This is a genomic window from Tsuneonella litorea (genome assembly GCF_025154015.1).
Lineage (GTDB): Bacteria > Pseudomonadota > Alphaproteobacteria > Sphingomonadales > Sphingomonadaceae > Tsuneonella > Tsuneonella litorea.
The window spans coordinates 224,962-340,304 of record NZ_JAOAMV010000005.1; the positions used below are offsets into that span (position 1 = coordinate 224,962).

The following is a 115,343-nucleotide window of genomic DNA, read 5'->3' on the forward strand; positions in this document are numbered from 1 at the left end:
GCTTCGCGTCGGACTGCTCGAGGACGTAGCGCATCTCCTCCTGGCGATTGAGGATGTTCATCGGCACCGCGACCGCGCCGGCGCGGGCTATCGCGTATTTCAGAGCGACGAACTCGGGATAATTCGCCATCGCGACCGCGACCTTGTCGCCCGCCGTCACTCCCAGTCTCTGCAGGCCCGCGGCAAGTCGGCGGGACCAAAAGGCCAGTTCGGCGTAAGTCCAAGTGCGCGCATCGGCGATCAAGGCGGGTCGCGAGGGAAATTCCGACGCCGCGCGGTCGAGCGCGCCATGAAGGGTCAGCGGCGTCCAGGGCGAAAAGCGGTTCCGCAGCCGCTGTTGCCGCACATCCAACTCGATTCCCATTCGCTCCCCCTGCAGGTCTCCGCCCCGGTGCCGGGTCGCCCAATCTAGAGCCGGATCCAGTTTCATCAATGACCTCGTTGAAAAGTCCTGGGGTGCAGAAGCCGGCTTTGCCCCGATGTTTACTAGGGATTGCCGTTCCTGGTGGATCGATCGACACACTAGCCCGCGTACGCTTTTCCACGATACTGTTGACAGAATTTGCTGTTGATGGGAAGGCGCTAAAAAGGAGGTCCAATGCGACAGCAACTCGATGTCATCGTGATCGGCGCCGGATTTGCCGGACTTCGTGCGCTGCACACGTTCCGCGGGATGGGCCTGGAGACGCTGGTGCTCGAGGCTGATTCGGACATCGGGGGAGTGTGGAACTTCAACCGGTATCCGGGAGCGCGCTGCGACGTCGAAAGCTACGATTATTCCTACCGCTTCTCTCCCGAACTCGAACAGGAATGGCGCTGGAGCGAGCGATATGCGACCCAGCCGGAAATCCTCCGGTATATCCACCACGTCGCCGACCGGTTCGACTTGCGCCGCGACATCAAGCTCAACACGCGGATGGAATGTGCCCGGTACCACGAGGCCAGTGCAAGCTGGTTGGTGGAGGCCGCCGACGGGCGCTCATGGCGCGCGGCGCGGCTCGTCCTGGCGGTCGGCCAGCTGTCGACCCCCAAGCGGACGACCTACCCTGGGCAGGGGACTTTTTCCGGGCAGGTCATCTACAGCGCGAACTGGCCGCGCGAGACCGTGGACTTCACCGGCAAGCGGGTCGCGATCATCGGAACCGGTTCCTCGGGCGTCCAGATGACCCCCGTCATCGCCGATCAGGCGAAGCATCTCACGGTGTTCCAGCGCACGGCCAACTTCTCGATCCCGGCGGCGAACGCCCCCGTGAGCGACGCCGAGGACGCGGCGGTGAAGGCAGGATACCGCAAGCGCCGCGAGCAGGCCCGCAATTCACCCAGCGGGCTCGGCTTTGTTCCGAGCGCGAGATCCGCGCTCGAGGTGCCGGAGGAGGAACGGCGGGAAACCCTGGAGGCCGCGTGGAACCGGCTGGGGTTCGGTTTCGCGCTCGCCTACAAGGACATCCTGCTCGACGAGCGATCGAACGAGATCGCCTCCGAGTTTATCCGCGGCAAGATCGCGGAAAAGGTGCGGGATCCGGTCATTCGCGAAAAGCTAACCCCGCGGGGCTTCCCCTTCGGGACCCGACGACCATCGGTCGACAGCGGCTATTTCGAGGCGTTTAATCGGCCGAACGTCACCCTGGTCGACATCGCCGAGACGCCGATCGTCGAGATCACCGACGACGGAATTCGCACGTCGGTGGAGGACCACGCATTCGATATCATCATCTACGCGACCGGATTCGATGCATTTACCGGCTCGCTGCTCGCGCCAAAGATCGTCGGTCGCGGCGGGCTGACGCTGGAAGAGAAGTGGAAGGCCGGTCCGGTGACCTACCTCGGGATCGGCGTGCACGGGTTTCCCAGCATGTTCATCATAGTCGGGCCGGGTAGCCCGTCGTTGCTCAGCAACGTGCTGTTGTCGAGCGAGGAGCAGATCGACTGGCTGGCTCAGCTGTTCGATCACGCGAAAGCCGATGGCATCGTCGAGATCGAGGCGACCGAAAAGGCGGAGCGCGAGTGGGTCCAGCACGTCAACGAACGGGCGAAGGAAACGCTCTACCTGAAGACGCCGTCGTACTACACGGGCGCTGAAATGCCCGGCAAGCCACAGGTCTTCATGCCGTATTCCGGCGGCGTCCGGCACTATCGCCGGATCTTGGAACGCACGGCAGCCGAAGGCTACGAAGGGTTCGTGATGCACCGGGCCGAGCACGCCTCGCTTGGCTAGTGGCACCCTCGATCCGGCTTATGCCGCGCTGGTAGCCGACCCCCGCATGGCGATGCGCCGATTGCCGCCGAGCGTCGGCATCGACGTCGTCCGGGAAGCGGCCAATGCGTTCATGGCGAAGGCCGCCGGACCGGAGCTTTTGCGCGTGTCCGATCACGCGGTCACGACGGACGCGGGCGATCTGCAGCTCCGGCTATACGAGCCTTCGCGCGGTGCCGACCGGCCCTTCGTGTTATTCTTTCACGGTGGCGGGTTCATGATCGGCGACCTTGCCAGTCACGACGGCCTGTGTCGGCGTCTTGCGGAAGCCACCGGATTGCCGATTGCCGCAGTCGACTACCGGCTGGCGCCCGAAGCACCCTTTCCGGCGGCGCTCGAGGACGGGGCGGCAGCGCTCAGCTGGCTGATCGACAATGCTCGAATGCTGGGCCTCCACCACCAACGCTGGGGTGTCGCCGGAGACAGTGCGGGCGGTCAGCTTGCTCTCGCTGTAGCCTTGCAGGCCGCCGACCTCGGGCATCACGCATCCCATGCGGCGTTGTTGTACCCGCTGCTCGACCCGACGCGCTCGACCGTATCGTCGCGCGAGCTGGGCAAGGGATACATGCTTACAGGCTCCTTCATCGAGTGGGCATGGGAATCCTATGCCGGCGGCATCGACCGCCTCGGAGACCCGCTCTTCGACCTGCGGCGCGCCGACCTGGCCAAGATGCCGCCGATGCGACTGGTCACCGCCGAATTCGATCCCTTGCGGGATGAAGGCGAGGCATTCGCCGAGGCGGTCAAGGGCGCTGGTGTGCCATGCGAGGTCCGCCGGTATCCCGGGGTAATCCATGGCTTTGCCGGCATACCGCCGCTCACGGCCCAGGCCCGAGAGGCGGTCGCGTTCGTCGCCGAAGGACTGCGTTCGTCCCTCGTCAGCGCTTGAGGATCACGCTGCCGCCGTTCGCGCCCAGGCCCAGTACGGCGGTCATTCCGACGCGTGCATCGGGGACCTGACGGCCAGTTGCCTCGCCGCGAATCTGCCAGGCGATTTCGCAGACCTGCATCAGGGCCTGCGCAGTGGTCGCCTCGCCGAACGACAGGAAACCGCCGCTCGGATTGATCGCGAGACGGCCTGCACCAATCGCCAGTTTTCCCGTTTCCAGCAGGTGGTCACTCTCGCCCGGCGCATGCATGCCGAACAGTTCGGGCCACGCCAGAAGGTGCCATGCGGTGTTGTCCGCCATTTCGAGCACATCGACATCCGCGGGACCGATCCCCGCGATGGACATCGCTCGTTCGACGGCGCCCGCGACTTCGCTCGTGTGAGTGACCCCCGGCCGCACCGTGGCGGAAATAGTCGGGATGCGGCGCGCCGGATCGCCGAACGCGCCACTTGCGATCGCGCACCCGGCCACCTCGACCGGCCGCCCGCCGCAGCGGCGCGCGATTTCATGCGACACTAGGATGACCGCCGCCGCGCCGTCGCTCACCGGGCAGATTTCCAGCAGGTGGAGGGGGTCTGCCACGAGGGGTGATGCGAGCACCTCCGCCACCGTGGACGGCTGCCGGAAGCGCGCGTAGGGGTTCCCGGCAGCATTCGATCGCATCAGGACCGCGGCGCGCGCGAAGGTCTCGGGGCGCGTGCCATGATCGTGCATGCGCCGGCGGGCCTCGATTGCCCAGTAGGCCGGGTTCGTCGCTCCCATGGTGACCCAGCGCAGGTAGTCTTCGTCGCCGATGTCGTCCTGACTGCCGGGAGGGCGCGGGATGAAACCCTTCGGCATCCGTTCGGCTCCGACCGCGGCAACCACGTCGTACTGACCGCTGGCGATCATCGCGTGGGCGGTCGAGAATGCGATCGCACCAGCCGCGCAGGCCCCGCCGACGTTGACGCAGGCGATCCCTTGTTCGGCGACCAATTGGACTATCTCGTTGGCATGCAGGCCCCAGCCCATGCCGCCCTCGAAACGGGAACTCGCGGCTACCAGTCCCTGGACGTCACGCCAGCCGAGTCCGGCGTCACCGAGTGCCGCGCGCAGCGCGTGCAGGGCAAGCTGGACCTGCGGCGCATCGGGCCACTTGCCCCACGGGTGGGCCCCCGCACCGAGCAGGAAGACTGGACGGCTCACGCTGCTTCGCTTCCACCAGGCACGAAGGCGAAGGTGCGAACGTCCAGCCCCTCTGGGTCGCGATAGAGCGTGCGGCCGGTGACCCGTACAGGCATGCCGATCGCCAATTCGTCGAACGCGACCCCCTCCAGTATGCCCATGACCTGCACGCCCGCTCCGAGGTCGACGACCCCGATGGCGTAGGGTTTCCAGTCGTCGATCCGGAACATCGCCGGTGGCTGGTAACGCTGGATGGTGAAACTGTGGATCGTGCCGTCTCTAGGCAATTGCGCGTCCTCGACAGCCTTTGTTTCGCACGCCGGATTGCGGCACGTCGGCCGGCGCGGGAAATAGAGCGTGTCGCACGATGTGCAGCGCGTCGCCAGGAGGCGCAGGCCCCCGGGCCCTTCTTCGAAGAGGCCCGCCACGACCGACACCGCTGCCGGCATACTCACAGCGAAAGTATGTCCCGAGTCTCGCGGAAATAGAGCGTGCCGCTGGCGGTGTCCGTGACCGTCACCTCATGACGGACATAGCGCCGCCCGCGCTTCTCGTACTTGTCGGTTGCCACGGTGGTGATCCGCACAGTCGACCCTACCGGAATCGGTTCGAGGATCTCGGAATCGTGGAAGGTATGAATCGATCCGATCGCAAACGGTTTCGTATGATCGAACTGCACCGAGAGAACAAAGTGCGATACCAGCAACGGCGGAACGATTGCACCGCCGAACGGCGATTCGCCCGGGATGCGCCAGGTGTTCATTCGCCACCCTTCGTACCACGGATTGTAGTCCTCGACCCCGTCGGCATAGAGAATGACGAGTTCGGGCGTCAGCTCGATCTCGCGCGAGAGTTCGTCGCCGATCTCGACCATGTCCCAGTACGTCTGCGAACCCTGCTCAAGGCCATCGATGAAGGCGCGTGTCTGGGCAACCTGGATCGGGCTCATCGGCTTTAGGGCGTCGGTGGCATTCATCGCGGCGATCCTCCGTTCACTTCACACGCCGACATCGGCTTCCGCCCAGCCGACGGTCTTCTTCTCGCCCGCCTCGTTTTCGCACCAGATGTCGATCTTGAAGCGATAGCCACCGCCCTTGGGTGTCTTCTCGCTCACCACCCCACGACACACGATCACCTCTTCCGCCCTCGTCGAGGCAACGTACTTGCAGACCATTCGCGCATTGCGAAACATCGCTGCACCGAGGTGGTTGACACACATCTCGGCAAGGTAGGCGGAAGACATTTCCCCTGTCTGGATCGGCGCGTCCAGCCCGGTTTCGGCCGCATAAACCGGGTCCCAGTGGTTCGGATTGAAGCGGCCCCACAGGCGCGAGCCCATGAGCTGAATCGCGGCCTTCTTGAAGATGGGGGCCAGTTCGAAGCCGACCGGCGTGTCCCGGTCGATCGGAGCGAAACGCGGGTCGGCGGACATGGCATCTCTTGCAGCGGCGAATGGTAACGAGGAACGTCCATGTCGGTCTCTCACAAAGTTGTCAACGGTAACGTGGAAACCTTCATGAAGGCACGGAACCGTTGGAACGCGATGTGCTAGGAATGTCGGACTTGAATCGAGGGTCAATCGATGGATCGGCGCCGATAAGAGCTGATACCTGTCACGCAATGCTAAAGGGATTATGGTGTTGCGGCACGCGCAGAGAGCAGCGCTGCAAACGAAGCTTTCAATCGCAGCGAAAAATTCGTTCAAGAAAGAACGACAATAAGAGATGGATGTTCTGTTGCAGGATCGGGAGCCGGTTCACCTTAAGGAACGCAGTGCGCAAAGATTCAAATCGGCATCAGCGATGACTCGCCACAGACTTGATCGACAGACTGCGAGGATATCATTTGGGAACGGGTCGTCCACTGAATCGCCGCGTCACACTCCCAGAAGTGGGCGGCCTCCTATCGGCACAGAACACGCCGTTGGAGTCAATTATGACCAAATGTATGACTTACTGAACGAGTGGTCAAAATATCACGGAAAACCAGAGATTCGAGGCGGACACCCTCTCCGCCAGCTGCTTTCGGTTGAGCGCTGTAGAACTCTCCCGTCACTATCGATCGGTTTTCGCCCAGGGGCCGAAGCCGGCTTTCCGCTCGCGCGCCTTGGCTCGCGGTGTCCGAGCAGCTCCGCGGACTGATCGGTCTCGAGGACCAGAGACGCGTGGCTTCGGATCGACAGGCGCGGTCCGTCAGTTGGCGAAGACGACGGTGCGGTGACCGTTGATGAAGACGCGGCCTTCAATATGCATCCTGACTGCCCTTGCCAGCACACGCCGCTCGACGTCCCGCCCCTTGGCGACGAGATCGTCCGGCTCGTCTCGGTGGCTGATCGCTTCGACGTCCTGCGCGATGATCGGCCCTTCGTCGAGATCGGCGGTCACGTAATGCCCGGTCGCACCGATCATCTTCACCCCGCGCTCGTGCGCCTGGTGATAGGGCTTGGCACCCTTGAAGCCGGGCAGGAAACTGTGGTGAATGTTGATGCACCGGCCCGAAAGAAACCGCGCCATCTCGTCCGACAAGATCTGCATGTAGCGCGCCAGCACGACCAGCTCGGCGCCGGTCTCCTCGATCAGCGCGCGAACCCGGGCTTCCTGTTCCGGCTTCGTATCGCGCGTGATCGGCAGGTGATGGAACGGGATGCCCGGCGATATCCGCGGATGATTCTGCTCGGCCGGGTGGTTGGAGACGATCGCGACCACGTCCATGTCGATCTCGCCGATCCGCTTGCGATAGAGAAGGTCGATCAGGCAGTGATCGAACTTGGATACCATGATCAGGACCTTGGCCGGCACGGCGCAGTCCCGCAGGTCCCATTCCATCCCGTACTCGCGCGCGATCGGAGCAAATCCATCGCGCAGCAGGTCGAGCGAGCGATCCGCGGGGTCGAACACGATGCGCATAAAGAAGCGTTCGGACAGGCGGTCCTCGAACTGCTGGGCATCGAGGATATTGCCCCCTGACGCGGCCAGATAGCTCGAAACGCGCGCGACGATGCCGGGCCGGTCGTCGCATGCGATGCGCAGGATGAATTTGCAGGTCATGCCGTAATTCCTTCGCGTGACGAGGACTGCAGCGCATTGCCCTTGATCCAGCGCGCCGCCCTTTCGAGGTCGCCGATCGAATAAGAATGCAACCTTGCGGTCAAGATCGTTCCCCCGGGACAGGAACGGACACCCGGTCGCTCTGGTTGATCGATCGTGATCGGCCCCATTCTTTCCGCCCGCAGCATTCTCGTCGCGATCTTCATGTTCATGGGCGGCAGCGGGTTCGTTGCCAGCCTGGTCAGCCTGCGGCTTGAAAGCGGCGGAAGCCGGGCGTCGACCATCGGCTTGATTGCCACCGCCTACTTCGCCGGGTTGACGATCGGATCCCTCCGGGCGCTCCCGATCATCCGGCGGGTCGGGCACATCCGCACCTTCGTTGCGGCCGTCTCCCTGCTTTCCGCGAGCACGCTCTCGTATGCGCTCTATCAGCACACGGCGCTGTGGGCAGCACTCCGGTTTCTAGACGGGCTCTGCGTTGCGGGCGTTTTCGTCTGCCTGGAAAGCTGGCTCAACACGAGGGCCGAATCAGTCACGCGTGGCGCGATCCTGGCCGCCTACATGATCGCGTTATATGCGGGGCAGGCAGCGGGCCAGTTCTTGCTGAACCTCAACGCGCATCCATCGGTGCCGTTCATCGTTTCGTCCCTGCTGATCTCGCTCTCGGTCCTGCCGATTGCGCTGACACGCTTGGAAAGTCCGGCGATCATGGGCCATTCGGCGATGACGGCGCGCGAACTTCATGCGGCATCGCCGCTCGGCATCGTAGGGGTGGGCGTAACCGGCCTGATCCTGGGCGCGTTCTATGCCCTTGGCGCGGTCTACGCCCAGCGGTTGGGCGTGCCCCTCTCCTCCACCGCCTTCTTCATGTCCGTTGTGATCGCAGGGGGAGTCGCGCTGCAATGGCCCATCGGCTGGCTTTCCGACCGGATCGACCGGCGCCGGGTCATCGTCGGCACATTTGCCGGAGCCGCAGCGGTATCCGGTGGTCTCGCGATGATCACGACTTCTGGCCCGGGCCTGATGCTCATGGGAGCGGCGTTCGGCGGGCTTGCCTTTGCGCTCTACCCGCTCTGCGTCGCCCATACCAACGATCACCTCACACCCGATCAGCGGGTCGGCGCCAGCGGCGGGCTTGTGCTGGTCTACTCGATCGGCGCCGCGGCCGGTCCCATCGGGAGCGCAGGAGCGATGATGCTGCTGGGTCCGGGAGGACTGTTCGTCTTCGTCGGCTTCTGCGCGGCAGCGGCCTTCGCGTTCGGCATCTGGCGGCAAATCCGCCGCGCGCCGATCCCCGAGGACCTCCAGCAGCCGTATCAGGCGTTACCGCGCACCACCGCGGTGGCCGCTGCGCTCGACCCTCACTCCGCCGGGTAGCGATGCCGGGCAATCGATCGCGGTATCCGCAAAAAAAACCCGATGGGCTTGCAACCTCCGCCGGTCCCCTGCGTTGGCGTGATGGGCGCGAAGCAGTCGAGAAGGGGAGAATCTTGACCGGTCCGGTCCGCAATCCAGCATCTTCCGGCACGAGCCCGCGGATGCAGGTCAACGCGCCGGTCTTCTTCACTTCCGCCTTACTGATCCTGACTTTCGCGCTCGTGGGCGCGCTGTTTCCCCGCCAGGCCGGTGACGTCTTCGGAGCGGCGCAAGCCCTGATCGTCGAGGACTTTGGCTGGTTTTACATCGCTTCGGTCGCCGGCTTCCTGATTTTCGTCATATTCCTCATGATCAGCCGATACGGCGACGTGAAGCTTGGCCCTGACGAAAGCGAGCCCGAGTACAGCTATCTCTCGTGGTTCGCGATGCTGTTCAGCGCGGGCATGGGTATCGGGTTGATCTTCTTCGGGGTTGCCGAACCGATCCAGCATTACGCCAATCCGCCGATCGGCGAGGGTGGCACGGTCGAGTCCGCAAGACAGGCGATGGTGCTGACCTTCTTTCATTGGGGCCTGCACGCCTGGGCGATCTACATAGTGGTGGGCCTGGCGCTTGCCTATTTTTCCTTTCGCCGGGGGCTGCCGCTGACGATCCGTTCGGCGCTCTATCCGCTGATCGGCGACCGCATCTATGGCCCCATCGGGCATACGATCGACATCTTCGCGGTACTTGGCACGATGTTCGGAGTGGCGACTTCGCTCGGTCTCGGCGTCCTGCAGGTGAACGCGGGATTCAGCTATCTCCTCGGTGTCCCCGTATCGATCACGGTGCAACTGATCTTGATTGCGGTCATCACCGGCCTTGCCACGATGTCGGTCGTGCTCGGCCTTGACAGGGGCGTGAAGCGCCTGTCCGAGCTCAATATCGTGTTGGCGGTGCTGCTTCTCGGCTTCGTTCTTCTGGCAGGATCTACCGTCTTTCTCCTCCAGGCGTTCGTCCAGAACATCGGCGCCTATCTCGGCGCGGTCGTCCAGCGGACCTTCCGCATGTACGCGTACGAGCCAAATCCGTGGCTGGGCGATTGGACGCTGTTCTACTGGGGCTGGTGGATCGCGTGGTCGCCATTCGTCGGGATGTTCATCGCGCGGATATCGCGCGGCCGGACGATCCGGGAGTTTGCCGCAGGGGTGCTGCTGGTCCCCGTCCTGTTCACCTTTCTCTGGATGACGGTCTTCGGCAATACGGCCATCTCGCTTGACATGAACGGGCTCGCCCCGATCGCGCGCACGGTGACCGACAACCTGCCGGTCGCACTGTTCGAAACGCTCGCGCAGTTGCCTCTTTCCGCGATTACCTCGGGCCTTGCCACGTTGTTGGTGATTACCTTCTTCGTCACCTCCGCGGATTCGGGGGCACTGGTGATCGACATGATCAGTTCCGGCGGGTCAGAGGATCCCCCGGTCTGGCAGCGCATATTCTGGGCCGCCTGCGCCGGAGGCGTCGCCGCCGTGTTGTTGGTGGCCGGCGGCCTGCAGGCGCTTCAGACCGCCGCCATCGCCAGTGCGCTCCCGTTCACCGCGGTGATGATCTTCATCAGCTACGGGCTCTACCGTGCGCTCAACACGGAGCGCACCGGCGCTCTCGCCGACCTCAGCCTGGCACGGCCCGCCGCGCCGCTTCCCGCGCTTGGCTGGCAGCAGCGCCTGACGTCGATATTGCACCATCATCCCCAGGAGGACATCACCCGCTTCCTCGGCGACACCGCGGCGCCCGCGCTGAAGGCCGTTGCCGCGGAAATGCAGGAGCAGGGCCTGGTGCCCGAGCTGTGCGAAGATGCCGACCATCTGGACCTGACTGTCCCGCATGGCGAACGCGGCGCTTTCCGCTACTCGATCCGCAGTCGCCCGTTCCTGCTGCCCAGTTTCGTCTGGGCGGAAACGCCCAAGGCCCATGACGCGGAGCCACGCCATTATCGGGCGATGGCGAACACCTCGGAGGGCGACCAACCACACGATGTGACCGGCTTTTCGCGGGACCAGTTGATCAACGATCTTCTGAACCGGTACGCGCGATTCCGCCACGCCCGGCGGATCGCATGAGCCTGGGGCACCCTCCGCATCGCGACGATCGGGATGTGCCATTGTAACCGGTTGCATGACAGGGGCGGACGGCTATTCTGTCGGCTTGGTTCGGGGAGAGAATGATGTTCGGCAAGCAAGGGCGGCACTTAGCCGTGCGCCCGTGGGGGATGGCGGCAGCGTGCCTTTTCGCGGTCGGCGCGGTCGATCCCGTTTCGTCGCCCGGACGCGCGGCCGAAACCCCGCCCTCCCACCGGCAATGTTCGCCCAACGGCCGCCTGTGCTTCACCCTGGCGGTCGCCGGGGGTAACGCCACCTGGTCGCTCGAGCGGGACGGTGCCCCGGTCATCGCGCCCTCGCAGATCGGCTTCCTCCTTCGCGGTGCGGGAAAGTGGGAACACGGGCTTGTCCTCGGCGAACCGGTCCGCGCGCGCCGCACGGTCACGTGGGAACAGCCGTGGGGCGAGAGCCGCTTCGTCACCGACGATCACCGCGAAATGTCGGTTCCGATCACCGAGCAGGGCAAGACCAGGCGGACCATCGTGCTCGTCGCGCGGGTCTTCGACGACGGGGTCGGGTTCCGCTTCGCATTCCCGGATCAGCCGCAACTCGCCGATGTCCGGATCGACGAGGAACTCACCGAATTCAATCTCGCCGGAAAGGCCCAGGCATGGTGGATTCCGGGCGGAGAATGGAACCGGTACGAATACCTTTACAAGCAGACGCCGGCCGAAGCGGTGACGACCGCGCACACGCCGATAACCTTTCGCCGAGCTGACGGGCTGCACGTCGCGATCCACGAAGCGGCGCTGGACGACTACAGCGGCTTCTGGTTGCAGCGGATCGAGGACCAGCGGTTCCGCACCCGGCTCGCGCCGTCGTCGCAGCCGTGGAAGGTCCGGCGGGCCGCGCCGTTCGAAACCCCGTGGCGGGTGGTGCTGGTGGCGGAGGACGCGCCGCAGCTCTACGCGGCCGCCGACATCATCCTCAACCTCAACGAACCCAGCCGGATCGCCGACACCAGCTGGATCCGCCCCCACAAGTACGTCGGCATCTGGTGGGCAATGCACCTCGACAAGTGGAGCTGGAACGCGGGGCCGAAGCACGGCGCGACAACCGAGCACGCGCGTCGCTACATCGACTTCGCCGCCCGGCACGGGTTCGGATCGGTGCTGGTCGAGGGCTGGAACGAGGGCTGGTGGAGCGAAAGCGGCCGCAACTTCAAGTTCGCCGCCGCCTATCCCGATTTCGACATGGATGCGGTCAGTGCCTACGCCAGGGCGCGGGGCGTGGAACTGATGGGTCACCACGAGACGGCCGGCAATGCAGGCCTTTACGAACGCAACCTTGCCCAGGCGTTCGACTATTACCGCAAGCACGGCGTCCATGCGGTCAAGACGGGATATGTCGCCGATGCGGGCGGCGTGCTGCGCGAGGACCCGGACGGGACCGAGCAGTGGGAATGGCACGACGGGCAGTTCATGGCCCGCCATCACGTCCTCGTCGCGAAGGAGGCCGCCAGGCGCCGGATCGCGATCAACGCGCACGAACCGATCAAGGACACCGGGCTGCGGCGCACGTGGCCCAACCTGATGAGCCGGGAAGGCGCGCGGGGTACCGAGTACATGGCCTGGGGCGAGCCGCCCAACCCGCCCAGCCACGAGCCCACCCTGGTGTTCACGCGTATGCTGTCCGGCCCGCTCGACTACACGCCTGGTATCGTCAGCCTCGAGGGCCGGGGCGGGCGCCCGATCCCCAACACGCTTGCCCGTCAACTGGCCGATTACGTCGTGCTCTATTCACCGCTCCAGATGGCAGCGGACCTGCCGGAAAATTACGCGAAGGCACCCGATGCGCTGGCCTTCATCGAGCGCGTGCCGGTCGACTGGGAACGGACCCGTGTGCTCAGCGGGCAGATCGGCCAATTCGCGGTCGTCGCGCGCCAGCGGCGGGGCGGGCAGGACTGGTGGCTCGGCGGGGTGACCGATGCCGCGCAGCGCACGGTCCGGGTCGACCTGTCGTTCCTTCCGGCCGGCAGGCGCTATACGGCGGAGATCTGGCGCGACGGGCCGGACGGGGGGATCGAGGGCAACCGGTTCTCGATGGTTCGCGAAAAGCGGACGGTTACCGCTGCCGACTCGCTTTCAATGGTGATGGAGTCCGGCGGCGGATTCGGCATCGCGCTGACCCCGCGCGATGGCCGCGGGCGACGCTAGCGCATCCGTGACCGCCGGCCCGCCGTCGTCGCGGTATTTCTGACGCAGCGCGGTGAGCCGGCGTTTCATGCGGGCGATCTGCGGCTGCATGGCGGGATCGTCGATCCGGTTGTGCATCTCGTCGGGATCGCTGGCTAGATCGTAGAATTCCCACGCGTTCACGTGGCCGTAGAAGCGGATCAGCTTGTAGCGATCGGACTTGATTCCGTAGTGCGCGCTCACCGCGTGATTGCCCGGGCCCCGGACGTACTCGTAATAGTGATAGTAGATCGCGTCGCGCCAATCGGCGGGCGGGGTGCCATCGGCGACGTCGCGCAGCGAACGGCCCTGGATCTCCTTGCGCGCGGGCAGCCCGGCGTAGTCGAGGAAGGTGGCCGCATAATCGATGTTCTGGATCGGTGCGGCAACCCGGAGGCCCGCAGGGATGTGCCCCGGGTACTGCATCAGGAACGGGGTGCGCAGCGATTCCTCGTACATGAAGCGCTTGTCGAACCACCCGTGCTCGCCGAGGTAGAAGCCCTGGTCCGAGGTGTAGACCACGATCGTGTTGTCCATCTCGCCCGAAGCCTCGAGCCAGTCGAGCACCCGGCCCACGCTTTCGTCGACCGCGGCGACGGTGCCGAGATATTCGTCCATGTATCGCTGGTATTTCCAGATCGCCATCTCGCGCTCGTTCAGGTTCGCGCGGTTCATCGCGTCGTTGCCGGGCTGAAGCGCGCCGAAGTAGGCTTCGCGCTGGGCCTCGGTCATGCGGTTGAAATCGTCGGTCCACGGGTTGAAGCGCAGCTCCCGCGAACCCGCCTTCGTCGTCATCTTGAGGTCGTGGCCCTCGTACATGTCATGGGCGACCGTCATTTCCTGCGCCGCGGCCGCGGGGCGCCCGTCGTAGTGGTCGAAATAGTTGGTCGGCACGGGAAATTCGGTGCCGATGTACTTCTGGACGTGGCGGATCGCCGGCATGAAGTTCCGGTGCGGTGCCTTGTGGTGCATCATCAGGACGAACGGCTGGCCGGGCTTGCGCTGCTCGTTGAGCCAGCGAAGCGTCAGGTCGGTGGTGATGTCGGTGGCGTAGCCTTCGACCACCTTCTTGCCTTCGGGCGTGATGATGTCCGGGTTGTAGTACTTTCCCTGGTCGTCAAGCACCGCCCAGGTGTCGATGCCGGACCCCTGGGGGGAATAATTGAGGTGCCACTTGCCGAACAACGCGGTCTGGTAGCCCGACTGGCCGAGTGCGCGCACCCAGTTCCACGACGCATTGTCGAACGTCTGTCCGTTCTTCGTGAACCCGTGCAGGTGGCTGAACAGGCCGGTCAGCATCGTCGCTCGGCTCGGCCCGCACAGCGAGTTGGTGACGTAGCTGTTCTCGAACAGCGCGCCGTTCCTTGCGATGCGGTCGATGTTCGGCGTTGGGGCGATCTTGCCGATCCGGGTTCCGTAGGCGGAAATTGCCGTCTGGGCGTGATCGTCCGACATGATGAAGATGATGTTCGGGCGCTTCTGCTCGACCGGCGCGGGAGCGACCGTCGCCGGCTCGGCCGCTGACCGGAAATTGGCGCAGGCCCCAAGCGCCAGGAAGGCGAGCGGAGCGAGAAGGGCGACCTGCTTCATGGGCTATTCCGTTATGGTGAATTCGACCGGCGTGCTCGCCTTCGCGCCGGACGACGGGGCGATCCACAGGCGGTATTCGCCGGGCTCCCAACCAAAGCTCATGTCCGCGCGGGTGAAGGCGAGATCCTCGGGCCGGACGGTAAACTGGACGGTGCGGCTCTCGCCGGGCGCGAGGGCGATCTTTTCGAACCCCTTCAGTTCCTGGACCGGCCGGGTCACCGAACCGACCATGTCCTGGACATAGAGTTGCACCACTTCCTCGCCCGCGCGGGTGCCGGTGTTGGTGACCGTGGCGCTCGCGACGATGGACCCGCTCCGGCCCATCGACGATGCGCTGAGCGACACCGGCGAATAGCCGAAGGTCGTGTAGCTGAGGCCGTATCCGAACGGATAGAGCGGGCTGTTGGGCACATCGAGATAACGGGAAACGTACTTGGCCCCCGGCGCACCCAGCTCGATCGGGCGACCGGTGTGCTTCATGTCGTAGTGGATCGGCTCCTGGCCGACGTTGCGCGGGAAGGTGATCGGCAGCTTGCCCGAAGGATTGTAGTCGCCGAACAGCACGTCTGCCACCGCATGGCCGCCCATCGTGCCGGGATACCAGGCGTGCAGGATCGCCGCGACGTGATCCTGGGCCCAGCCGATCGAATTGGGCCGCCCGCTCATCAACAGCAGCACTACCGGCTTGCCCGTCGCTACGAGCTGCCTGAGCAGCGCCTCCTGGTTGCCGGGAAGGTCGAGCGAGGTGCGGCTGGCGGCCTCGCCGGTCATGTCCCACTTCTCGCCCATGGCGGCGATGATGACATCCGATTTGCGGGCGAGGGCGAGGGCCTCGGCGAACCCGTCGGTCTTGCCGGCGGCTTCGAACTCGTAGCTGGCCCCCTTGGCGTAGGTCACGCTGGTCCCGCTCGGCGCGCGCGCCTTCAGTCCCTCAAGCACCGAAACGGGCCGGGTCCGGCGATCGCCGGCGGCGGCCCAGCTGCCGATCATGTCCGCCTTGCTGTCGCCCAGGGGACCGATCAGCGCGATCGACTTCGCCGAGGCGGCGAGGGGCAGGGCGTTGCCCTCGTTCTTCAGCAGGACCATCGACTTGCGGGCCACATCGCGCGCGGCCTCGAGGTATTCCGGCTTGTAGAGCGTCGCCTTCTCGCGCGCCTCGTCGGCGTAGCGATAGGGATCCTCGAACAGGCCGAGACGGTATTTCGCCTCGAGAATACGCCGCACCGACCGGTCGATCGCCGCGACGGAAACCCGGCCCTCGGCAACCGATTTCGCCAGGTCGTCCATGAAGATCGCGCTCTGCATGTCCATGTCGACCCCCGCGTTGATCGCCTGCTCGCCGGCCTGCGCCTTGTCCTTCGCGTAACCGTGGGGGACCATCTCGGCGATCGAGGTGTAGTCGGTGACCACGAAGCCGTCGAAGCCCCACTTGTCGCGCAGGGTGTCGGTCAGGAGGTACTTGTTTCCGCTGGCGGGCACCCCGTCGACCTCGTTGAAGCTCGTCATGAAGCTGGCGACACCGGCGTCGACGGCCGCCTTGAAGGGAGGCAGATAGGTATCCCGCAGGGTGCGGTCCGAGATGTCCACCGTGTGATAGTCGCGGCCGGCCTGCGCGGCGCCGTAGGCCGCGAAGTGCTTGGCGGTCGCAAGAATCGTGTCGGTCCGGGCCAGATCGTCGCCCTGGTACCCGTGCACGCGCGCGCGCGCGATCCGGCTGCCGAGGAAGACGTCTTCGCCCGCGCCCTCGGACACCCGGCCCCAGCGCGCATCGCGGGCGATGTCGACCATCGGGGAAAAGGTCCAGTGAATGCCCTCGGCCGCGGCTTCTTCCGCGGACACGCGCGCCGAGGTCTCGATGGCGTCCATGTCCCAGCTCGCCGCCTCGCCGAGCGAAATCGGGAATATCGTGCGATGGCCGTGGATGACGTCGTAGCCGAACAGGAGGGGGATCTTCAGCCGGGTGTCTTCGACGGCAAGGCGCTGCAGGTCGCGGGTGTATTTCGCGGTGTAGGCGTTGAAGATCGCGCCGACGCGGCCCGCCTTGATGTCGTCCTGGTATCCGCTGCGCATGGTCGGGCCGGTCGATTCCCAGTCGCTGGTGAGCAGGTTCAGCTGACCGATCTTTTCCTGGAGCGTCATCTTCGCCATCAGCGCATCGATAAAGGCATCCATCTTCGGATCGCCTTTCGCCCACGCCGGCTGCGCCGGGACTTGGGGCACGGTATCGGCGCGGATAGCGGGCGCGGAACGAACATCGGTCGTCGCGACAGGCATTCCCGCCGCCGCGCACGCCGCCAGTTGCAGCGAGCACCCCGCCAGAAAGAGTGCCGATAGCCTTCTCATCATCATCTCCCGCCCATCGCCAACGGTGTCGGGCGCGATATCCGCCGTCCATCTCGCTGGATCCGCCGTCCATCTCGCTGGCTTCGGGATCGGACTATACAGTGCTTATGAAACCGGTTACAAGGCCCCACGAAAAATTTGATTCGGACGTCTTCTGCTCGTCGGGTTTCGGCGAAAATGCATGGAGGCTCCGGTGTTTAGGGAGGTTACTGGAAGATGCTTTCTAGGCTCAGCACCCGTTCGTTCGGCGCCCGTCGATTCGCGGCGGCGCTTGCCCTCGGGACAGCCGGCGGCGCGATGGCGATCGCGCTTGCGACGCCCGCTGCGGCGCAGCAGGTCAACGCTTCGCTGCGCGGCACCGTCGTTGCCGATGGGGGCGTGACCCAGGTCACCGTGGTCGAGGTCAATACCGGCATCAATCGCACCGTGCAGGTGGCGCCCGACGGCAGCTACAACTTCCCCTCGCTGCGTCCCGGGACATATCGGCTCGAGCTGACGACGCCGACCGGCGTGCGCACGACCGACGAATTCCAGCTCCTCGTGGCACAGGACGCGGTGCTGAATTTCGATCTCTCCACCGTCACCACCGTCCCGGACGGCGGGGACAGTGGCGGCATCATCGTTACTGCCGACCGCATCAAGACCATGGAGGGCGGCGAAGTCGGCACGAACATCACCCCGCGCGAATTGCAGACCCTGCCGCAGAACAATCGCAACTTCCTTGCCTTCGCGGACCTCGCGCCCGGCGTGCAGTTCGTCAATCCGGACGGACAGTCGCGCATCCAGGGCGGCGCGCAGGACAGCCGCACGGTCAACGTCTTCATCGACGGAGTGGGACAGAAGGACTACGTTCTCAAGAACGGCATAACCGGACAGGATTCCAGCCAGGGCAACCCGTTTCCCCAGCTGGCGGTCGGCGAGTACCGGGTCATCAGCTCGAACTACAAGGCGGAGTTCGACCAGGTCAGCTCCGTGGCGATCACGGCCGCGACGAAGTCGGGGACCAACGAGTTCCACGGCTCCGCGTTCATCGACTACACCGACACCAGCATGCGTGAACGCCGGCCGACGGAAATCTTCACCGCGAACCCGGTGAAGGCGGAAACGAAGGACTTCCAGTTCGGCGGTGCGCTCGGCGGCCCGATCATCAGGGACATCGCACACTTCTTCGTCACCTACGAAGGCAAGCGTCGCCGCCTGCCGGTCGACATCCAGCCGGGCCAGTCGTTCCCCGTCAGCTATTTCCCGACCGAGTACCAGGGGCTGTTCGGGCCGACCCAGCAGGAGTTCAACGAAGACCTCTACTTCGCCAAGATCGACGTCTCGCCGACTGCCAGCGATCTGATCGAACTGTCGGGCAAGTACCGCAAGGAGAGCGGCATATTCCTCGGCAACGGCAGCAACGCCGTCGAGACGGCCAGTTCCCAGGAAGTCGACGAAAAGCGCGGCACGCTGCGGTGGGAGCATACCACCGACAACTGGATCAACGACCTTAAGGTGACTTACGAGGACGTTTCCTGGTCGCCGCGTCCGCAAACGCTTGAGAACGGGTCGATCTTCACTTTCAGCGGGGTCAGCCCGGTGACCGGCAACAACCTGTCGAACGCGCAGATCCTGCGCGTCGGAGGCGGCGCCAACTTCCAGGACAAGGGGCAGAAGGGCTGGGGCATCCAGAACGACTTCACCTATGTCGGGCTGCCGGGCCATACGATCAAGGCGGGCGTCAAGTCGAAGTGGATCGACCTGACCACGATCCAGCAGAACTTCTTCAACCCTGCCTATTCGTACAACACCAACTTCAACCCGAACGGCGGTACGTTCAATCAGTCGATCCCATACCGGGTCCAGTTCGGCTACCAGACCGGCACGGGCACGCCCATCGTACAGTCCAACAACTGGCAGTTCGGCGTGTACATCCAGGACGACTGGGAGGTAACGCCGCGCCTGACGCTGAACCTCGGCGTGCGCTGGGATTACGAACGGACGCCCTCGTATCTCAATTTCGTCCACCCGGCCGACGCGCTCGATGCCGTGGACTCGGTGCTCGCGACGACGGACAACATCAAGTATCCGAACCTTGCGAACGCGAACTACAATATCGAGGACTACATCTCGACGGGGAACAACCGCAAGGCGTTCACCGGTGCGATCCAGCCGCGGATCGGTTTCAGCTACGATTTCACCGGCGACGGCACCTGGGTGCTGTTCGGTGGCTACGGCCGTTCGTATGACCGCAATCAGTTCGATTTCCTCCAGCAGGAAATCAGCGTCGGTTCGTACACCACGCGCACGTTCAACTTCATCACCGGCGATCCGCGCAACACCTGCACGCCGAGCCCGACCTGCGTTCCGTTCAATCCGGTCTACCTGACCCAGGCGGGGCGTGACCAGCTCGTCGCCGGGGCCGGTGCGGGTGGCGGGCGCGAACTCCGCTTCATCAACAACAACCTGAAGGTCCCCTATTCGGACCAGTTCAGCCTCGGCCTGCGCAGCCGGGTGTCGAACCTGTGGACGGCCGAAGTCGGCTATACGCACATCGTCAGCAAGGACGGGTTCGCGTACCTCCTCGGCAACCGCCAGCCCAACGGTTCGTTCTTCACCGCCTCGGGCGGCTCGCCGTTCGGCTTCGCCCCTCCGGGCTACGGTTCGATCATCATCGGCGACAACGGCCTGTATACCCGTTCGGACGCGGGCTACCTGAAGCTCAACAAGCGGTACACGCAGGCTTCGCCGTGGAACATCGCCGCGACGTATACCTATACGGACGCGGTAGAGAACCGGAACTTCGGCGAGGTCTTCGCGCTCGATTTCCCGTCGCTCGAGGATTACACGATCAAGCCGTCGAGCGGGCTGCGGCGCCATCGCCTGGTCATCGCCGGGGCGACCGATACGCCGATCGGGTTGACGATCTCGGGCAAGTTCACGCTCGCCTCGCCCCCGTTCCTCAACAGCTTCAACCGCTTCCCGGGGCAGGATCCTGCGCTGGTCGTGAGCGCGCTCGAGGCTTCGCGGGGCTTCCGCCAGCTGGACCTGGCGCTGACCCAGCACATCCCGCTGCACTTCATCACCGACGAGGCCCGGATCTTTGTCCGCCTCGACATCATCAACGCGATGAACGATCGCAACTACAACAGCTTCATCGCGTCGACTGGCCTCAGGAACCCCAACAGCTTTTCGACCGAGGGGCCGCCGCGGACGTTCAAGATCTCGGCCGGTTTCGACTTCTGATCCTGCAGCCGGGCGATGCGCGGTCCGATCCTCCCCGGACCGCGCATCACTGCCAAGACGACGGAACAATGACACCTTTCACTGCCCTTCGGTTCGCATCGCTTCTGTTCCTCGCCTCGTGCACGCCGCTGACGCCGCCGGAGAGCGGCGCGGCGGTTCGCACGGACCCTCCGGCGGAGGCCTTCTCCGAAGACCTCACCCGGCGCACGTTCCGCTATTTCTGGGACACCACCGATACCGAGCGATGCCTTGCGCCGGATCGCTGGCCCAGCAATCCGTTCTCCTCGATCGCGGCCACCGGGTTCGCGCTGACCGCCTACGGGATCGGTGCCGAACGCGGCTATGTTTCGCGCCCGGACGCCGCGGCGCGCACGCGCGACTGCCTTCGGTTCTACTGGACCGCGCCCCAGGGGCCGCAAGCCGAAGGCGTGGCGGGGCACAAGGGCTTCTTCTACCATTTCCTCAAGAACGATGACGGCACGCGCCGCGGAAACACCGAGCTTTCGACGGTCGACACCAGCCTCCTGCTCGGCGGAGTGCTTTTCGCGCAGAGCTATTTCGACCGCGACAACCCGGTCGAACGCGAAATTCGCGACCTGGCGGAGAAGATCTATCGCCGGGTCGACTGGACGTTCGTCCAGCGCGAGAACAGCACTATCCCGTCCGGCAACGGCGGCAGCGGCAAGGCGATCGCGATGGGCTGGTACCCGGAACGCGGGAACGGCGGCGACTTCGGCACGCACGACTGGGTCGGTTACAACGAAGGCATGCTGGTCTATGTCCTCGCCGCAGGATCGCCGACGCATCCCGTCGGCAAGGACGCCTGGGACACAGGCTGGGCCGCCGACCTGGAAAAGGACTGGGGCAGCTTCTACGGCTATGAACACCTCCAGTTCGAGCCCCTGTTCGGGCACCAGTACAGCCACGTCTGGGTCGACTTTCGTGGCATCCGCGATGCGTTCATGGCGCGCAAGGGCATCGACTATTTCGAAAACAGCCGCCGCGCGACCTTGAGCCAGCGCGCCTATGGGATCGACAATCCGAACGACTGGATCGGCTATTCGGGGGATCTGTGGGGCTGGACCGCGTCCGACGGTCCCACCGCAGCCGCGAACGGGCGGCTGGTGAACGGCAAGCCGCGCACGTTCATGGGGTATTCGGCCCGCGGGGCAAGCAGCCACCGCGTGGTCGACGACGGTACGATCGTGCCCACTGCGGCGGGAGGCTCGGTCGCCTTTGCGCCAGAGGTGACCATTCCGGCACTCATGTCGATGCGGGATGCCTATGGCGACATGCTCTATGCACAGTACGGGTTCAAGGACGCCTTCAACCCGAGCTATACCTTCGTCGATGCCGGAAGCCGGAGCGGCTCGATCGATCCGGTCAAGGGCTGGGTGGCGCACGATTATCTCGGGATCGACCAGGGACCGATCCTCGCGATGATGGAGAACCACCGGACCGGCCTGGTCTGGAAGGTCATGCGCAAGAACCCGCATATCCGGCGGGGCCTCGAACGACTCGGTTTCAGCGGAGGCTGGCTGAGCGGCACCCGGTGAGGGCCGGACGCCCCGTGCTGGACAGGCGCGGCTTGCTGTGCGCCGCGGCGGCCCTGCCGCTGGCGTCGTGCGCGAGTGTTGCCGGCTCGCTGCGCGCGAACCTCAGGGTGGCGACCTTCAACATCTGGCACGACGCGGAAAACTGGGCCGCGCGGCTGCCGCTGATTGTTCAGGCGCTGCGCGAGTCCGAAGCGGACGTCATCGGGCTTCAGGAGAACCTCGAAGATTCCGCCAAGGCGCTTCCCAATCAGGCAGCGACCATTGCCACCATGCTGGGCGGCTACTCGGTGCATTTCGCCGCGTCGGAGCCGCCGGGTTCGGCCAAGCGGTACGGGAATGCCATTCTCTCCCGCCTGCCCGTGGTCGAGGAAGCGGCGAGGGTCCTCGAACCGGTAAGCGATCATCGAACCGCCCTGCGCACGCGCGTGTTGCTGCAGGGCCGCCCGATCGACGTGGTCGTGACGCACCTGGCGTGGCAGGCAGACGCCGGCCCGGTGCGCGCGCAGCAGGTCGCCGACTTGTTGGCGTGGCTGCCGCGGGACGGGACGCCGCTGGTGATCATGGGCGATTTCAATGCCCCGCTGACGGCACCAGAGCTTTCGCTCCTGGGGCCACCCCGCTTTGCGAGCGCGCTTGCGCCCGGCGCGACCTCGACCACCCTCAACTCTGCCAGGGGGCATTCGCAGCGGGTGATCGATCATGTGTTCGCCGAGCGATGCTGCTTCGAGACGGTGACCGCGCGAAGGATCGGCGATCGCGCGACCGATGGCGAATATCCGTCGGATCATTTCGGTGTCGCGGCGACCCTGAAGATGGTCTGACGGGAAGCGGCGCTACTCCCCCGCGGCGTCGACCAGTCGCCATTCCACCCTGTCGGCCACCACGACGTCCCCGAACGTGGCGCGCGCACCGATCGTATTGATGCCCGGGCTCAGTTCGATCCCCGTCATCACGCAGACGCGGTCGATGCACGGCGCCTCGCCCAGCGGCCTGTCGTTGAGCGTGACCGCCACGCCGGGGGCGTTGCTGTAAATCTTGATCCGTGTCCCGCGCTCGGCGCGCCGATCGAAGCGGCGCGACGTGATGTGCACCACCGGTTCGCTGCTCCATTGCGCCTTGTAGTAGTAGAAGGCGTCCTTCTTCACCGTACGATCGTAGCTGACCAGGCCCTTGGTATTGATGTCGGTGGCGTCGCCTTCGCGCCGGATCCGGCTGGAAAAGTCGAACATGTTCCAGATCCAGCTGCCCCAGAGGTACTTGCGTTCGCGGATCTGCGGCCAGCTCTGTTCGTGCCACCAGGCCTGGAACTCTTCCGGCTGGGGGCGACCGGTCACGTTGGTCGGCCGGCCTTCCGGATGATCGCTGTGCTGGGTCAACGCGCCGCCCGCGCCGTATTCGCTGACCGACAGGGGGATCGCCGGATGGCGCGCGTGCAGCATGTCGAGGTGCGGTCCCAGGTCATCGACCTTGCCGTAGTACCAGCCGAAGTAGCGGTTGTAGCCCATCAGGTCGGCTTCGCCGGCAAGGACCGGCAGGTATGCCGCCTTTTCGCCGGGGGTGCTTTCGCAGCAGTCGGCCAGGACAGTCGGACGTGAAGGGTCCTCGGCGTGCGACAATGCGTTGAGCTCGCGCAGCAGGGGCCGCGCGTCGGCCTTCGGTCCCAGCCGCTTGAACGCGAGGTCGATGTCGACCTCGTTGCCGATCCCCCAGGTCACGATCGACGGGTGGTTGAAGTTCTGGCGGATCATCTCGGTCATCTGGACCCGCGCGTTCTCGCGCAGGGCGTCGGAGGCCGGTGCGTCGCCGAAACTCGGCTTGTTGACGAAGGGGACCTCTGCCCAGACGACCATCCCGGCGCGGTCGGCCAGGTCGAACCAGTTCTCCGATTGGGGGTAGTGCGCCACGCGCACGCTGTTCGCGCCCATCTCTGCGATGATCGCCATGTCCTGCGCCTCGTCCGCCGGCGACAGCGCCCATCCCTGGCCGAGCCGGTCCTGGTGCCGGGACACGCCGCGCAGTTCCAGCCGCTCGCCGTTGAGGAAGAAGCCCTCGTCCGGGTCGAAGCGCGTGGTGCGTATGCCGAACGGCTGGCGCACCGTGTCGATCGGGGCGCCGTGCCGCAGCAATGTCGCCGTCACGGAATAGAGGTGCGGGTCGCGGCGGCCGTTCCACAGCCGGGGCCGAGGCACGACGAGCGTGGTCCGGGCGGCCTGCAGGCCGTCCGCAAGCGGGAGCGCGGAACGCGTGATTTCGCGGCCGTCATCGCCGGCGATGGCGACGATCAGTTCCTGGCCCCGTTGCGCGCCGGTTAGGCGGACTTCGACCGAAACCGCCGCAGTGCCGTCTTTCTCGAGCGTGGGGGTCGCGTAGACCCCGGGACCGCCGAAATCGTCGAGCGCGATATGGCTGGCGGGCACCGAGACGAGGCGCGCCGGGCGATAGATGCCACCGTGAACGAAGAAATCGCCGAGGAGCGGGATGACGTCGGCGGTCGCGATTCCGGGCTTCGGATCGCTGTTGTCCGCACGGACGATAAGCAGGTTGGGGCCGGTGTAGTCGAGGGCATCGCCAAGTTCGAGACGAAAGCGCGTGAATGCCCCCGCGTGTCGGCCCAGAGGCTGCCCGTTCAGCCAGACGTCGGCGACATTCCCTACCGCATCGAATTCGAGGTAGTGCCGCCTGGACGGGTCGAGGACCCGACCATCGATCGTGCGTCGATACCAGCCGGTCCCCTGGCGGTTGTCGGTCGCGGCGGTCCGCTCCTCGCGGTACTCGCCGAGCCGGTTCCAGGTGTGAGGCAGGTCGACCGATTGCCATTGCGCGTCGGGCGCGGCAGCCGCCTGTCCGACCGTCCACTCATCCTGAAAGCGGAATTGCCAGCCTGTCTCGAGCACGGTCGCGCTGCGTCCCGCAACCGCAGGCACGACCGGCCCGGGCGTCATGCAGCCGGCAAGCAGCAACGTGAGCAGCCATGGGATGGACCGGTTCAGTCGAGCACCTTGAGGTCGGCGATAACCGGATAATGATCCGATGGCAGCCGGCCGCCCCAGTGCTGGGTGATCGTGGCATGGCGCAGCACTGCGAAGCCGCCCGAGACGAAGATGTGGTCGATCGGCGCGGGGTCATCGCGATCGATGCGGAAGGCGTTGAACGTCCCGGCGGGACCGTAAGGGGGTGTGGCGCTGATGGCCCGCGTGTTGCGAAGCGCGCCGCGGGCCGGGTCTGCCAGCGTCAGGATCGCCGGCATGTCCGGGGTCGAATTGAAGTCCCCCAGCACGATCACGCGTTCGCCGGCGGCGACGTGCCTTGCGGCCCACTCTGCGAGCATGGCGCCGCTGCGCGCCCGCGCTTCCGTGCCAACATGGTCGAGGTGGGTGTTGAGAATGCGGAACGTCATTCCGGTGCTGCGATCGCGCAGCAGGGCCCACGAGGCGATCCGCGGGAAGGCGGCATCCCAGCCCTTGCCGGGAACCGCGGGGGCAGGGGACAGCCAGAAGGTCCCGGTTTCGAGCGCCTCGAACCGCGCGCGGCGCCAGGCGACCGGAGAAAATTCGCCCCCTTCGGCACCGTCATCGCGCCCGACTCCTGCGAAGGCGTAGCCGGGGAGGGCCGCTTCGAGATCAGCCTTCTGGTGAAGCAGGACTTCCTGCAGGCCCATCACGTCTGGTTGCTCTCTCCCGAGAAGGGCGAAGACCAACTCGCGGCGGCCGGACCAGGCGTTCGCCCCGTCCGACGCCAGGTCGAGGCGTATGTTGTATGTCATCGCCCGCAGTTCCTCGGCGCCGGAGCGCTCACCGGCGAACTGGTGCGCGCAGCCGGCAAGGACGAGTCCGAGAGCGAGGCCGATCCAGGCCCGGATACGCATCGCTAATTTCCGCCGGTTTGCCTGTGCTGCGAGAGCAGCCAGAGATAGAGCGCAGGATCCGAATAGGCCGGGTCCCACGCGTTGTGACCGAGGTCGGGATAGATGGTCAGGCGGCTCTTGCGGCCACCGCAGGCGCGGATGGCGCGGGCCATGGCGAAGCTTCCCTCAGGGATGACGACGTCGTCGCGGTCGCCGTGGAGCGCCCAGGCCGGCAGGTCCTTGAGCGCGCAGGCGGTCGCCGGGTCGCCCCGTCCCGCGACCGGCGCGATCGCCGCGAACCGCGACGGTTCCATCGCGGCCCACCTCCACGTGGCATGACCGCCGCGGCTGAGCCCCGTCAGGTATATGCGATCCGGGTCGATTGGCAGGTTAGCGGCGATGCGATCGACGATCGCGTCAAGCCTGGCGACGTCCCAATCCTGCTCGGCGGGGAGGAGCGGGGAGACGAGCACGAAGGGGAAATCCGGGTCCGCGTCGGCGACCTTGGGAGGTCCGTGAACCTTCACCTTGGCGATGTCTTCGCCTCGCTCGCCCGATCCGTGAAGGAAGATCATCAGCGGCCAGCGCCGTTCGCTCCGGCGCGGCGCGGAGGCCAGAGCGCGGGGAACGAACAACTGGTAGCGATAGCCGCCTTCGGCGACGGCCTCCTGGGGATGCTGGCCGGCCACCGCCTGGTGCGCCGATGCGGCCTGGGGAAAGTTGGTGCAGCCGGCTAGAAGCATCATCGCCGCCAAAGCCTTGCAGGTCGCCATCTTCACGCGCTTCTCCCCTCCGGTGATCGCATTGCGTAACCGGTTACATTGCATGGTGCGAGCGCCATTGAAAGGTCTTCTTCCTATCGGGCCGCTTTCTTCAGCGGGCCGGCCGTCGATCCGCGGACCGCGAGGGCGGGGGCGATCGTCACCCCGTTTTCGCCGCTCAGTTGCTCGCCGCTCAGCATTCGCAGGACCATCAGCGCGCCGGTCGAACCAAGCCGCGTGATGTCCGAATGGACCGTGGTGAGCTGGGGAGTGACGTAGCGCGCCAGCGGAATATCGTCGAAGCCGGCCACCAGCACGTCCTTGCCGATGACCAGTCCCGCTTCGCGCAATTCCGACATCAGTTCGACCGCCATCAGGTCGTTGCCCGCAAAGACGGCATCGAACGCCATCTGCCCGGCGAGCAGCAACCGGGCCGCATCGCGTCCGGCATCCTCCCGGAAATCCCCCGGCAGGACGATCGGCGTCGCCTCCGGCAGATGCCGCGCGAGGGCATCGAGATAGCCGCGCTTGCGCTCGGTCGCGTCCCGGTTGCCGGCTGGTCCGGCGATGTGAACGATGCGCCGCGCACCCTGCGCGACGAGATGTTCGGTCACCAGCCGCGCGCCCGCGTAGTTGTCGACCGTGACGAACGGGGTGGTCGGGTCCTTCGGCTTGGCGTTGAGCAGGACCGTCGGGATACTGCGATGAAGCGCGTTGCCGATCGTGTCGGCGCTCGAATTGGGGGGCATGACGAGCAATCCATCGACCCGCCCCCGCATCGAGCGGATCGCGTTGGCCGCTTCCTCGGGACTGCCGTGCATATTGCCCAGCAGCATGTTCTTGCCGACCCCGTGGACGATGATGTCGATCCCGCGGATCATCTCCGAAAAGAATTCGCCGAACAGGTCGGGCAGGATCACGCCGATCGTATCGGTGCGCTGGCGCGTCAGGCTGCGCGCGCCCGAGTGCGGGACATAGTCCAGCGCCGCCGCCGCAGCCTCGATCTTCTCGCGGGTTTCCTGGGTGACGTTGGACAGCCCGTTGAGCGCACGCGAGGCCGTGGCCACCGAGACCCCGGCGGCTTTCGCCACTTCGCGCATCGTCACCATGGGCGCCCCATCGGCCAGCAACTAGCCGATCCGAGGGGAGACGCCAACCGGCCGGCAGGGAGCTTCATGCAAGGTTTCGCACCGCCCTGCGGGTCGAGAGCAACGGGATCGCGAGGAACGTCAAGCCCGCCAGCACCGCGAACAGCGCGTGGAACCCGAACACCGGTATCAGCGCAAGCGCGATCCCCGGCATGACGAGCGACGGGATCGTGTTGGTCAGGTTGAACACGCCGAGGTCCCTGCCGCGGTGTTCGGGACGCGGAAGCACGCGCAGGGTCTGGCTCGAATGAAGCGCCAGGAAGACCGAAGCCGCGATCCCGAACGTCACGTAGCCCCCTATTCCCCAGGTCCCGTTCGGGGCGACCGACATCCCCGCCAGCCCCAGCGAGGCGATCGCAACCGAGACGACGAGCGGCGCCATCGGCCGGCGCGCCCGGTCCGACCATCTCCCGGCGAGAACGGCGACGGGCACGGCCGCGAATAGGACGAACGCGAAAACCCGGGCGACGTCGTTTTCCCGCACGCCTTCGTCGAGCCCGCGCAGCCACAGGAGCAGGAAGGCGAAGAGCGATGCCTCGGAGATCTGGACAAGGAGCCGCGCGAGCCACATTCGCCAGACGGGTATCGATGCTGGATCGGGAGCGGGCGCGTCAAGGGCTTGCGGGGCGCCGCTTTCCGCGGTTTGCCGGAGGTGCGGCATCGGGCGCGGCTTTCCCGCGACCAGTACGGGCAGCACCATGGCGACCACCAGGGCGGCGTTCACCACCAGTCTCGCCCCGTCGCCGGCGACCAGCGGCAGCGTGATCGCCGCGCCGACCAGTGCGCCCATCCCAGGGGCAAGGGACAGCAGGCCGCCGAGCAGTCCCTTCTGCTCGTCAGGGACGCAATCGCCGGCCCAGGCGGCGAGTGGCGCCAGCATCATGTTCAGCGAAACCTGCCAGGCGACGACCATCGCGAGGAGATGGAAGATCGTTTCAACCCACTGCATCGACACGAGCAGGAGCGACGACAGCACCAGCCCTGCCAGGATCCAGCCCCGCCGGTGGCCCGTTCGATCGCTTGCCCAGCCGAAGGCGATGTTCGACAGGCTTGCCGCGATCGCCCCGGCAAAGGCGCTGTAGGACATGACTTCCACCGCGCGGTCGCCGAACAGTTCGAGCAGCCGGGCCGGCAGGAAGAGCGTCAGGAATGGCGCGTAGGAGGCCGACCCGCCGCCGACCGCCAGCGCGTATAGCGCGAGAAAACGTGGCGATTGCCGATGGCGAGGAGAGGGACCGGACGTCTGCATACGTGGCGATTTCGGTCGAGGGCCGATGCCGGAATCCGCGAACGGTGTATCGCGAAGGGACATCGTTGGGCCTGCTGTCCATCCCCCGGTCAGGTAAGTGCATTGCGTTCGTCGGCAGGCAAAGCGAACCTGCGCTTCGACGGATGGCACCCAGCGGCTCTTTCGGCGTGGAATGCAACCTCGTCAACCGCGACCACGCCAGAAACAGGATTGTAAGCACTTGCCGGATCGCGTGCGAGGACCGATGAGGTGGCGCAGACGCGCCGGGTCGATGGCGGCCGGGCCAGGGAGGGGCACAACGCATGAACGCCACCACTGAGGGGCGCGCCAACATGGCGCTCATTTCGGCCATCGTCGCGGTCGCGACGATCGGCGGCCTGCTGTTCGGCTACGACAGCGGGGCGGTCAACGGGACGCAACCGGGCCTGGTCACCGCCTTCGCGCTCGACGAAGGGGGGCTGGGATTCACGGTCGGTTCGCTGCTGATCGGCTGCTTCGTCGGCGCGTTCTTTGCCGGCACGCTGGCCGATGCGATGGGGCGCCGCAACGTGATGCGCATCGCGGCCGTCCTGTTCCTCGTCGGCGCGCTGATCCAGGGCCTCACGGCCGACCACGCCGTGTTCGTCTTCGCGCGGATCATGGGCGGCATGGCGGTGGGCGCGGCGAGCGTGCTGTCGCCGGCCTACATCTCCGAAGTCGCCCCCGCCAACATCCGCGGGCGGATGACCACCGTCCAGCAGATCATGATCATCACCGGCCTGACGGCGGCGTTCCTGGTCAACTACTTCCTCGCCGCTGCGGCGGGGGAATCGACCAGTGATTTCTGGCTCGGCATCGCTGCGTGGCGGTGGATGTACCTGATGCAGGCGGTCCCTGCGGCGGTGTTCCTGGTCGCGTTGTTCTTCATTCCCGAAAGCCCGCGCTACCTTGTGTCGAAGGGACGGCACGATGAGGCGGGCGGCGTGCTCGCGAGCCTGTTCGGGGCGGCTGTCGCCGAGGCCAAGCTGCGGGAGATCCGCGACAGCTTCGCAGCCGACCACCGGCCGCAGCTGCGCGACGTTCTCGCACCGCAGGGTTCCAAGGGATTTCTTGGCATCCGGCCGATCGTGTGGGTCGGGATCATGCTGGCGGTGTTCCAGCAGCTCGTCGGCATCAACGTGATCTTCTATTACGGTGCCACGCTGTGGCAGCTCGCCGGGTTTACCGAGAGCGACAGCCTGCTGATCAACATCGTGTCGGGGGCGGTGTCGATCGCGGCGTGCCTGGTCACGATCGCGGTGATCGACCGGATCGGACGCAAGCCCCTGCTGCTGATCGGTTCGGCCGGGATGGCGGCGACGCTGTTCGTGATGGTTTACGCGTTCAGCCAGGGCACGCTCGACGCGGCGGGCAACCTCCAATTGTCGACCGGGATGGGCACCGTCGCGGTGGTCGCCGCAAACCTCTACGTGATCTTCTTCAACGTCAGCTGGGGACCGGTGATGTGGGTCATGCTGGGCGAGATGTTCCCCAACCAGATCCGCGGCAGCGCGCTGGCGGTGGCGGGCTTCTTCCAGTGGTTCGCCAACTACCTCGTCGCGCAGACCTTCCCGGCGATGGCTTCGGGCATCGGGCTGGCCGCGAGCTATACCTTCTACGCGGTCTGCGCGGTGATCAGCTTCTTCCTGGTCAAGGCCTTCGTCCACGAGACGAAGGGCATCGAGCTGGAAGACATGAAGGGGTGAAAAGGGCGTTCGGGCGCGGTGCCGCGCCCGTGCCTCATATTTCGACCGTGCGCAGCCGAAGCGAGTTGGTCACCACCGATATCGACGAGGCACTCATCGCGAAGGCGGCGAACATCGGGCTGATGAGGATGCCGAACACCGGGTAGAGCACGCCGGCTGCAATGGGGACGCCGAGGGCGTTGTAGCCGAGCGCGAAGAACAGGTTCTGGCGAATGTTGCGCATCGCCGCGCGCGCGAGGCGCCGGGCGCGGACGATCCCGTCGAGGTTGCCCTTGACCAGCGTCAGCCCCGCGCTCTCGATCGCGACGTCGGCCCCGGTGCCCATCGCGATGCCGACGTCGGCCTGGGCGAGGGCGGGGGCGTCGTTGACGCCGTCGCCCGCCATGGCGACGCGCGCGCCCTGCGCTTGCAGTTCCTCGATGATCCGCGCCTTGTCCTGCGGCAGCACGTCGGCCCGGATCTCGTCGATGCCGAGCCGTGCGGCGACCGCGCGCGCGGTGCGCTCGTTGTCGCCGGTCGCCATGATGATCCGCAGGCCGAGCGCGCGGAGCTCCTTCAGTGCGGCGGGCGTGGTGTCCTTGACCGGGTCGGCCACGCTGACGAGGCCGGCGAGCGCGCCGTCGACGAGGACGAACATCACCGTCTCGCCCTGGTCGCGGCGCGCGTTGGTCCGCTCTTCGAGTGCGCCCGCATTGCCGCCGAGGTCATCGACGAGGCGGGCATTGCCGAGCGCGACCGCGCGGCCGTCGACGCGCCCCGTCACGCCCTTGCCGGTTACTGCCTCGAAGGCGTCGGCCTTGCCGAGCGCGATGCCCTTCGCATCGGCGCCGTTCACGATCGCTTCTGCCAGCGGGTGTTCCGATCCGCGCTCGAGCGTCGCCGCAAGCCGCAACACCTCGTCCGCGTCGAACCCCGGCTCCGCCTCCACCGCGACGAGTTTCGGACGGCCCTCGGTCAAGGTGCCGGTCTTGTCGACGATGAGGGTGTCGATCTTCTCGAACCGCTCGAGCGCCTCGGCGTTGCGGATCAGCACGCCCGCCTGGGCGCCGCGGCCCGTGGCGGTCATGACCGACATCGGCGTGGCGAGGCCCAGCGCGCAGGGACACGCGATGATGAGCACGGAAACAGCGGCGATGAGCGCATAAGACAGCGCAGGAACGGGGCCGAGCAGCGCCCAGCCGACGAAGGCGAGCACGGCGACGCCGATCACCGCAGGCACGAAAAACCCCGCCACCTTGTCGGCGTATTTCTGGATCGGCGCGCGCGACCTTTGCGCCTTGCCGACCATCTCGACGATCTGGCTGAGGACGGTGTCCGAACCGACCCGGCGCGCCTCGATCACCAGGCTGCCGGTGCCATTGATCGTCGCGCCGGTGACGCTGTCGCCGGCAGATTTCTCGACCGGGACGGGTTCGCCGGTGATCATGCTTTCGTCGACCGAGGAACGGCCTTCCACGACCTCCCCGTCGACCGGCACCTTTTCGCCCGGGCGAACGCGCAGCCGGTCGCCCACCGCGACCTCGTCGAGCGGGATTTCCTCTTCGCGGCCATCCTCGCGGATCACCTGCGCGGTCTTGGCCGCGAGATCGAGCAGCGCGCGGATTGCCTTGCCGGTGCCTTCGCGGGCGCGCAGTTCCATGACCTGGCCGAGCAGGACGAGGACCACGATCACCGCCGCGGCCTCGAAGTAGACCGGGACGCTGCCGTGCATGTCGCGAAAGCCCGCGGGAAAGATGCCTGGCGCGAAAACGGCGACCACGCTGAACAGCCACGCGGCGACCACGCCCATCGAGATGAGCGAGAACATGTTGAGGTTCCAGCTGCGGAACGATCGCCAGCCGCGTACGAGAAACGGCCAACCGCACCACAGGACGACGGGCGTCGCCAGGAGCAGTTCGGCCCATTGCGCCAGGCCATGGCCGACCGCGTCGCGAATCCAGCCAAGGCCCACCATCGGCCCCATGGCGAGCACCAGCAAGGGCACGGTCAGCGCCCCGCCGATCCAGAACCGGCGGGTGAAGTCGACCAGTTCCGGGTCGGGGCCGGTATCTTCGGCGGAAAAGGTTTCGGGCTCGAGCGCCATGCCGCAGATCGGGCAGCTGCCCGGCCCCACCTGGCGCACTTCGGGATGCATCGGGCAGGTGTAGATGGTGCCGGCGGGCAGGTCCTCGTCGGCCGCGCGGTGGGCGCCGGACAGGTAGTGCGCGGGGTTCCCGACGAACTTCTCGCGGCAGCCGGCCGAGCAGAAATAATGCGTCGCGCCATCGTGGGTGGCGACGTGTTTCGCGCCGTCGATCGTCACGTCCATGCCGCAGACCGGATCGGTCGCCGTGGGCCCGTGCGAATGCGCCGGGGCGCCGCAATGCGAATGATCGTGCGCCATCAGAACCACGCCCTCACGCCGAGAAGAAAGAAGACGCGATCGGGCCTTTCACCGTCCGCGCGGGCGAAATCGGCCGTCCGGCCGAGCTTCGCCTCGTAGTCGACCCCGATGTAGGGCGCGAACTCGCGCGCGATCTCGTAGCGGAGCCGCAGTCCCGCCTCGATCGAGGAAAGGCCAGCGCCGACGCCGGCCGGGCGCACATCCTGGGCGGCCAGCACGATCTCCGCCCGTGGCTGGAGGATCAGCCGCTGGGTGATGCGTTGGTCGTACTCGGCCTCGATGCGCGCGGTAAGGTCGCCGCGATCGGAGAGGAATGCGGCGGCATCGACCTCGAACATATAGGGCGCAAGTCCCTGCACGCCGATCACCGCATGGGCGCGGCTCCTGGGCTCGAGGTCGTAGCGAACGCCGGCCTGCAGGTCGAACCACGGGTCGATCGCATGGCTCCACAGCGCCTGGACTTCCGCGCTCTCGACCGCACCGCCGAACGCGCCTTCGCCCTCGCTCTTGATCCACAGCTTGTCGATGTCGCCCCCGTACCAGCCCTGCGCGTCCCACAGGTAGAGGTCCTCGCCCTGGCCGACCCTGGTCTCGAGGCGGTCGAACATGAAGGACCCACCCCTGAAGCCGCCGTTCTCGAGCGCCAGCTGCTCGCGCGAAGGCGCCATCGCCGCCGCGCCGAAAATGACGTCGGCGGCGTGTCGCGGCCCTTCGAGCGCGCGCGGCGGCGGGCCGGAGGACGGAACGGGCACCGCACCGTGGTCCATCTCAGAGTGGTCCATCGCGGAGTGGTCCATCGTCGAGTGGTCCATCGCCGAGCGGTCCGTCGCCGGCTGATCCATTTTCGAGTGGTCCATGGTGGAATGGTCCATCGCTGAATGGTCCACCACAGCGTGTTCGGCCGCGGGCTGGTTCGCGGAGGCACCATGAGCGTGGCTCTCGGCCTCGTTGCCGGCAACGGGATCCTGGGTCGAGGCCGAATGCCCCGCGTGGGCCGAATGGTCCTGCGCGGCGACGGGCGCCGCGACGAGCGCGGCGGTGGCGAGGAGCAGCGCGCGCATCAGGCGCCTCCTTCCGGGAACGGCCGCACGGTGACGACCTGCATCATGCCGGCGTGCATGTGGTAGAGGAGGTGGCAGTGGAAGGCCCAGTCGCCGGGCTCGTTCGCCGTCAGGTCGAAGGTGGCCTTGCTCCCCGGCTGGACGATCAGGGTGTGCTTGCGAGGCTGGTGCGCCGGTCCCGCGCCATTGACCAGTTCGAAGAAATGGCCGTGCAAGTGGATCGGGTGCGCCATCATCGTGTCGTTGACGAGCGTGACGCGAACCCGCTCGTCGTAACCGAAGCGGATCGGGTCATCGGTAACGGCGGTGAACTTCTTGCCGTCGAACGACCACATGTAGCGTTCCATGTTGCCGGTCAGGTGGATCTCCAGGCTGCGGTCAGGTCGGCGAACGGGGTTGGGGACCGTGGCCCTGAGGTCGGTGTAGCGCAGGACCCGGTGGCCGACCTTGTCGAGGCCGAGGCCGGGATAGTCCATCCGGTCGATCGGCATCGGCGCGATCATGTCGACGCCCGCTCCTTGCGCGTCCGCCGGCAGTTTCGACAGGTCGCGCATCGAATGGTCCATCGCCATTCCCCCGTGCGCGCCTCCTGCGCCGTGATCCATTCCGGCCATCGCGCCGTGCGCGTCGTGCGTCATCGCCCCGCCGTGCGCGCCGTCCATGCTGCCCATGCCCATGTCGGCCATGGTGAGGGTGACGGGTTCGCGCAGCGCTGGCACCAGCGCGCGTCTGCCCGGGGCAGAGGTGAGCGTGGCCACGCCCATGCCGGACCGGTCCATCGCCTCGGCGACGATGGTATGCGCGCCCGCCCCCGGCTCGACCACCAGGTCGTATGTCTCGGCGGTGCCGATCTGGAGCTCGTCCACCGTCACGTCGGCCACGTCCTGGCCGTCGGCCTGGATGACGGTCAGGGGCACGCCCGGGATGCGGAGGTTGAAGAACGTCATCGCGCTGCCGTTGATCACGCGCAGGCGGATCCGCTCGCCCGGCGCGAAGACGAACTCCAGGTCGTCGGCCGGCGCGTGGCCGTTGACGAGGTAGGTGTAGGTCGAACCTGTCACGTCGGAGATGTCGCGCGGGTCCATCCGCATCCGGCCCCACTGGAGGCGCTCGGCAAGCGGCATGTCGCCTTCGGTCGCAGTCTGCTTGGTGTAGTTGAAATAGCCTTCCGAGACCTTGAGCTTGCGCATGATCTGATGCGGGTGGAGCGGGGTGAACTCGCTCAGCAACAGCACGTATTCGCGGTCGTAGCCGGGACCGTGGTCGTGCGCGGGATCGACGATCAGCGGGCCGTAGTGGCCCGACTGCTCCTGCAGGCCCGAGTGGCTGTGCCACCAGTAAGTGCCGGTCTGGCGAACGGGAAACTCGTAGGTGAACGTCTCGCCCGGCCGGATGCCCGGGAAACTCACGCCCGGCACGCCGTCGAACTGGAACGGGACCAGCAGGCCATGCCAGTGGATCGAGCTGTCCTCGTCGAGCTGATTGGTCACGTGCAGGCGAACGGTCTGGCCTTCGCGGAGGCGGATCAGCGGCCCGGGAAGGCTGCCGTTGACGGTCACCGCGTGCCCGCCGCGGTCGCCCAGCATGAAGTGGGACCGGGCGATCGTGAGGCGGATGTCCTCGCCCGTCAGCGTCGCAAAGCCTTTGCGGGCAGAGGCAAGGCTGGAGCCACGGGCCCAGGCCGGCATCGGCAGGGCGGTCGCGGCCGCCAGCGCGGCGGTGCTGACGATGAGGCTGCGGCGGGAAACCGACGGCGAATCGACCATGTCTTGTGTTCTCCTGGCAGCCTCTGTATATACCCCCCCAGGGTATTTCAAGAGGTGTGCGCGTGACCTGTGACGCAGACGCCAAGGCGAAGGTGAACCGCCTCAACCGGATTGCCGGGCAGGTGCGCGGTATCGCCCAGATGATCGAGGACGGGCGTTACTGCATGGATATCCTCACGCAGGTCCAGGCCGTGAAATCCGCGCTCGCGAAGGTCGAGAGCGAGGTGCTCAAGGACCATGCGGCGACGTGCGTGGCCGAGGCCATCGCGTCCGGCGACGAGGCCGAGCAGCGCGCGAAGTTCAACGAGCTGGTGGCGCTGATGGAACGGCAGCGGCGCTAGCGGCCAGCGCGGCTAGTTCGTCACCCCGAGATAGAGCGCGCAGCAGGCGGCGAGAAAGCTGGTCAGCGTCGCGCAGGCGACCGGGGTCGCCGCGCGCCAGCCGAGCTGCATGATCAGCGCCATGTCCGAGCGCATCGCGGTGGCGATCACCGCGAGAAGCAGGAGCGTCTTCGAGGCGACCATCATCGCCCCCTGGGCGTCAGGGGGAACCGCCCAGGTGCTGTTCACAGCGACCAGCAGCACGAACCCGACTATGAACCAGGGGATGGCGATCCGCCGCCAGGCCGGCCGGTTCACCTCGCTCGAGGAGTTGCCGATCCAGAGCGCGACCAGGATCATCGCGGGGCCGAGCATGGCGACGCGCGAGAGCTTGATGATGGTCGCTTCGGCGCCGGCGGCGTCGGAATAGGTGAACCCGCCGCCGATCGCCTGGGCGACATCGTGGATCGATGCGCCGATCAGGAATCCCGCCTGGCTGTCGGTCAGGCCGAGTTCCCCCGCGATCGCCGGATAGAGCGACATAGCGAGCGCGCTCGCCAGGCTGACCCCGACAAGGGTGAGGGCGAACTGCGCCTGGCTCAGGCGGTCGCGGCCGATGATGCCGTAGAGCGCCAGCGCCGCGCTCGCCCCGCAGATCGCGGTCGCACCGCCGGCGAGAATCCCGGCATAGCGCGACTGGCCCGAGATCGCCGCTCCGCCGACCCCGGCTGCGAACGCCAGCACCATGATCGCGACCAGCGCCGCGAAGGGCCAGGGTCCGATGGCGATCACCTGGGCAAAGGTGACCTGGAAGCCGAGAGCCACGATGCCCCACCGCAGGCAGGTCCGGCTTGCCAGGTCGAGGCCGGCGTGCGTCGCCGGTTCGCGGGCGACGAAGTTCAGCGACAGGCCGATCAGTAGTCCCAGCAGGATGATCGGAAAGCCGTAGTGCTCCGCAAGCCAGGCCGCCGTACCCGCGGCAACCGCGACAATGGCGAGACCGGGAAGAAAGCGCGTCAGCGCCGACCATCGGTCGATCGGCTCCACGCTGGCGGGCATGGTTTCGGCGAGGTAGATCTCGCCGAACAGGTCGCCGGCATAGGGCAGTTCGCGCCGCATGGAGGGGTCGCCCGAGCCGAGATTGTCCGCCGGTGTCATATATCGCTTTCCTTAGGCGGAGAGATGGCTATCGTGCAAGCGGAACGCGCCCGACGTAAGCGCGCAAGGGGGGAGAGTCCGCATGAGTGAAAGCACCGGCGCAAGCCTCGGTTCGGTCGCGGCCCTCGACCCCTCGGCATCGGAAAAGGCTCTGGCGAGGACTCGCAACTGGCTGATCGCCCTGCTCTTTTTCGGAACGATCATCAATTACGTCGATCGGCAGGTGCTGGCGTTGCTCAAGCCGACGATCTCCGCCGAATACGGTTGGGGCGATGCCGAATTCGCGCACTTCGCCTCGGCAAGCCAGCTCGCGGCGGCTGCCGCGCTGCTGTTCGTTGGATGGATCATTGACCGGTTCGGCGTCAAGCTTGCGTACGGCGCGGCGGTCGTCTGCTGGTCGCTGGCGGGCATGGGGCACGCTGTCGCGGCCACCGTTTCGCAGTTCGTTACCGCGCGGGTCGCCCTCGTCGCGTTCGAAGCCGTCAACACGCCCGCCGCGGTCAAGGCCGCGGCCGAATTCCTGCCGATCCGCAAGCGGGCGATGGCGCTGGGTATCGTCAATACCGCGCCCAACCTCGGCAACATCATCGCGCCGCTGACGGTCGTGCCATTCGGCGTCGCATTCGGCTGGAAGGCCGCCTTCATCGTGACCGGTGCGCTCGGTTTCGTGTGGCTCGCGGGCTGGATCGCCGGAACCCGCCGCCTGCACCCCCTGCCGCGGGCGGCCGCGGCGGAAGGCGCGCCGCTGCGCCCGTCCTATGCCGAGGCCCTGTCGGACCGCAAGACATGGGCGATCGCGGGCGCCAAGGCGATCACCGACATGTTCTGGTGGTTCTTCACCTTCTGGCTGCCAGACCTGTTCAACAAGGTCTTCCAGTTGTCGCAGTCCGAGCTGGTCGGGCCGACGGCGCTGGCCTTCGCGATGGCCGCGGTCGGTGCGCTGACCGCGGGACGGCTGTTCGGGGTGTTCTTGAACCGCGGGCAATCGGTCAACCGGGCGCGCAAGACCGGGATGCTGCTCTATGGCCTTATCATCCTGCCGATCCCGCTCGCCCTGACCGTCGACAGCGCCTGGACGGCGGCCGCCATCATCGGCCTCGGCCTCTTTGCACACCAGGGGTTCTCGACCAACATCTTCGGTTTCGCGGCGGACGCGATCCCTGCGCGCCGGGTGGCGACCGTCATGGCGATCGGCGCGATCGCCGGCAACGTCGCCGGATTCGGTATCCAGGAAGCGACCGGGGCCCTGCTCACGGCGGGCATCGGCTATGCGCCGCTGTTCTGGGCCGCGGCGGTGGCCTACCTGTCGGCGCTGGCGTGGATCCACTTCCTGGTGCCGCGGATCGTCGCCGAGGACGAGGCCTAGTCCGCGTTTCACCCGAGGCACCGGGTGGGCTAAGGTGCGCCGATGCACCTGAATCACGATCCCGCCAGCCCGCCAGCCGCTGAGATCGGTTTCGACGATTTCCTGCGCGTCGACATTCGCGTCGGCCGCATTGTTTCGGCCGAGGCCTTTCCCGAGGCGCGCAAGCCCGCCTACAAGCTGACGATCGATTTCGGGCCTGGCGTGGGCGTCCGGCGTTCGTCGGCGCAGATATGCGCACGCTATGCGCTCGATGACCTGCCCGGGCGGCTGGTCGCGGCGGTGATCAACTTCCCTCCGCGCCAGATCGGCAAGTTCATGTCCGAGGTGCTGACCGTCGGGTTCGCGGACGCCGAGGGCGAAGTCGTCCTGTTCGCGCCCGATCGCGACGTGCCGCTGGGCGCGCGCCTGTTCTAGATGCACGAACGGCCGCGGAGGGGAGCCTCCGCGGCCGCCGTTTTACCCGGACCCGTCGGGCTTGTGTCTTAACGCAAGCGCGCGCGCAGGCTCACGCCGAAGTAGCGATCCGCATCCCGCGGGATCTGCAGGCGCTGGCCGTTGCTGACGTTGAGCAGCGCGTAGCTCTGGTCGGTGATGTTTCGCGCGTGGAACGTCAGCCGGAAGCGGTCGTCCGCGTCCGAGAAGCCGATCGAGGCGTTCCAGATGCCGTACGGGTCGATCGGGCCCTGCTCGCCGAGGTCCGAGAACTGCTTGCTGACGTGCCGGAAGTCGGTGTCGAGGTAGAGCCGCGCCGCGCCGAGATCGGCCTCGTAGCTGCCACCCAGCGTGTAGACGAACTTCGGGGCGAGCGGTAGCTGGGTGCCGTTGCGCGCGTCGGGCGCGTTGGTCGCCGGGTTCGGGTTGAACTGCTTGACGAAGGCATCGGCATAGGCCGCGCTCGCGCGCAGGGTCAGCCCGTCGACCGGCACCGCCAGCAGGTCCGCCTCGAAGCCCTTCGACTTCACCGTTCCCGCGTTGGTCAGGTTGGTCACGACCGCACCGTTCAGCGTGACGAAGTTGTTTGCCTGGAACCCGTCGTACTCGACCGTGAAGGCTGCCACGTTGAGCTGGACCCGGTTGTCGAGGAACTGGGTCTTCGCGCCGATCTCGAACGCGTCGGACGTTTCCTCGTCGATCGGCACCGCGTTGGTCGGTGCGGTGTGGTTGAAGAAGACGTTGAACGCCGGTCCCTTGTAGCCGCGCGTGTAGCTGCCGTAGAGCATGACGTCGTCGCTCGGGGTGATCTGGACCACCGCCTTGCCCGACAGGTTGCCGTTGTCGCTGTTTCCGCTCGAGGTGTTGGTTCCGTTGCCGCCTGCCGCGATCGTGCCGCCTGCCGGATTGCCCGAGACACCGGGGCCGGTCGCTGGCAGGCCCGTCGCCGCGTTGACGCCCGGCGCGCGGGTGTGGACGTAGGTCAGTTCGTCCCACGTGTAGCGCAAACCGCCGGTGAGGGCGATCAGGTCGCTCAGGCGCCAGGTGGCCTGGCCGAAAAGGGCGAAGTTCGACGACCCGACGTCGCTGTTCGAGGTGGCCGTGGGGAACAACGTGTTGACCGTATCGGCGACGTTGCAGGGCCGCGCGCCGCTGGGAGCGACCGGGAGGGTCGAGGTCGAGCAGGTGATGTCGCGGCGGGTGAAGGTCTGGGTGTTGTCCGAATGCCAGGCGAAGGCGCCGACCTGGTAGAAGAACGGCATTGCCGGATCGGACGCCACCCGCGCCTCGACCGAAACCTGCTGGGTCGTCACCAGGCCGGTATCGTGGAGCTGCGCGGTCCCCACGATCGCGCGCGGCAGGAAGTCGCCCTCGCGGATCTCGGTGTTTTCCCAGTTGCGATAGCCGCCCACGACGCTGAGCGTGTGGGTGTCGGTCAGGTCGAAATCGCCCGACAGTGTCAGGCTCCACTGGGTGTCCTTCGTCTGGGTGACGAGGTTGTGGTTGACGTAACGCTGGTCGAGCCCCTGCGCGACGCCGCCCGGCAGCCCGAGTTCGGCATCGAGCACCGCGCCGCGGCTGACCGTGGTCACGTCGGCGCAGCAATCGTCGTCGGCGCGGAAATAGTCCGCGATGAACCGCAGCTTCGCGATGGCCCCGTCGTAGTCGACGATGCCCCGCGCGCCGTAGTGCTCGTATCCGTTGACCTTGTTGTCCTGGCCCCCGAAGACGTTGGTGATGTTGCCGTCGTAGTTGCCGTAGAAGCCGGTCACGCGAGCGGAGAGATCGGTTCCGAGCGGGCCGGACAGCGAGCCGCGCAGGCGATACTCGTCGCCTTCGTAGTATTCGGCCCGTGCCTCGGCCTCGAGGCTGTCGGTGCCGCCCTTCGACACGATGTTGACCAGGCCCGCGCTCGCGTTCTTGCCGAACAGGGTTCCCTGCGGCCCGCGGAGCACTTCGATCCGTTCTGCATCGACGAGATCCATGAACGCCTGGCCGGAACGGCTCAGCACCACGCCGTCGACGACCGTCGACACGCTCGGTTCCGCGGCGATCGAGAACGTGATGGTGCCCACGCCGCGCATCACGATCGCGCTGTTGGCGCTCGTGGTGCCCTTGCGGAAGGTCACCGAGGGGACGAGCTGGGTCAGCCCTTCGAGGCTGGTCGTACCAGTCTGCTCGAGGCGGTCGCCGGTCAGCGCGGTAACCGCAATCGGCACGTCCTGGACGTTCTCGGCCACCTTGTTCGCGGTGACGATGATTTCCTGGATGCCGCCCTGATCGGCTTCCCCGGTCGCGTCCTGCGCGAGTGCAGGCGAAGCGACGGCGAACGCGACGATGCTGCCCGACAGCGCGAGCGCCCGGCGTCCAATCCCACCACGGATCATGAAACTCTCTCCCTTCCAAAGCGTCTTTTTGTTGCGCTTGAATTGCGCGCGTCGCCTCGATATGTCAAGCGGTGTCACATCGATCGCTCGACCGCGATCGGGCAGGATGTGGCGCGGGTGCCACACCGGGGGAGAGATTGGCGGAAATCCTCGACTATCACGCGACCGGCGACGGATTCGAGTTGCGTTATGGCAGCCGGGTCGTCGTTCGCCATAGCGCAAGCTGTCCTGCGGTGGTCATCGCCCGGGGTGCGCCCGCGGTGACCATGCTGCGCGGAAACTTCCGGATCGAGGACGCCCCGTCGGACGAACGCGCCCTCGTCGCCTGGCGCCGGGTCGAAGGCGGGATCGCGTTCGACGGTGCCCTTCTCGCCTGGGACGATTCGGTGCTGACCGTCACCGCGACCGACCTCGACTTCGACCGGCTCTACGTGCGGTTCCATGCCGAGCCGGGGGAGGCGGTCTGGGGCGGTGGCGAACAGATGAGCTATCTCGCGCTCAACGGTCGCCGCTTTCCGATGTGGACGAGCGAGCCGGGGGTTGGCCGCGACAAGGCGACCGAATTGACCCGCGCGATGGATGCGGACGGCATGGCCGGCGGCGATTACTGGACCACGAACTACCCCCAGCCGACTTTCCTCACCAGCCGCTGGCTCGCGGTCCACCTCGACGCCAGTTGCTACAGTGTGCTCGACTTCACCGACCCCGCCGCGCACCGGGTAGAGGTCTGGGCGAACACCGCCCGGTTCGAGCTGTTCGCCGCCCCAGGATCCAAGCCGCTGGTGTCGCGCCTGTCCGATCGGTTCGGCCGCCAGCCGCCGCTGCCGGACTGGGCGATCGAGGGGGCGATCGTCGGCCTCAAGTCGGGCGCCACGAGCTTCGACCGGCTGGACCGCTTCGTCGCTGCGGGCGCCGCAGTTTCGGGGCTGTGGTGCGAGGACTGGGCGGGCATCCGCGAGACGAGCTTCGGCCGCCGCCTGTTCTGGGACTGGCAGGTCGGCGCGCGCAGCGAGGCACGCTATCCCGGCCTGGAATCGCGCATTGGCGACCTTGCCGCGCGCGGCATCCGCTTCCTGGCCTACGCCAATCCCTACCTCTCGACCGACGCCGACCTGTTCGAGGAAGCCCGCGAAGGCGGCCACTTCTGCCTGAGGCCGAGCAGCGACGAGGTCTACCTCGTCGATTTCGGCGAGTTCGACTGCGGGGTGGTCGATTTCACCCGCGCCGAGACCCGCGACTGGTTCGCCGAGCGAATCCTGGGCCGCGAGATGCTCGACCGGGGAATCATGGGCTGGATGGCCGACTTCGGCGAATACCTGCCGACCGACGTCCGCCTTGCCGACGGCAGCGACCCGATGGAGGCGCACAATCGCTGGCCGGTGCTGTGGGCCGCGGTCAACGCCGCCGCGCTTGCCAGCCGCGGGAAGACCGGCGACGCGCTGTTCTTCATGCGGGCGGGCTTTTCAGGGGTGCAGGCGCACTGCCCGCTGCTGTGGGCGGGCGACCAGTCGGTCGACTTCACTCGCCACGACGGGATCGGCACCGTCATCACCGCCGCGTTGTCGGCAGGGCTGGTGGGCAACGCCTACAGCCATTCGGATTGCGGGGGATACACCTCGCTGCTCGGTAACGTGCGCAGCGAGGAACTGATGCAGCGCTGGTGCGAGCTTGCCGCGTTCGCTCCCGTCATGCGAAGCCACGAAGGCAACCGTCCGGACGACAACCTGCAGTATGACAGCTCGGACGAGCTGCTCGCCTGCTTCGCGTTCTGGAGCCGGGTGCACGCCGCGCTGGCCCCTTATGTGCGCGCGCTGTGCGGGGAGGCGGCGCTCAGCGGGCTGCCGCTGCAGCGGCCGCTATTCCTCGAGTACCCGGACGACCCTTCGCTGTTTGCGGTGCAGGACCAGTATCTCTACGGACCCGATCTCATGGTGGCTCCGGTGATCGAGGAAGGCGCGGTCGCGCGCACGGTGGTACTTCCCGGCGCCGGCGACTGGCGGCATCTCTGGACGGGCAGGGACTTTGCGCCCGGCGTTCACGCCATCGAGGCCCCGCTTGGCCGCCCGCCGGTGTTCTATCGCCCCGAAAGCGCGCACGCCGCGCTGTTCGCACAGTTCGCACAAGGGAACCTGCCATGAGCGAGCGTGCCAACATCCGCGACGTCGCCGCGCGTGCCGGGGTCGCGGTCAAGACCGTCAGCCGCGTGCTCAACGGCCACCCGTACGTCAGCCAGGCGATGCGCGAGCGGGTCGAGGAAGCGATGCGGGAACTCGACTTCCGCCCCAGCGTGGCGGCCCGGATCCTGTCGGGCGCGAAGTCCAACCAGGTCGCGCTGATCTACGACAATCACAGCCCCTATTACATGTTCCAGATCCAGAAGGGCTGCTGGGACGTGTGCCACGAAAAGGGCATCCGGCTGCTCGCCCAGCCGGTCGACGTCGACGATCCCGACGTGGGCGAGCAGGTGCGCGGGCTGATCTCGGAAACCCACGTCGACGGGATCATCCTGTCGTCTCCGGTGACCGACTGCGAACCGGTGCTCAAGACGCTCGACGCGCTCGACATACCGTTCGTCCGCATTTCTCCTGGGACCAACCACGCGCTGACCAGTTCGGTGTTCATGGACGACGCGCAGGCCGGCGACGACATGACCACCCACCTGGTCAACCACGGACACCGCCGGATCGGTTTCGTGAAGGGCCACCCGAGCCACATGGCGAGCGAGGAACGGCTTTACGGCTATCGCAAGGCGCTCGACCGCGCGGGCATCCCGTTCGAACCCGCGCTGGTGATGGATGGAGAGTTCGATTTCGAAAGCGGCGTGCGCGCCGCCGCCGCGCTGCTTGGCGGGCTGGAGCCGCCGACCGCGATCTTCGCCGCGAACGACGACATGGCCGCGGGCGTCCTGGCGGAAGCGCACTCACGCGGAATCGACGTGCCCGGTCAACTGTCGGTCGCCGGCTTCGACGATACCACGCTGGCGCGCACGGTCTGGCCGCCGCTGACGACGATCCACCAGCCGATGGCCGAACTGGCGCGCACTGCTGCCGAAATCCTCATCGCGGGGGGCGAGACAGTGCATCGCCGCCTGCCCCACCAGTTGGTCGAGCGTGCCTCGGTCGCACCGCCCGCCAGGAGACCCGAATGAGCCTTTTGCCCGCCCTGCCTGCCACCCGTTCGCTCGGCGCCGGCGCGATCCCCGTTTCGCCCATCGCCTGGGGCATGTGGCGGCTCGCCGAGGACGGGCGCTCCGCAACCGACGCAGTGGCGCTGGTGCACGCCGCACTCGACGCCGGCATCACCTTTCTCGATACCGCCGATATCTACGGCTTCGACGGGTCGCGCGGGTTCGGCGACGCCGAGGCGCTGCTGGGCGAGGTCCTCGCGGCTGAGCCCGGCCTGCGCGCGCGGATAGTGCTGGCAACCAAGGGCGGTATCCGTCCGCCGCTGCCTTACGACCAGTCAACCGAATACATCGCCGAGGCCATCGACGCATCGCTCCGCCGACTGAGGCTCGACACGATCGACCTGTGGCAGGTCCACCGGCCGGACATCCTTGCGCATCCGCAAGAGGTCGCGCGCGCGCTCGATGATGCGGTCGCGGCCGGCAAGGTGCGCGAGCTCGGCGTCTCCAACTTCACGATGCCGCAGATAGAGGCGCTGGCGTGCTTCCTTGGCCGGCCGCTTGCGGCGACCCAGCCCGAGATCAGCCCGCTCAGGATCGACTGCTTCGAGAACGGCGAGCTCGACCAGGCGATGCGCATGAACCTGGTCCCGCTGGCTTGGTCGCCGCTTGGCGGCGGGCGCCTGCTCGCACCCGAGCGCGCGCGTGACACGGCGGTGGCGGCCGAGCTCGATCGCATCGCGGCCGAGCAGGGCGTCAGCCGCAGCGTGGCGGCATACGGCTGGCTGATGGCGCACCCGGCAGGGATCATTCCCATCGTCGGTTCGCAGAGCGCGGGGCGGATTGCCGAGGCCGCCAAGGCGCTGTCCATGCGCTGGACCCGGCAGGACTGGTACGCGGTGCTCGTCGCCGCACGAGGAGAGAGATTGCCATGACCCGACAGTGCGAGATCGCGTGGTTTTCCGCGCTGTGCGATGACGACTACGAGTTTCTCGGCGTTCCCGATCCGCAGCTCCAGTCGAGCTGGGAGCACTGCCGCAACATCGTCCTGCGCGCAGAAGAGGGCGGATTCGACAACATCCTCCTGCCGTCGGGCTACCAGCTCGGCCTCGACACCACCGTCTTCGCCGCCGCGATGGCGCCGATGCTCCAGCGGATGAAGCTGCTTTGGGCGACGCGTATCGGCGAGGACTGGCCGCCGCAGCTCGCGCGCCGGATCGCGACGCTCGACCGCATCCTCGGGCCGAACGCCGAGGGGACCGCGGGGCGCCTCAACGTCAACATCATCTCGTCCGACATGCCCGGCCAGTCGATGCCGGGCGGGCCACGCTACGGCCGGGCGACCGAGGTGATGAAGATCGTCCGCGCGCTGCTCAACGGGGAGAGCATCGATCACCAGGGCGAGCACTACCAGCTCACGCTCGACCCGCCGCGGGTCACGACCATCAGCGGCAAGTGCCCGCCGTTCTACTTCGGCGGCCTGAGCCACGAGGCGCGCGAGTGCGCGGCCGAGGCGTGCGACGTCTACCTCATGTGGCCCGACACGATCGACAAGGTGCGCGAGAACATCGCCGACCTGACCGCGCGGGCGGCAAAGTACGGCCGCTCGCTCAAGTTCGGCTACCGGGTCCACGTGATCGTGCGCGAGACCGAGGAAGAGGCGCGCCAGTATGCCGACCGGCTGCTGTCGAAGCTCGACGACGAGGCCGGCAGGGCGATCCGCGAGAAATCGCTCGACGCGAAGAACTACGGCGTCCAGCGCCAGGCCGAATTGCGCAGCGCGGCGGGCGGCGACGGCTTCGTCGAGGACAACCTGTGGACTGGCATCGGTCGGGCGCGCTCGGGCTGCGGGGCCGCCATCGTGGGAACGCCCGACCAGGTGCTGGCAAAGCTGCGCGCCTACCAGGACGAAGGCATCGAGGCATTCATCCTGTCGGGCTATCCGCACGTCAACGAGTGCGACATGTTCGCTCGCTATGTCCTGCCGCACATCGAACACGGCCCGCTGAAGTTCGACTGACGAATGACCGAGGCTTTCCCCCTCTACGACCTCGCGGTGATCGGCGGCGGGGTGAACGGCTGCGGAATCGCGCGCGACGCCGCGGGACGCGGGGCGAAGGTGCTGCTGCTCGAGGCGTCCGACCTCGCGAGCGGGACGTCGTCGAAATCGACCAAGCTGATCCATGGGGGCCTGCGCTACCTCGAGCATTACGAGTTCGCGCTCGTTCGCGAGAGCCTGTCGGAGCGCGAGCGGCTGCTCGCCATCGCCCCGCACATCGCGTGGCCGATGCGGTTCGTCCTGCCCCACGTGCCCGGCCTGCGCCCGCGCTGGCTCGTGCGCGCCGGCCTGTTCCTTTACGACCACATCGGGGGGCGCAAGCGGCTCGCCGGGACCGACAGTATCGACCTGACGGCCCACCCCGCGGGCGCCCCGCTCAAACCCGAATTCCGCAAGGCGTTCGTCTATTCCGATTGCTGGGTCGACGATGCACGGCTGGTCGTGCTCAATGCCCGTGACGCGGCCGATCGCGGCGCCGAGGTCCGCACGCGCTGCGCGGTCACCCGGCTGGCGCGCGACGGCGAACACTGGCGGATCGAGGCCGGTGGCGAGACATTCGCCGCGCGCGCCGTGGTCAATGCAGCGGGGCCTGCCGTGCTCGACGTGCTCGAGGCCGGCCATGTCCGGCCCGACCGGGCAATGCGGCTCGTGCGCGGGTCACACATCGTCGTGCGCAAGCTGTTCGATCACCCGTTCGCCTATTTCTTCCAGCTGCCCGACGGGCGGATATTCTTCGCCATTCCATACGAACGCGACTTCACGCTGATCGGGACGACCGACGTCGATCACGACGGCGGCCCGGTCGAGGCGAGCGCGGAAGAGATCGCCTACCTGTGCGAAGGCGCCAGCCGCTTCTTCCGCCGGGTCGTCTCGCCTGACGACGTCGTATGGACATATTCGGGCGTGCGCCCGCTGATCGACGACGGGTCGGGAAGGCCCGAGGCCGCGACGCGCGGTTACGAACTGGACCTGTCCGAACCGGACGAAGGGGCCACGCTGCTGACGGTCTACGGCGGCAAGATAACAACCTATCGCCACCTTGCGCAGGAGGCGGTCGAACTGCTCGGCGAACGCCTGGTGGCACTGCGGGGCGACGGCTGGACCGCCGATGCGGCGCTTCCGGGCGGCGATTTTGCGGTCGACGGGGCGGCCGATCTCGAAGCGCGGTTCGCCAAGAGCTTCCCGTTCCTCGCCGATGCCGCGCACCGGCTCGTGCGGGCCTATGGCACCACCGCTTTCGCCATTTTCGAGGGCGCAGCGAGCATGGCCGACTGCGGTCGCGATTTCGGCCACGGCCTCACCGAACGCGAGGTGCGCCACCTTGCCGCGCGCGAATGGGCGCGCAGCGCCGACGATGTCCTTTGGCGCCGCAGCAAGCTCGGGCTACGGTTCTCACCCGCGCAGGCGCGGGCCCTCGACGAATTCATGCAAGAGGAGTTTTCCGGGTGACCATCAAGATCGTTGCCGTCGGGGGCACGGTGAACCCCGGCAACTCGACCGAACAGGCGCTGCGCCTGGCGGCGTCCACGGCGGAAGAAGCGGGCGCGGACGTGACGGTGTTCGGAAGCGAGTACCTGCGCGCGCTGCCGCATTACCGGGGTGAGGGCTATGGCATCAAGGACGGCGCCGAGTTCGTCGAGGCGGTGCGCCAGGCCGACGGGGTGATCGTTTCGGCACCCGGCTATCACGGGTCGATCTCGGGTCTCGTCAAGAACGCGCTCGACTACCTCGAGGACCTCGCGAAGGACGAGCGCCCCTATCTCGACGGTCGCGCGATCGGCCTTATCGCCACCGCCTATGGCGATCAGGCCAGCATGAGCACGCTGCAGACGCTGCGCTCGGTCGTGCATGCGCTGCGCGGTTGGCCGACCCCGATGGGCGCGACGGTGCGGGTCTATCAGGGGCTGTTCTCGCCCGACGGCGAATGCCTCGAGGACCGCGCACGGATGCAGCTCGAGATGGTCGGCCGACAGACCGTCCGCGGCGCGCGCGCTCTTTCGGCGATGGGGCGCTAGGATGGCGCCCAACCTGGAAGACGCCCTTGCGGCGCTTGCGGCCGGGCGGATGATCGTCATCACCGGCGACGAGCATCGCGGTGGGGACATCGATTTCTGCGTCCCCGCGCGCGACGCGACTGCCGAGGCAATCAACTTCATGGCGCTGCACGGGCGTGGACTGGTGTGCCTCGCGATCACGCCCGCGCGCGCGATCCGCCTTGGCATAGAACTCATCAATCCCGGGCGGGAGAACCAGTCCGGCCGCCCCCACGGCCGGTCGATCGAGGCGGCGAGCGGCGTCAGCACGGGCATTTCCGCGGCCGACCGGGCGCATACGATCCGGGTTGCCGCGGCCGACGATGCCACCGCGAGCGACCTGATTTCGCCCGGCCACGTGTTTCCCCTGATCGCGCGCGAGGGCGGGGTGCGCGAGCGTCGCGCGGCCACCGAAGCCTCGATCGAGGCCTGCCGCAGGGCCGGCGCCGGGGATGCGGCCGTGATATGCTCGATCATGCGGGACGACGGCGAAATGGCGCGGATCGACGACATCGCGGGCCTGATCGCGGAACACCGGCTGCCCGTCCTCGACATCGAGCAACTCCTGCGCTGAGGGGGCCTGAGCGCGCGTTCACCCCCGGCTGGCGGAACGTTTCGGGCGAGAGCCGTTGAACCTTCTGAACGGAAGGAGACTGCGCAATGGCGGATGCCCGCGACGACGGCGAGGGACACCACAGGGCCGGGGACGGCCCTTATGTCAAGTTCATGGCGATGATCGGCACCTCGACGGTGGTGATGTTCGCCCTCATGTACCTCAACACCTACTCGATCGACCACGTGTTCTGGAGCGAAACGCGGTTCTGGATGGCGTTCGTGATGGGCGCCGCGATGATGGTCGTGATGCTGCTGTTCATGTGGGGCATGTACAGGAGCACGACGAAGAACGTCGTCATCCTGGGCGTCGCCGCCGTCGTCTTCGCGCTGGCGCTGTGGCTGGTGCGCAGCCAGTCGACGGTCGATGATACCGAGTACATGCGGGCGATGATCCCGCACCACTCGATCGCGATCATGACCAGCGAGCGCGCGCACATACGCGATCCGCGCGTGCGCGAACTGGCCAAGGGCATCATCGTCGCCCAGCGGCGCGAGATTGCCGAGATGAAGTACCTGATCGACGACATCCACCGCAACGGCGTGCGCACCGATGAACGCATGCCTGCCGGACTCGGATCGCCGGCATCGCAGGACGCTCGCGAAGGAGAAATGCAATGAGGGCTCTCGTACTCGCCGCGCTGCCGCTGGCGCTTGCCGCCTGCAACCAGAACACCTCTGCCGGCGCCGATCGCGAGGCGGAGGTCGCACCGCCGCCGACCGCCGCGCCGCGGGCCGGGGCCGCCGAGGCACTCAGCGGAATTGCCACGCAAGCGATTGCCGTGGAAACGCTAACCGACGCCGATCTGGCGGCGCTCGGGCAGGACGCCGGATCGTGTCGCATCGTGCTGACCGAAGTCGGCAAGCCCTCGCTCGCCTATGAGGACGGGGTTCGCGCGACCATCAAGCTCAACGGAAAGCTGATCACCCTGCCTGGAAGCGGGTCGGGCGAATACGCGGACGCCGGCCTGAGGGTGGCCTTGCGCGAAGTGCCTGGCGAGGGCGACGCCGGTCTTCCCGAAGAGGAGATGATCGTCGTTCTGCCCGGCGCGAAGGACGAACTGGGCTATCGGGGTTATCGCCAGTGCAGCGCAGACGAAGCGCCCGATCGGAGCGGCTGACGTGGGACGCCCCGGCTCCGCCCGGAATTCAGGAGCCGGTCTGACTTCATCGCTTGACTTTCACATATAAAGATACCTTTATATCCGCATGACGATCGAAACGGTCATGCGCGCGCTCGGCGACCCCACGCGGCTGCGGATCATGCGGCTGATCGGGACGATGGAACTCGCGGTGGGTGAACTGGCGCACGTCCTCGGCCAGAGCCAGCCGCGCGTGTCGCGCCACGTCGCGATCCTTGCCGACGCGGGCCTTGCCGAGAGGCGGCGCGAAGGCAGCTGGGTCTTCCTGCGCCAGTCGCACGCCGCCGGAAAGGCGACCGTGGCCGCGGTCGCGCGGCTGCTCGCTGCCGCCGAGGACGAGGACGAGCAGTTCGCCCGCACGTGCGAGGAGGACCGGCGCCACCTCGCCGCGATCCGCGACGCGCGCGAGGCGAACGCGGCGGAGTTCTTCGCCCGCCACGCCGGCGAGTGGGACCGCCTGCGCGCGCTTCTGGCACCGGCCGAGGCGGTCGAGGCGGCGCTGGTCGATGCGCTGGGCGTCGACGCGCTGGGCGAGGTGCTGGACATCGGCACCGGCACCGGTCGCATCGCCGAACTGCTTGAACCCGACGCCGCGAAGGTGACCGGTGTCGACAAGAGTCCCGAAATGTTGCGCCTCGCCCGCGCGCGTTTGCAGAACCTGCCCGCCGGGCGGGTCGAGCTGGTGCAGGGCGATTTCGCCGCGCTCCCGTTCGAAGCGGACCGGTTCGATACCGTGGTGTTCCACCAGGTGCTGCATTACGCGCAGCAACCGGACTACGCGCTGGCCGAAGCGGCGCGGGTCTGCCGCGCGGGCGGGCGGATCGTGATCGCGGACCTTGCCGCGCACGATCGTGAGGAACTGCGCCGCACGCACGCGCACGCCCGGCTGGGGTTCGCCGACGAACAGATGGAGGCGATGCTCGCGCGCCACGGGTTTGCCTGCGGTCCGGTCGCCACGGTCGAAGGCGGGGAACTGGCGGTCAAGGTCTGGGCGGCCCGCCGCCTGCCGCCTTCGGTATCGCGCATCGGCGGCGCGCGCGAACTGCCCGCCGCCGCCCGGCGCAAGGCGGCCGCCCGATGAACGCCGACATCGCCCTCGGCTCGCCGCTCTACGCCTCGCTTCCCGGCGACATCGGCGTCAGCTTCGAGTTCTTTCCGCCCAAGACCGAGAAGATGGCCGAGACGCTGTGGTCGAGCGTCGAGACGCTCGCGCCGCTGCGGCCCGATTTCGTTTCGGTGACCTACGGGGCGGGCGGTTCCACCCGCGAGCGAACCCACGCCGCGGTCGAGCGGATCATCCGCGAAACCGGCATCCCGGCGGCCGCGCACCTCACCTGCGTCGACGCGGCACGGGACGAGATCGATGGAATCGCGCGCGCCTACTGGGACATCGGCGTGCGCCACATCGTCGCGCTGCGCGGCGACATGGCAGAGCCTGGCGCGGCCTATGCCCCGCACCCGGATGGGTACGCGAACGCCGCCGACCTCGTTGCGGGCCTGAAGAAGATCGCGCCGTTCGAGATCTCCGTCGGCGCCTATCCCGAAAAGCACCCCGACAGCGCCGACGAGGCGGCGGACCTCGACAACCTCAAGCGCAAGATCGACGCCGGGGCAACCCGCGCGATCACCCAGTTCTTCTTCGAGCCCGACTGCTTCTTCCGCTTCCGCGACAAGGCCGCGGCCGCGGGGATCGACGCGGAGATCGTGCCCGGGATCATGCCGGTGATGAGCTTTGCCTCCGTCCAGCGGATGAGCGGGCTGTGCGGTACCGCGATCCCGCACTGGATGGAGACGCTGTTCGACGGGCTCGACGACCGGCCGGCGGCGCGCCAGCTCGTCTCCGCCACGGTCGCTGCCGAACTGTGCCGACGGCTCTACGCGGGCGACGTACGCAACTTCCATTTCTACACCCTCAACCGGGCCGAGCTGAGCTACGCGATCTGCCACCTGCTTGGCCGTCGGCCCGCCGGAGAGACAGCATGACCAAGCGCGACCAGTTCCTTGCCGAATGCGCCAGGCGCATCCTCGTCACCGACGGCGCGTTCGGGACCGAGATCCAGAACTGGAAGCTCGCCGAGGGCGATTACGCGGGCTCGCTCGACCTCGGGCACGACCAGAAGGGGAACAACGACATCCTCGCGCTGACCAAGCCGGAGGTGCCCGAAGCGATCCATCGCGCCTATTTCGAGGCGGGCGCCGACATCGCCGAAACCAACACCTTCTCGGCCAACCGGATCAGTCAGGCCGACTATGGGGCCGAGCATCTCGTGCGCGAAATCAACCTGGAGAGCGCTAGGCTCGCGCGGCGGCTGGCCGACGCGTTCGAGGGCAGCGACGGCCGCCCGCGCTTCGTCGCCGGGGCGATCGGCCCGACCAACAAGACGCTGTCGCTTTCTCCCGACGTCGAGGACCCGGGCTACCGCGAGATCGACTGGGACACGCTGGTCGACGTCTACCGCGAACAGGCCGAGGCGCTGGTCGAGGGCGGGGCGGATTTCATCCTCATCGAGACGATCTTCGACACGCTCAACGCCAAGGCCGGGATCATGGCGGTGAAGGAGGTCGAAAGGGCGCTGGGCCGCGAGGTCCCGGTGATGCTGTCGATGACGCTGACCGACCTGTCGGGCCGCAACCTGTCGGGCCACACGGTCGAGGCGTTCTGGCACGCAGTGCGCCACGCACGGCCGCTGACGATCGGGCTCAACTGCTCGTTCGGCGCGACCCAGCTGCGCCCGCACGTGAAGGCGCTGGCCGAAATCGCCGATGCGCCGATCATGGTCTATCCCAACGCCGGCCTGCCCAACGAGCTCGGCGCGTATGACGAGCGGCCCGACCAGACCGCGGGGTTCGTCCGCGAATGGGCCGCGGCAGGGCAGGTCAACGTGCTGGGCGGCTGCTGCGGGTCGACGCCGGAGCATATCGCGGCGATCGCGGACAGCGTGAAGGGGCTGGCCCCGCGCAAGCTCCCCAGCCCGCCCGTCGCGACGCGGCTTGCCGGCCTCGAACCCTTCACGCTGGCTGCCTGAACCCTTTAGGATATTCCCCTTGAATACCGCTGTCTCTTCCCGCTTCGTCAATGTCGGCGAGCGCACCAACGTTACCGGTTCGGCGGCGTTCAAGAAGCTCGTTATGGCCGGCGACTATGCCCGCGCGGTCGAGGTCGCGCGCCAGCAGGTCGAGAACGGCGCGCAGGTGATCGACGTCAACATGGACGAGGGCCTGCTCGACGCAGTCGAGGCGATGACCACGTTCCTCAAGCTGATCGCCGCCGAGCCCGACATCGCCAGGGTGCCGGTGATGATCGACAGTTCCAAGTGGGAGGTGATCGAGGCGGCGCTGAAGTGCGTGTCCGGCAAGCCGATCGTCAATTCGATCAGCATGAAGGAAGGCGAGGATGCCTTTCTCGCGCAGGCGCGCAAGTGCATGGACTATGGCGCCGCGGCGGTGGTCATGGCGTTCGACGAGACCGGACAGGCGGATACCAAGCAGCGCAAGGTCGAGATCTGCAAGCGCGCCTACGACCTGCTCACCGGAATCGGCTTTCCGCCCGAGGACATCATCTTCGACCCCAACGTATTCGCGGTCGCGACGGGCATCGAGGAGCACGACCGCTATGCCATCGATTTCATCGAGGCGGTCAGCGAGCTGAAACAGTTGTGCCCGCACGCGCACTTCTCCGGCGGGCTTTCCAACCTCAGCTTCAGCTTCCGCGGCAACGAAACCGTGCGCCGCGCGATGCACTCGGTATTCCTGTATCACGCGATTCCCGCCGGGCTCGACATGGCGATCGTCAACGCCGGCCAGCTCGACATCTACGACCAGATCGACCCGACGCTGCGCGAGGCGGTGGAGGACGTGATCCTGATGCGGCGGCCGGACGCGACCGAGCGCCTCATCGCGCTCGCCGAAAGCTACAAGGGCAAGTCCGCGGCCGAAGAGAAGGCCGCCGAGGAATGGCGTGGCTGGCCGGTCGAGCGGCGGCTCGAGCACGCGCTGGTCAAGGGCATCGACGCCTACGTGGTCGAAGACACCGAGGAGGCGCGGCAGAAGAAGGATCGCCCCATCGAGGTGATCGAGGGCCCGCTGATGGACGGCATGAACGTCGTCGGCGACCTGTTCGGCAGCGGCAAGATGTTCCTGCCCCAAGTGGTGAAGTCGGCGCGCGTGATGAAGAAGGCGGTCGCACACCTGATCCCCTTCATCGAGGCGGAGAAGGAGGCCTCGGGCCTCGCCGACCAGTCGAAGGGCCGGATCGTCATGGCGACCGTCAAGGGCGACGTCCACGACATCGGCAAGAACATCGTCGGCGTCGTGCTCCAGTGCAACGGCTACGAGGTGATCGACCTTGGGGTGATGGTGCCATGGGCGAAGATCCTCGAGACCGCGAACGACAACCAGGCCGACATGATCGGCCTGTCGGGCCTCATCACCCCCTCGCTCGACGAGATGGTCACCGTGGCCGAGGAAATGGCGCGCGCAGGGATGACGATGCCGCTGCTGATCGGCGGGGCGACGACGAGCAAGGTGCACACCGCGCTCAAGATCGACCCGGTCTACGACGGGCCGGTGGTCCATGTCCTCGACGCCAGCCGCGCGGTCGGCGTCGCCAGCCGGTTGCTGTCGGACACCCAGCGCGATGCCTTCGTCGAGGACACTGCCAGCGAGTATGTGAAGGTCCGCGAGGCGCGCGAGGGCAAGGCGCAGTCCGTCCTGCTGACGCTCGAGGAAGCGCGGGCGAACTATTACGACCCGAAGTATGCCGACAAGCCCGGCGTGCCGCAGCATCCGGGCGTGACCGCCTTCCCGGATTGGGACCTCGAAGACCTGCGGGGGTACATCGACTGGACGCCGTTCTTCCGCGCCTGGGAACTGCACGGGACCTACCCCTCGATCCTCGACGACGAGGTGGTGGGCGAGACCGCGCGCAGCCTCAAGGCGGACGCCGACGCGATGCTCGACCGGATCGTCGCGGAGAAGTGGCTGACCGCGAAGGGGGTCGCGGGACTGTGGCCCTGCGCGCGTGACGGCGACGACGTGACCGTCCACCTCGCCGAGGAAGAGCGCCACGTCCTGCTGCCGTTCCTGCGCCAGCAGATCAAGAAGAGCCGCGACCGGGCGAACATGTGCCTGGCGGACTTCATCGACCCGGCGGGCGACTGGATCGGCGGGTTCGCGGTCAGCATCCACGGCATCGAGCCGCATTCGCAGGCGTTCCTCGCAGCGAAGGACGACTACTCCGACATTCTCCTCAAGGCGCTTGCCGACCGGCTGGCCGAGGCGTTCGCGGAAGCGTTGCACCGGCACGTGCGCACCGACCTGTGGGGCTATGCGCCCGGCGAGCAGTTGAGCAACGAGGCGCTGATCAAGGAGCAGTATCGCGGCATTCGCCCTGCACCGGGATACCCTGCCTGCCCCGACCACAGCCTGAAGCCGGTCCTGTTCGATCTGCTCGACGCGGAGCGGCATACCGGGATCGCGCTGACGGAGAGCTTCGCGATGTACCCGACCGCGGCGGTCAGCGGGTTCTATTTCGGCCACCCCGAAAGCCAGTATTTCGGCGTCGCCCGGATCGGCCGCGACCAGGTGGAAGATTATGCCGCGCGCCGCGGCGTCGATGTCGCTACGGCCGAGCGGTGGCTGCGACCCAACCTCGACTGACCGCGCCCGCACCGGGCCGCATCGTGATCGCGGGCGCCGCCGCGCTCGCCGCGCTGTGGTGCGCGATCTGGGCCGTGGCCGATCCCGACCCGGCGCTCATGCGGTCGCTGGTCTTTCTTCCCGGCGTGGGGGTGATCGGCGCGATCATCGCGAACACGTCGGGTACCGGGGGCGGGGTGGTCTTCGTCCCGGTCTTCAACGGACTGCGCGAAGCGGGCGTGATGTCGCTCGATCCGCTCAGGGTCACCGCCGCGTCGATGGGCATCCAGTGCTTCGGCATGACGATGGGCGCGTTGCGGTGGACCGACCGATTGCTGCACCAGGTCCCTCCGCCCGATGCCCTGCACAGCGCCGTGCGCCCGAGGGACTTTGCCCTGGCGGCCGGGGCAGTGCTGGCGATTTCGCTACCTGCCATGCTGCTAACCCAGCGGATCGGGCCGGTCGACAACCGCACGATCCTCTTGGTCTACAAGGCCTTCTCGATCCCGCTGGGCGCCGCGCTCATCGTCGCCACGTGGACGCTCAACCGCAACGTCCGCGAGCGGACCGCGCTGGCGCCGGTCGACCTGGTCGTCATCATGCTGCTGGCGATCCCCGGCGGCGCGATCACTGCGCTGCTGTCGGTGGGGATCGGCGAGCTCGTCGCGCTCTACCTGTTCATCCGCCACTACCCGGTCCTGCTGTCGACCGGCGTGGCCTGCGTCGTGTCCTCCGTAAGCGTGCTCACGGGCATGATCTGGCACGTCGACCATGGAACGGTGCAGTGGGAAGTCGTGCTGCTGGCGGGACCGGGCGCGGCGATCGGCGGCTTCCTGGCCCGCGGAATTGCGCAGTGGCTCGGCGCCCGCAGGCTGAAAACGCTCGACGGTGCGTGGATCGTGCTGTCGGCGAGCTATCTCGTGTGGCTCAACTGGCGGTGAAATCTTCGATCGGTGATTGACCGAATCTCCCGGCTCGCGCAGGGCGTGCAGCGTCGCCGGGGGCAACTCCGACGTCCGCCATGGGAGAGCGCCTTTCCTCGGAAGGGCCGCCGAAGGAGCAACCGCCCCGGAAACTCTCAGGCCAAAGGACCGTGGCGGGCCGTGCGATACTCTGGAAAGCGTCCCCTTCGGCAGGAGGGGGCCACCGACGGTGTAAGCCAGCTTCGCGGCCGGCCAAACTCTCAGGTTTCCCGACAGAGGGGGTAGCGGTTCCGAAGGTGTCCTCACCGGGCATCGGCCGCGCTGTCGGGGATACGTGCGTGAGCGAGAGCGAAGAAGTCACCGAACTCGAAAAGCTGCCGCTGGACGGCTGGCACCGCACCCGCGGTGCGCGGATGGTCCCGTTCGCGGGCTACGAGATGCCGATCCAGTACGAGGGTATCCTCGCCGAACACGAATGGACCCGCAATCACGCTGGTCTGTTCGACGTGTCCCACATGGGCCAGCTCATCGTGGAGGGCGACGGCGCGGCCGACGCGCTCGAGGCCCTGCTGCCGGGCGACATCTCGGCGCTGAAGCCGGGCAAGGTGCGCTATTCGCTGCTGCTCGACGAGAACGGCGGCATCCTCGACGACCTGATGGTCACCAACGTGACCGAGGAGGGCGGGACGCCCAGGTACTACCTCGTCGTCAACGGCGCGACCAAGTGGGACGACATCGCCCACCTGCGCGAGCACCTGCCTGACGAGATCACGCTCGCCCACCTCGACGAGCGGGCACTGCTCGCGCTGCAGGGGCCGGAGGCCGCCGGCGCGCTGGAACGCACGATGCGCGGGCTGACCGAGGATTTCGGGTTCATGGAGGCGAAGACCTGGCAGTTCGGCGAGCTCGACCTCATGGTATCGCGCTCGGGCTATACCGGCGAGGACGGGTTCGAGATATCGGTCGCGGCCGACCAGGCCGAACAGCTCGCCGGGCGCCTGTGCGCCGAGCTGGAGGTCAAGCCGATCGGCCTTGGCGCCCGCGATTCGCTGCGGCTGGAAGCAGGGCTGCCGCTTTACGGCCACGACCTTTCGCCCGAAACCGATCCGGTCAGCGCAGGGCTTGCCTTCGCTATCAGCAAGAAGCGGCGCGAGGAGGGCGGCTTCCCGGGTGCCGAGCGCATCCTCAAGCTGCTCGCGGACGGTGCGCCGACGAGGCGCGTCGGCCTTGCGCTGGAAGGCCGCGCCGCCGCGCGCGAAGGGGCAAAGGTATTCTCCGGCGACAGCGAAGTCGGCACCGTCACCAGCGGCGGCTTTTCGCCGACGCTCGGCCACCCGATTGCGATGGCCTACGTCGACGCCGCGCAGGCGGCTAAAGGCACCGAACTCGAGCTCGAAGTCCGCGGCAAGCGCCTGCCCGCGCGGGTCGTCCCCATGCCGTTCGTTCCGCACCGCTATTTCCGCAAGGGAGCATCCAAATGACGCGTTATTTCACCGAGGATCACGAATGGATCGAGGTTGACGGGCAGACCGCTACCGTCGGCATCACCGACTATGCCCAGAGCCAGCTCGGCGACATCGTCTTCGTCGAGGTGCCCGCCGAAGGCACCAGCGTCGCCAAGGGCAACGAGGCGGCGGTGGTCGAGAGCGTCAAGGCGGCGAGCGATGTCTATTCGCCGGTCACAGGCGTCGTCATCGAAGGCAATCCCGCGCTCGAGGACGATCCCGCGCTGGTCAATTCCGCGCCCGAGGGCGACGGCTGGTTCTTCAAGCTCACGATCACGCAACCCAATGAGCTCGACGCGCTGATGGACGCGGAAAAGTACAAGGCGTTCTGCGACAGTCTGTAACCCGAAGGCCGCCGGCCGCACACAAGGTTCGATATGCGATATCTGCCCCTGACCGACGCCGATCGCGGCGAGATGCTCTCCGTCATCGGCGCGCCCGATGTCGACGCGCTGTTCACCGACGTGCCGGCCGCGCACTACCTGAAAGAGCCGATCGAAGGGCTGCCGCTCCACGCCAGCGAGATGGCGGTCGAGAAGCATATGCGGCGGCTGTCGAAGAAGAATCTCGCGGCGGCCGACGCGGCGTTCTTCTGCGGGGCCGGGGCCTATCGCCACCACGTGCCGGCGACCGTCGATCACCTGATCCAGCGGGGCGAGTTCCTCACCGCCTATACCCCCTACCAGCCCGAGATCGCGCAGGGCACGCTGCAGATGCTGTTCGAGTTCCAGAGCCAGGTCGCCCGGCTCTATGGCTGCGCGGTGGCGAACGCATCGATGTACGACGGCTCGACGGCGTGCTGGGAAGCGGTCGCGATGGCGGCGCGGGTGACCAGGAAGAAGCGCGTGGTTCTCTCCGGCGCGCTGCACCCCCACTACGCCGAAACGGTCAGGACCATGGCCAAGTTCACCGAGGACGAGATCGCCGGGGCGCTGCCGACGATGCAGGGCGCGCCCGACATCGACGGGCTGATCGCCCGGATCGACGAGGCGACAAGCTGCGTCGTCGTCCAGTATCCCGACATCCTCGGCCGCGTCTACGACATGACGCCGATCGCCGAGGCCGCGCACGCCAAGGGCGCGCTGCTGATCGCGGTCAATACCGAGCCGGTCGCGCTGGGCGCCTGCCGGTCGCCCGGCGAAATGGGCGCGGACATCGTCGTGGGCGAAGGCCAGTCGCTGGGCGTCGGCCTCCAGTTCGGCGGACCGTACCTTGGACTGTTCGCGGTGCGCGATCCCAAGCACGTGCGCCAGATGCCCGGCCGCCTGTGCGGCGAAACGGTCGATGCCGAGGGCAAGCGCGGCTTCGTCCTCACTCTCTCGACCCGCGAACAGCACATCCGCCGCGAGAAGGCGACGAGCAATATCTGCACCAATTCAGGGCTTTGCGCGCTGGCCTTCACGATCCACCTCACCCTGCTGGGCGAGAAGGGGCTGCGGGCGCTGGCGGCGGAGAACCACCGCCTCGCCTGCGTTGCCGCCGACCGGCTGGCCGAGGTGCCGGGAGTCACGGTCCTCAACGACAGTTTCTTCAACGAGTTCACGATCGTTCTTCCCACCGATGCGCGCGCGGTCGTGCGCACGCTGGCCGAACGAAAGGTGCTCGCCGGGGTATCGCTCGGGCGGCTCTACCCGGGCAACGACGACCTGTCGGGCGGACTGATCGTGGCGGTGACCGAGACGTCCACCGAGGAGGACATCGCGACCCTCTGCTCCGCGCTCAAGGAGGTGCTGGCATGAACGCCCCGAACAAGAGCGGCTGGAAGCCCGAGATGACCCCCGATACCGCCGCCGCGGTGCCGACCGCGACCGGCAACCGCGCGCTGATGCTCGAGGAACCGCTGATCTTCGAGATCGGCGGGAGCGAAACCACCGGCGTCGACCTGCCCGAACCATCGGAAGGCGCGAACCGCCTTGGCGGAATGGCACGGACCGAGCCGTTCGGCCTGCCCGGCCTGTCCGAGCCGGAAACGGTTCGCCACTACACGCGGCTGAGCCGGCAGAACTACGCGATCGACCTCGGGCTTTTCCCGCTGGGCAGTTGCACGATGAAGCACAATCCGCGCCTCAACGAAAAGGTCGCGCGGATGCCGGGCTTTGCGGACGTCCACCCGTTGCAGCCGGTCGACACCGTCCGCGGCGCGCTGGAGGTCATCAACGAGCTGGCGCACTGGCTGATCGAGCTGACCGGGATGCACGGCGTCGCGATGACGCCCAAGGCCGGCGCGCACGGCGAGCTGTGCGGCATCCTGTGCATTCGCGCCGCGCTCGAGGCGAAGGGCGATGCGCGCAAGGTCATCCTCGTGCCCGAAAGCGCGCACGGAACGAACCCGGCCACCGCCGCCTTTGCCGGCTACGCGGTCGAGGACATTCCGGCGACGCCGGAGGGCCGCGTCGACCTTGAAGCGCTCAAGGCGCGGCTGGGGCCCGATGTCGCGGGCGTCATGATCACCAATCCCAACACCTGCGGGCTGTTCGAGCGCGACATGAAGGCGATCTCCGACGCGGTCCATGCGGCGGGCGGATACGTCTATTGTGACGGGGCGAACTTCAACGCGATCGTCGGCCGGGTGCGCCCCGGCGACCTTGGCGTCGATGCGATGCACATCAACCTGCACAAGACCTTTTCGACGCCGCATGGCGGCGGCGGGCCGGGTTCGGGTCCGGTGGTGCTGTCGGAAGCGCTGGCGCCCTATGGGCCGCTGCCGTTCACGGCGCGGCGGCCCGACGGCACGGTCGACCTGATCGAGGAGGAGAACGCCGGCGAGGAGCACCCGCTCAGCTTCGGGCGGATGAGCGCATTCCACGGCCAGATGGGGATGTTCACCCGCGCGCTTGCCTATATCCTCAGCCACGGGGCCGACGGTCTGCGCCAGGTTTCGGGCGATGCGGTACTCAACGCGAACTACCTGCTGCGCAGCCTGGAGGACGTGCTCGACGCGCCGTTCGCGTTCAGCGGGCCGTGCATGCACGAGGCGCTGTTCAGCGACCGGGGATTCGCCGACGGGCTGACCACGCTCGACCTTGCCAAGGGGATGATCGACGAGGGCTTCCACCCGATGACGATGTATTTCCCGCTCGTGGTCCACGGATCGATGCTCGTCGAGCCGACCGAGACCGAGAGCAAGGCGGGGCTCGACCAGCTGGTCGTCGCGCTGCGTTCGCTCGCCGAGCGTGCGCGGGCGGGGGACATGAGTCTCAAGAACGCGCCGATCCATGCCCCGCGCCGCCGCCTCGACGAAACGCTCGCGGCGAGGAAGCCGGTGCTGGCCTGGAGCGAGCCCGACGTGCCCGCGGGGCATCCGACCCGCAGCGAACAGGGCGGCAGCTGAGCCCATGTGGCAGACGGTCTTCGTCGTCACCAACGGAATCGCGCTGGCGGCGTGGGCGATGCTCGTCGTGGCGCCGCGCAAGCCCTTTCCGCTTGCCTACGTGCTCTACGGCGGGGTGGGGCTGCTGTGCCTGTGCTACGCCGCGATGTTCGTCGGCCTGTTCGCGATGGTCGCCGACCCCGTGCGCGATCCGGGCCTCGCCCCTGCCGATCTGTCGAACTACTCGGTCGCGGGCCTCAAGGACCTGTTCCGCTCCGAGGGCGCGATCGTCCTCGGCTGGACGCATTACCTCGCGCTCGACCTGTTCACCGGGTTGTGGATCGCGCGCGATGCCGACGCCAAGGGGTTCCCGCGGCTGGTCCAGGCCCCTTTCCTGGTGCTGACGCTGCTGGCCGGGCCGCTCGGCCTGTTCGTCTGGCTCGCGGTGCGCGAACGGCGCGCGCGGGCGAGCGGGTGGCGCCGGAAGGGGAAGACGGGCGCCGGCTGACCCGGCGGGCGCGATAGGCCCAAAGGATCGGCGCGGTGCGCTCGCGCGGCGCTAGTCGATCGCTTCTTCGCCGGCCCGGCCGACCGATTCGATATCGCGGCCGAGACCCTTCACCGTGTTGCACGCGGTTGCCGTAAGGGCGATGGCGGCCGCGCCCAGCGCGATCATGATCTTTTTCAGCATCGTCGTTTCCTCCTGGGGCTGTGGCTCAGCGGCTCTGGTGATCAACTGGCCTGACTCGCGCCGGTTGTCTACTCGCCGACCAACGCGCGCGCACGGGTAACCGCCAGTCGGTGTTCGCGCCATGCGATGAGCAGACCCGCCCCTACGATCAGCGGTGCCCCGGCCCAGGTCGATCCGGGCGGCAGCCGGTCGAATACCCACCATCCGAACAGCGTCGCCCAGACGAGCGAGGAGTAGTCCATCACGATCACGCTGGCGACCGCTCCGTACCGCAGCGCGGCGGTGAGGAGGAACTGCCCGAGCAGCCCGAACACCCCGAGGCCGAGGAGAAGTCCCCACTGGTACGCGGTGTGGCCGGTCATCACGAACGGCATCGCCAGGCCCAGCACGGGGAGGGTGAAGGCCGCGAACCAGAACACGATCGTCAGCGGATGCTCGGTCCGCGACAGGTCGCGGATCTGGATCGAGATCAGCGCGATGGTGAAGGCCGCGCCGAGGGCGACCGCGGCGCCGAGGGGCGGGATGTGGCTCTGTCCCGGTTGCGCGATCACCAGCACGCCGGCGAAGCCGAGAAGAACCGCGGACCAGCGCCACAGGCCGACCCGCTCGCGCAGGATGAGCGCGGACAGGATCACCGCCCAGATCGCCGTGGTGAAATTGAGCGTCGTCGCCTCGGCAAGTGGCAGGAGCGTGACCGCGCCGAAATTGAGAAACATGCCGGTCAGCCCCAGCACCGCGCGGCGCCCGTGCGCTGCGAGGCGGTCACTCGACAGCAGCGAGAGCTGCCCGCGCAAGGCGAACCAGGCGAGCAGCGCGGGGACGGTGGGCAACTGGCGCCAGAACAGCGTCTCGGTAAGCGAAACGCCGCTTTCGGTGACCAGCTTGACGAACACCAGCATGACCGACAGCACGAACGCCGCGCCGAGCCGGATGAGCAGCGCCATCAGCGGGCGTTGGTCGGCGGGCGGATGGCTCACGGCATCGCCATAGGCCCACTGGCGGCCTGTGCAATGCATCCCATATTGCGGCCCATGAAGCTGATCGATGGCCTGCGTTTCGCAAGCGATGCCGAAGTCCTTTCGCTTTGGGGCGCGGGCTTCGCGGTTCTGGCGGTGGTGTGCCTGGTGATGGAACGGCGCCGGATGAAGCGCGCCGCGATCAACCGCGTGGGCTGGGTACCGTGGACCGGCCTGTTCCTCGTGTGCGTGGTGGTCGCCGGCGGCCTTCTCGCGCTGGGCGTGCCATCGTGGCTGCGCGGGGCCTGACCTAGGCGTCGACCCGCTGATCGCGCTCGCGCATGTGCTCGAACGATTGCATCAGGCGCGCCTCGAACTGGCTCTGGCGGTCGAGGATGCGCCGGCGGAACGCGCGAACCGGCTGTTTTTCGGCAAGTCGGATAACGTGTCGCAGCATGGGATCGTCCTTCGACCCCGGTTCATAGCGACCCCTGCCGTTCGATAATTGTAGGAAGCCGACGCTGCGGCAGAAAACTTTACAGGCACGCCTCGAGGTAGGCCTGGTCGAAGCCGAACTGGCGCGCCTTTTCGAGCGTGTAGGGACGCAGGCCCGACGAGCGGAACTCGCCGAGGATCTTGCCGTCCTCGCTCTCGTCGAGATACTCGAACTTGAACAGCTCCTGGGTGACGATCACGTCGCCTTCCATGCCGATCACCTCGGTGACGTTGGTCGTGCGGCGCGAACCGTCGCGCAGGCGCTTGACCTGCACGATCAGGTCGACCGATTCAGCGATCTGCCGGCTGATCGCTTCCTTCGGGATCTTGATGTCGCCCATCAGGATCATGTTTTCCATGCGGCCGAGGCACTCGCGCGGGCTGTTGGCGTGGAGCGTGCACATCGATCCGTCGTGGCCGGTGTTCATCGCGGCGAGGAGGTCGAAACACTCCGCGCCGCGGATTTCGCCCAGGATGATCCGGTCCGGACGCATACGCAGGGCGTTCTTGACGAGGTCGCCGATGGTGATGGCGCCCTGGCCTTCAAGGTTCGGCGGCCGGGTTTCGAGCGGCAGCCAGTGCGGCTGCTGGAGCCGGAGTTCGGCCGCGTCCTCGATCGTCAGCACGCGCTCGCCCGGGTCGATCATCTTCGACAGGGCGTTGAGCATGGTCGTCTTGCCCGAGCCGGTGCCGCCCGAAATGACGATGTTCATCCGGCACGCGCCGGCGATCTTGAGCGCGGTAGCCATCTTGTCGCTCATGCTGCCGAAGTCGCGCAGCATGTCGATGGTGATCGGCTTCTCGGAGAACTTGCGGATCGAGATCGCGGTGCCGCGCAGCGAAAGCGGCGGGACGATCACGTTGACGCGGCTGCCGTCCTTGAGGCGCGCGTCGGCCAGCGGCGTGGTCTGGTCGACTCGGCGGCCGACCTGGTTCACGATGCGCTGGGCGATCTGGAACAGGTGCTGCTCGTCGCGGAACCGGATCGGCGCGATGACCAGCTTGCCCTTCTTCTCGATGTAGGTCTGGTCCGGCCCGTTGACCATGATGTCCGACACGTCGGGGTCGTTGAGCAGCTCTTCGAGCGGACCGAAGCCGAGCAGCTCGTCGATCAGCACCTTTTCCAGCGCGAACTGTTCGCGGCGGTTGAGGGTGACCTTGAGCTCGGCCAGCACCTCGAGGATGATCGGGCGGAATTCCTCGGACAGCTCGTCCTTCGTCAGCGTCGCCGCCGCTTCCGGGTCGACGCGCTCGAGCAGGCGCGGGAGTACCTGTTCCTTGATCTTGTGGACGCTCGCCTCGAAGCCGCCGACCTGCTGTTTCTCGTGGACCGCGTTGGCGCGATCGGCGAGCCGGGTCATCGCATCGCTTTGCTTTGCGGGATCCTGCCCGGCAAGGCCGTCATCGGCGGGAATGGGCGGGAACTGTTCGCCGCCGGCCGGCTGCGACGAAGGCGCGGCGCTGGCGCCCCCCCTCATCGGGCGGGCGACACCGAAGGAGGGACGGGCGCCGGCGTTCATGCCCCCGGGTCCGTTCTTCCGTCCGAATGCGCTCATCGAATAATCCCCCAGGCCGTCGGCATTGCGATCACGCGCGGCCTTGCCGCGAGCGAGGCGAACAGCGCCTTCCGAGACAGGGTGAATAGGAAGGAAAGGTTGTTTTTTTCCTAAAATCGACCCCATCGGCGGGGGATCGCAGCCACCCGCACGTCCGCGCTGGCGCTTGCCGGGAAAGTCCCATAGAGGCCGCGCCGCAATGATTGCCGCCCCCCGTCAGGATGACCGCATCGGCCTCATGTACGCGCTTGCGGGCTTCGCGTTGCTGTCGGTCGGAGATGCCGTCGTGAAGTCGATGGCGGGCGAATGGCCTCCGACCGCGATCGCGGCCTTGCGCTATGCCCTGGGGGCGGCCGGCCTGTCCGCCATACTGTACGCGCGCGAGGGTGCGGCCGGCTTCCGGATCGTCCAGCCGGGGCTCCAGTTCATCCGCGGCGCGGCGGTGGCGATCGCGACCGTCTCGTTCTTCGGCTCGCTGTTCCTGATGTCGCTCGCGGAGGCGACGACGATCATCTTCATCAGCCCGATGATCACGGGCCTTCTTGCGCCGATCGTTCTCAAGGAACGGTCGCGTCCGGAAACGTGGATCGCTTCGATAGCCGCGTTCGTCGGGGTTCTCTTGGTCTTGCGTCCCAATGTCGCCGAGATTGGGGTCGCGGCTTTCCTCCCGCTCCTCGTGGCCTGCGCGATGAGCGCGCTGTTCATGGCTAACCGCGCGGTCGCCGGGAAAGCGAGCGCGCTGGCGATGCAGGCCTGGCTGGCGCTGGTCGCCGCCCCGGTCCTGGTCGCGACGGCGGTGGTCGGCCACCTGTCCGGCTTCGCGCCGCTCGCGGTGGCGCTGCCTTCGCCCGAAGTGGTCGCGAAATGCGCCTTCGTTGCGCTCAGTGCGAGCAGCGCGCACTGGCTGATCTATCTCGGGACAACGCGCGCCGGGGCCGCGAGCATTGCACCGATGACGTATGTCCAGCTTGTCGTTGCCACGGGTCTAGGCTGGTGGTGGTTCGGCGACAGGCCCGACGCGCCGACGCTGGGGGGAGCGGCGGTGATCATCGGCGCGGGCCTCTACCTGTGGCAGTCGGGGCGGTCGCGGGCGGCGGCGCGTGCGCATTGACCTTCTTGCAATGATATCATGATATGATATCGCGATATCATGACGCGTATCCTGGCCGACCTGCCTGACGAGGACCTCGAGAAGCTCGATGCGCTTGCAGCGAGCAACCGGACCTCGCGCGCGGCTACCATTCGCGCCGCGGTGAAGCTTTACCTGAGCCAGCGCGGCGACGACCGCAGCTGGATCGACCGGGGCTACGGGCTATGGGCAGATCGCGACGATTTGTCCGACAGCGTCTCATACCAGCGCGCGATCCGCGACGATCGCGCGCCTGGCGAAGACGTCTGACGCGTGCCGTCTCCGTTCTTCGACACCAACATCGTCATCGACTGGCTGCGCCGCCGGCCGCAGGCCCGTGCGGAGATTGCGCGCTATGGCCGGCACAGCATAAGCCGGATCGTGTGGACCGAGGTCGTCGCGGGCGAGAGGCTCGAGGACCGCTCTACGGTGATCGAGCTGCTGTCCCATTTCGACGTGGTGGAGATCGACCAGAGGATCGCGGCGGCGGCTGCCGACATTCGCTCTCGCACCCGGATGAGGTTGCTTGACGCCTTCATCCTCGCCACCGCGCAGGTCAACGGGTCGATCCTGATCACTCGCAATACGGTGGATTTCCCGGCAAATATGCCGGGCATCCGCGTTCCTTATGTCATCTAACGAAAGTCATTGAATCATGTGCGGAATTATCGGCATCGTCGGCAGGGAACAAGTCGCGGACCGGTTGGTCGACGGGCTCCGGCGGATGGAATACCGCGGCTATGACAGTGCCGGCGTGTGTACCCTGCACGATGGCACGATGATCCGTCGCCGCGCGCAGGGCAAGCTTGCCAATCTTGTCGAGGAACTGGCCGAGCGTCCCGCTCCCGGCACCGTCGGCATCGCGCATACCCGCTGGGCGACGCACGGCGCCCCGACGGCCAGCAACGCGCACCCCCACGCGACCGATCACGTTGCGCTGGTTCACAACGGGATCATCGAGAACTTCAAGTCCCTGCGCGACGAGCTCATCGCGCGCGGCCGCAAGCTCGAGAGCGACACCGACAGCGAGGTCGTCGCCCACCTGATCTCCGAGGAAGTGGAGGGCGGTGCCTCTCCGGAAGGCGCGATTCAGGCGGTGCTGCCCCGGCTGCGCGGCGCCTTCGCGCTGGCGATCGCGTTCCGCGACCACCCCGACATGCTGATCGGCGCGCGGCTTGGTTCGCCGCTCGTGGTCGGTTACGGCGAGGGCGAGATGTACCTGGGCTCCGATGCGCTCGCGCTCGCTCCGCTGACGCAGCGAATTTCCTATCTCGAGGAGGGCGACTGGGTCGTGATCACGCGCGACGACACGCAGATCCGCGATGTCGAGAACACGCCGGTCACGCGTGCGATCACCACCTCGGGTGCATCGGCCGCGGCGGTCGAAAAGGGCAATTACCGGCACTTCATGCAGAAGGAGATCTTCGAGCAGCCGACCGTCGTCGCGCAGACCCTCCAGAGCTACATCCACCAGGCGGACAACCGGGTGGCGCTGCCGCAGATCGACTTCGACCTGTCGGCCATCAGCCGGATCACGCTGGTCGCCTGCGGGACCTCGTTCTATGCCGGGATGGTGGCGAAATACTGGTTCGAGACATTCGCCCGCGTTCCGGTCGACATCGATGTCGCGAGCGAGTTCCGCTACCGCGAGCCGCCGCTCGAGGACGGCGGCCTCGCGCTGTTCATCAGCCAGAGCGGCGAGACAGCCGATACCCTCGCCGCGCTGCGCCACTGCAAGGCGAACGGGCAGACTATTGCAGTGGTCGTCAACGTGCCGACCAGCTCGATGGCGCGCGAGGCGGACCTGCTGCTGCCGACCCATGCAGGTCCCGAAATCGGCGTTGCCAGCACCAAGGCGTTCACCTGCCAGCTCGCGGTACTCGCCGCACTCGCCGCCCATCTCGCGGTGAAGAAGGGGCGGATCGACCGCGCGGAAGAGCAGGAAATCGTCCGCCATCTGCTCGAAGCGCCCGCCTGCCTCAACGCCGCGCTGGATCACGACGACGACATCGCCGGGATGGCGCACCTCATCGCGCCGGCCCGCGACGTGCTATACCTGGGCCGCGGACCGGATTACCCGCTCGCGCTCGAGGGAGCGTTGAAGCTCAAGGAAATCAGCTACATCCATGCCGAGGGTTATGCGAGCGGCGAGATGAAGCACGGGCCCATCGCACTGATCGACGAGGCAGTGCCGGTGATCGTGCTCGCCCCCTCGGGCCCGCTGTTCGAAAAGACCGTCTCGAACATGCAGGAAGTGCGCGCGCGGGGCGGCAAGATCGTGCTTATCTCCGACGAGGAAGGGCTGGCCGAAGCGGGCGAGGGTTGCCTCGCGACGATCCAGATGCCGCGGGTGCATCCCCTGATCGCGCCGCTTGTCTATGCGGTCCCGGTGCAGCTCCTCGCCTATCACGTCGCCTGCGCCAAGGGCACCGACGTCGATCAGCCACGCAATCTCGCAAAGTCGGTGACGGTGGAATAGGCCCGGCCTGCCGGGAACGCCCCGTCCGGCCGTTCGCGCGGTCCCGCCGCATTGGTTAATTTCCGGTTGCGGGATTTCGGCTATTTGTTGTTTGGAATAAGGGATTTACCGCCGAATAACTTTTACCGGCTAACGCGGCGGAGTGATCGATCGCAACGATAGCCTTTCCGAGCTTCCGGCAGAAATGCCGCTGCTTGCCCTGCTGGGTCTGCGCGACCCCGAGGGCGGGGACTGGAATCGCCTGCGCGCGCTCCAATTTTCCCAGATCAATCAGACGATCGGACTGCGCATCGTGGTCCACGCGTGCTGCGCGCTGATCGCGATATGGGTCTATGCCGGCAAGGCGCCGGTGGCGTTGCTCGGCGCTTTCGTCGCCGCTCTTGCCGCAGGATTGTTCTACGCTCTGCGCGCCGACCGGGTGCTGACCATCGGCGACCGCGTGCGAATCACGCGCCAGGAGATCAACCGCAAGGGTCTTTCGACCGCGCTCGTGGCGTGCGCCTGGGCAATCCCGCCGCTCGCCTTCGGCTTCTACGGTGGAGACGCCGAGCGGACCGCGATCGCGTTGCTCATTGCGATCCTGCTGCTGGGTTCGACGTTGGCCCTGGGGGTTGCCCCTCTGGTCACCGTCGTCTTTGGCGCGATTACCGGAATCGCCTGTATCGTCGCATTTCTCGTGTTCGGTCAGTTCGGCATGGCGCTCGCGACACTGACCCTGATGGTCGTGGTGACCATCGGCGTGTCTCAGGTTGCCCGCATTCACCTGACCGCGTGCCTCGCCGAAGCCGGCAACGCCGAGAAGAGCGAGGTCGTCTCGCTGCTCCTGCGCGAGTTCGAGGAGAACCAGACCGACTGGCTGTGGCAGATCGACACCAACCGCCTGGTCCGCTCGGCGTCTCCGCGCTTCGCCTTTGCGCTGGGAAGGTCCGTCGAAGAGGTCGAGGGGCGCCCGTTCCTCGAACTCATCAGCGGCGAGGCCTGGGAAACGGGCCAGTTCCCCTCGAGCCTGCACGACCTCGCTGAGCGGCTCAAGCGGCGCGAGAGCTTTTCCAACCTGCTGGTCAAGGTGTCGATCGGCCGCGAGCATCGCTGGTGGGAGCTTTCGGGCACTCCGATGCTCGACGACAACGGCGCCTACCTCGGCATCCGCGGAGTCGGCTCCGACGTCACCGAACAGCGCGAATCGAGCGAGAAGATCGCCTATCTCGCGCGTTACGACACGCTCACCGGCCTGCCCAACCGGCTGATGCTGACCGAGGCGCTGGGCGACGCGTTGCGCTATGCCGAGCAATGGCGGACGCGCTGCGCGTTCCTGATGATCGACCTTGACCGGTTCAAGGCGGTCAACGATTCGCTGGGGCACCAGGTGGGCGACAAGCTGCTGGCCCAGGTGTCGGCGCGCCTGAAAGCGGTGCTCGGCGAGGACGAGCTGTGCGGACGGTTGGGCGGCGACGAGTTCGCCATCGTCATCCGCGACGCGAGCGATCGCAACTGCATCCAGCGCGTCGCCAAGAGCGTCATTGCACGGCTGTCGCAGCCTTACGAGGTCGACCACCACACGCTGTATGTCGGCGCCAGCGTCGGTTCTGCGCTTGGTCCGCGCGACGGGCAGACGGTCGAGGAACTGATGCGCAACGCGGACCTCGCGCTCTACCGGGCGAAGGACGATGGCGGCGGCGAGCATCGCCATTACGAGCCCGCGCTCCATGCCAACGCCGAGGAACGCCGCCAGCTCGAGTTCGCCCTCCGGCGGGCGCTGGAAAACCGCGAGCTCGAACTGAACTATCAGCCGGTCGTTAACGCGACCACCGAGGAAGTCGTGAGCTTCGAGGCGCTGGTGCGGTGGAACAGCGCGCAGCACGGTTCGGTCAGCCCTGGCAAGTTCGTTCCGATCGCCGAGGACACCCGGCTGATCGTCCCGATCGGTACCTGGGTGATGGAACAGGCCTGCCGGGAAGCGACACGTTGGCCCGAGCACGTCAGGGTGGCGGTCAATGTCTCGCCCGAACAGCTGTTCGAGCCGGACTTCGCCGCGACCGTGGTCAATGCCCTTTCGGCCAGCGGACTCGAGGCGCGCCGGCTCGAACTCGAGGTCACCGAATCGATTTTCCTGCGCGATGCCAGCGTTGCGCGCTCCTCGCTCGAGCAGTGCATGGCGCTCGGCTGCACCGTCGCGCTCGACGATTTCGGCACCGGGTATTCGTCGCTTGGATACCTGCGCAAGCTGCGCTTCTCGACGATCAAGGTCGATCGCAGCTTCGTCCAGGGCGCGGCGCAGGACAGCAAGGAAAGCCTCGCGATCATCCGCGCTGTGGTGGCAATGGCCGACAGCCTCGAGATGACGACCACCGCGGAAGGGGTGGAAAGCGTCGAGGAAGCCGACCTGATCCGCCGGCTCGGCTGCACCAAGATCCAGGGCTACTACTTCGGCCGTCCGATGCGGGCGGAGGAGGCACTCCAGCTGTTCCGCCGCCGCCATTCGGATATGCCGTCGCGCATCAGCGCCCGCCCGGCCGCCTGATAGCGCGCAGCCCCCGATCAGGCGTCGACCAGCGCCCCGATCGCGCTTTCGAACAGCACCCGCCCGTCCGAACCACCCAGTTCGGGTTCGATCGCGCGTTCGGGATGCGGCATCATGCCCAGCACGTTGCCCTGCGCATTCAGCACACCGGCAATCCCGCGCTGTGATCCGTTGACCGGCGACGCATACCGGAATGCCACCCGGCCCTCGCCCTCGAGCCGGTCGAGCGTCTGCTCGTCGGCGAAGTAATTGCCGTCGTGGTGGGCGACCGGGAAGGTGACCACCGCCCCCTCCTCGAAGCCGGCGGTGAACAGCGACTGCGCGTTCTCGACCGTGAGCGGCACCGGGCGGCAGGTGAAATTGAGCTGGGCATTGCGCATCAGCGCGCCCGGCAGCAGTCCGCTCTCGGTCAAGACCTGAAAACCGTTGCAGACGCCGAGGACGGGCACGCCCCGGCCGGCCGCGGCCACGACGGCCCGCATCACCGGGCTGCGGCTCGCGATGGCGCCGCAGCGCAGGTAGTCCCCGTAGGAGAATCCCCCCGGTATAGCGATGAAATCGAGGTTTTCAGGAAGGTCCGGGTCACCGTGCCACACCCTGATGGCCGGTTCGCCCCACACCTTTTCGAGCGCCACCGCCATGTCGCGGTCGCAGTTGGATCCGGGAAAGGTGATGACCGCGCCGCGGAACGCCATCACGCCGTCTCCAGCTTCTCGATCCGGTAATTCTCGATCACCATGTTGGCGAGGAGCTTGCGGCACATCTCGTCGAGTGCAGCATCGTCGGTTCCCTCGGCAATGTCGAGTTCGATCAACCGGCCGACGCGGACATCCTCGACCCCGGTGAAGCCCAGGCCCTCGAGCGCGTGGTGGACGGCACGGCCCTGGGGGTCGAGCACCCCGGGCTTGAGGCTGACGTATACGCGGACTTTCATCGGGCAGGCCTTTTCATCGGTGGTATGCGCGGTCGCGGCGGCCTATGCCGCCGCCGCGGCCGAAGGGCAAGCGGTGCCGGGCCTCCCCGCTCGGCAGACGGGGGATCGTCCCCGCCCGGATTGTAGCAATCCAGCCACACCCGACCAGCTTATGGACCCCCGCGGGGATCAGGCGGGTAAAACCGCCTTTCCGACAGTCGCGCCGATGTCCACAATCGCGCCAGGGCCGCACGCACCTGCGCAACAGGGCGCATCAAGATCTCAAAGGACGATGTCATGACCACCCGCTTCATCTGCTCGACCGGTCGCCTGCTCGCGGCGACGGCGCTCTCGCTGGGAACGCTGGCGGGGGCCTCGCCCGCGCTGGCGCAGGCAGCGGCCGACGGGGCGGAAAGCCCCGATGGCGGGCTTGCCGAAATCATCGTCACGGCCAACCGCCGCGAGGAAAACCTCCAGGACGTTCCGGTGTCGGCAGCAACCCTGTCGGCCGATGCGGTGCAGTCGATCCTGTCTGCCGGGGGCGAGGTCACCGCGCTCTCCGGCCACGTGCCCGGCCTCTTCATCGAAAGCTCGAACGGGCGCGCGGCGCCGCGCTTCTACATCCGCGGGCTCGGCAATACCGATTTCGACCTTGCCGCCTCCCAGCCGGTTTCGGTGGTGATGGACGACGTGGTGCTGGAAAACGTTACCTTGAAGGCGTTTCCCATCTTCGACATCGACCGGGTCGAGGTCCTGCGCGGGCCGCAGGGCACCTTGTTCGGGCGCAACACGCCAGCTGGCATCGTCAAGATCGACACCGTCAGGCCCAGCGACGAAGCAACCGCGCAAGGCGCGCTCAGCTTCGGATCGTTCAACACGTTTTCGGGCGAGGCGGCGGCAACCGTGCCGCTGGCGCCGGGCCAGGTTTCGCTGCGTTTTTCGGGAATGCTGCAGAGCCGGAGCGACTGGATCGACAACGGTTTCACCGGCGAGAAGAACACAATCGGCGGGTATGACGACCGGGCGGGCCGCGTCCAGGTCCTGGTGACGCCGTCGGTCGATTTCAGCATCCTGGGCACCGTCCAGTTCCGCAACTTCACCGGCACGTCGACCCCGTTCCGCGCCAACATCCTTGGGCCGGGCAACAACGACCTGAACGCCAACTACGACCGCGACACGGTGTTCTACGACGCCGGTGGCGGCAACGTGGCGCGGTACAAGTCGCGGATCGCGTCGATCCACTCCGACTACGATTTCGGCGGAGCGACGCTGACCTCGATCACCGCCTGGGCGCGCAGCACCGGGCGCAGCCGCGGCGACATCGACGGCGGCAACCTGGTGACCGGGCCCGGGTTCATCCCGTTCCCGTCCGACACCCAGGACTCGATCCGCCTCGACCAGTTCACCCAGGAAGTCCGGCTGGCTTCGGAACCGGGCGGTCCGTTTACCTGGCAGGTCGGCGGGTTCTATTTCAACAGCGACTTCGACGTCACCACGGTGGGCTTCAACTTCCCGCCACCGGTCACCGTCCGGCACGACAACGAAAGCTGGGCGCTGTTCGGGCAAGGCACGTTCAACCTCGGCGAACGCGCCAAGATCACCGCGGGCCTGCGCTATACCGACGACGAGAAGGACTTCGTCGTCCTGTCCGGCGCCGCGCCGCAGCCCCGGCACGTCCAGGACGACCGCCTGAGCTGGGACCTTTCGGCGTTCTTCGACGTCACCGACGATGCCAGCGTCTATGCCAAGGTCGCCAGCGGCTTTCGCGCGCCGACGATCCAGGGCCGCGACGTCGCGTTCTTCGCTCCGCCGTCGATCGCGACGAGCGAGAAGATCATGAGCTACGAGGCGGGCTTCAAGTCCGAGTTCGGCGGCCGCACGGCGCGCATCAACGGCGCGGTGTTCTACTACACGATCACCGATCCGCAGTTCTCCGCGGTCGGCGGCGCGGGCAATCTCGTCCAGCTGGTCAATGCCGACAAGGGACGCGGCTACGGGTTCGAGCTCGACACAGCGTTTCAGCCGACGAGCGCGCTGACGCTCACCGCCGGACTCAGCTACAACAACACCCGGATCCAGGACCCCAACCTGCTCGTCGGTACCTGCGCGCAGTGCACGGTGACCGATCCCACGGTGGTCATCGGCACCAACACCCGCGCCCGGGTGGATGGCAATCCCTTCCCCAACGCGCCCAAGTGGATCGCGGACTTCACCGCGCGCTACGGCGTGCCGATGGGCAACGGGGGCGAGCTGTTCGCCTACACCGACTGGACCTACCAGGGCGCGACCAATTTCTTCCTCTACGAGAGCCTGGAGTTCAACGCCGACAACCAGTGGGAAGGCGGCCTGCGCATCGGCTATGCGCGGCTCGACGGAGACTGGGAGATCGCCGCGTTCGTTCGAAACATCACCAACGCGGACAACGTGAAGGGCGGGATCGACTTCAACAACAACACCGCGTTCGTGAACGACCCGCGGGTGTTCGGCGTGTCGGGCCGCCTGCGCTACTGATCGGGCGAGCGGGGTCGGACGATCACCGCAGCGACCGCACGCGTGGTGCCGGCAAGCAGGATGGCAAGCGGGGCGGACCGGACCAGGCCCGCCTCCTTGCCCCGAGCGCCCGAACGGGGCAACAACCGCCGCCGATGAAGCTGGACTTGGTCTACAATCCCATGGCGGGCAGCTTCAGGCAGGCGCGCCTCGACGCGCTGGCGCGGGCCTTCGAAGGACACGGCTGGGACGTCCGCCGCGTGCCTTCCGCGCGCGCATGGAGTCCCGCAGGCGATCCGCCCGATATTGCCTGCGTCCACGGCGGCGACGGGACGCTGCGTGACGCGGTGCAGGCGCTCGGCGCGCTCGCCGGTCGGGTTCCGCTGTGCATCGCACCGTCCGGCACGATCAATCTGGTCGCGCGCGAGCTTGGCTATCCCGGCGATCCCGATCGGCTTGCCGCGCAGGTCACCACCGCTTGGCGCCGAGGACCCGAGGCGTGGGTCGCGGCGCCGCTCTACCGGCTGGGCGACCTCCCGGTCGTCTCCTGCCTGTCGATCGGGCCTGACAGCCACGCGGTTGCGCACGTTTCGAGCGCGCTCAAGAAGCGCATCGGGCGCCTGGCCTACGTCGCGGCCATGCTGCGCGTGATGCGGCGCTGGCCGCGGCAGACGATGCGGGTGTCGGGCGAGCTGGCGGACGGAACGCGCTTCGCCTGCGAGGCAGGAGCGGTGATCGTCAGCCACGGCGCGCTGTTCGCAGGGCCGTTTCGCCTCTCGCCCAATGCCGCGCTGGCGGCCGATTCGGTCGAGCTGATCGTGCTCGACCGCCCATCGCGGGTCGGGGTGCTGGCGTTCACCGCCGCTGCCTTCGCCGGCCTGCCGCTCGACCGGCTGGGTCTCGCCACGTTCCGCAGCGCGCGGCGTGTCGAATTCGATCGCTGCGCGAGCCCGGTGCAGGTAGACGGCGATCACATTCCCGGCATCGGGGGCGAGTGCGCCTTCGCGGTCGAGCCGACCGGGATGACGCTGCGCTACGTCGTCTAGGGGCTACTTCTTCGGCTTGGGCGAGGACCGCAGTCGGCCGCGGTGCGCGCTCATGTCGAGCACCTCGCCGGGCGACTGGCCGTCGTCCTGCAGCAGGCCGAGCCGGCGCGCGACCTCCTGGTAGGCCTGCTCCTCTCCGCCCAGGTCGCGGCGGAAGCGGTCCTTGTCGAGCTTCTCGCCGGTCGCGATGTCCCACAGGCGGCAGCCGTCGGGGCTGATCTCGTCGGCCAGGATCGTGCGGCTGAAATCGTTGTCCCAGATGCGCCCGAACTCGAGCTTGAAGTCGATCAGGCGGATGCCGATCGCAGCGAACATCCCGCACAAAAAATCGTTGATGCGGATCGCCATCGACGAGATGTCCTGCATCTCCTCGTGGCTCGCCCAGTTGAAGCAGGCGATCTCTTCCTCGCTCACGAACGGATCGCCGAGGGCGTCGTCCTTGTAGCAGTATTCGATCAGGGTGTGCGGCAGCGGCTCGCCTTCCTCGATCCCCAGCCGCTTGGTCAGCGACCCGGCGGCGACGTTGCGCACGATAACCTCGATCGGGATGATCTCGACCTGGCGCACCAGCTGCTCGCGCATGTTCAGGCGGCGGATGAAGTGCGTCGGGATGCCGATGTGGGCGAGGCGCGTGAAGACGTACTCGCTGATGCGGTTGTTGATCACGCCCTTGCCGTTGATCGTGCCCTTCTTCTGGGCGTTGAAGGCGGTGGCGTCATCCTTGAAGTACTGGATCAGCGTGCCCGGCTCGGGACCTTCGTAAAGGATCTTGGCCTTGCCTTCGTAAACCTGGCGGCGGCGGGACATGGGCGGTGCGTCCTTCTCGGGAGCGGGAAAACGAGGCGCCCCGGCGGAGCGGGTCGGCGGTGACTCGCGCGGCCGGGGCGTGTGTTCGCGCGCCTTAGGCAAAAGCGCCGCCGAACGCAATCAGTGGACGGTCGGCTCCGCCGGCTCGGGTTCGAGCGCGGGCAGGTGCCGGGCCTGCAGCCGTTCGATGACCTTGCCCAGCGTGGCACGCTGGACGAGGACGGAAAACAGCACGACCGCGAACGTGGCGGCGAGCAGCAGGTTGCGCGCGGTCCCTTCCGGCAGCGCGAGGACCAGCGCGATCGAAATGCCGCCGCGCAGACCGCCCCACCAGAGCACGCGCCTGGCACCTGGCGCGTCGAGCTTGGCGCCCGGCACGACGTTGACCATCGCGCCGACCGACACCCCCCGCGCGATCAGCGCGATCGGAATGGCCAGCAGCCCGATGACCAGGTGCCCGCGTCCCGGAGCGAGGGCGATCATCTCGAGGCCGATCAAAAGGAACAGGACAGAATTGAGGATCTCGTCGACCAGCTCCCAGAATTTGTGGACGTAATCCCTGGTCTGGTCGCTCATCGCGTGGGCGAACCCCTGGTTGCCGATGATGAGGCCCGCCACCGCCATCGCCAGCGGGCCGGAAATGTGGACGTTGGACGCCAGCGCATACCCGCCCATGACGACGGCAAGGGTGATGAGCACCTCGAGCGAATACTCGTCCATGCTGGCGAGCGCCCGGAATCCCAGCCACCCGATCACCAGTCCCAGCAGCACCCCGCCGCCGGCCTCGATGGCGAACAGGCGCGCGCCTTCGGCCACGCTGAAATCGGCACCTGTGACCGCCGCGCCGAGCAGGATCGTGAAGACGACGATGCCCACGCCGTCGTTGAACAGGCTTTCCCCCGCGACCGCCGACTGGAGCGATGCCGGCACGTTCTCTTCCTTGAGCACGCCCAGCACCGAGACGGGATCGGTGGGGCTGATCAGCGCGCCGAACACGAAATACCAGATCGGCGCGATCGGCAGCGAGAGAAGCGTGCCGAGGCCCCATGTCAGCGCGCCGACCAGCGCGGTCGAGATCAGCACGCCGACGGTAGAGAGGAGGAGGACGGGCACCCAATCGCGCTTGAGTCGCTCCAGGTCGACGTGCAGCGCGCCGGCGAACAGCAGGAAGCTGAGCATGCCTTCGAGCAGCGTCTCGGTGAAATCCATCCTCTCGAGCAGCCGCGCCACCCAGTCGTCGATGGTGATCCCCGGCAGCAGCGCGTTGGCGAGCATCATCGCGAGCGCGAAGAACGCGCCCATCACCGTAAGCCCGATCACGTGCGGCAGACGGATGTAATGATGGTTGACGTAACCGAGCAACGCCGCGGCGACGACCAGCATGGCAGCGATGTCGAACGCCTGCGTGGCCTGGCCGGTGTGCTCCATGCTGCACGCATAGCCGCCACGACGCCGCTGTCAAAACGGAGCGATCGCCCCATCTTCCCGTCCGGATTGTGGCCAAGGTTTGCCACGCGTGCCTTATTCGGAACACAGGCCAACCTTGCTGGTTGGTTAACAAAGCTCGCTCTCGTGAAGCAGGGCTTTGGATGCGCGGCGGCTGTTCGAGAACCCTGTCTCTGCCGTGGAATGCCGCCGGCGCTGTCAGGCAGACCAAAGGAGTTAGCACATGAAATTCGTGAAGATAATTGCCGTTTCGTCGATCCTCGCCCTCGGCGCGTGCGGCCAGGACGACGCGGTCGAGGAACGCGGCGACCAGCTCGAGGAGCGCGCCGACGCGGTTGACCAGGCCTATGAACAGGACGCGATGGCGCTGGAAGAAGCAGCGGACAACGCCGCGACGGATGCGCGCGAAGATGCGCTGAATGCCCGCGCAGAAGCACTCGATGATGTCGGTGACCAGAAAGCCGACGCGATCAATGAACGCGCCGACGAAATGAATTGATTCGGCCTTCGATCATGGGCGTGTAGGACCTTCCCCCCCTATGATCACGCCCGAAGGGCTCTGCAGCGGCGGAGCCCTTCTTTTTTGCATCATATCTATTCCGAGGACCATCGCGGGATGGCCTTGCAAGAGGAGAGAAATTGGAAAATGTGTTTGGACTTTAAAAAGCATTTAAAAAAAGTGTATAGATAGCGTTATTTGAGTTTAAATTATAAGTATGATCAATCTATGTAAATAAAACTAAATTAAGAATCGTAATAGTCGGAAAGGTATGAACTCAGAGATCTATGGAACATGACATTGGGTGATGCGTTAATCTCCAGGCAATATTCAGGGGAGAAACGATATGTCTGCTACGAGAGATCTGGATGATGATCCCAAGGCCACCGTCATCAGTACGACCGGTGCGCCGGCATTATTGAGCCGGGTGTCCTGGGGCGCCATTTTCGCCGGGACCGTGGTTGCGGTCGGCTTGCTGGTGCTGCTGGGAATGCTTGGAACTGCCATCGGATTCCGGGCGATCGACCCGCAGCAGGGCGCCGCCTTCGACGGAGTGGGTATCGGTGCGGGAATCTGGTGGATCGTCAGTAGCGTCCTGGCGCTGGCCATTGGCGGCTATGTCGCCGGCCACCTGTCGGGCATTCCCGAAAAGCGGTCGGCCACGGCCCACGGCGCGAGTGTCTGGGGCCTCCTCACCATGGTCATGCTGTGGCTCGCGGCCAGCACCGTCGGCACGGCGGTCAACACTGCGTCGGGCGCGGTCGTGGGGGCTGCCCAGGCGGCGGCGACTGCGACGAACACCGCGGCGTCCGCCGTTCTGCGTCCGGGTGGCGTGACCGAGCAGGAAGCCGAGAACCAGGTCGAAGGCGCGGTGAACGACGTGCGCGCGCGGATCAATCGGGTCGATCAGGACCAGTTGCGCGAGGATGCCGGCAGGACCGCGGAGAACGCCCTCGACGCGCTGTCGAGCGCCAGCTGGTACGCCTTTATCGCCTCGCTTCTTTCGCTCGCGGCGGCGGTCATCGCGGCAGGTGCCGGAGCGCCCCGCCGGACCTTCATGACCGCCCGCGAGGAAATCGACCTCCGCTAGGCCGAAGGGGCAATCCACGACGGCCGGACCGGTCCTCATTCGGCGCCGGCCTGCCGGCCGCGGGAAGCGGCGCTTCCGCCGCTCACAATCCGATCATTCCAAATAGACATCAGGAGAAATCAGATGACACCGATCAAGATAATGACACTTTCCGCCGCCGGGCTCGGCCTTGCGATCGGCTTGAGCGTCCCCGCCGCCGCCCAGACCAAGGATTACCAGGCCAAGTCGCCCGAGGTTGTCGAGCGGAACGCGCAGGGCAAGGCGATCAAGGTGAAGGTCGGAGAAACCGTCTATGACGTCTGCATGTCCGAGAAGCAGGATCACTGCATCAACCCCCGGGCTGCCGGACTGAACTGGGGCGACCGACCGCTGGGCTACTGGCCCGGCAATCGAAGTTGAGTTCGCCATCCAGACCCTTGAAGGAGCCCCGGCGTCGATTGCCGGGGCTTCTTTTCATTGGGGAGCCGCAAGTGGCGCGGCGCACAGCCTGGCGAACAACGCGCGATGGTCCGATCCGTTGTCGGGAAGCACCTCGAACGCGGCGACCTTCAGTCGCCCCTTGACCATGAACTGGTCGAGCGGCCAGCCGAGCAGCAGGAAATCGGCCGGGAAAGTGGGAAACGTGCCCCGTCCGATCCGCGGATCCTGCCAGGCGCCCGTCTGGCGAAACTTCGTCGTCGTGCGCGACCAGGGCACGTCGTTGAAATCGCCCATCACGAATGCGTCCGGGAGTCGGTCGGGCGTCTGAATGCCCGCCCTGACGATGTTTTCGTCCCGGAGTTCGGTGTTCCATCCGGGCAGGGGAGGCTTGGGATGAAGGCCGATGAACTCGATCGGGTTCGCCCCCTGCGGCTGGACCGTCGCGTACAGCGTAGGGGTGTCGCGATAGGTGTTCTCGACGATGTTCGCCTTGAGGACCGGCAGCCGGGTAGCGAAGACCATGCCGAAAGCCTCGGGCTGCGGGTGCCGCTGGACCGCGGGATAGGTCGACAGGACCGGCTCGAGGGCCTCGATCCACCGCCGGTCGGTTTCGACCAGCAACAACAGGTCCGGGTCATAGCGTGCGATCTGCGCCGCGATGCGGTCGTGGTCGTCGTTCTCGACCTTGACGTTGACGGACATGGCGGAAAAGCACCCCGGACCGGCGCCCGGGCGGTTATCTTCCAGCGCGATCTGTTCCCGCGCGATCGGCCAGTAGGGCCAGACCCGCCACGCGTTGATGCCGATGGTGAGCGCCAGGCAGGCTATTGCCACAGCGCGTGCGCGCGATTCAGCAAACAGGGACAACACGACAAGGAAGACCGATGCGAAAATCAGCGGTTCGCGCACAAGGTCGAGCGTTCTTATGAACCAGGCATCGCTTGGAATCAGTGAAACGAGAGAGGAAATGAGCATCACCACTGCAATGGTCACCAGAACTCTCGCAAGGATTCTCACTTTTTCCGCTCTCCTCTACGGTTCTCCTGCCTTCGACATGAAGTGAAAGGGCTGACAGCCGTTCGCTCCAAGATAGGTTTTTTCGGCTGCATTTGCGAACTTTTTTCCGGAGTCGCGAGATCCGATGCCGCTCGCCGGATGTCGCCGCAATCCGCCCCGGCCCGGCCCACCTCCGATCAGGAGAAGACGCCAGCTATCCTGAAAATGGGGGAAGTGGTGCCTCGGGGCGGATTCGAACCACCGACACTGCGATTTTCAGTCGCATGCTCTACCAACTGAGCTACCGAGGCAGGTACTTCCGCGCCGGGGCAAGGGCACACCGGCGGTTGGCGAGGCGGCGCTATGGCGGCGCTTGGCCCGGTTGGCAAGGGGTCAATCGGACTCTTCGCGCACGATCTCTTCCGGATCCGCTGGGCGGCCGGGAACCGCGTATCCATCGGAGAACCAGCGCGCGAGGTCGCGGTCCTTGCAGCGGGTCGAACAGAAGGGCGCGTGCGCTTCGCTGCGCGGCTTCTTGCAGATCGGGCAGAGGCGGGCGGCGGCTGTCATCGCGGCACGATCTGGGCATGGCCCCCGTCGAGTGCAAGCGAATGATCGGCCTCGAGCCGGACTTCGCGGCCGGTTCGGCGGGACAGTTCGGCCAGCCACTCGGGCCGCAGCGCGGCAAGGACCGCCGAATGCGCGGTCAGCCGGATCGCGCCCGCTCCCTCGGTTCCCTCGCCCCGCCGCAGCAAGAGCCGGGCCGCCGCTGCCGCCCGGTGGTGTGCCAGCCTATGAAGCAGCGACGGGCCGGTGCTGCGGGCGACGAGCTGGACGAAGCCGAAGCCGTTCATCGCCGTACGCTCGTGCGGCCAGCCGTCGAGCACGTCGGCCAGCGCGGAATCGACCGCCTGACGGTCTGCCTTCGCAGCGAGCGTGGGAAAGTCGATCCCGATGGACCCGCCGAGCGCGAAGTGGCGCAATGCGCGGCCGATCGACGGCACCGCTGCCAGCGCCAGCTCGCGGGGAGGCAGGGTTCCGTCGATGTCGATCACGGTCATGCCCGGCGTGATCGCGAACAACAGGGCGCCGTTCGGAAATGGCACCTCGCCTTCCCACGCCGCGCCCCAAAGCTCCTCCCACAGGCCCGGGGGGAAGCGCCGCACCGGCCTTCCGGTCTCGAATGCATCGCCCTCGCGGGCCGCGGGTTCGCGGTCCGTCCAGCGGCCCTGTGCCTGTTTCAGCCGGCCGCGCTCGGCCATGGCGGCCCGGGTGATCTCGACCCGTATCGCCGCGCCCTCGCTCGCCGCGCGGGGGAGCCGGTCGACCAGGATCGCCGCGCCATCGTCGGTCATCGCAAGCCCGCGCGGGGAGCCGGCGGGCCGCTGGACGAGCGTGGCCCCCACGGTGTCGCCGGCGCGCAGTTCTCCCGGCCATCGCACTTCGGCGGCGACCACGCGGTCGTTTTCGACGAGCAAGGCCCGGTCTTCGCCGATCCCGCGCTCGACCAGCCACTCAGCCAATGGCAAATCCCGCTGCCTTGAGCAGGGCGCGCGTTTCGAACAGGGGCAGGCCGACGACGCCCGAGTGGCTGCCCGCGATCCACGCGACCAGCCCTTCGGCGGCGCCCTGGATCGCATATCCGCCCGCCTTGCCATGCCATTCGCCGCCAGCAAGATAGGCGGCGATCTCTTCGTGCGACAGGCGCTTGAAGCGGACCTGGGTTTCGCTCAGCCGCTCGCGCACCGTCCCGTCCGGGCCACGCAGCGCGATGGCCGACAGGACGCGGTGGCGTCGGCCGGACAGCAGTTCGAGGCAGGCCCGCGCGGTCGCCTCGTCCTCCGCCTTGGGCAGGATCCGGCGTCCGGCAGCAACGACGGTGTCGCCGGCCAGCACGAAGGCGTGGCCGTCGGCGGCGGCATTGGCCTTCTCGCGCGCCATGCGCCGCGCGTAGTCGCGCGGCAGTTCGCCCTTGCGCGGCGTCTCGTCGATGTCGGCGGGGACGACCCGCAGCGGCTCGACGCCGAGCCGCGCCAGCAGCTCGCGGCGACGCGGACTGGCGGATGCGAGGACGAGATCGGGCATGGCAGCCCGCCGCTCGCGTTACTGCGGCCCGGGGCCGCCGCGTCCCGGCATGAAGCGGTAGGTAATCCGGCCCTTGGTCAGGTCGTACGGCGTCAGTTCGACGAGCACTTCGTCGCCGGTCAGCACGCGAATGCGGTTCTTGCGCATCTTGCCGGCGGTGTGGCCGAGGATCTCGTGGCCGTTCTCGAGCTCAACCCGGAACATCGCGTTCGGGAGCAGCTCCACCACCCGCCCGCGCATTTCGAGGAGTTCTTCCTTGGCCATGTAGCTCGTCGGTTCCTTTGCGTAGGTTGGTCGAATTGGAGGCCGCCCTTAGACGCAGGGGCTGGAAAAGGAAAGCGCTCGCGTCATTTGCGGGAAAGGTTTGCGCGACAAAAAGTTACTCGGCGAAGGGTTGCTCCGGCCGAGGCTGATCCGCAAAGCGCCCCCGGGCAGAATGTTACGGCCGAATTTCGAGGATCGACAACACCTTGCGCTCTCTAACTACCGTTTCGCTGATCGCCCTGGCGTGCGCCGGCCCGACTCTCGCTCAGGACGCCGCCCCGCTTGCGCAGGCCGTGCCGTCCGAACCGTCGGAAGCAGGCCCGGGTCCGGGCGACGAGATCGTCGTGATCGCCGAGCGCATTCCCGGCCAGGTCGACACGGACGTCCCTCCTGTCCTCGAGCTGGAGGAAAAGGACATCGCGGCCTACGGCGCGACCTCGATCGCCGACCTGGTCGCCCAGCTGTCGCCGCAGGTCGGCTCGGGGCGCGGCCGGGGCGGGCGGCCCGTGTTCCTCGTCAACGGCCAGCGCATCTCCAGCTTCCGGGAGATGGGCCGCTATCCCCCCGAGGCGATCCGCAAGGTCGAAGTGCTGCCCGAGGAAGTGGCGGTCCAGTTCGGTTATCCGCCCGACCAGCGGGTGATCAATTTCATCCTCAAGCCGAACTTTGCCAGCCGCGAAATCGAGGCCGAATACGGGATGCCGGTTCGTGGCGGCTACAGCGCGCAGGAGCTGGAAGGCTCGATCCTCAGCATCGATGGCCAGCGCCGCCTGAACGCCAGCATCGACTACCGCCGCAAGAGCCCTCTGACCGAGGCCGAACGCGGGATCGTCCAGTCGGTGCCGACCGATCCAGCGGTCGCGGCCGCCGGGCTCGACCCGGCCGACTTCCGCACGCTCGTTTCGCGCGAGGACAGCATCGAGGCCAACGCCACGATGACCCAGGGACTCGGCGAGATGGGCAAGGGCGGCCAGTTGACGCTGAACGGCCAGGTCAGCCGCGTGGTGCGCGACAGCCTGTCGGGGATCGACGCCGTCACCCTCGACCCGATCGAGCGGCACACCGCGACCGATGCCTATGCCTTGGGAAGCGCGTACAATACCGGGCTGGGGGACTGGCGCCTGTCGGCCACGCTCGACGCCAACCGCACCGATTCGGACAGCCGGATCGACCGTCGCGGCGGAGGCGGCACCGACCGCGCTCTCAGCCGAACATGGTCGGCCGATCCCAAGGTCACGCTGGCCGGCTCGCCGTTCGCGCTGCCGGCGGGGACCGCGAACCTGACACTCGATGCCGGATACGACTGGGACCGCATCGAGAGCACCGATTCGCGCAACGCTGCGCTCGGCGAAACGCGGCTCACCCGCGGGAATCTCAACGGCGGCGCAAGCCTGAGCCTGCCCATCGCCAGCCGCCGCGACAACGTGCTTGCCGCGATCGGCGACCTGTCGGTCAACTTCGGCGGGGGTGTCGACCGCCTGTCAGACTTCGGCACGCTCACCGACTGGAATGCGGGGCTGAACTGGAAGCCGCTCGAAAGGCTGTCGCTGCAGGCGAGCGTCATCGGACGCAAGGCCGCGCCCGGACTCGGCCAACTCGGCAGCCCGACGATCGTCGACGTCAACGTGCCCGTCTACGACTTCACCACCGGGCAGACGGTGCTCGCGACGGTGACTACCGGTGGCAACCCCGATCTCAAGGCGGAAACGCAGCGCGACATCAAGCTGTCGGCGAACTACGAGCTCGACCTGTTCGATCGGGCGAACCTCCTCGTCGAATACTACCGCAACCGCTCGACGGACACGACCGAGAGCTTCCCGTTGCTCACGCCCACAATCGAGGCCGCTTTCCCGGACCGCGTGACGCGGGCGGCCGACGGCACGCTGCTCGCACTCGATCGCCGTCCGGTGACCTTCAGCGAGCGCACGTCGTCGCGCGTGCGTTATGGGGTCAATTTCTTCGGCCGCGTGGGCAAGGCGGCTCCTCAGGGCGAACGGCCCGCCCGCGGTGGCGGATTCGAGGGGGCGCCCGCGTCCGCTCCAGCCGCCGGGGGCGCGCCGAGCGGGGCTGCGGCGGGGCCGGGCGCAGGGGCGTTCGATCCCGCGCGCTTCGCCGAAATGCGGGTGAAGTTCTGTGCGACGCCCGATGGCGAGGTGCCCGATCTTTCGGGCGTCCCCGCCCCGATGGTCGAACGACTCAAGGGCGACGACGGACAAGTCGATCCGGCCAGGGTCGCGGCGCTCAAGGCGCGGTTCTGCGCGGCTGACGGGACGCCCCGCGAAGGGGGCGGCCCGGCCCGCCTGACGCCGGAACGATTCGCCGCGCTCAGGTCCGCGCTCGGTTGCGGAGAGGACGGCAAGGAGCCGGACGTCTCGGCTTTGCCGCCCGAACTGGTCGATCGGCTCAAGCGGCCCGATGGCACGATCGACCCGGAGCGCCTTGGCGAGCTGCGGACGCGCATCTGCGCTATCCCCGCACCCGCGGCGGGCGAAGGGGGGCGCGGTCCGGGCGGCGAGGGCGATCGGCGATCCGGCGGCGGCGCTCGCGGCAGCGGCGGACCGGGGCCGATGTTCGGCGGACGCGGCGGCGACGGACAGGGCCGCTGGAACCTGTCGGTCTATCACACGATCCAGCTCGACAATTCGGTCCTCGTCGCGCCCGGCGGCCCGTTCCTCGACCTGCTCGGCGGCGACGGCCTCAGCGACGGAGGGATACCGCGGCACGCGCTCGAGTTCGAAGGCGGGCTGTTCAAGGGCGGCATCGGGGCGCGCCTGTCGGGCCGGTACGCCGGCGCGACGACGGTAAAGGGCAGCGGCCTGCCGGGATCGAGCGACCTGCGCTTCGGTCCGCTCGCGACGTTCGACCTGCGCTTCTTCATGAACCTCGAACAGCAGGAATGGCTGACCGGAAAGGACGGTCCCGGCGTGTTCAAGGGCATGCGCTTCGGCCTGCGCGCCAACAACCTGTTCGATGCGCACCAGCGCGTCACCGACGAGAATGGCGCGGTTCCGCTGCGCTACCAGCCGGGCCTTATCGATCCGGTCGGGCGCTATTTCGAGATCGAGCTGCGCAAGCTGTTCTGACTCGCGGCGCTCAATCGGTCGCTGCGGCCTGCTCGTCGGCCCATGCCCGCTGCTCGGCAATCCAGGCGTCGCGCGCGGCGAACCAGTCAGCGCGGCGCCTGGCCCAGTCCGAGGCGCTGAGGGGCATGGCCTCGCTCAGCCACTGGGCGCGCTGGTCGGCCATCGTCGCCTTGTCGAAACCGAATGCCTTGCCCCACGCCGCCAGGTCCTTTTCAAGCGCGTTGCGCAGTGCCTTCGGCGATTGGGCAAGGGCCTTGCCGGCCTGTGCGGCCTCGGCATCGCCGAGCGCCTCGATCCTTCGCTGGCTGGACGCGCCGACGTACGAATCGAGTGCGTCCCGATAGGCGAGTGCCTGCCGCGCGCGGGCCGATTGCGCCACGCTGACTTCGCCATTTCGGCCATTGCCGCGTTCGGCGAGCTTGTTTTCGGCGAGGGTCCGCGGGTCCCTGGCCTGCATCGGGATATCGTCGCCGATCGAACGGGTGTCGATCCGCGCACGGGCGTTCTCGGCGGCGGGGGTAGGCGTAGGGGCGCCCAGTACCTGTCCCGCAGCTGGTCCAGCGAGCGCGGCGGCCACCAGTCCCATCAGCATCGAAATCTTGCGCATGGGGCCAATCCCTCTCACGCCGGTTCCGCACGATGCTAGCGCGCAGGCATCTGCCCGATCAAGTCCGCTTGCTGGCTGCTAGTGCAGGCGCGCCTTGGGAAAGGCCAGCCCGGCCAGTCCGCGCGGCTCGAACGGCGTCCACCGGCCTTCGGGCTGGGCGAGCCTGTCGGCGATCGCGAGCATGACCGCGGGGTTCACGCCCAGGCCCACGTGGCTGGCGAACACCTCGATATTCTCTGTCTGGGGATTGCGGCCAGGGCGCTGGACCGATCCGCGCCAGTGAACCACGCCATCGGCCTTGGTCAGGATCGAGGTCGTCGGGACCGGCGGCGCTTCGGCGAGCTTGCGGAACTTGCCGTGCTTCAACGGCTCGGGCTCTCGCCCGTTGAGAAGCTCGAACAGGTGCCGGGCGTTCGAATGGTTGCGGTCGTCGCTGATCGGGCTGCCGAGGGTGATCACCTGGCGGACCCTGTCCGGCGCCAGCTTGGCAAGTTCGCGCGCGAATACACCGCCCAGGCTCCAGCCGACGATGCTCACCTTGCCGCCGGTGCGCCCGTGGAGTTCCTCGACGCATCCCATCATCGCCTGGACGCGCCCGTTGTCGACCCGCAGGTTGCGGCCGAGCTTCCAGCCAACCGCGTCATAGCCGAGCTGAGACAGGAGCCGGCGCATCGGCCCGGTCGAGCTGTCGCTTGCGAGGAAACCGGGAAGCACGAGAACGCCGTGACCGTCGCCGCGCGGCAGGAACGACAGCAGCGGTCGCAGCGCGACGAAGGCGGCCAGCTCGCCGAGCGCGCGGCTGGGCTCTGTCAGCGCCAGCAGGCGGCTCGGCGGGCGGGCGCTGGGGCCCCGGGTGGCGGTTGTTGCTGTCACTTGGGCGACCCCTTCGATTTTCGTGTCGGTTTTGCTTTGGAACGCTTCGCCGCGCTCTTGGTGCCAGCCGCGCCCTTTCTTGTGCCCTTGTCCTTGCCCTTCGCGGCCGGCGGGCGGGTCTTGCGCGGCGTCGCGGTGCGCGGCGCCTTGGGGGCGGGCGGGGCCGCGTCCGGGGCAGCTTGCGCGGCCCTTGCCGCGTCGCGCAGCTCGACGAAGCTGTCCTCGATGCACTGGGCGTAGAACGCCGGGTCGGGCATCAGCTCGCGGCAGGCGGTGAAGGTCACCGTCGCCTCGTCGACGTAGCTCTGGACCGTGTGGCCAAGGCCCATGCCGTCGGTCAGGCACAGCAGGCCGAACATGCTCTCGAGCCGCGCGCCGGTCGAATAGATCGGCACCGGCGGGCCCGGCACGTTGGTCACCACGGTCGAGAACATCGGCGTCATCCCGCGGTTGGCGAGGCCGAGCCGGGTGTAGAGCTGGGCGCCCAGGCTCATCCACAGGGCGGGCGAAACCTTGCTCGCCTCGGTCATGTTCCGCGCGCCGATCGCCTCGGTCATCGCTTTCGAATTGACCGTGCGCTGGTGCACGAAGCGCAGGCGTTCGGCCGGGTCCTCGATGTGCGTGCCGAGCGGCGCGACCATCGCGGCGACCTGGTTGCCCATGTCGCCCTTCTCGGTCTTCGAGCGGACCGAGATCGGGGCCATCGCGGTCAGTGTCTTGGCGGGGAGATCGTCCTTGGCGATCAGGTACTTGCGGAGCGCTCCTCCCACGATGGCGAGGAACACGTCGTTGACCTTGCTGCCGTCCGCGAGCGCGCGGATCGCCTTGATGTCGGCGAGCGGCAGGCTGCGCCCCTCGACCACGCGGTGCGCGGATATGACCTTGTTGAACCGCGTCTTGGGGGCGACCATTTCGCCCGACACGCTGAACTCCTTGGCGACGAGGCCCTTCAGGGCCTTTGCCAGTCCCGGCGCGGCCTTGGCGGCGACCTCGAGCTGCTTGAGGGGATTGGTGACCGCGTTGAAATAGCTCTTTCCGAGCAGCTCGGCGGGGTTGGGGATCTTTTCCGGCTTCCAGGTATCGAGCTCGGGCGGCGGCCCCTCGTCGGCGCGCAGGGTATGCATCGCCTCCATCAGGTCGATCCCGCTCATCCCGTCGATCGCCGCGTGATGGACCTTGGTCACCATCGCGTAGCAGCCCTTGGGCAGACCTTCGATCCCGTCGAGGCCTTCGACCACGGTGAATTCCCACGGCGGCCGGGTGAGGTCGAGCGGGCGGGCGAAGATCCGCGCCGCCTGGATGCACAGCTGGCGCCAGTCACCCGGTTCGGGCAGCGCGACGTGGCGGACGTGGTATTCGAGGTCGAAGTCGGGGTCCTCGATCCAGTACGGGTAGTCGAGGTCGAACGGCACCCGCACCATCCGCTGGCGCATCGTGCGCGACAGCTGCATCCGGCTTTCGAAGAAGGAAAGGATGTCCTTGAAACGGACGAAACCGCCGGGCGCGGTGGCGGGGTTGTAGATCAGGATCGAGCCGATGTGCATCGGCGAGTTCTTCGTCTCGAGCGCGACGAAGCTGGCATCCATCCCCTGGAGCTGGCGCAAAGGCATCTCTCCTGCATCCCGCATCTGGAGGCGGGTTTCAGGCTGAAACGTAACACAACGCGAACGCTTGGCAATGCGGGCGCTAGAGCGCGTCCCCCGCGGCCACCCCGCTCGCCCAGGCCCACTGGAAATTATACCCGCCGAGCCAACCGGTTACGTCCACCGCCTCGCCGATTGCATAGAGACCCGGGACGGTCCTTGCCTCCATCGTTTTCGACGAGAGCTCGGCGGTGGAAATGCCGCCGACGGTCACTTCGGCCTTGGCGAACCCTTCCGAACCGTTCGGGTGAAAGGTCCAGGCGGCAAGCCGCGCTTCGACTTCGCGCAGCGCCGCGTCGGGCTGATTGCCCAGCTCGCGCTCCAGGCCGCACCGCTCGGCCAGCGTATCGGCGAGCCGTTCGGGCAGGGCATCGCGCAGCAGCGCGCGCAGCGTGGTGCGCGGGTTGCTGCGCTTTGCCTCCGCCAACCAGCCCGCGGCACTGCCGGGCAGGAAGTTCACCCGGACCGTTTCGCCCGGCCGCCAGTAACTCGAGACCTGGAGGATCGCCGGACCCGAAAGCCCGCGGTGGGTGAACAGCGCGGCCTCGCGAAAGGCGGCTTTCCCGGTATTGGCGACGACCTCGGCCGATACGCCCGACAACTCGCGGAACAGCACGTCCTCGCCGCCGAGCGTCAGCGGCACGAGCGCGGGCCGCGGCTCGACCACCTTGAGCCCGAAGCGCCGCGCGAGGTCGTAGGCAAAACCGGTCGCGCCCATTTTGGGGATCGACGGCCCCCCGGTCGCGATGACGAGCGAGCGCGCGCTGTCGTCGCCGATGCGGAACGTGCTGACGTCGTGTGCGACCTCGCCGATCTCGACCCCGCAGCGCACCTCGACCTCGCCCTTCGCGCACTCGGCCAGCAGCATCTCGACGATCGCCTTCGCCGATCCGTCGCAGAAAAGCTGGCCCAGCGTTTTCTCGTGCCATGCGATGCCGTGGCTCTCGACGAGATCGAGGAAGTCGCGCGGCGTGTAGCGGGCGAGCGCACTTTTGGCGAAATGCGGATTGGCGCTGAGGTAGTTCGTGGGACCTGCGCCGATGTTGGTGAAGTTGCACCGCCCGCCGCCCGAAATCAGGATCTTCTTGCCGACCCTCTCCGCGCGTTCGAGCACCAGCACCCGCCGCCCGCGCTGGCCGGCCCGCATGGCGCACATCAGGCCTGCCGCCCCGCCGCCGAGGATGATCGCGTCGTAGTCCATGCGAAGCCGCGTTAGGGCGCGCCCGCGGCCAGCGCCAGCCGCGCGAGAACCTTTGCCGTCCGCGAACATCGGCAATTCATCAGGTTCTCATCATGGCCAGGTGCCGGGCCATGGTGCGATGCGTCTTTCGCGACTGCTGGAGGGCACCGAAGATGCAAAGCATGGCCTTGAGACCACGATGGACGGCAGCCGCCGCCCTGGTGCTGGCGAGTGTGCCTGCCGGATGCGGCGGCGAAGGCAGCGGTTCCCCGCCGGTCGCAGCTGGCATTCCGCCCACGCCGAGTCCCGCACCGGCGCCCACTGCGACGCCGACTCCCGCCTCCACCGACGATCCGCTTTTTGCCGGCGCCAGCATCGGGGAGACGATCGTCGGCCCGCTCGTCTGCTCCGACGGTCGGGTCACGACCGGTGCTCAGGGGGAGGTGGTGGGAATAGGGCCGATCACCCAGATCAGGAACACGGACACCATCCGGATCACCTATGTCGGTCCCGATTCCTACCGGACCGCTATCGACGGGCTGGCAAGCCTCGCATTCACCCCCGACACGAAGCGCGTGCCGCCGTCACCGATCTACGCCCGCTACAGTGCGCCATCGGCGGGCGAACTGCTGCTTGGCCAGTATTCGCTGGGCTTCGTCACCTTCGGGACCTTCACCGCGCCGGACCTGTGCTTTTTTGCCGGTGGCCTTCCTCCCGGCGTGCTGAACCGGCAAACGGTCGACTATTTCGGGATCGTCGACGGGCTGGGCGTCGTGGGCGGCGTGCAATCGCGCTTCTTCAACGCGACGTACGGCGAGGCCAGGATGATCTTCGATTTTCCCACCGCGACGGGCCTCTTCTCGTTCGACCTCGTCCAGCGCAGCGATCCGTTCGGGGATTTCCGCGCTTCGCCCCCGGTCAAGCTGGGCACCGTCAGCGCCAATGTCGTCCTTGCTCCGGGTCAGGAATCGTTTTTCGTGCCGTTGTCCGGCGCAGGCTTCACGGGGACCGCACGGGGGCGGTTCGTTCACGATGGCGGCAGCATCCTTGGTCCGAACATCGGCGGTGCGGGCGTGGCGCTGGTGTACGAACTGCGCTCGCCCGCGGGAGACCTGATCTACGGCTCGGTCGCGTTCGCCGCGAACCTCATCTAGCGCAGGCGCTGGCAAAGGCAGGTGGTTCCCTTTTTCCGCCGGGCGACCTACCTCGTCCGGCGATGTCGTCGCGCACCCCTGCCGGTTCTCCGCCTGATCCCCGCGGCCAGGACCGCTTCCTCGAGGAGCGGGCGACCTCGACCGTAAAGGGCGCTGGCGCGCAGCCCGACCTGGAGGCCGGCGTCACCGCGATCCGCGAGACCGTTCGCACGCTCAAGCCGCGGCCCGGGGTCTACCGGATGCTCGATGCGCGCGGCGACGTGCTCTACGTCGGCAAGGCGCGCAGCCTCAAGGCGCGGGTGGCGAACTACACCCAGGTCAAGGCGCTCTCCAACCGGCTCAAGCGGATGGTCAGCCAGACCCGCCGGATGGAGATTGTGGTCACCAATTCGGAGGCAGAGGCGCTGCTGCTCGAGGCGCAGCTGATCAAGCGCTTCCGCCCGCCGTACAACGTGCTGCTGCGCGACGACAAAAGCTTCCCCTTCATCCTGCTGCGCGCCGACCATGCTTTTCCCCGCATTCAGAAGCATCGCGGCGCGCGGCGCGCGAAAGGCAACTACTACGGCCCGTTCGCCAGCGCCGGGGCGGTCAACGTCACGATCAATGCGCTGCAGAAGCTGTTCCTGCTGCGCAGCTGCACCGACAGCTTCTTCGCGCGGCGCGACCGGCCGTGCCTGCTCTACCAGATCAAGCGTTGTTCCGCCCCGTGCGTCGGCCGCATCGACGAGGCGGGCTACGCCGAGCTTGTCGCCGAGACGAAGGAGTTCCTCTCGGGCAAGTCGGGCGCGGTGCAGAAGAAGATCGAGGTCCAGATGGCCGAGGCGGCCGAGGCGCTCGACTTCGAGCGCGCGGCGATGCTGCGCGACCGCTTGCGCGCGGCGACCGCGATCCAGGGCAGCCAGGCGATCAACGCAAGCGGGGTGGGCGATGCCGACGTCTTCGCGCTCGCGAGCAAGGGCGGGCAGATCGGCGTGCAGGCGTTCTTCATACGCGGCGGCCAGAACTGGGGTCACCGGACCTTCTGGCCCACCCATACCGCCGAGATCGACGAGGACGAGGTGCTTGCTGACGTGCTTCTCCAGTTTTACGAGGAAGTGCCGCCGCCGCGCACGATCCTCGTCGATCGCACGTTGCCAGAGCAGGACCTGATCGGAGAGGCATTGTGCGAGAAGGCCGGGCACGGGGTCGACATCTCGATCCCCCAGCGCGGCACGCGGCGCAAGCTGATGGCCCAGGCCCAGCGCAACGCGGTCGAGGCGCTCGAGCGGCGGCTGGCCGAAACCGGCACCAAGGCGAAGATCATGCGCGAGCTGGCGGAGTTCCTTGAGCTTCCCGAGCCGCCGCAGCGCATCGAGGTCTACGACAACAGCCACATCCAGGGCGACAAGGCGCTGGGCGCGATGATCGTCGCCGGGCCGGACGGTTTCGTGAAGGGGCAGTACCGCAAGTTCAACATCAGGAGCGCGCAGACCAACGACGATTTCGGGATGATGCGCGAGGTCTTCACCCGCCGCTTCGCCCGCGCGCTCGAACAGGACCCGGACCGCGAGCAGGGCGGCGAGAGCGGGGTGTGGCCCGACCTCGTCCTGATCGACGGCGGCAAGGGCCAGATGTCGAGCGTGAAGGACGCGCTCGAGGAACTCGGGATCGAGGACGTGCCGCTCATCGCCATCGCCAAGGGCCCGCACCACGGGCGCGAGGGGCGCGAGGTGTTCCACTTCCCCGACGGGCGGGAAAAGACGCTGCCGGTCAATTCGCCGCTATTGTTCTACCTCCAGACCCTGCGCGACGAGGTCCACCGCTTCGCGATCGGCGCGCACCGTGCCAAGCGCAGCCGCGCGATCACCGCCTCGCCGCTCGACGAGATTCCCGGCATCGGCCCCAGCCGCAAGCGCGCGCTGCTGCTCCACTTCGGCACCGCGGGAAAGGTGCGGGCGGCCGCGCTCGACGACCTCAAGCGCACCCCGGGCATCAGCGAGGGCGTCGCCCAGAAGATCTGGGATTTCTATCACCCGGCGGGGTGAGGCGCCCCGGCTACTGCCGCTTGAGGTCGAGGTCCTGGAAGTCGAACGAGAAGTCGGTGATGTCGGAAATCGCCTTCATCTTCATGCCCGTCACCGCGCCGTATTCGACCGAGAACGTCACGAAGGCGTCGGCCTTCATGGTCCGGTCGGGCCAGATCGCGGCGAAGGTGTCGCCGTCGAAGTGGGTCAGCGGGCCGTCGAGCAGCTCTGACCGGCTCATGTCGATCGCGAGGCCCTTGCCGCGGCGGGTGATCGCGACGGTCCCGTACCACGGGTCGGCGTAAGTCCCGACGTACGCGTTGAGCGGCAGACTGGGCTTCTTCGCGTCCTTCGGGGTCACGAGCGCCTTGTCCACCGCCGCCTTCGCCTCGGCGTTCTGCTTCTCGTGGGCAGCGATGGCGGAGGCGATGACGTCGCGGTCCTGCTTGCCGTCGATCAGCTTGTCGGCGATCTGGCGGGTCCAGGCGCCGGCCGTGCTCATGTAGTCGTTCGACGAGGCGAAGATGCCGATGTCGTGCTGCGGCAGGAGGATGAAGTTGCTGGTCACTCCCGGTGCGCCGCCCGAATGGTGGACCGCGGGCGTGCCTTCCATGTCGGTAACCAGCCACCCGAGCGCGTAGAGCGCGAGGTTGGTCGATCCGCCGGTGGGCCGGATGATCCCGCTGCCCACGGGGGTCACGCCCTTCCAGACTTCGTTCTTCTGCGTTTCGGAGATCAGCCGCTGACCGCCCTCGGTCACCCCGCCGTCGAGCCAGAAGTTGGCCCACTTCATCATGTCGCCGGGCGGGCACCAGATGCCGCCCGCGGGGGCGACCGTCGGGCTGAATTCCATGCGCGGGTCGATCGGCACGCCCACCGTGGCGCCGGCCGCGCGCTCGTGGCCGCGCACGCGGCTCTGTCCGGGCTTGAGACGCGACCCGTCGGCAACGCAGCTGGTCATGCCGACGGGGGCGAAGATCTCCTGCGTGATGAAATCCGGCCAGCTCTTGCCCGAAGCCCGGGCGACGACTTCGCCGGCGACGATATAGAGCAGGTTGTCATAGGCGTAGCCGTCGCGGAAACCCGTCGTCGGCTTGAGGTGCCTCAGGGCGTTGATGACGTCGGCCACCTCGGCGTTGCCGTCGGGCCACATCACGAGGTCGCCCGCGCCAAGGCCGAGGCCCGAGCGGTGGGTGAGCAGGTCGCGGACGGTGAAGTGCTCACTCACCCAAGGATCGTACATCCCGAATTCGGGCACGTACTTGCGCACCGGGTCGTCCCAGCCGAGCTTGCCCTGGTCGACCAGCATCGCGAGCGCGGTGGTGGTGAACGCCTTCGAGATCGAGGCGATCGGGAACAGCGTGTCGGCGGTCACCGGCTTGCCCGACCCTTCCTCGACCGTGCCGAACTGTCCGCTGTAGACGACCTTGCCGTCCCTGGTGACCGCCGCGGTCATCCCGGTGGCGTGCAGCCCTTCCATGATGCGCTTCGCCTCGGCCTCGTAATCGGGCTGGGCAACCTCGTGGGCAGGAAGCGGAGCGGCCGCGAGCGCGCAGAGCGCCGCCGCGAGTGAAGCGAGATGTCGTGTCATGGTCGGAAGGTGCCCCTGCGTGAACCCGGTGGGCGCCGGTCGGCGCGAAGACGGGTTCCTGCACCAGGCGACGGGCGATTGCCAAGTCCCGCACGATCAACACCGCTCGCCGTTCGACAAAGAGAAGGGGGCGCCGGATCGCTCCGGCGCCCCCACGATTTCGCGTGTGGCGCTGGTCAGCCCTGGCGGGTGCCCGTCATCGGCATCGAGCCGAAGGCGCCGGCGTTTACCGACCCGGTCAGCGTGTCGCCCTCTACCGTCGCGGAGCCTTCGAGCTTCATTGGCATCGGCACGGTCATGTTCATCGTCCAGGTGAGCTGGTTGCCGTCGATCTTGCCGTTCTCGACGTCCATGCTGCCCATCGCGCCGGCATTCTTGCCGGTGAAGGTGCCGTCGCCGCAGTCCTCGACGGTGAACACGCTTTTCTGGTCACCCATCGGGGTCTTGGTGACGCAATCGTAGCTTCCGGCAACGCCCATCGTAATCTCTCCTCGTGCTGGCAGTGCGGCCGTTCAATCGCCCTTGCTTACATTCCTGTCAATTCCCGGCTTAGAACTCGCCCGCGTCCCGGTATTCCACCGGCAGGCCAAGCGCCTTGACCTGGTCGTCGATCTTGGAGCGGTCCCCCACGACGATGATGACCATGTCGGACGGGTCCATGAAGCGCGCCGCTGCCGCGTCGATGGCGGCCTTCTCGACGCTGCCGAATACCTGCGGAAGCGTGCGCTGGTATCCGTCGGGCCGCCCGCGGAGCTGGTTCTGGAGCAGTGCATTCAGGACCTGCCCGTTGGTCTCGAACCGGTTGGGCAACCCGCGGATGTTGCCTTCGGTGACGCGCTGGAACTCGGTGTCGTCGACCTTGGACTGACCATCGGCGAAGGCGGCGACCTTGTCGAGGACGAGGCGGATCGAATCTCCTGTCCGGTCGGACTGCACCGGCGTTATCACGTAGAAAGTGCGCGGGCCGGCTTCTGCGGTGAGCGCGCTGCGCACGCCGTAGGTCCAGCCCTTGTCTTCGCGCAGGTCCATGTTGAGCCGCGAGAGGAAGCCGCTGCCAATGACCTCGTTGGCAAGATCGAGCGGTTCGAGGCCGGGCGTGCGGCCGGTGACCGGCAACTGACGGCCGAGCAGCAGCACCGACTGCGGCGAATTGGGCCGGTCGATCACGACGATCCGCTGCTTCGGGGCAGGCGTGGGTGCGCCGAGGTTCTTTGCCGGAACCGGCCTGGCAGGCGCCCTCCAGTCGCCGAAGCTGGCCTCGAGCGCGGGGAGCAGCTGCTCCATTGTGACGTCGCCGACGACCGTGATGGCTGCGGTGTCCGGGCGCACCCAGGTCTCGTGGACCGCTTCGAGGTCGGTGCTCGTCAGCGGACTGATCGCCGAAGCGAGGCCCGCCCCGCCGACTGCGCCGTAGGGATGCGCGGGGCCGTAGACGAGCGGGCCGAGCGCGCGGCTGGCAATAGCGCTGGGGTTCGCCTGTGCCTGTGCGATTGCGGCGAGCCGCTGCGCCTTGACGCGGGCGACCTCGCTATCGGCGAACGCCGGATTGCGCACGATGTCGGCGAGCAGCGCGAGCGAGGGGCGCAGGTTGGCGGTGAGCGCGGTCATCGAGACGCTGCTCGTGTCGAGCGAGGTGCCCGCGCCGATCTGCGCGCCGAGACGTTCTTTCGCCTCGGCGATCTCGATCGCGGAGAGGGTGTCGGTCCCTTCGTCGAGCAGGCCCATCATTATCGCCTGCGTGCCGGCGCGCGAAGGGCCGTCCGCCGCGGTGCCCGCGTCGAACGTGATGGCCATGCTGATCTTGGGGATCGAGGTGCGGCGGGCGAGTCGGACCGGTATTCCGTTCGCGAGTTTCGCGGTTTCGACGGAGGGAAACGTCAGTTCGCCGACCGGGGCGACCGGCGGGGCTTTGCGCGGCGGACTCTTGGCGAGCGGCGGCGCGGGGTTCTTCGCGTCGGGGGCTGGCGGGGGCACGCTGCCTTCGTCGCCCCAGCCTCCCATGAGGGCACCGTCCTCGGTCCGCTCTCCGGGCTTGACGACGAGTGTGTACGAGGGACGCGCCAGCCAGCGCCCCAGCGCGTCCTTGACCACCGCCGGGGTGAGCGCGGCGAATTCGCCCAGCTCCTTCTTGTACCTCGCCGGATCGTCCGAATAGAGCAGGCCCTCGGCCAGGGTCGCGCCCTTGCCCGAAAAACCGCCCACCAGCTCCATCGCGCCTATGCGGTTGGAAACGTTCAGGTTCACCGCGCGAAGCAGTTCGTCGGCCTCGGGTCCTTCGCTGACCAGCTTTGCGATGACCTCGTCGAAGCGCCGTTCCGCCAGGGCGGGGTCGACCCCCGGCTTGACGTCCATCTGGGCCTGCAGGAACGACAGGTTCTCGTGCTGCTGTTCGTACGCCGAGACGCTCACCGCGATCTCGTCTCCCTTGACCAGCGCGTTATCGAGCCGCGAGCTGCCGAGCCCGCCGAGGACCGACATTCCCATGTCGAGCGCAACTGCATCGGGGTGGTTGATGTTCGGACCGGTCCAGACCTTGATGATGCGCGTGACGGGGACCTGGTCGGTCATTTCCTCGCGCACGGCGGCGGCCAGCGGGACTGGGGGCGCGGTCACCGTCGGGACTTCGGGTCCGCGCGGAATGTCGCCGAACCACTTTTCTACCAGCGGCCGCGCGGTCTGTGCGTCGATGTCGCCGGTAAGCGCGAGGACGACATTGTTGGGCGCGTAGTTGTCGGTGAACCACTTGCGCACGTCCGACAGGTTCGCCGCCTCGAGGTCGGCCATCGAACCTATCGTCGAGTGGCGATAGGGATGCCCCACGGGGAACAGCGCATCGCCGATCTTGTATTCGACGAGGCCATATGGCTGGTTGTCGCCCTGCCGCTTCTCGTTCTGGACAACCCCCCGCTGCTTGTCGAGCTTGTCCTGCGTGACCGCGCCGAGCAGATGGCCCATCCGGTCGCTTTCCATGAACAGCGCAAGGTCGAGCGCGCCCGTGGGCACCGTCTCGACATAGTTCGTGCGGTCGTACCAGGTCGATCCGTTGGTGCTGGTCGATCCAGCCGCCTCCAGCGGGATGTCGAAGTTGGGCACGTTCTCGCTGCCGCCGAACATCAGGTGCTCGAACAGGTGCGCGAAGCCGGTGCGGCCCCGGGGTTCGTGTTTCGATCCCACGCGGTAATAGGTCGTCACGCCGACAATGGGCGCCTTGCGGTCGGTGTGGACCAGCACGGTGAGGCCATTGTCGAGCGTGAAGCGCTCGTAGGGGATGTTGACCGCCGAAATGAGCTGCTCGACCGGGGCCGGCTCGGCCGACGCGAGCGCGGAAGGCGCAGGGGCGGGGGTGCTGGCGGTCTCGACCGGCTGGGCGGCGCAAGCGGTCAGGGCAAGCGCCAGGAGACTGGCAACGGCGAAGCGACTGGTCATGAAAAGTCCCCGGATTCTCGAACGGTACTCCCGGTACCTTAGTCAGCCACGACGCGATGCGTCACGACTTTTCGACTGACGGCATTCCTCAGGGCATCGGCGCGGTGGAATCGAACCGGCTTGAGCTTGTGCTGCACGAACAGGTCCGCCTGATCGGTGTAGTGCACGCTTCCGGGCCGCGAGGTCGCCGCGCCGAACGGCTGGATCGATTCGCTCGATACCGGCTTGCCCGGCGCCCATTCGACGAACATCACGAAGCTGTCGCCGTGCTTCACCCGCAGCCTGCCGTCGGGATCGAGGTCCCACGACGTCGAGGCGCGCAGGGTGTCGCTGCCGCCGTCGAGCGGCAGGTCGATCGCGTGGCGGCCCGGTCCCCGGCGCAAGCGCAGGATGTCCTGCAGCGGCGGGTCGAGCCGGCCAAAGTTGTCGACGAGGTAGCGCGCCGCGTCGCCCAGCAGCTTGCGCGGCGGGGTGAGCGGCTTGCCCGAATAGTCCTCGCCCATCGCCGGGCGCAGGACCAGCAGGGCGAGCGAATCGGCCCGGCCCGCGCCGTCGCTGGTCAGGTCCCACTCGCCCAGGATCGCCTGCGCCCGCGCCAGCAGCGGATCGCCCGCGGTGTCGAGCGCGGCGATCCCGTCGAGCACGCGCCTGACGTAGCCCGCGCGTTCCCAGCCGGTGTCGTACTTGATCCGCTCGAGCCGGGCGCGGTCGATCGGCCCCGGTTCGTCGAGCAGCCGCGCGGCGCGGTAGGCGCGGTTGGTCATCCGCAGCTCGATTCCCATCTCGGGCGCGAAATCCGCGTCCTTGAGGTCGTCGGCCCTGCCCGCGGCGACAGTTGGCTTGTTGTTCGAGTTGAACACGAAGCCCGATCCCGGGCTGACCTGGTGCGGCAGGCTGTCGAACGGGACGAGCGCGTTCCAGATCAGGTCGCCGCGGTCGCCCGGCAGCACGCCGCGCCAGTCGGGACCCTTCTTCCGCTGGGGTATCGCCGCGTTGTACCAGTAGGCGATCGTGCCGGCCTTGTCGGCGTAGATGAAGTTGGTCGACGGGATCGCCTGGCGCGCGAGGATCGCCTGCCATTCGTCGTATGTCCTCGCCTTGTTGAGGTCGTAATAGGCGTCGAGTTGGGCGATCGACCCCATCCCGCCGTAACGGAAGGCGAACGCGCCGCGATCGTTGACGACGACCGGGCCGTGCACGCTGCGCCAGACCGTGCGCCGAACCGGGATAACCAGCGGGCCGAACCGGACCGGCAGCCGCACGTTCGTCTCTTCGAGCGGCAGCCACTTTCCGTCGAGGCGGTAGTGGGTCTTCGCATCGTCGAGCACGAGCTGATAGACGTCGGTCATGTCCGGCTGGTTGACGGTGTTGGTCCAGCCGAGGTCCGCGTTGTGGCCGAGGAAAGGGAAAGGGCTGCCGGGGAACGTCGCGCCGGCGAAATGCCAGCCTTCCTCGCTCTCGACGACCAGTTCGTACCAGGCGACGCCGCCGGTCAGCGGCTGGTGGCTGTTGGACACCAGCCGCGTCACCCCGTCGCCCGAGCGGGCAGGCGCGATGGCAAAGGCGTTCGAGCCGAGGTTCTCGGCACTTTCCCGATCGGGCAGCGGGCCGCCGAGCGCCGGTCCCGGATCGGGGAGCAGCGTGTCGCCCTTCACGAGCGGTCCGATCGTGCCGTTGAGCCCGAAGAAGAACGGCTGGCGCAGGGCGAAGCCGGTGGCGATGTCCTCGCCGTTGACCGGGAACAGGTTGCCGAGCTTCAGCTCTCCCTGGTGCGCAGCGGCGTAGTCGTTGAGGCCCGCCGCGTAGGCTTCGATCACCGCCCGGGTGCGCGGATGCAGCCTGGCGTACTCGCGCCGCGCGGTGCCGCGCGCGTCGAGCAGCGCGAGCGCATAGTCGAATTGCGCGCCGGCCTCGCCCGCGATCGCGCCGTAGCGCCCTCGGGTCATGGCGATCACGTCCTGCAGGGTGAAGAAGTCATCCTCGGCGTGCGCCTGCGCCACGCCATAGGCGACGTCGGAATCCGTCCGTCCGTAGATGTGCGGCACGCCCCATTCGTCACGCACGATTTCGGCGCGGTAGGCGCGGGCGGGGGGCGGGGGGAATGGTTCGGCCGCCAGCGGCTCCCACACCATCAGCCCGATCAGCACGACTGCCGACAGCGCCGCAAGGCCCGCCAGCAGGCGAATGGTCCATTTCCGCATCGACCCTCTCCCTGTCCCGCGAGGGCATAGCGGTCCGGTTGCGAGTTGCAACTCTCCGGATGCCGGCACAGCCGGTTTCAGGCGGGGGAAGCGACCAGTGTTCCGATCCTCACCGGGGCACTTTCACGCATCGCGATCATGGCGCCGAGGCCGACCAGCGAGACGCCCGTCAGGTAGTACGCGATCGACATCGGGTCGCCGGTCACCTCCAGGATCCAGGTCACGACCATCTGGGTCGTTCCGCCGAACACCGCGACGGGGATCGAATAGACCAGCGCGAAGACCCGGGCCCGCACGGCCTTGGGAATGCTCTCGCTGATCGCCGCGTACACCGCGCCGTACACGAACGATCCGATGCCGGCGAGGACGAGGTTGGCACCGATGAACGAGAACGCATCGCGCTGCGTCGTCAGCCAGAGGAAGCACGGTACGACCGACAGCGCGAACAGGCACTGGGGCAAGACCATGGCCGCCTTGCGGCCGAACCGGTCGCTGAGGATCGCGCCGGTCATCACCGCGACGATCTGGATCGCGTTGTTGGCGACCGACCCGGAGAACGAGATCGTGGTGCTCAGCTTGAGGGTGTTTTGCCCGTAGGTCGCCATGTAGGTGAAAATGTAGGACCCGATCGTGCCGCTCGCGATGATCAGGAAGCCGCACACGATCGGCCGAAGGTAGGACCGCCAGCCGTCGTCCGCGACGACGGCCGTGTCGGCGTGGTGGATCGTCTCGGGCAGCGAATGGCGGATGACGAGTGCCAGCGGCACGATCGTGGCGCCGAGCAGCAGCGCGATCCGCCAGCCATAGCTCGCCAGCTCCGCCTCGCTCATCACCAGGCTGAGCATGAGGCCGACGAGCGAACCGATCGTCGCAGCGACCGCCTGGCTCGCACCCTGGAAGCTCATGGTGAAGCCGCGCCGCTGCGGGGTCGAGCTTTCCATCATGTATATCGTCGCCGAGCCCACCTCGCCGCCGAGCGCGAAGCCCTGGATCAGCCGGGCAAGCACCGCGATGACCGGTGCGGCGTAACCGATCGTGGCGTAACCGGGGGTCAGCGCGAGCAGCAGGATGCCCACGCCCATCATCGTCATGCTGACGAGCATCGCCGGCTTGCGGCCGTGTCGGTCGGCATAGGTCCCGAGGACCGCCGCCCCGAGGGGCCGGGTAATGAAACCCGCGCCGAACGCCGCCAGCGACCCCATCAGCGAAAGGAACGGGCTCTCCGACGGGAAGAATGTATTCCCGATCTGGATCGCGAAGAACGCGTAAGTGATGAAGTCGTAGAACTCGAGCCCGTTGCCGAGCGTTGCCGCTGCGATCGCCCGGCGGCGCTGGCGGGGCGTGAGCGCATCGACCGGCCCCGTCACGGGCGCTTCTTCTGCGGGTATTTCCACGAACCATTCCCCTCCCGATGAGGGCGCCCGCGAGGATCAACATTGCACGTTCCGGCGGCGTGGGCAAAATTTCGTTTTCCTCGGCCCTTGTGTTGCCTCATCGCAACAATATCTCTGGGTGTAACAGGAGGCTGATACACCCATGAACCTCGAGAAGTTCACCGACCGCGCCAAGGGATTCATCCAGAGCGCGCAGACCGTCGCCATCCGCATGAACCACCAGCGGATCACGCCCGAGCACGTCGCCAAGGCGCTGCTCGAAGACAGCGAGGGCATGGCCGCAGGGCTGATCACGCGCGCGGGCGGCAATCCCGCGGTCGCGGTGCAGGGGATCGACGAAGCGCTGGGCAAGATCGCGCAGGTCAGCGGGGGCGGGGCGCAGGCGACCCCCGGCCTCGACAATGACAGCGTGCGCGTGCTCGACCAGGCCGAACAGCTCGCGACCAAGAGCGGCGACAGCTACGTCACGGTCGAGCGGATGCTGCTCGCGCTGGTGCTGGCGACGACGACCGCGGCGGGGCAGGCATTGAAGGCCGCCGGCCTCACCGCGCAGGGGCTCGAGGAAGCGATCACCGAATTGCGCGGCGGGCGGCAGGCCCATTCCGCCAGCGCCGAGGAAAGCTACGATGCGCTGTCGAAGTACGCCCGCAACCTCACCGAGGTGGCAAAGTCGGGCAAGCTCGACCCGGTGATCGGCCGCGACGAGGAGATCCGTCGTACCGTGCAGATCCTCGCCCGGCGGACCAAGAACAACCCGGTCCTGATCGGCGAGCCCGGCGTCGGCAAGACCGCGATCGCCGAGGGCCTTGCGCTGCGCATCGCCAACGGCGACGTGCCCGACAGCCTCAAGGACCGCAAGCTCATGGCGCTCGATATGGGTGCGCTGATCGCGGGCGCGAAGTACCGCGGCGAGTTCGAGGAGCGGCTCAAGGCCGTGCTCGACGAGGTGAAGGGCGCCGAAGGCGACATCATCCTGTTCATCGACGAGATGCACACCCTCATCGGCGCGGGCAAGTCGGAAGGCGCGATGGACGCCGGCAACCTGCTCAAGCCCGCGCTCGCGCGCGGCGAACTGCACTGCATCGGCGCGACCACGCTCGACGAGTACCAGAAGTACGTCGAGAAGGACGCCGCGCTCCAGCGGCGGTTCCAGCCGGTGTTCGTCGGCGAGCCGACGGTCGAAGACACGATCAGCATCCTGCGCGGGCTCAAGGACCGTTACGAGCTGCATCACGGCGTGCGAATCACCGACGGCGCGATCGTCGCGGCGGCGACGCTGTCCAACCGCTACATCTCCGACCGCTTCCTGCCCGACAAGGCGATCGACCTGATGGACGAGGCCGCCAGCCGCATCCGCATGGAGGTGGAAAGCAAGCCCGAGGAGATCGAGACACTCGACCGGCGGATCATCCAGCTCAAGATCGAGGAGCAGGCGCTCGGCAAGGAAACCGACCAGGCCTCGAAGGACCGCCTCGCCGCGCTGCGCGACGAGCTTGCCAACCTCGAGCAGCAGTCGAGCGAACTCACCACCCGCTGGCAGAACGAGCGCGACAAGATCGCCGCCGAAGGCAGGATCAAGGAACAGCTCGACCAGGCGCGGATCGAGCTTGAGCAGGCGCAGCGCGAGGGCGACCTCGCGAAGGCTGGCGAACTGTCGTACGGCCGCATCCCCGAGCTGGAAAAGCAGCTCGCCGCTGCCGAGACATCCTCCGAGAACGCGCTGCTGCGCGAGGAGGTGACCGAGGACGACATCGCCGGCGTCGTCAGCCGCTGGACCGGCGTCCCGGTCGACAAGATGATGGAGGGCGAGCGCGAGAAGCTGCTCCAGATGGAGCAGGTCATCGGCCAGCGCGTGATCGGGCAGGAGCAGGCGGTTCAGGCCGTCTCCAAGGCCGTTCGGCGCGCCCGCGCGGGCCTGCAGGACCCGAACCGGCCGCTCGGCTCGTTCCTGTTCCTCGGCCCGACCGGCGTGGGAAAGACCGAGCTGACCAAGGCGCTCGCCGGGTTCCTGTTCGACGACGATGCCGCGATGGTGCGCATCGACATGTCGGAATTCATGGAGAAGCACGCGGTGGCCCGCCTGATCGGGGCGCCGCCGGGATATGTTGGTTATGAAGAGGGCGGCGTCTTAACCGAAGCGGTTCGTCGTCGGCCTTACCAGGTGGTCCTGTTCGACGAGGTCGAGAAGGCCCATGCCGACGTGTTCAACGTGCTGCTCCAGGTGCTCGACGACGGCCGGCTGACCGACGGGCAGGGCAGGGTGGTCGATTTCTCGAACACGCTGATCATCCTCACGTCGAACCTCGGCAGCCAGTATCTTTCGCAGATCGAGGAAGGACAGGACGTCGAGAGCGTCGAGCCGCAGGTGATGGACGTGGTCCGGGCGCATTTCCGGCCCGAGTTCCTCAACCGGCTCGACGAGATCATACTGTTCCATCGCCTTGCGCAGGAACACATGGCGCCGATCGTCGATATCCAGGTCGGCCGGGTGCAGAAACTGCTCAAGGACCGCAAGATCGAACTCGACCTGACCGACGCGGCGCGCCGCTGGCTGGGCCGGGTGGGCTACGACCCGGTCTACGGCGCGCGGCCGTTGAAGCGGGCGGTGCAACGGTACCTGCAGGACCCGCTCGCGGAGAAGATTCTGGGCGGCGAGATCCCCGACGGCAGCACGGTGAAGATCGACGAGGGCGACGGCGAGCTCAAGTTCGCGGTCGGCTGAGCCTTAACCCGGTGGCCGTCATCGGCTAGGGCACAGAGGTGCGGTACGGTCCCCAGCAACTCGCGACGATCCACGCCCGGATGGTGCGAGGCGACATTGCCGGTGCGCTGGCCGATATCGACGCCGCCGTGACGGCCGAGCCAGGCAACGCGGCGGCGTGGCACCTGGCGGGGGTGGTGCGGCGCAAGGCGGGCGACCCCGAAGCGGCGGTGCGGGCGTTCGATACCGCGATCGCCTGCGGATTGGCGAACGCCGAGATTGAAAACAGCCGGGGACTTTCGCTCCAGGATCTCGGCCGGACGGACGAGGCCCTCGCGGCGTTCGAGAGGGCGAGGGAGCACGACCCGGCATACGTTCCGGCTTCGGTCAACCAGGCGCGCCTGCTCGCCGAACTCGGCCGCCTGGACGAGGCGTCGGCGATGCTCGAGGCGCTGGTCGCGGCGAACCCCGGCTCTTCGCTGGCGCGCAACGCGCTCGCCGCGACCATGCGGGACATGGGCGAGCCCGAACGCGCCGTTGCGGTATACCGGGAAACGCTCGCGCGCGATCCCGCCAACTCCGTGGCGACGGTCCGGCTGGGACAGGCCTTGCGCGACGCGGGAGAACCCGGCGCGGCGCTCGAGCACTATCGGCACGCCGCTGGACGCATGGGGGCTTCGCCCGAATTCGCCGAGAGCATGGCCGGCGCGCTGGTCGACAACGGACGGGCCGACGAAGCGCGCGCTCTGCTCGAGCGACTGACCGCCGGGTCTCCGGCCTATTTCGCCGGGCACCGGGCGCTGGCACGCCTCACCCGCGAATACGGCGTCGGCGACGATCCCTGGCGCAGCTACCGTTCGATCGCGGGGCAATGGCCGGGCGAACCATCGATATGGCTCGACTGGCTCGCCCAGCTCGTATCGTTTCGCGATTACGACGACGTCCGCCAGGTCGCCGCCGATGCACGCGCCGCGGTCGGCGAGCGTGCCGAGTTCGCGCTTTATCAGGCGATTGCCGACGGTGAGCTGGGGAACACGGCCGAGGCGGAAGCGCGGTTCGCCGCGCTCGAAGATGCGATGGGGGAAACCGGCCCCTACCTCACCGCGCGCGCGCGCGTGGCGCTCCGGCGCGGCGAACCCGCGCAGGCTGAATCCCTGGCGACACGCGCGACGGCGATCGACCGGGCCGACGTGTTCGGCTGGGCCTATCTCGGCCTAGCGTGGCGGCTGCAGGACGATCCGCGCGAATTCTGGCTTCACGATTACGCGGTTCAGGCGCGCCAGGTGCCGCTCCCGCACCTCGAGGACCCGGACGCGCTGGCCGAGCTCGTCGAGACGCTGAGGGGCCTGCACCGCGCGCAGCACCATCCGCCGGATCAGTCGCTGCGCAACGGCACTCAGACGCAAGGTGCGCTGTTCGCCCGCAAGGAGCACTCGATCCGGCTGCTGCGCGATGCGGTGCTGGCGCGGCAGGAGGAATACGCCCGTGACCTTCCGCAGGATGAGGCCCACCCCTTTTATGCGCGCAACACGGGCAAGCTGCGCTTCACCGGCTCGTGGTCCGTCCGCCTGCACGGAGAGGGATTTCACATTTCCCACCTGCACCAGGCGGGCTGGATCAGTTCGGCCCTGCATCTCGTGGTGCCGCCGGCCTGCGCGGAAGATATCGAGCACGCAGGGAAGCTCGTTCTCGGCGCGCCGCCGGCCGAGCTCGGGCTCGATCTCCCGCCGCGCCGCGTGATCGAGCCGGTGGCCGGCGCGCTGGTGCTGTTCCCCTCGTCGATGTGGCACGGCACCGTGCCGTTCCGGGGCGGGGCCGAGCGGCTGACCGTCGCGTTCGATTCGGTGCCCGCCTAGGCGGCAGCGCGCGCCGCGATCACTTTCGCCTGACCGCCTCGGCACTTTTCAAGGACACACAAAAAAACGGCGGGCCGAAGCCCGCCGTTCCTTGAGTTTACCGTTTCGGCTTCGATCAGAAGCGGACGCGGGCCTGGACGGTGTAGTTCCGTCCCAGCGCGTACGGATCGTAGAAGCTGATGTTGGTGTTGGCCTGTTCGAAGATACCCGTCGTCGTCTGCGGCGGATACTTGTCCAGCAGGTTGTTGACGATCGCCGTGAACTCGAAGTTGTCGGTGGCCTTCCAGCGCAGCGACAGGTTCACGAGGTGAAGATCGGGGATCCGATCCGGGAAGTCGGCATAGTTCGAATCGCCGGTCTGCAGATCGTAGGGGTAGAGACCGTCGAGGTCCGCACCCGGGAAGTTCTGCCGCCCGCCACGCTTCCAGACGTAGCGCACCTGAGCCGTGATGACGTCGTTGCGCCAGCCGGTGGTCAGGGTGTTCGCGAACTCCGGCGTAACGCCGCCGACGCCCGAGAACGCCGTGTCGACGAAGTCGGTTCCGCTGATCGAGAACTTGTCCACCCAGGTGAACACGTCCGAGATGTACAGCTGACCGCCGAGCAGTTCGTGGGTGTAGTCGAGGCCGACGTCGACACCCGAGGTGATGAAGTCGTTGCCGGGGGCAGCGTTCACGACCGTGGTGTTGACCGAGAAGACCTGACCGGTGTTCGGATCGCGGACGATGCGCGCACAGGCGTCCGCCTGACGGCCCGTGTAGCACTGGCTCAGGAAGAACTGTGCACCCTGCGCCGCAACGCGGTTCATCAGCGTGATGTGGTAGTAGTCCGCCGTGAAGGTCAGACGACCGCCCAGCACGTCACCCGGGGTCAGCACGATGCCGCCCGTGTAGGTCTCGGCCTTTTCTTCGCTCAGGTTCGGGTTACCGAACGCGAACGCCTGAACCTGGCTGTTGACCTGCTGGAAGCCCGGAATGGCCGCCGCCGGAACGCCCTGGGCGATACAGAACGCGGTATCACGGCCGGTGTTGGTCGCGTTACACGGGTCGGTATAGCTCGGGAAGCCCTGGTTGCCGTTCTGGAACAGCTCGAACACGTTCGGCGCGCGCGCCGCACGGTTGTAGCTGCCGCGCAGCTTCACCCACGATGCCGGAGTGATTTCGGCTTCGGCCTTCCAGTTGAAGAGCCCGCCGACCGACGAATAGTCGGAGTAGCGAGCGCCCGCACCCACGGTCACGAACGGCAGGATGGGGGCACGGACTTCGCCGTACACTTCCTTGACGTTGATCGAACCCTGGATGTCGTTCTGGGCGTTGAAGCCGATGATGTCGCCGGTGCGCTTGGCATCGTCGACGAAGGTCGAGCCGGTGTCCTTGCGGTACTCGGCACCGACCGCCACGCCGAGCGGGCCGCCCGGCAGTTCGAACAGCGAACCGGTGATGTTGGTCGCCAGGCGAACCTGCTCGAACACTTCGGTGTCGGTGGTGTTGAGAGCGACGAACGACAGCATCGCGGGGGTCAGCGTGTTCGCCCCGAAGATGTTGATCGGAACGCAGCCCGGACCCGAGCCGGCGGGGCAGCCCGCGAGGCCCTGGTCAACCGCCGAGCGACGGATGTTGCCCTGGTTGCGGCTCTTGTTGTCGACGCGGCCGAAGCTGCCGACGACGTTCATCGACCAGTTGTCGTTCAGGTCGTGCTCGAGGATGGCACGCACGGTCTTGGCGTCGGTGGTGAAGTCACCGATGCGCGGGCCGGTTTCGAAGAAACGACGGTTGATCGTGAACGGCGCGTTCGGGTTCGGACGGCTGTTCAGCGCGGTGCGAAGGTCCGCCGGGATCAGCGGGCTGTTCGCCGGCACGGTGATGCCGGTCGCCGGGGTCGGCGCCAGGTTCACCTGCTGGTTCGCGTTGGTGTACGTGGTGTACAGCTTGACCCGGGTCGTGTCCGAGAACTCGTAACGGCCGTTCAAGGTCACCGTCAGGCGATCGTAGGGCGTGACGAGGTAGTTCAGCGGGCCGTAGTTGTAGCGCGACGAACCGTAGAGGCCCTGGTCACGCAGCGGGATGTTGCAGAGTCCCGAAGCGTTGCGCGGCGCCAGCGCCCCGTTGTCGTTGAACGACAGGTTGCCAGTGTTGTACGCACCGCCGGCGACGCCGTCGCAGTTGGTGTCGGTCCTGCCGGCGCCGAAGGTGGCGGGCAGAAGCGTTCCGAGGTTCCGGAACGGGTTCGACGGGCTGTTGGCGATCCAGCCCCAGGGCGGCGTGGCCGAGCCACCGCCGACGACGGGGATGTAGATCAGCGAGCCGGTCGAGGCCGGAATGTCGCTCGGGTGGTCGACCACGAACGGGACGCCGTACTGGCAGTCGATCGGGCCGCAGTTGCCGGTGTCGTACGGCAGGTAGATCGCCGCCGAGACTCGCGAGTAGTCATAGCGCGCCTGGCTGACCGCGTCGCGGTCCGTGTACGAGCCGTAGAGGGTCATGTTGCCGCGGCCGTCGGCGAAGTTGCCGCCGACGAGGCCCGACACGTTGAAGCCGAAGCCGGTGCCGTCTTCCGAGATCGAGGTCTGGCCGGTCAGCTCGACACCCTCGAAGTCGTCCTTGAGGATGAAGTTGATGACGCCCGCGATGGCGTCCGAACCGTACACCGCCGAAGCACCGCCGGTCACGACTTCGACGCGCTCGATGAGGCCGGTCGGGATCTGCGAAACGTCGGTCACGCCCGTCGTCGTCGAGGCGGGGAGGCGCTCGCCGTCAAGCAGGATCAGCGTACGACCGGGGCCGAGGCCGCGCAGGTCGATGGTCGAGAAGTTCTCGCCGCCGGCGTTGTTCGAAACGCGGGTGTTGCCCGGGATGACCTGCGGAAGTTCGTTCAGCAGGGATTCCACGGTGGTCGTGCCGGTCAGCTCGACCTGCTCGGCACCGACGACGGTGACCGGGCTGGGAGCTTCGATGTTCGGACGAGCGATGCGCGAACCGGTGACGACGATGGCCGAACCCGGCGTGTCGGCGACGCCCGAAGCGTCGGACTGAAGGTCGTCGGCATCGGTAGCGCCGGTGGTCACCTGCGCGAACGCAGGTGCGCTCACAAGCGCCAGACCGAGGGCGATAGGCGCAACGCCCGCCTTCAGGATCGTGATGTTCTTCATGGAATTATGTCCCCTAGGAATGCCAGCCGAAAAGCCAGCCCCAAATCGATGATCACAAGAGAGCGCGGGCAGAACCCACGCACCTTGATGTGTGCCGGATGCGCATGATGGGGCGCAGTCGCAATGCCTAACCGACGATAGGGGCGCCTTTGACGAAAGGCTGTGTCCTACGCGCAACAGTTGGCCTTGGGGCGGTGTAAGGTGCTGCACGCAGGGGCTTTCGCTCCTCCGGAGGCTGTGGTTATGCCGACGCCATGCGAGCGATCGGGGGAGAGGGGGCGGACAACGACCGTGTGTCCATCGGCTGCGCGCGCGGTCGCCCGGCCGGACTTTCGGCTATCAACGGGCGACCGGGTTGAAAAGAAACCGGATTCGGTTGGGCGGGGCCCTCGATGCCCGGGCCCTCGGACGCAAGTTCGAGGCGAATCGCCGCGTTCACCTGCCGGCTTTCCTTCATGATCACGCTGCCGACGAGGTTCTGCACTTTCTGACCGCGTCGCATGAATGGCGGCTGGTGGTGAACGCCGGCGAGAAGCTCTTCGAACTCGATCGCGGCGCGCAGGCCGGCATGAGCGACGCGCAAAGGCGTCAACTCGAGGAAGCCGTCTATGCGCAAGCCCGGTACGGGTTCCAGTACTGCTACGAAACGATCCGGGTACCCGACTCGGTGCAGGAACGGGCTGCCCGCGGGACCATTCTCGACGATTTCGCACGTTTCATGTCGCAGGAATCCACGCTCGCGTTCTTTCGCGAGGTACTCGGCGAGCCGGCGATCACCTTCGCCGATGCCCAGGCAACCGCCTATGGCCCGGGGCATTTCCTGACCGCGCACGATGACGCCGTCGCGGGCAAGAACCGGGTCGCCGCCTACGTCTTCAACCTGAGCAGGGACTGGCGGCTCGACTGGGGCGGTCTGCTGGCCTTTCACGGCTCTTGCGGCGTGACCGCCGAGGCGCTGGTCCCGGCGTTCAACGCGCTCAACCTGTTTGCCGTGCCCCAGCCGCACAGCGTGACGATGGTTGCGCCCTTCGCGCCGCGCCGCCGGTACGCGATCACCGGGTGGTTCCGCACCGGGCCAAGGCCGGGCCCCGGTCAGCCGGGGTAAGGGCCGCGGCATCCGGCCGGCGAGCAACACGGCAGATTCAGTCGATCCGCCGCCCCTTGACGCCGACCTGATCGTTGATCCGGATGAAATAGCTGCCCAGGGCCGCGCGCTTGAATACCACCCTGTCGCCGGGCTTCGGGCCGACGAATCGCGCGGGTGCTTCCTTGATCTGCCACGTGGCACCCCCGTCCGTGATCTTGAACACGTACGTCCTGGCATCGAGGCGGCGGGCCGAAGCGACCTCGGATTGCAGGGTGTCGAACGGCTCGCGTCCGTCTTCCCGATCGGTCTCGAACAGCTTGAGCTTCGGCAGGGAAAAGCCGAACAGCCCCCGGCGCGTTTCCTCGACATCCTTCTGGGTGACAATGTGGACATCGCCCCGTTCGGCCGCGGCGACGATGGCGCTGCTGACCCGGTCTAGGCACGCGAGCCGGTCGGCATCGCGGGTAATCGCGCGACATTCCTTCAGCGCGTCGACGGGGTCGGGCGCCTCGGGTGACTGCGCCGGCGATTCTCCGGCCAGCAGGGCCGCCGCCAGCAGGGCCGCGATCACCGAAAAATGCCGCATCGCAAGTTGCCTTTCCGTCCTGGGTTCGCGCTCTGGTGCCACAGGCCGACGCAGCTTTCGACCCCGAACATTGCGGCAAAAATGCCACAAGAAAGCGGAAAACGCCGCAAGCTCTAACTTTGGATGACATGGCTCGGCCGGCCGTTTCGCCTAGCGGAAGGGTCGGACCCGGTCTTCGGAGGGGGAGGGGTCCAAGAACCCCAGGCGCCCCGGGGCGCCCGGAGTCAGGTCTAACTCCTTGAGCCATTCATTTCACGATGGGACTTCAATCATGAGCGCCAAGTTTAGCAAGGCGTACCTGCTCGCGGGTACGGTACTTATGTCGGCTGTCGCTGCCCCTGCATTCGCGCAGGAAGACGCGCAGTCCGCCTCGATCGCGTCGGGCGAATTCACCGGCGGCGAGAACACGGGCGGCGCGATCGTCGTCACCGGTTCGCGCATTCAGCGCAAGGACCTCACCTCGACCAGCCCCGTCGCTGTCGTCCAGGCCGAGGAATTCGAGCTGAGCGGCGCCGTCAACGTCGAACAGGTGATCAACACGCTGCCGCAGGTCCTCCCTGGGGTGACCGGCTTCTCGAACAACCCCGGCAACGGCGCTGTGACGCTGAACCTGCGCAACCTGGGTTCGACCCGCACGCTGGTGCTGGTGAACGGCCGCCGCTGGATGTTCTACGATACCAACCAGGTGGTCGACCTCAACACCATCCCGCAGTTCCTGATCTCGGGCGTGGACGTCGTCACCGGCGGCGCATCGGCCGTTTACGGTTCGGACGCGGTCGCCGGCGTGGTCAACTTCCGCCTGCGCGAAGTCGACGGGATCGAGATGGGCGCGACCTATTCGCTGACCGAGCGCGGCGACGGCGCCCGCTATTCGGCGAACGTCGCGGTCGGTTCGGACTTTGCCGACAACCGCGGCAACGTGACGCTGTTCGCCAACTACACCCGCCGCAAGCCCGTGTTCCAGGGCGCGCGCGACTTTTCGAAGACCGCGGCCGGTGACGGTTGCATCGTTCCCGGCAGCACCAACCCGGCGACCGAAATCGGGACGCCGTTCCCGTCGGGCATCACCGTCAGCACCTGCGCCTCGCGCGGCGGTGAAGTGGGCTTCGTTCCGCAGGGTTCGGCGACCGGGCCGATCGGCACCATTACCCTCGGCACCAGTTCGTTCATCTTCAATCCGACCGGCGGCGGCGTCCGTCCGTTCCAGGATCCGGCCGACCTCTACAACTTCGCCCCGGCCAACTATCTGCAGCTGCCGCAGGAACGCTACCTGATCGGTGCCTACGGCGGCTACGAGATCACCGACGGGATCGAGTTCTACAGCGAACTCAGCTACGTCAACAACCGGGTCGCGCAGGAACTCGCCCCGACGCCCACGGGCGTGACGGCGAACCTGCAGATTGCCAGCCCGTTCTTCGATGCCGCAACCCGCACCCGGCTCCAGCAGCAGGACGCGGCGGAATCGAACGTGGCCACCCGCGGCGACGGCTATGCGACCACTCCGGTGCAGTACCGTTTCCTGTCGGCGGGCGCTCGTAACCAGGAAGCGACCCGTCAGGCCTTCCGGGTCCTGGGCGGCTTCCGCGGTGCGATCACGCCGGCGATCAATTACGATCTGTTCTACTCGTACGCCCGTACGAGCAACACCCAGATCCAGCGTGGCAACGTTTCGCGCAGCCGGTACATCAACGCCCTGCAGACCAGCTTCTCGAGCACCGGCGCACTGCAGTGCATGGATGCCAGCGCGCGGGCGGCCGGGTGCGTGCCGATCAACGTGTTCGGGTCGGGCCTCGCCGATCCGGCCGCGGTTCGCTACGTCCAGGTCAATTCGACCAACCTCGAGCAGTCGGACCTGCAGAACATCGTGGCCTCGATTTCGGGCTCGCTGTTCAACCTGGGCCTCGGCGCCGACGACGTCGGGTTCGCCTTCGGCGGCGAATACCGGAAGATGAGCTCGCGCTACATCCCCGACACGTTCCTCGCTTCGGGCGACGTTCTCGGCTTCAACGCGGGTCAGCCGACCGGTGGCGCGTACGACGTGAAGGAAGCCTTCGCCGAGCTGCGCGTTCCGGTCATCGAGGACAACGTGATCCACAGCCTGTCGCTCAACGGCGCGGCGCGTTACTCCGACTACTCGCTGGCGGCTGTCGGCGGCAACTGGACCTACACGGGCGGCGTCGATTTCGCGCCGATCCGCGACATCCGCTTCCGGGCACAGTACGCCCGCGCGGTGCGCGCACCGAACGTGCAGGACCTGTTCGGCGGCCAGTCGACCGGCTTCCCGGCGGCGACCGACCCCTGCTCGGATCGTGGCAGCGCTGCGACCCGTACGCAGACGCTGCGTGACCTGTGCATCGCCAACGGGGTTCCCGCGGCAAACGTCTTCACCCGCGCGGTGCAGCCGAACTCGCAGATCCAGGGCTTCTTCGGCGGCAACCCGAACGTGCGCCAGGAAACGTCGGACACCTACACCGCCGGCGTGGTCTTCTCGCCGACCTTCATCCCGCGCCTGAACATCACGGCCGACTACTTCGACATCAAGGTCGAGGATACCATCGGCACGCGGTATGGCGGCCTGGCGACCGCGCTGTCGCTGTGCTTCAACACGGTGCAGAACCTCGCCAGCCCGATCTGCCAGCCGTTCATCGGCAAGCGCGGCGCCACCGGTGCGCTTGGCGAGACGGCCGGCGGGCAGAACCCGATCTTCATCCAGGACAACGTCGGTTTCCTCGAGACCAGCGGCGTCGACGTGCAGGTCGACTACAACCTGCCGGTCGGTCCGGGACGGGTGAGCTTCTTCTACCTCGGGACCTATCTCGACAAGTACCGGAGCACCCCGATCGCGGTCCTTCCCGAGCGCGAGAACATCGGCGAGGGAACCTTCGGCCTGCCCAAGTACCGCCACACCTCGCGCCTGACCTATTCGCAGGGTCCGGTGCAGGTGTCCGGTCGCTGGCGCTTCGAGGGCAAGACGCAGGACGGCCGCATCAACAACGTCTTCAACGGCCTGACCCGGATCGGCACCGATCCGGCCCTGCTGCCGAAGCCGTATCTCGGTGCAATCAGCTACTTCGACCTGTCCTTCGGCGCCGATGTGAACGAGAACCTCTCGTTCACCGCGGGCGTCAACAACCTGCTCGACAAGCAGCCGCCGGTCCTCGGTGCGGCGGCGGAGCAGGCCAATACCCTGCCGAGCTACTACGATGTCCTCGGTCGCGACTT

The 115,343-nt window shown here is 67.2% G+C and carries 91 protein-coding genes, 1 tRNA gene and 1 riboswitch (2 of these 93 only partly in view); of the genes, 49 read left to right on the top strand and 43 right to left on the bottom strand.

The window, feature by feature from the left end:
* Positions 1 to 364 carry the start of an AMP-binding protein gene (locus N0B51_RS11385; RefSeq protein WP_259962487.1) on the bottom strand. 1,337 nt of this gene lie to the left of the window's left edge, so 364 of the gene's 1,701 nt are visible here — the first part of the coding sequence; it begins with the start codon at positions 362 to 364; its stop codon lies off the left edge, out of view.
* A gap of 234 nt (positions 365 to 598) precedes the next feature.
* On the opposite strand from N0B51_RS11385, the gene N0B51_RS11390 reads away from it, so the two are divergent.
* Together N0B51_RS11390 and N0B51_RS11395 are read left to right on the top strand one after the other, a co-directional pair.
* Positions 599 to 2,215 (top strand): flavin-containing monooxygenase, encoded by a 1,617-nt coding sequence (locus N0B51_RS11390; protein WP_259962488.1) that lies wholly within the window; start codon positions 599 to 601, stop codon positions 2,213 to 2,215.
* Positions 2,208 to 3,143: an alpha/beta hydrolase gene (locus tag N0B51_RS11395; protein ID WP_259962489.1), complete on the top strand. Its 936-nt coding sequence runs from the start codon at positions 2,208 to 2,210 to the stop codon at positions 3,141 to 3,143. The genes N0B51_RS11390 and N0B51_RS11395 overlap by 8 nt, the downstream gene beginning before the upstream one ends.
* On the opposite strand, the gene N0B51_RS11400 is transcribed toward N0B51_RS11395, so the two are convergent.
* The 5 genes from N0B51_RS11400 to purU form a co-directional block, all read right to left on the bottom strand.
* Complete coding sequence (locus N0B51_RS11400; RefSeq protein ID WP_259962490.1) at positions 3,133 to 4,329, bottom strand: lipid-transfer protein; 1,197 nt, start codon at positions 4,327 to 4,329, stop codon at positions 3,133 to 3,135. The genes N0B51_RS11395 and N0B51_RS11400 overlap by 11 nt on opposite strands.
* Positions 4,326 to 4,757, bottom strand: a complete 432-nt coding sequence (locus N0B51_RS11405; RefSeq protein WP_259962491.1) for a Zn-ribbon domain-containing OB-fold protein — start codon at positions 4,755 to 4,757, stop codon at positions 4,326 to 4,328. The genes N0B51_RS11400 and N0B51_RS11405 overlap by 4 nt, the downstream gene beginning before the upstream one ends.
* Positions 4,758 to 4,759: 2 nt before the next feature.
* Positions 4,760 to 5,284 carry a MaoC family dehydratase gene (locus N0B51_RS11410; RefSeq protein ID WP_259962492.1) on the bottom strand — a complete coding sequence of 175 codons (525 nt, stop codon included), beginning with the start codon at positions 5,282 to 5,284 and terminating at the stop codon, positions 4,760 to 4,762.
* A gap of 21 nt (positions 5,285 to 5,305) precedes the next feature.
* Entirely contained in the window at positions 5,306 to 5,740 is a 435-nt protein-coding gene (locus tag N0B51_RS11415; protein WP_259962493.1) for a MaoC family dehydratase, read from the bottom strand.
* Positions 5,741 to 6,500: 760 nt separating this feature from the next.
* On the bottom strand, positions 6,501 to 7,355 hold the full coding sequence (gene purU, locus N0B51_RS11420) for a formyltetrahydrofolate deformylase (protein WP_259962494.1): 855 nt from the start codon (positions 7,353 to 7,355) through the stop codon (positions 6,501 to 6,503).
* A gap of 156 nt (positions 7,356 to 7,511) precedes the next feature.
* Here purU and N0B51_RS11425 point away from each other — a divergent pair, with 156 nt between their 5' ends.
* The 3 genes from N0B51_RS11425 (at position 7,512) to N0B51_RS11435 (ending at position 13,026) form a co-directional block, all read left to right on the top strand.
* Entirely contained in the window at positions 7,512 to 8,732 is a 1,221-nt protein-coding gene (locus tag N0B51_RS11425) for an MFS transporter (RefSeq protein WP_259962495.1), read from the top strand.
* Between the two features lie 161 nt (positions 8,733 to 8,893).
* Positions 8,894 to 10,831 (top strand): BCCT family transporter, encoded by a 1,938-nt coding sequence (locus N0B51_RS11430; protein ID WP_259962615.1) that lies wholly within the window; start codon positions 8,894 to 8,896, stop codon positions 10,829 to 10,831.
* A gap of 149 nt (positions 10,832 to 10,980) precedes the next feature.
* Entirely contained in the window at positions 10,981 to 13,026 is a 2,046-nt protein-coding gene (locus tag N0B51_RS11435; protein ID WP_259962496.1) for a glycoside hydrolase family 97 protein, read from the top strand.
* Here N0B51_RS11435 and N0B51_RS11440 read toward each other — a convergent pair.
* Both N0B51_RS11440 and bglX read right to left on the bottom strand, forming a co-directional pair.
* On the bottom strand, positions 12,955 to 14,634 hold the full coding sequence (locus N0B51_RS11440; protein ID WP_259962497.1) for a sulfatase family protein: 1,680 nt from the start codon (positions 14,632 to 14,634) through the stop codon (positions 12,955 to 12,957). The two genes, N0B51_RS11435 and N0B51_RS11440, sit on opposite strands and share 72 nt — an antisense overlap.
* A 3-nt stretch (positions 14,635 to 14,637) precedes the next feature.
* Positions 14,638 to 16,806: a beta-glucosidase BglX gene (gene bglX, locus N0B51_RS11445; protein ID WP_259962498.1), complete on the bottom strand. Its 2,169-nt coding sequence runs from the start codon at positions 16,804 to 16,806 to the stop codon at positions 14,638 to 14,640.
* 468 nt (positions 16,807 to 17,274) lie between these two features.
* On the opposite strand from bglX, the gene N0B51_RS11450 reads away from it, so the two are divergent.
* From N0B51_RS11450 to N0B51_RS11460, 3 genes are all read left to right on the top strand, one after another.
* Entirely contained in the window at positions 17,275 to 20,205 is a 2,931-nt protein-coding gene (locus N0B51_RS11450; protein ID WP_259962499.1) for a TonB-dependent receptor, read from the top strand.
* 68 nt (positions 20,206 to 20,273) lie between these two features.
* On the top strand, positions 20,274 to 21,761 hold the full coding sequence (locus N0B51_RS11455) for a glucoamylase family protein (RefSeq protein WP_259962500.1): 1,488 nt from the start codon (positions 20,274 to 20,276) through the stop codon (positions 21,759 to 21,761).
* Between the two features lie 14 nt (positions 21,762 to 21,775).
* Positions 21,776 to 22,582, top strand: coding sequence for an endonuclease/exonuclease/phosphatase family protein (locus N0B51_RS11460; RefSeq protein ID WP_259962501.1), 807 nt, complete (start codon positions 21,776 to 21,778; stop codon positions 22,580 to 22,582).
* A gap of 12 nt (positions 22,583 to 22,594) precedes the next feature.
* On the opposite strand, the gene N0B51_RS11465 is transcribed toward N0B51_RS11460, so the two are convergent.
* From N0B51_RS11465 to N0B51_RS11485, 5 genes are all read right to left on the bottom strand, one after another.
* Positions 22,595 to 24,703: a glycoside hydrolase family 2 protein gene (locus tag N0B51_RS11465; RefSeq protein WP_259962502.1), complete on the bottom strand. Its 2,109-nt coding sequence runs from the start codon at positions 24,701 to 24,703 to the stop codon at positions 22,595 to 22,597.
* Positions 24,704 to 24,747: 44 nt separating this feature from the next.
* Positions 24,748 to 25,626: an endonuclease/exonuclease/phosphatase family protein gene (locus tag N0B51_RS11470; protein WP_259962503.1), complete on the bottom strand. Its 879-nt coding sequence runs from the start codon at positions 25,624 to 25,626 to the stop codon at positions 24,748 to 24,750.
* A gap of 2 nt (positions 25,627 to 25,628) precedes the next feature.
* Positions 25,629 to 26,384 (bottom strand): carboxylesterase family protein, encoded by a 756-nt coding sequence (locus tag N0B51_RS11475; RefSeq protein ID WP_259962504.1) that lies wholly within the window; start codon positions 26,382 to 26,384, stop codon positions 25,629 to 25,631.
* Positions 26,385 to 26,461: 77 nt separating this feature from the next.
* Positions 26,462 to 27,466: a LacI family DNA-binding transcriptional regulator gene (locus tag N0B51_RS11480; RefSeq protein ID WP_259962616.1), complete on the bottom strand. Its 1,005-nt coding sequence runs from the start codon at positions 27,464 to 27,466 to the stop codon at positions 26,462 to 26,464.
* A gap of 73 nt (positions 27,467 to 27,539) precedes the next feature.
* Positions 27,540 to 28,763: an MFS transporter gene (locus tag N0B51_RS11485; RefSeq protein ID WP_259962505.1), complete on the bottom strand. Its 1,224-nt coding sequence runs from the start codon at positions 28,761 to 28,763 to the stop codon at positions 27,540 to 27,542.
* A 302-nt stretch (positions 28,764 to 29,065) separates the two neighbouring features.
* Between N0B51_RS11485 and N0B51_RS11490 the strand changes: the two genes are divergently transcribed.
* Positions 29,066 to 30,487, top strand: coding sequence for a sugar porter family MFS transporter (locus N0B51_RS11490; RefSeq protein WP_259962506.1), 1,422 nt, complete (start codon positions 29,066 to 29,068; stop codon positions 30,485 to 30,487).
* A gap of 34 nt (positions 30,488 to 30,521) precedes the next feature.
* Here the strand turns inward: N0B51_RS11490 and N0B51_RS11495 are convergent, their stop codons facing one another.
* Genes N0B51_RS11495 through N0B51_RS11505 form a run of 3 tightly spaced genes read right to left on the bottom strand, consistent with a single transcriptional unit; the run spans position 30,522 to position 35,697 of the window.
* Complete coding sequence (locus N0B51_RS11495; RefSeq protein ID WP_259962507.1) at positions 30,522 to 32,870, bottom strand: heavy metal translocating P-type ATPase; 2,349 nt, start codon at positions 32,868 to 32,870, stop codon at positions 30,522 to 30,524.
* On the bottom strand, positions 32,870 to 33,931 hold the full coding sequence (locus N0B51_RS11500; RefSeq protein WP_259962508.1) for a copper resistance protein B: 1,062 nt from the start codon (positions 33,929 to 33,931) through the stop codon (positions 32,870 to 32,872). The genes N0B51_RS11495 and N0B51_RS11500 overlap by 1 nt, the downstream gene beginning before the upstream one ends.
* Positions 33,931 to 35,697, bottom strand: a complete 1,767-nt coding sequence (locus N0B51_RS11505) for a copper resistance system multicopper oxidase (protein ID WP_259962509.1) — start codon at positions 35,695 to 35,697, stop codon at positions 33,931 to 33,933. The genes N0B51_RS11500 and N0B51_RS11505 overlap by 1 nt, the downstream gene beginning before the upstream one ends.
* 62 nt (positions 35,698 to 35,759) lie before the next feature.
* On the opposite strand from N0B51_RS11505, the gene N0B51_RS11510 reads away from it, so the two are divergent.
* Complete coding sequence (locus tag N0B51_RS11510; protein ID WP_259962510.1) at positions 35,760 to 36,038, top strand: metal-sensitive transcriptional regulator; 279 nt, start codon at positions 35,760 to 35,762, stop codon at positions 36,036 to 36,038.
* Positions 36,039 to 36,050: 12 nt separating this feature from the next.
* Here N0B51_RS11510 and N0B51_RS11515 read toward each other — a convergent pair whose 3' ends face one another.
* Entirely contained in the window at positions 36,051 to 37,175 is a 1,125-nt protein-coding gene (locus N0B51_RS11515) for a YeiH family protein (protein ID WP_259962511.1), read from the bottom strand.
* An 82-nt stretch (positions 37,176 to 37,257) separates the two neighbouring features.
* Here N0B51_RS11515 and N0B51_RS11520 point away from each other — a divergent pair, with 82 nt between their 5' ends.
* Both N0B51_RS11520 and N0B51_RS11525 read left to right on the top strand, forming a co-directional pair.
* Positions 37,258 to 38,541: an MFS transporter gene (locus N0B51_RS11520; protein ID WP_259962512.1), complete on the top strand. Its 1,284-nt coding sequence runs from the start codon at positions 37,258 to 37,260 to the stop codon at positions 38,539 to 38,541.
* 42 nt (positions 38,542 to 38,583) lie between these two features.
* On the top strand, positions 38,584 to 38,955 hold the full coding sequence (locus N0B51_RS11525; protein ID WP_259962513.1) for a tRNA-binding protein: 372 nt from the start codon (positions 38,584 to 38,586) through the stop codon (positions 38,953 to 38,955).
* A 68-nt stretch (positions 38,956 to 39,023) separates the two neighbouring features.
* Here N0B51_RS11525 and N0B51_RS11530 read toward each other — a convergent pair whose 3' ends face one another.
* Entirely contained in the window at positions 39,024 to 41,360 is a 2,337-nt protein-coding gene (locus tag N0B51_RS11530) for a TonB-dependent receptor (RefSeq protein WP_259962514.1), read from the bottom strand.
* A gap of 146 nt (positions 41,361 to 41,506) precedes the next feature.
* Between N0B51_RS11530 and N0B51_RS11535 the strand changes: the two genes are divergently transcribed.
* The 19 genes from N0B51_RS11535 (at position 41,507) to N0B51_RS11625 (ending at position 62,213) form a co-directional block, all read left to right on the top strand.
* Positions 41,507 to 43,498, top strand: a complete 1,992-nt coding sequence (locus N0B51_RS11535) for an alpha-glucosidase (protein WP_375545960.1) — start codon at positions 41,507 to 41,509, stop codon at positions 43,496 to 43,498.
* Positions 43,495 to 44,508, top strand: coding sequence for a LacI family DNA-binding transcriptional regulator (locus tag N0B51_RS11540; protein ID WP_259962516.1), 1,014 nt, complete (start codon positions 43,495 to 43,497; stop codon positions 44,506 to 44,508). Before N0B51_RS11535 ends, N0B51_RS11540 begins: the two co-directional genes overlap by 4 nt.
* Complete coding sequence (locus N0B51_RS11545; protein WP_259962518.1) at positions 44,505 to 45,419, top strand: aldo/keto reductase; 915 nt, start codon at positions 44,505 to 44,507, stop codon at positions 45,417 to 45,419. The genes N0B51_RS11540 and N0B51_RS11545 overlap by 4 nt, the downstream gene beginning before the upstream one ends.
* Complete coding sequence (locus N0B51_RS11550; RefSeq protein WP_259962519.1) at positions 45,416 to 46,504, top strand: LLM class flavin-dependent oxidoreductase; 1,089 nt, start codon at positions 45,416 to 45,418, stop codon at positions 46,502 to 46,504. Before N0B51_RS11545 ends, N0B51_RS11550 begins: the two co-directional genes overlap by 4 nt.
* A 3-nt stretch (positions 46,505 to 46,507) precedes the next feature.
* The gene (locus N0B51_RS11555) at positions 46,508 to 47,992 is read left to right on the top strand and encodes a glycerol-3-phosphate dehydrogenase (protein WP_259962520.1); all 1,485 of its coding nucleotides are present in this window, start codon (positions 46,508 to 46,510) and stop codon (positions 47,990 to 47,992) included.
* Positions 47,989 to 48,558 carry an NADPH-dependent FMN reductase gene (locus tag N0B51_RS11560; RefSeq protein ID WP_259962521.1) on the top strand — a complete coding sequence of 190 codons (570 nt, stop codon included), beginning with the start codon at positions 47,989 to 47,991 and terminating at the stop codon, positions 48,556 to 48,558. The genes N0B51_RS11555 and N0B51_RS11560 overlap by 4 nt, the downstream gene beginning before the upstream one ends.
* Position 48,559: 1 nt before the next feature.
* A complete protein-coding gene (locus tag N0B51_RS11565) occupies positions 48,560 to 49,150 on the top strand; it encodes a 3,4-dihydroxy-2-butanone-4-phosphate synthase (RefSeq protein WP_259962522.1) in 591 nt (196 codons plus the stop codon).
* Positions 49,151 to 49,308: 158 nt separating this feature from the next.
* Complete coding sequence (locus N0B51_RS11570) at positions 49,309 to 49,809, top strand: DUF305 domain-containing protein (protein ID WP_259962617.1); 501 nt, start codon at positions 49,309 to 49,311, stop codon at positions 49,807 to 49,809.
* Positions 49,806 to 50,309, top strand: coding sequence for a DUF6692 family protein (locus N0B51_RS11575; protein ID WP_259962523.1), 504 nt, complete (start codon positions 49,806 to 49,808; stop codon positions 50,307 to 50,309). The genes N0B51_RS11570 and N0B51_RS11575 overlap by 4 nt, the downstream gene beginning before the upstream one ends.
* Before the next feature lie 88 nt (positions 50,310 to 50,397).
* On the top strand, positions 50,398 to 51,411 hold the full coding sequence (locus tag N0B51_RS11580; protein WP_259962524.1) for an ArsR/SmtB family transcription factor: 1,014 nt from the start codon (positions 50,398 to 50,400) through the stop codon (positions 51,409 to 51,411).
* Positions 51,408 to 52,313, top strand: coding sequence for a methylenetetrahydrofolate reductase [NAD(P)H] (gene metF, locus N0B51_RS11585; RefSeq protein WP_259962525.1), 906 nt, complete (start codon positions 51,408 to 51,410; stop codon positions 52,311 to 52,313). The genes N0B51_RS11580 and metF overlap by 4 nt, the downstream gene beginning before the upstream one ends.
* Positions 52,310 to 53,356 (top strand): homocysteine S-methyltransferase family protein, encoded by a 1,047-nt coding sequence (locus N0B51_RS11590; protein ID WP_259962526.1) that lies wholly within the window; start codon positions 52,310 to 52,312, stop codon positions 53,354 to 53,356. The genes metF and N0B51_RS11590 overlap by 4 nt, the downstream gene beginning before the upstream one ends.
* 19 nt (positions 53,357 to 53,375) lie before the next feature.
* Complete coding sequence (gene metH, locus N0B51_RS11595; RefSeq protein ID WP_259962527.1) at positions 53,376 to 55,988, top strand: methionine synthase; 2,613 nt, start codon at positions 53,376 to 53,378, stop codon at positions 55,986 to 55,988.
* On the top strand, positions 55,964 to 56,908 hold the full coding sequence (locus tag N0B51_RS11600; protein WP_259962528.1) for a sulfite exporter TauE/SafE family protein: 945 nt from the start codon (positions 55,964 to 55,966) through the stop codon (positions 56,906 to 56,908). Before metH ends, N0B51_RS11600 begins: the two co-directional genes overlap by 25 nt.
* A gap of 71 nt (positions 56,909 to 56,979) precedes the next feature.
* Positions 56,980 to 57,071, top strand: a riboswitch (glycine riboswitch).
* 157 nt (positions 57,072 to 57,228) lie between these two features.
* Positions 57,229 to 58,371 carry a glycine cleavage system aminomethyltransferase GcvT gene (gene gcvT, locus N0B51_RS11605; RefSeq protein ID WP_259962529.1) on the top strand — a complete coding sequence of 381 codons (1,143 nt, stop codon included), beginning with the start codon at positions 57,229 to 57,231 and terminating at the stop codon, positions 58,369 to 58,371.
* On the top strand, positions 58,368 to 58,739 hold the full coding sequence (gene gcvH / locus N0B51_RS11610; protein ID WP_259962530.1) for a glycine cleavage system protein GcvH: 372 nt from the start codon (positions 58,368 to 58,370) through the stop codon (positions 58,737 to 58,739). The genes gcvT and gcvH overlap by 4 nt, the downstream gene beginning before the upstream one ends.
* Before the next feature lie 33 nt (positions 58,740 to 58,772).
* Positions 58,773 to 60,134, top strand: coding sequence for an aminomethyl-transferring glycine dehydrogenase subunit GcvPA (gene gcvPA, locus N0B51_RS11615; RefSeq protein WP_259962531.1), 1,362 nt, complete (start codon positions 58,773 to 58,775; stop codon positions 60,132 to 60,134).
* Positions 60,131 to 61,726 (top strand): aminomethyl-transferring glycine dehydrogenase subunit GcvPB, encoded by a 1,596-nt coding sequence (gene gcvPB, locus N0B51_RS11620; RefSeq protein WP_259962532.1) that lies wholly within the window; start codon positions 60,131 to 60,133, stop codon positions 61,724 to 61,726. Before gcvPA ends, gcvPB begins: the two co-directional genes overlap by 4 nt.
* Before the next feature lie 4 nt (positions 61,727 to 61,730).
* Entirely contained in the window at positions 61,731 to 62,213 is a 483-nt protein-coding gene (locus N0B51_RS11625) for an ABA4-like family protein (RefSeq protein WP_259962533.1), read from the top strand.
* Positions 62,214 to 62,264: 51 nt separating this feature from the next.
* Here the strand turns inward: N0B51_RS11625 and N0B51_RS11630 are convergent, their stop codons facing one another.
* Positions 62,265 to 62,396, bottom strand: a complete 132-nt coding sequence (locus N0B51_RS11630; RefSeq protein WP_259962535.1) for an entericidin A/B family lipoprotein — start codon at positions 62,394 to 62,396, stop codon at positions 62,265 to 62,267.
* A gap of 68 nt (positions 62,397 to 62,464) precedes the next feature.
* Positions 62,465 to 63,373: a DMT family transporter gene (locus N0B51_RS11635; protein WP_259962536.1), complete on the bottom strand. Its 909-nt coding sequence runs from the start codon at positions 63,371 to 63,373 to the stop codon at positions 62,465 to 62,467.
* A 54-nt stretch (positions 63,374 to 63,427) separates the two neighbouring features.
* Between N0B51_RS11635 and N0B51_RS11640 the strand changes: the two genes are divergently transcribed.
* Positions 63,428 to 63,661, top strand: a complete 234-nt coding sequence (locus tag N0B51_RS11640; protein WP_259962537.1) for a hypothetical protein — start codon at positions 63,428 to 63,430, stop codon at positions 63,659 to 63,661.
* A 1-nt stretch (position 63,662) separates the two neighbouring features.
* Here the strand turns inward: N0B51_RS11640 and N0B51_RS11645 are convergent, their stop codons facing one another.
* Positions 63,663 to 63,809: a hypothetical protein gene (locus N0B51_RS11645; protein WP_259962538.1), complete on the bottom strand. Its 147-nt coding sequence runs from the start codon at positions 63,807 to 63,809 to the stop codon at positions 63,663 to 63,665.
* Between the two features lie 79 nt (positions 63,810 to 63,888).
* Positions 63,889 to 65,403 (bottom strand): TadA family conjugal transfer-associated ATPase, encoded by a 1,515-nt coding sequence (locus N0B51_RS11650; RefSeq protein WP_259962539.1) that lies wholly within the window; start codon positions 65,401 to 65,403, stop codon positions 63,889 to 63,891.
* Between the two features lie 238 nt (positions 65,404 to 65,641).
* Here N0B51_RS11650 and N0B51_RS11655 point away from each other — a divergent pair, with 238 nt between their 5' ends.
* From N0B51_RS11655 to N0B51_RS11675, 5 genes are all read left to right on the top strand, one after another.
* The gene (locus N0B51_RS11655) at positions 65,642 to 66,514 is read left to right on the top strand and encodes a DMT family transporter (RefSeq protein WP_259962540.1); all 873 of its coding nucleotides are present in this window, start codon (positions 65,642 to 65,644) and stop codon (positions 66,512 to 66,514) included.
* Positions 66,515 to 66,553: 39 nt separating this feature from the next.
* Complete coding sequence (locus N0B51_RS11660; protein WP_259962541.1) at positions 66,554 to 66,802, top strand: ribbon-helix-helix protein, CopG family; 249 nt, start codon at positions 66,554 to 66,556, stop codon at positions 66,800 to 66,802.
* Positions 66,803 to 66,805: 3 nt separating this feature from the next.
* On the top strand, positions 66,806 to 67,171 hold the full coding sequence (locus N0B51_RS11665) for a type II toxin-antitoxin system VapC family toxin (RefSeq protein ID WP_259962542.1): 366 nt from the start codon (positions 66,806 to 66,808) through the stop codon (positions 67,169 to 67,171).
* 16 nt (positions 67,172 to 67,187) lie between these two features.
* A complete protein-coding gene (gene glmS, locus N0B51_RS11670; protein WP_259962543.1) occupies positions 67,188 to 69,011 on the top strand; it encodes a glutamine--fructose-6-phosphate transaminase (isomerizing) in 1,824 nt (607 codons plus the stop codon).
* Positions 69,012 to 69,195: 184 nt separating this feature from the next.
* Positions 69,196 to 71,532, top strand: coding sequence for a putative bifunctional diguanylate cyclase/phosphodiesterase (locus N0B51_RS11675; RefSeq protein WP_259962618.1), 2,337 nt, complete (start codon positions 69,196 to 69,198; stop codon positions 71,530 to 71,532).
* Between the two features lie 17 nt (positions 71,533 to 71,549).
* Here the strand turns inward: N0B51_RS11675 and purQ are convergent, their stop codons facing one another.
* Both purQ and purS read right to left on the bottom strand, forming a co-directional pair.
* Positions 71,550 to 72,227 (bottom strand): phosphoribosylformylglycinamidine synthase subunit PurQ, encoded by a 678-nt coding sequence (gene purQ / locus N0B51_RS11680; protein ID WP_259962544.1) that lies wholly within the window; start codon positions 72,225 to 72,227, stop codon positions 71,550 to 71,552.
* Complete coding sequence (gene purS / locus N0B51_RS11685; protein ID WP_259962545.1) at positions 72,227 to 72,466, bottom strand: phosphoribosylformylglycinamidine synthase subunit PurS; 240 nt, start codon at positions 72,464 to 72,466, stop codon at positions 72,227 to 72,229. The genes purQ and purS overlap by 1 nt, the downstream gene beginning before the upstream one ends.
* Positions 72,467 to 72,742: 276 nt before the next feature.
* Here purS and N0B51_RS11690 point away from each other — a divergent pair, with 276 nt between their 5' ends.
* Both N0B51_RS11690 and N0B51_RS11695 read left to right on the top strand, forming a co-directional pair.
* Positions 72,743 to 74,956 carry a TonB-dependent receptor gene (locus tag N0B51_RS11690; RefSeq protein WP_259962546.1) on the top strand — a complete coding sequence of 738 codons (2,214 nt, stop codon included), beginning with the start codon at positions 72,743 to 72,745 and terminating at the stop codon, positions 74,954 to 74,956.
* Positions 74,957 to 75,090: 134 nt separating this feature from the next.
* Positions 75,091 to 75,981: a diacylglycerol/lipid kinase family protein gene (locus N0B51_RS11695; RefSeq protein ID WP_259962547.1), complete on the top strand. Its 891-nt coding sequence runs from the start codon at positions 75,091 to 75,093 to the stop codon at positions 75,979 to 75,981.
* 3 nt (positions 75,982 to 75,984) lie between these two features.
* Here N0B51_RS11695 and purC read toward each other — a convergent pair whose 3' ends face one another.
* Together purC and N0B51_RS11705 are read right to left on the bottom strand one after the other, a co-directional pair.
* Complete coding sequence (purC, locus tag N0B51_RS11700) at positions 75,985 to 76,788, bottom strand: phosphoribosylaminoimidazolesuccinocarboxamide synthase (protein ID WP_259962548.1); 804 nt, start codon at positions 76,786 to 76,788, stop codon at positions 75,985 to 75,987.
* Positions 76,789 to 76,908: 120 nt separating this feature from the next.
* Entirely contained in the window at positions 76,909 to 78,216 is a 1,308-nt protein-coding gene (locus N0B51_RS11705) for a cation:proton antiporter (RefSeq protein ID WP_259962549.1), read from the bottom strand.
* Between the two features lie 241 nt (positions 78,217 to 78,457).
* Here N0B51_RS11705 and N0B51_RS11710 point away from each other — a divergent pair, with 241 nt between their 5' ends.
* The 3 genes from N0B51_RS11710 (at position 78,458) to N0B51_RS11720 (ending at position 80,222) form a co-directional block, all read left to right on the top strand.
* Positions 78,458 to 78,733: a hypothetical protein gene (locus N0B51_RS11710; protein ID WP_259962550.1), complete on the top strand. Its 276-nt coding sequence runs from the start codon at positions 78,458 to 78,460 to the stop codon at positions 78,731 to 78,733.
* A gap of 346 nt (positions 78,734 to 79,079) precedes the next feature.
* Entirely contained in the window at positions 79,080 to 79,823 is a 744-nt protein-coding gene (locus N0B51_RS11715) for a hypothetical protein (protein WP_259962551.1), read from the top strand.
* A gap of 141 nt (positions 79,824 to 79,964) precedes the next feature.
* Positions 79,965 to 80,222: a hypothetical protein gene (locus N0B51_RS11720; protein WP_259962552.1), complete on the top strand. Its 258-nt coding sequence runs from the start codon at positions 79,965 to 79,967 to the stop codon at positions 80,220 to 80,222.
* Positions 80,223 to 80,276: 54 nt separating this feature from the next.
* Here N0B51_RS11720 and N0B51_RS11725 read toward each other — a convergent pair whose 3' ends face one another.
* From N0B51_RS11725 to infA, 6 genes are all read right to left on the bottom strand, one after another.
* A complete protein-coding gene (locus N0B51_RS11725; RefSeq protein WP_259962553.1) occupies positions 80,277 to 81,236 on the bottom strand; it encodes an endonuclease/exonuclease/phosphatase family protein in 960 nt (319 codons plus the stop codon).
* A 238-nt stretch (positions 81,237 to 81,474) separates the two neighbouring features.
* Positions 81,475 to 81,550: transfer RNA gene (locus tag N0B51_RS11730), tRNA-Phe, on the bottom strand.
* Positions 81,551 to 81,632: 82 nt separating this feature from the next.
* Complete coding sequence (gene yacG, locus N0B51_RS11735; RefSeq protein WP_259962554.1) at positions 81,633 to 81,809, bottom strand: DNA gyrase inhibitor YacG; 177 nt, start codon at positions 81,807 to 81,809, stop codon at positions 81,633 to 81,635.
* Positions 81,806 to 82,762, bottom strand: a complete 957-nt coding sequence (locus tag N0B51_RS11740) for a ribonuclease (protein ID WP_259962555.1) — start codon at positions 82,760 to 82,762, stop codon at positions 81,806 to 81,808. Before N0B51_RS11740 ends, yacG begins: the two co-directional genes overlap by 4 nt.
* A complete protein-coding gene (locus N0B51_RS11745; protein WP_259962556.1) occupies positions 82,755 to 83,324 on the bottom strand; it encodes a Maf family protein in 570 nt (189 codons plus the stop codon). Before N0B51_RS11745 ends, N0B51_RS11740 begins: the two co-directional genes overlap by 8 nt.
* A gap of 18 nt (positions 83,325 to 83,342) precedes the next feature.
* Positions 83,343 to 83,588: a translation initiation factor IF-1 gene (gene infA / locus N0B51_RS11750; protein ID WP_067681512.1), complete on the bottom strand. Its 246-nt coding sequence runs from the start codon at positions 83,586 to 83,588 to the stop codon at positions 83,343 to 83,345.
* Between the two features lie 206 nt (positions 83,589 to 83,794).
* On the opposite strand from infA, the gene N0B51_RS11755 reads away from it, so the two are divergent.
* Positions 83,795 to 86,671 carry a TonB-dependent receptor plug domain-containing protein gene (locus tag N0B51_RS11755; protein ID WP_259962558.1) on the top strand — a complete coding sequence of 959 codons (2,877 nt, stop codon included), beginning with the start codon at positions 83,795 to 83,797 and terminating at the stop codon, positions 86,669 to 86,671.
* Between the two features lie 10 nt (positions 86,672 to 86,681).
* Here the strand turns inward: N0B51_RS11755 and N0B51_RS11760 are convergent, their stop codons facing one another.
* The 4 genes from N0B51_RS11760 to N0B51_RS11775 all read right to left on the bottom strand — a co-directional run bounded on the left by N0B51_RS11760 (position 86,682) and on the right by N0B51_RS11775 (position 90,995).
* Positions 86,682 to 87,278: a hypothetical protein gene (locus N0B51_RS11760; RefSeq protein WP_259962559.1), complete on the bottom strand. Its 597-nt coding sequence runs from the start codon at positions 87,276 to 87,278 to the stop codon at positions 86,682 to 86,684.
* Between the two features lie 78 nt (positions 87,279 to 87,356).
* The gene (locus N0B51_RS11765; protein WP_259962560.1) at positions 87,357 to 88,151 is read right to left on the bottom strand and encodes an esterase/lipase family protein; all 795 of its coding nucleotides are present in this window, start codon (positions 88,149 to 88,151) and stop codon (positions 87,357 to 87,359) included.
* The gene (locus N0B51_RS11770; RefSeq protein ID WP_259962561.1) at positions 88,148 to 89,755 is read right to left on the bottom strand and encodes a WS/DGAT/MGAT family O-acyltransferase; all 1,608 of its coding nucleotides are present in this window, start codon (positions 89,753 to 89,755) and stop codon (positions 88,148 to 88,150) included. Before N0B51_RS11770 ends, N0B51_RS11765 begins: the two co-directional genes overlap by 4 nt.
* Positions 89,756 to 89,837: 82 nt before the next feature.
* Complete coding sequence (locus N0B51_RS11775; protein ID WP_259962562.1) at positions 89,838 to 90,995, bottom strand: BaiN/RdsA family NAD(P)/FAD-dependent oxidoreductase; 1,158 nt, start codon at positions 90,993 to 90,995, stop codon at positions 89,838 to 89,840.
* Between the two features lie 161 nt (positions 90,996 to 91,156).
* Between N0B51_RS11775 and N0B51_RS11780 the strand changes: the two genes are divergently transcribed.
* Both N0B51_RS11780 and uvrC read left to right on the top strand, forming a co-directional pair.
* Positions 91,157 to 92,128, top strand: coding sequence for a hypothetical protein (locus tag N0B51_RS11780; RefSeq protein WP_259962563.1), 972 nt, complete (start codon positions 91,157 to 91,159; stop codon positions 92,126 to 92,128).
* A gap of 62 nt (positions 92,129 to 92,190) precedes the next feature.
* A complete protein-coding gene (uvrC, locus tag N0B51_RS11785; protein WP_259962564.1) occupies positions 92,191 to 94,152 on the top strand; it encodes an excinuclease ABC subunit UvrC in 1,962 nt (653 codons plus the stop codon).
* 10 nt (positions 94,153 to 94,162) lie between these two features.
* On the opposite strand, the gene N0B51_RS11790 is transcribed toward uvrC, so the two are convergent.
* From N0B51_RS11790 to N0B51_RS11810, 5 genes are all read right to left on the bottom strand, one after another.
* On the bottom strand, positions 94,163 to 95,722 hold the full coding sequence (locus N0B51_RS11790) for a serine hydrolase (protein ID WP_259962565.1): 1,560 nt from the start codon (positions 95,720 to 95,722) through the stop codon (positions 94,163 to 94,165).
* A gap of 176 nt (positions 95,723 to 95,898) precedes the next feature.
* A complete protein-coding gene (locus N0B51_RS11795) occupies positions 95,899 to 96,201 on the bottom strand; it encodes a hypothetical protein (protein ID WP_259962566.1) in 303 nt (100 codons plus the stop codon).
* Between the two features lie 70 nt (positions 96,202 to 96,271).
* Positions 96,272 to 99,148, bottom strand: a complete 2,877-nt coding sequence (locus tag N0B51_RS11800) for a M16 family metallopeptidase (protein ID WP_259962567.1) — start codon at positions 99,146 to 99,148, stop codon at positions 96,272 to 96,274.
* A 38-nt stretch (positions 99,149 to 99,186) separates the two neighbouring features.
* Positions 99,187 to 101,349, bottom strand: coding sequence for a penicillin acylase family protein (locus N0B51_RS11805; RefSeq protein WP_259962568.1), 2,163 nt, complete (start codon positions 101,347 to 101,349; stop codon positions 99,187 to 99,189).
* 77 nt (positions 101,350 to 101,426) lie between these two features.
* Positions 101,427 to 102,743: an MFS transporter gene (locus N0B51_RS11810; RefSeq protein WP_259962569.1), complete on the bottom strand. Its 1,317-nt coding sequence runs from the start codon at positions 102,741 to 102,743 to the stop codon at positions 101,427 to 101,429.
* Between the two features lie 142 nt (positions 102,744 to 102,885).
* On the opposite strand from N0B51_RS11810, the gene clpB reads away from it, so the two are divergent.
* Positions 102,886 to 105,465: an ATP-dependent chaperone ClpB gene (gene clpB / locus N0B51_RS11815; protein WP_259962570.1), complete on the top strand. Its 2,580-nt coding sequence runs from the start codon at positions 102,886 to 102,888 to the stop codon at positions 105,463 to 105,465.
* Between the two features lie 38 nt (positions 105,466 to 105,503).
* Entirely contained in the window at positions 105,504 to 107,300 is a 1,797-nt protein-coding gene (locus tag N0B51_RS11820; protein WP_259962571.1) for a tetratricopeptide repeat protein, read from the top strand.
* A gap of 115 nt (positions 107,301 to 107,415) precedes the next feature.
* On the opposite strand, the gene N0B51_RS11825 is transcribed toward N0B51_RS11820, so the two are convergent.
* Entirely contained in the window at positions 107,416 to 110,448 is a 3,033-nt protein-coding gene (locus tag N0B51_RS11825; RefSeq protein WP_259962572.1) for a TonB-dependent receptor plug domain-containing protein, read from the bottom strand.
* 376 nt (positions 110,449 to 110,824) lie between these two features.
* Here N0B51_RS11825 and N0B51_RS11830 point away from each other — a divergent pair, with 376 nt between their 5' ends.
* Complete coding sequence (locus tag N0B51_RS11830) at positions 110,825 to 111,553, top strand: 2OG-Fe(II) oxygenase (protein WP_259962573.1); 729 nt, start codon at positions 110,825 to 110,827, stop codon at positions 111,551 to 111,553.
* 37 nt (positions 111,554 to 111,590) lie between these two features.
* Here N0B51_RS11830 and N0B51_RS11835 read toward each other — a convergent pair whose 3' ends face one another.
* Positions 111,591 to 112,121 (bottom strand): hypothetical protein, encoded by a 531-nt coding sequence (locus tag N0B51_RS11835; RefSeq protein WP_259962574.1) that lies wholly within the window; start codon positions 112,119 to 112,121, stop codon positions 111,591 to 111,593.
* A 271-nt stretch (positions 112,122 to 112,392) separates the two neighbouring features.
* Here N0B51_RS11835 and N0B51_RS11840 point away from each other — a divergent pair, with 271 nt between their 5' ends.
* A protein-coding gene (locus N0B51_RS11840; protein WP_259962575.1) for a TonB-dependent receptor domain-containing protein crosses the window boundary here: on the top strand, positions 112,393 to 115,343 show its 5' portion. Its footprint extends 28 nt past the window's final position; the window shows 2,951 of its 2,979 coding nt (coding positions 1-2,951); its start codon is at positions 112,393 to 112,395; its stop codon lies beyond the right edge, outside the window.

What these genes read in the sequence shown, in the direction of transcription:
- N0B51_RS11645 (WP_259962538.1), bottom strand. Translation starts at nt 63,809, where the DNA reads ATGCTGCGACACGTTATCCGACTTGCCGAAAAACAGCCGGTTCGCGCG.
- N0B51_RS11660 (WP_259962541.1), top strand. Translation starts at nt 66,554, where the DNA reads ATGACGCGTATCCTGGCCGACCTGCCTGACGAGGACCTCGAGAAGCTC.
- N0B51_RS11495 (WP_259962507.1), bottom strand. Translation starts at nt 32,870, where the DNA reads ATGGCGCACGATCATTCGCATTGCGGCGCCCCGGCGCATTCGCACGGG.
- N0B51_RS11540 (WP_259962516.1), top strand. Translation starts at nt 43,495, where the DNA reads ATGAGCGAGCGTGCCAACATCCGCGACGTCGCCGCGCGTGCCGGGGTC.
- N0B51_RS11465 (WP_259962502.1), bottom strand. Translation starts at nt 24,703, where the DNA reads ATGACGCCCGGGCCGGTCGTGCCTGCGGTTGCGGGACGCAGCGCGACC.
- N0B51_RS11520 (WP_259962512.1), top strand. Translation starts at nt 37,258, where the DNA reads ATGAGTGAAAGCACCGGCGCAAGCCTCGGTTCGGTCGCGGCCCTCGAC.
- N0B51_RS11490 (WP_259962506.1), top strand. Translation starts at nt 29,066, where the DNA reads ATGAACGCCACCACTGAGGGGCGCGCCAACATGGCGCTCATTTCGGCC.
- gcvPA (WP_259962531.1), top strand. Translation starts at nt 58,773, where the DNA reads ATGCGATATCTGCCCCTGACCGACGCCGATCGCGGCGAGATGCTCTCC.
- purS (WP_259962545.1), bottom strand. Translation starts at nt 72,466, where the DNA reads ATGAAAGTCCGCGTATACGTCAGCCTCAAGCCCGGGGTGCTCGACCCC.
- N0B51_RS11795 (WP_259962566.1), bottom strand. Translation starts at nt 96,201, where the DNA reads ATGGGCGTTGCCGGAAGCTACGATTGCGTCACCAAGACCCCGATGGGT.
- N0B51_RS11800 (WP_259962567.1), bottom strand. Translation starts at nt 99,148, where the DNA reads ATGACCAGTCGCTTCGCCGTTGCCAGTCTCCTGGCGCTTGCCCTGACC.
- uvrC (WP_259962564.1), top strand. Translation starts at nt 92,191, where the DNA reads ATGTCGTCGCGCACCCCTGCCGGTTCTCCGCCTGATCCCCGCGGCCAG.
- N0B51_RS11690 (WP_259962546.1), top strand. Translation starts at nt 72,743, where the DNA reads ATGACCACCCGCTTCATCTGCTCGACCGGTCGCCTGCTCGCGGCGACG.
- N0B51_RS11825 (WP_259962572.1), bottom strand. Translation starts at nt 110,448, where the DNA reads ATGAAGAACATCACGATCCTGAAGGCGGGCGTTGCGCCTATCGCCCTC.
- N0B51_RS11775 (WP_259962562.1), bottom strand. Translation starts at nt 90,995, where the DNA reads ATGGACTACGACGCGATCATCCTCGGCGGCGGGGCGGCAGGCCTGATG.
- N0B51_RS11675 (WP_259962618.1), top strand. Translation starts at nt 69,196, where the DNA reads ATGCCGCTGCTTGCCCTGCTGGGTCTGCGCGACCCCGAGGGCGGGGAC.
- N0B51_RS11480 (WP_259962616.1), bottom strand. Translation starts at nt 27,466, where the DNA reads ATGCGCGAAGTGGCGAAAGCCGCCGGGGTCTCGGTGGCCACGGCCTCG.
- N0B51_RS11625 (WP_259962533.1), top strand. Translation starts at nt 61,731, where the DNA reads ATGTGGCAGACGGTCTTCGTCGTCACCAACGGAATCGCGCTGGCGGCG.
- N0B51_RS11440 (WP_259962497.1), bottom strand. Translation starts at nt 14,634, where the DNA reads ATGAAGCAGGTCGCCCTTCTCGCTCCGCTCGCCTTCCTGGCGCTTGGG.
- N0B51_RS11435 (WP_259962496.1), top strand. Translation starts at nt 10,981, where the DNA reads ATGGCGGCAGCGTGCCTTTTCGCGGTCGGCGCGGTCGATCCCGTTTCG.
- N0B51_RS11780 (WP_259962563.1), top strand. Translation starts at nt 91,157, where the DNA reads ATGGCCTTGAGACCACGATGGACGGCAGCCGCCGCCCTGGTGCTGGCG.
- N0B51_RS11705 (WP_259962549.1), bottom strand. Translation starts at nt 78,216, where the DNA reads ATGGAGCACACCGGCCAGGCCACGCAGGCGTTCGACATCGCTGCCATG.
- N0B51_RS11555 (WP_259962520.1), top strand. Translation starts at nt 46,508, where the DNA reads ATGACCGAGGCTTTCCCCCTCTACGACCTCGCGGTGATCGGCGGCGGG.
- N0B51_RS11525 (WP_259962513.1), top strand. Translation starts at nt 38,584, where the DNA reads ATGCACCTGAATCACGATCCCGCCAGCCCGCCAGCCGCTGAGATCGGT.
- N0B51_RS11805 (WP_259962568.1), bottom strand. Translation starts at nt 101,349, where the DNA reads ATGCGGAAATGGACCATTCGCCTGCTGGCGGGCCTTGCGGCGCTGTCG.
- N0B51_RS11745 (WP_259962556.1), bottom strand. Translation starts at nt 83,324, where the DNA reads ATGCCCGATCTCGTCCTCGCATCCGCCAGTCCGCGTCGCCGCGAGCTG.
- N0B51_RS11590 (WP_259962526.1), top strand. Translation starts at nt 52,310, where the DNA reads ATGACCAAGCGCGACCAGTTCCTTGCCGAATGCGCCAGGCGCATCCTC.
- N0B51_RS11500 (WP_259962508.1), bottom strand. Translation starts at nt 33,931, where the DNA reads ATGCGCGCGCTGCTCCTCGCCACCGCCGCGCTCGTCGCGGCGCCCGTC.
- N0B51_RS11405 (WP_259962491.1), bottom strand. Translation starts at nt 4,757, where the DNA reads ATGCCGGCAGCGGTGTCGGTCGTGGCGGGCCTCTTCGAAGAAGGGCCC.
- purQ (WP_259962544.1), bottom strand. Translation starts at nt 72,227, where the DNA reads ATGGCGTTCCGCGGCGCGGTCATCACCTTTCCCGGATCCAACTGCGAC.
- N0B51_RS11450 (WP_259962499.1), top strand. Translation starts at nt 17,275, where the DNA reads ATGGCGATCGCGCTTGCGACGCCCGCTGCGGCGCAGCAGGTCAACGCT.
- N0B51_RS11720 (WP_259962552.1), top strand. Translation starts at nt 79,965, where the DNA reads ATGACACTTTCCGCCGCCGGGCTCGGCCTTGCGATCGGCTTGAGCGTC.
- yacG (WP_259962554.1), bottom strand. Translation starts at nt 81,809, where the DNA reads ATGACAGCCGCCGCCCGCCTCTGCCCGATCTGCAAGAAGCCGCGCAGC.
- N0B51_RS11455 (WP_259962500.1), top strand. Translation starts at nt 20,274, where the DNA reads ATGACACCTTTCACTGCCCTTCGGTTCGCATCGCTTCTGTTCCTCGCC.
- N0B51_RS11630 (WP_259962535.1), bottom strand. Translation starts at nt 62,396, where the DNA reads ATGCTGAAAAAGATCATGATCGCGCTGGGCGCGGCCGCCATCGCCCTT.
- N0B51_RS11545 (WP_259962518.1), top strand. Translation starts at nt 44,505, where the DNA reads ATGAGCCTTTTGCCCGCCCTGCCTGCCACCCGTTCGCTCGGCGCCGGC.
- N0B51_RS11790 (WP_259962565.1), bottom strand. Translation starts at nt 95,722, where the DNA reads ATGACACGACATCTCGCTTCACTCGCGGCGGCGCTCTGCGCGCTCGCG.
- N0B51_RS11695 (WP_259962547.1), top strand. Translation starts at nt 75,091, where the DNA reads ATGAAGCTGGACTTGGTCTACAATCCCATGGCGGGCAGCTTCAGGCAG.
- glmS (WP_259962543.1), top strand. Translation starts at nt 67,188, where the DNA reads ATGTGCGGAATTATCGGCATCGTCGGCAGGGAACAAGTCGCGGACCGG.
- N0B51_RS11565 (WP_259962522.1), top strand. Translation starts at nt 48,560, where the DNA reads ATGGCGCCCAACCTGGAAGACGCCCTTGCGGCGCTTGCGGCCGGGCGG.
- N0B51_RS11570 (WP_259962617.1), top strand. Translation starts at nt 49,309, where the DNA reads ATGATCGGCACCTCGACGGTGGTGATGTTCGCCCTCATGTACCTCAAC.
- gcvH (WP_259962530.1), top strand. Translation starts at nt 58,368, where the DNA reads ATGACGCGTTATTTCACCGAGGATCACGAATGGATCGAGGTTGACGGG.
- N0B51_RS11650 (WP_259962539.1), bottom strand. Translation starts at nt 65,403, where the DNA reads ATGAGCGCATTCGGACGGAAGAACGGACCCGGGGGCATGAACGCCGGC.
- N0B51_RS11550 (WP_259962519.1), top strand. Translation starts at nt 45,416, where the DNA reads ATGACCCGACAGTGCGAGATCGCGTGGTTTTCCGCGCTGTGCGATGAC.
- clpB (WP_259962570.1), top strand. Translation starts at nt 102,886, where the DNA reads ATGAACCTCGAGAAGTTCACCGACCGCGCCAAGGGATTCATCCAGAGC.
- metF (WP_259962525.1), top strand. Translation starts at nt 51,408, where the DNA reads ATGAACGCCGACATCGCCCTCGGCTCGCCGCTCTACGCCTCGCTTCCC.
- N0B51_RS11640 (WP_259962537.1), top strand. Translation starts at nt 63,428, where the DNA reads ATGAAGCTGATCGATGGCCTGCGTTTCGCAAGCGATGCCGAAGTCCTT.
- N0B51_RS11430 (WP_259962615.1), top strand. Translation starts at nt 8,894, where the DNA reads ATGCAGGTCAACGCGCCGGTCTTCTTCACTTCCGCCTTACTGATCCTG.
- N0B51_RS11530 (WP_259962514.1), bottom strand. Translation starts at nt 41,360, where the DNA reads ATGATCCGTGGTGGGATTGGACGCCGGGCGCTCGCGCTGTCGGGCAGC.
- infA (WP_067681512.1), bottom strand. Translation starts at nt 83,588, where the DNA reads ATGGCCAAGGAAGAACTCCTCGAAATGCGCGGGCGGGTGGTGGAGCTG.
- purU (WP_259962494.1), bottom strand. Translation starts at nt 7,355, where the DNA reads ATGACCTGCAAATTCATCCTGCGCATCGCATGCGACGACCGGCCCGGC.
- N0B51_RS11710 (WP_259962550.1), top strand. Translation starts at nt 78,458, where the DNA reads ATGAAATTCGTGAAGATAATTGCCGTTTCGTCGATCCTCGCCCTCGGC.
- N0B51_RS11760 (WP_259962559.1), bottom strand. Translation starts at nt 87,278, where the DNA reads ATGCGCAAGATTTCGATGCTGATGGGACTGGTGGCCGCCGCGCTCGCT.
- N0B51_RS11470 (WP_259962503.1), bottom strand. Translation starts at nt 25,626, where the DNA reads ATGCGTATCCGGGCCTGGATCGGCCTCGCTCTCGGACTCGTCCTTGCC.
- purC (WP_259962548.1), bottom strand. Translation starts at nt 76,788, where the DNA reads ATGTCCCGCCGCCGCCAGGTTTACGAAGGCAAGGCCAAGATCCTTTAC.
- N0B51_RS11505 (WP_259962509.1), bottom strand. Translation starts at nt 35,697, where the DNA reads ATGGTCGATTCGCCGTCGGTTTCCCGCCGCAGCCTCATCGTCAGCACC.
- N0B51_RS11415 (WP_259962493.1), bottom strand. Translation starts at nt 5,740, where the DNA reads ATGTCCGCCGACCCGCGTTTCGCTCCGATCGACCGGGACACGCCGGTC.
- N0B51_RS11715 (WP_259962551.1), top strand. Translation starts at nt 79,080, where the DNA reads ATGTCTGCTACGAGAGATCTGGATGATGATCCCAAGGCCACCGTCATC.
- N0B51_RS11390 (WP_259962488.1), top strand. Translation starts at nt 599, where the DNA reads ATGCGACAGCAACTCGATGTCATCGTGATCGGCGCCGGATTTGCCGGA.
- N0B51_RS11485 (WP_259962505.1), bottom strand. Translation starts at nt 28,763, where the DNA reads ATGCAGACGTCCGGTCCCTCTCCTCGCCATCGGCAATCGCCACGTTTT.
- N0B51_RS11575 (WP_259962523.1), top strand. Translation starts at nt 49,806, where the DNA reads ATGAGGGCTCTCGTACTCGCCGCGCTGCCGCTGGCGCTTGCCGCCTGC.
- N0B51_RS11835 (WP_259962574.1), bottom strand. Translation starts at nt 112,121, where the DNA reads ATGCGGCATTTTTCGGTGATCGCGGCCCTGCTGGCGGCGGCCCTGCTG.
- N0B51_RS11580 (WP_259962524.1), top strand. Translation starts at nt 50,398, where the DNA reads ATGACGATCGAAACGGTCATGCGCGCGCTCGGCGACCCCACGCGGCTG.
- N0B51_RS11410 (WP_259962492.1), bottom strand. Translation starts at nt 5,284, where the DNA reads ATGAATGCCACCGACGCCCTAAAGCCGATGAGCCCGATCCAGGTTGCC.
- N0B51_RS11515 (WP_259962511.1), bottom strand. Translation starts at nt 37,175, where the DNA reads ATGACACCGGCGGACAATCTCGGCTCGGGCGACCCCTCCATGCGGCGC.
- N0B51_RS11655 (WP_259962540.1), top strand. Translation starts at nt 65,642, where the DNA reads ATGTACGCGCTTGCGGGCTTCGCGTTGCTGTCGGTCGGAGATGCCGTC.
- bglX (WP_259962498.1), bottom strand. Translation starts at nt 16,806, where the DNA reads ATGGATGCCTTTATCGATGCGCTGATGGCGAAGATGACGCTCCAGGAA.
- gcvPB (WP_259962532.1), top strand. Translation starts at nt 60,131, where the DNA reads ATGAACGCCCCGAACAAGAGCGGCTGGAAGCCCGAGATGACCCCCGAT.